Raw genomic sequence first — 115,343 nt, forward strand, 5'->3', positions numbered from 1 at the left:
AACCGTCGCGCTGTCGTTCTCCGCAACCGGCGCCTGGTTCGGGGGCGGTGGCGGGGGCGGAGGAGCAGCCGTAACAGTGACATCCACATCCCCGGTCGCTTCGGCACCCGACGGGTCCTCGACGGTGTAGGAAAAGCCCGCCGCCCCGGAAAATCCGGCGGTCGGAGTAAACACGACCTCGCCATTTACGATCTGCGCCGTGCCGTTCGTCAAGGCGAACACCTCGACGATATCGAGTAGGTCGCCGTCGGCATCGGTGTCGTTCGCGAGCACGTCGATCATGACCGAGCCATCCTCCGCCACCGTCGCGCTGTCGTCGACCGCGACGGGACCGTCGTTAACGGCAGTGACCTCGATGACGACATTCCCGCTCGCCGTCGCCCCGTCAGGATCGCTTGCAGTGTAGGTGAACCCAGCGGCGCCGTAGAAATCTGCGTAAGGCGTGAAGATCACCTCGCCGCCAACCACAGCCGCGCTGCCACCCGTAACGTTCGACAGCGACCCGATCGACAGGTCGTCACCGTCCGCATCGGTGTCATTCGCCAGGACATCGATGGTGACCGAGCCATCCTCTGCCACCGTCGCGCTGTCATCCACCGCGACGGGAGCGTCGTTCACGGCGGTGACATCGATGACGACATTCCCGGTCGCCGTCGCGCCGTCAGGATCGCTTGCAGTGTAGGTGAACCCAGCGGCGCCGTAGAAATTTGCCGAAGGCGTGAAGATCACCTCGCCGCCGACCACAGCCGCGCTGCCACCCGTAACGTTCGACAACGACCCGATCGACAGGTCGTCACCGTCCGCATCGGTGTCATTCGCCAGGACATCGATGGTCACCGTGCCGTCCTCAGCGACGGTCGCGCTGTCATCAACCGCAACGGGGCTGGCATTTACCGGCGTAATTTCAACGGTCAGCTGGGCCTCTACCGAGCGTCCGTATGAATCAACGAGACGGTAGGTAACGACCTCGTCATCGGTCTGGCCCGTGCCCGGCGTGTAAGTAATCGAGTTGTCCGGGTTTACGGTCGCGCTTCCCTGCGGCGTTCCGGATATCCCCACTATTTCCACCGTGATCGTCTCCCCGCTCCGCTCGGGCGGAAGAATATCGTTGGCGAGCACATTAACCGTCACCGAGCTGTCCGCAGTTGTTTCTGCGCGGTCATTGTTTGCCGAGAAGGCGCCCAAGGTGTCGATATCGTCACGGGCGACCAGGTTGGTCGACAAAATCTCATAGTCGAAGGTCACGCCGTCATCGACGGCAGTTCCCGAGATGACCGTACCAGCGGCTGTCGAGTCGATGTCGAGCGTCAGAACTTCGTCGTAGCCAAGAACGAGCCTATCCGTCCCAGTCGCGAAATCGGTGATCGTATCCCGGGCTGACGCAGTACTGTCCCCGGCTTCACGATAAATGAACCTGTCCGCTCCTTCCCCACCGGTCAGAACATCGGCATTTCCGCCCCCAATGAGCTCGTCATCGCCGCCGCCAGTATCGAAGTTGTCGGCTGCAGCCCCGCCGATGAATCTCTCAAGCCCTGCCGAACCAGTTACCTGACCGCCAACCGTGCCGCCCCCCGAACCATCGTAGATGCCGTACTCGTCTTCGGTCCCGCGAATGCCGACATCTCCAGTCACCTCACCATTGTTGACAAGGCTTGTGGCCGACGAAAATGAGTTTGGCAGACGTGACTCTACCGCGCCCACGACACTCGTCGACGTCAGGTTGGCCGAACCTCCGTCCTTCGCCAGATAAATCAGATCAGCTGTAAAACCATCGAGCGTGGCTCCGCGAGACTCCACCTCGATGGCGCCTGCGTCACCCGAATAGATGCCGCGAGCAAGCTCCAGATACTCGAAATTGACGAGCGTATCGATATCAAACTCGATGGTTTCGCCATCCGCGCTGAAACTATCGAAGCCATCACCTCCGTCGATACTGCCCGATGCCATCGGGGCCACGTTGCCGTTGGAAAGTGAAAAGCTGTCATTTCCTCCGGCAAGATCAATAGAGCCTATCGTGGAGGAAGTGGGAGTGACGGAGGTAGTCGCGACAGCAACCCGATCCCTGTCTTCTGTCCCGAGGATGTTGCTGATATCGACGTTACGAAGCCTAAGCGAGTTGAGAGAACCGACCTCGACGGTGTCTAAGGTTACATCCCACAGCTCAAAATCGGGTGCGCCGTCCTCAAGATCGAAGCGCAGGGTTTGCAAGCCTGTCGAGTTCTGGATCAGCCTGCTTACCGCTTCCAAGTGAAAGGTGATATCCGATGAATTCTCGAGAGGTGGATCGAGAACGAGCGTTTCGACGCCGCGCAGTCCAACGACGCTAAGTTCGCTCGCAGCGAGCGCCGCGCTGATCCGGACCGTGTCTGGCCCCGACCCGCCGTCGATGATCAGGGCCGGCGCAGAATAACCGGGGTCAGGATTGTCAAGCGGCCCCCAGTTCGGAAGTCCGACAAGTTCGAACTGGTCCAGGTCGAAATAAGCGGTGTCATCGCCCTCACCCAGGCTTATCAATGTCTCCTCACCAGGAACTTCACTAGCCGCAGGTACGACCAGTCCGCCGTCGAGGAAGTTGAACTCGTCGGCGCCCACGCCTCCGCTTATGTCGCCGGTGACGACCCCGCCGTTCACGTTGAACTCGACGCCCGCACTTCCCGTCACCGAGAGGATCTCAGGCGCGGCGATATCGCTCTGTACGTTGATCGTCGCATTCTGCCCCGACACCTCGAAGAAGGTGCCCTCGGTCGCCGAACTGCCGTCATCCGCATGTGTGTAGACCACATTGTCGGCGGTGATCGCCACCAGCGTCTGGTCGGCATAGTCCGGAACGAGGGGCGTCGACCGCGTGTAGGATTCGAAATTCGTATTCAGCACCAGCTTCGCGTCGACGGCCATTAGATGTTCTCCATGTTGGGAAAGTCGGGAAGGCGAGGAGTGGCCCCCGCACGGATATTGCAGCCGCGCTTTCGCTGCACCTTGGGCTCGTTGAACGTCATACCGCCGTCCTCTTTTACGCCGCCTGTACCGGCGCCCGCGCCCCGCGCGGACCGGAACCTGCACGACGGTCGAGACCGGCACCCAAGGAGGCCGCACCGGGCAGTCGCGCCCGGCACGCCGCCCAGCTGTGCCTAGAACTCTGGGTATTAATACCTAGGAAAGCATATGGGTCCCGGCTAGCGAAAAGACACGCAAAATGAGTAGGGTATTGATCCCGATAACAAATTCAACGTCGCCAGAGGCGATCGGCGGGAGGGCCCGCCGCGCGTCTGCGTCAGGGAGCCAGCGGCCCCAAAGCGGTTTTCAGCGGGTCCAGCCACGGCTCGAAGGGTTTCCAGGCGGATACCCCCTCCCGGTTCACCGGTCGGCGGACCTGTTCGGAACTGGCCGTTCGCACAGCCCGCTCCGTCCGGTGAAAATCGAGGCACGCCTCCTCGAACGGCACGCCAATATAGTCCAGCATGCGCCGCACCTGGCCCTCCAGGTCGTCGAGCACGTCTTCATGCTCGACGCGCAGCACCTTGCCGGGAAGCACGCGGTCCCAATGATCCATCAGGCGCACATAGTCGCTATAGTAGCGCCCGACCTCTCGCAGTCCGTAAGTGAATTCCTGGCCCTCCGCGAAGAGCTGCTTGAAGCCTGAAAAGCAGCAGTCCATCGGCGCCCGGCGGGCATCGATGATCTTCGCGTTGGGCAGGATCAGGTGGATGAGGCCGATATGGCGAAAATTGTTCGGCATCTTGTCGATGAAGAAGGGCGCACCCTGACGATGGATACGCGTATTCTCGATGAAGTCGCGGCCGAACTGCTCCAGCTGCTCGCTCGTCAGATCCCACAGAATCTGCGGGTAGCGCGGGTCCGCCCCGGCCTTCTTGCGTCCGCGCAGGCGATGCGACAGCGCAAGGATATTGGGTAGTTCGAGCGTCCCGTCGATCTGGCTGTGGGAGGCAAGGATCTGCTCCAGCAACGTCGATCCCGCCCGGGGCAGCCCGAGAATGAAAATGGGGTCCGGCGACGGATACCCCTTGCCAGCCTGCCGCGCGAACAGCTCAGGGGTGCAGACCTCTTCCTGCGCGCGCAGCTCAGCCGTCATCTGGTCCGCGTCGTAGCGGCTCTGGCGCCGCTTCACCTCGTTTCCGCGTTCATAATAGTCGAAGGACGCTTCATAGTCCGCGGCGTCCTCATGGGCCTTCGCCAGCGCGAAGCACAGGTGGATGCGGTCCTTCAGCGCCAGATCGCCGCGCGCTTCCTGCCGCTTCATGACCGCCATCTCGTCGGGAGAAAAACGGTAGGTCTTCAGGTTCGCCAGCGCATACCAGGCGTCGCCGTGGTCGGGCTTTGCGGAGACGGCCTGGCGATAGGATGCAACCGCCTGTTCGCGTGCGCCGGTCGTCTTCAGCGCATGGCCGCGCGAAGTTAGCGTGGCGGGGTCGTCGGGCAACCGCTGGAGGATCGTTTCGAACAGCCGGTGCGCCGTTTCATAATCGCCGGTCTGCATGCTCTCGATGGCCAGATGCGATTGAAAGACCGGGCTGGACGGATCGCGGTCGTACAGCTTCTGCGCCTCGGCGCGCGCCTCCGCGAAATTCTGACGCTTTCGCAGGATCTGGATATAGTCGAGGCGGACCTGGATGTTGTCGGGCTCGAACGTGGCGGCGCTTTCGAGAAGGAATTCGGCTTCTTCCACGATGCCGAGCCGGCCGGCGATGTCGGCAAGCAGCCGCATTCCCTCGACATTCTTCGGATTGGCCTGGAGGAATTTGCGAACTGCGGCTTCGGCCTTCAGCACCTTCCCCTCGTGCAGCAGGTTCATGGCTGCGAGAAGAAGCTTTGGCAGGCGCTTCAGCCGGTCTGCCTGAAAGCTCGCTGCGGCGGCTTCCTCCGACCTGTCGGCCGCGGACAGGAGACGCGCCTGCGCTTCCCAGCTCGCGATCAAGGCGGGGTTGTACTGGACGGCGCGGGCATAGGCGGCAAGCGCCGCATCGCTGCGCCCCGTGTCCCGGGCAAGGTGCGCACGTTCCTGCCAGGCCCGGCCATATTCGGGAACGAGGGCGATCAGGCGGTCGAGATAGTCCCCTGCCCGTTCGACCTGCCGGGCGTAACGGCTGCCGACCGCGGCGATATAGAGTGCTTCCTCATCCTCGGCATCCACCTGCAGCGCGTCAGCCGCCAGCCGAACGGCATCCTCGTAGCGGCCATTCTGCAGGGCCTGCTTGGCATCTTCCAAATCGGTCGAGGGGCGTACGCTCGCGTCGGTCATGCCGGGTGACATGTCGCCTTGCGGCCGGGACGGCAAGCCGCCCCGGCCGAAGACCTCGTCGTCGCTCGGATCAGTAGCTGTAGGAGATCCGGGCACCGACCGTGAGCGGGCGGTTCACCGTGATCCGCGCGCGGTCGTAGTAGAAATCGCCGGACAGTTCGGCGCGCTCGTCGGTCAGGTTCTCACCGAAGACTTCGAACGACCATTCGTCCCGGGCAATGCCAGCCGTCAGGCCGAAAGTCGTGTAGCTGTCCAGCTTCAGCTTGTTGATATCGACGATATCCGTGAACTTCGACGCCGAATGGGCAACCTGCGGCATGACATGGGCCGTCATGTCGCGGTTCAGATCCCATTCGTAGCGAACACGCAGATTGCCCTGGAAGCTGGGAGCGTAGGCAAGGTCGCTACCCACCTGCACATCGTCCGTCGGCGTCAGGACCTCGGTAATCTCGGTGTCGAGGATCGAGATCGCACCCGCCACCGTCAGACCGGGAACCGCATAGGGCGAATAGGTGAAGTCAGCCTCCAGACCCTTGATTTCCGCGTCCGCCGCATTGTCCGAAAAGAACAGGTTGGTGATCGAGGGATCGAAGATCGTCGTCTGAAGACGCGAGATATCGACGTAGAAGATGCTGCCGTTCAGGCGAAGCTCATTGTCGAACAGGTCCGTCTTCCAGCCCAGCTCGTAGTTCTTCACCTCGTCCGTATCGAGGGCGAAGGGCACGGTGAAGCCACCCGGTCCCTGGGCGCCGCCCGGACGGTTCAGAAGGCCGGGGCGGAAGCCCTCGGAGTAGGTCGCGTAGAACAGCAGATCGTTCGTCGGCGTCCAGTTGACCGTCCCCTTGAAGATGAAGCCGTCGGTCGACGCGCTGTCGGGCGCCTGCAGTGCATTGAAGACCTGTGTAGCCTGCGCCTGGGACAGGCCGGCCGCCATGATCTCGTCGATCGACTGGCCCGCAGTAAAGGTCTGGCGAAGCGAGGCATCGCAGCTGCCGATGAACGTATATTCGCCGTTCCCGTCATACAGGTCGGAGATGTTCGTACCGAAGGCGTTGGCATCGTCGGCAGCCCCGGCGTTACAGAAAGAGCTGTTCGCCGTGCCCTCCAGATCGACCTCTACGTCGTAGTAGCGCACCCCGCCGGTCAGCGAGAGCGTGTCGGGAATGACGTCGACGGTAAGTTCGCCGAAGAACCCGAACTGCTCATCGGTCCGCTTCACATCGTTACGGAAAATGACGCCGCGCGGAAACGGACCGGCGTCGCTCTGATAAACCCCGGGAAAGGGAAAATTGGGAGCGAACCCGCCGAAGGGCTGCGCGATTGCGCTGCCCGGATAGGTGAAGTCGTTTCGCTCTTTCAGCTCCAGGTCGGAGTAGAATCCGCCCGCCGTCGCGCGGACCCAGTAATCTTCCGGCGTATTGAAGCGCAGTTCCTGCGTGAACACCGTCGTATCCGTGTCGGAGTTGACGAACAGGTTCGGCGCCTGACACGTGCCGCTGGGGGCGGCATCGCCAGGATAGCTGACCGAGCCGTCGCAGATATAATAGGGCAGATACTGACCGACGAACAGATAGTCGGAATAGTCCACGCGCTGCTGCGCCTCACGCTCCGTGTAGGCACCCGAGTAAACTACGTCGAGCATCGCCAGGCGACCTTCGACCGTCCAACTCGTATTCGAGAAGTCGTCCTCGAGGCGGTCATCCTCGAAACGCTGGATTTCAAGATCGTCGAGATCGAGATCGGGATCGGCGAAGAACACGCCGTCGGATTCGATGCTCTGACGCGAATGAGCCACGGTCAGACGCCAGTCCGGCGAGAACTCATAAAGCGCGCTGATCCGGAAACCGGAATATTGCGTGTCGTTGAAGTCATCTTCGACAAGGTCGGAATTGTCCGCCTCGAGAAAGTTGACGCCGCTGAGATCGGAAGCCGCCTGGAAACCGGCGCGGCGGTCACTGACCGGAACGCCGTTGTCACGTACCGTGCCTGCCGGACGGAAGCGCGCGCTTTCGGACGCATCGCGCGTCCCCGCGAGATTGTCGATATAGCCGCCCTGATCATCGATATAGACGACGCCGCGAACCGCCAGATTGTCGGTCACCGGCACGTTCAGAACCGCCTCGGCGTTCGTCGACATCTCGCCGTCCTTCGTAAAGGACACGCCGGCATTGATATCGGCACCAAAGATCCCGAGTTCCGGCTTATTGGTAATCAGGCGCACCGTACCGGCCTGCGAGCTTGCCCCGAAGAGCGTACCCTGAGGGCCGGCGAGGACCTCGATCCGCTCAAGGTCGGCGGCGTAGACGTCGAGGTTGCGGCCCGGCTGCGACAGCGGCTGCTCGTCGAGCTAAAGCGCGACGTTCGGCGCCAAGCCGGCGACGCCCGCGGTCGTGAGGTTCGGCGTCGTCGAAGCGAGGCCGCGAATGTAGATCGTGCTCTGCCCCGGCCCGCTGCCGCCTGCCGTCACATTGGGAAGCTCGACGAGATAGTCGCGGAAATTGGCAACGCCGAGTTCTTCGAGCGCCTCGCCGCCGAGGGCCTGTACCGACACCGGCACGTCCTGGAGATCGGCCGAGCGCTTGGTGGCGGTCACGACGATCACGGCGTTGCCGCCCTGACGAACCTGCGGTTCGGGTGCAGCCTCCTGAGCGAGAACCGGCGCGGCAAGCGCGATCGCAAGGGCGGAAGCTGAAGAGATGGTGGTAAGTTTTTTCATTGTTTTCCCCATTGTCCAATCACCGGAGCATGCAGCCTGTATGTTCGCCGCGCAGGTCGGCTCCGCCCGCGCGCGAACGGCGCGGGAGCCGCGCCGCTAGAATAGAATGATCCGGATGCGCGCTCCGCTAGCAAATCGGGCCCATCACGACCACAGATGGAGCGGCGCGAGAGGCAACAACGCGGACACCCGTTGCCCTCTTGCAACAGTTGCTTTAGGCAAAAGCCAACCGCCGCGGATCGCTTTACTTTGCGTTATCTGTATTTATTACTACAAGCGCATTTCATACTGGAAGTGTCTAGCCACGTATTGTTCAAGTGACGCGAGATCCTTTACATGTTTTTTACAAGGTGTTGATCTTCTGATATGGCAAATGGCTCAAGTCAGGCAGCAAGTGCCGAGGCAGATTTCAAACCGACCGTTTTTTATGGTGCGATCCTTCTAATCGCGGCCCTGATCGGGACCGCCCTCTGGAATGCCGACGGGGCCGGCGCGGTGTTTTCGGCCATGCAGACCGAGATTACCGGCGATTTCGGATGGCTTCTGGTGCTGACCGTCAACTGCCTGCTGGTCCTGTGCGCCGTACTCGCTTTCTCGACCCTCGGTCGGGTCAAGCTGGGCGGGCGAAAGGCGAAGGCGGAGTTCAGCCTGCCCACCTGGTTCGCCATGCTGTTCAGCGCCGGGATGGGCATCGGACTGCTATTCTACGGCGTCGCCGAGCCGATCATGCACTTTTCGAACCCGCCGGCGACGGCCTTTTCCAATCCCGAGGCGATCCTGCCCCGCGGCCTGGCGACCAACGCCCAACATGCGATGGGCCTCACCTTCCTGCACTGGGGCCTGCATGCCTGGGGGATTTACGCCATTATTGGCCTCGCGCTGGCCTTCACGGCGTTCAACCGGAACCGCCCGCTAAGCATCGGCGGCTTCCTTCAGGAAGCGTTTCCCCGCATTCCCAACCTCCTCATCGACCTGATCGACGTTCTGGCGATCGTGGCGACCGTTTGCGGCGTCGCAACGTCGCTGGGCTTCGGAGCGTCACAGATCAACGCAGGGCTGGATATCCTGCTGGGCGTACCCGAAACGCCGTTCGTGCAGTTCCTCCTCATCGCCTTTATCACGGGCCTTGCCACCATCTCCGTCGGCCTCGGTCTCAATACCGGCATCAAGCGCCTGTCTGAGGCGAACATGCTGCTCGCGCTCGGGCTTGCCGCGTTCGTGTTCATCCTGGGGCCGACGGTCTTCATCCTCGACGGGTTCGTGCAGAACATCGGCTATTACCTGCAGCGATTCCTCTATCTCTCGACCTGGACGGAGACCTACAGTTCGACCGAATGGCAGGGCGACTGGACCATTTTCTACTACGCCTGGTGGATCAGCTGGTCGCCCTTCGTAGGGATTTTCATCGCGCGCATTTCCTATGGCCGCACTGTGCGGGAATTCGTCGCCGGGGTGCTGCTGGTGCCGACCCTCTTCACCTTTGCGTGGATGACGGTGTTCGGGAACAGCGCCATCTTCGTCGAACTGTTCGGCCAGGGCGGTCTTGCCGACGCGGTGAATGCCAGCATGCCGGATGCGCTGTTCACCTTCCTGACGAACTTCCCGCTGGCGGCAGTCTCCTCGACCATCGCCATCATCATCATCGCCACCTTTTTCGTCACCTCGGCGGATTCCGGAGCGCTCGTTACCGCAATGATCGCCTCGGGCGGGCAGCATCATGCCGGTTTCGGATCACGCGTGACCTGGGCCGTCGCCATCGGCGCGCTCGCCGCGGCGCTGCTCTATGCCGGCGGCCTGTCCGCACTGCAGACGGCAGCGATCGTAACCGGACTTCCCTTCGCTCTGGTCCTCCTTGCGATGGGTGCGGGACTGTTCAGAATGCTGCATCAGGAGTCGGCTCGCCTCGCCAAGCTGAGGGCGTGACGGCCTCGGACCGCTTGGCCTAGCTGGCGAGGAAACGTCGTACGGCGGAGAGGAAATCGCCCGACGCGCCTTCGCGCCCGACAAGCAGATGGTTGTTGCTCTCCAACCCGGAAAATTCGGCATTCTGGATCTGCGACGCGATCGACCGGCCCGAACTGGCGGGAATACGCAGATCCCCGCGGCTATGAACAACCAGGGTGGGCGCCTGAACGTCTTTCAGGCGGCTGCGAACGTCGATATTCGCGAAGGCTTCGAGAAAGCGGGCGGCGTTTTCCGGGGAGGTCGTGCGCCGCTGAAACTCGTCGAACCATTGCAGCTCTTCGGCTGTCGCGTCGGGCATGAAGGTCTGCGAAAAGAGGTTCCGGTAGGCGGGGTTCGCCCGCCCCCAGCCCGTTTCGGTCAGGACCATCACAGCCTCCCGCTCGCGCACCTCTTCCGGCGGCGCAGTATGACGCCAACCCGCAGCATATCCGCCGAAGAGGATCAGATGCGAGACCCGGTCCGGGTGGCGCGCAGCATATTCGACCGAAACTGCCGCCCCCTGGCTGATGCCGAGGAGAGGGAAGCGGTCGATCCCGGCGGCGTCGACCACCAGTTCCAAATCCCTGACGAAACTGTCGAAGCTGATCTCTGGAACGTCCCAGTCCGACAGGCCGCACCCCCGCTCGTCATAGCGGATGAAGTGATAGGACTCCGCCAGTTCGCGAAAGAGCGGACTCCAGATCGGCGCTTCCCAGTCGAGCTCCAGGTGGGACAGCCAGTTCGCAGCCTTTACGAGCGGCGGGTTGCCTGGATCGCCGACAGAGGCCCAGGCGAGCGCGATGTCGTCCTCTGCCTGAACGAACCTGATCGACTGGCGAGGCGGCGGCTGGCTTTCTGCCGGCAGGTCATCCGCCGGCAACGGCGCCCGCGGACCGGCGCGCAGGTCGTCGTCCCACAGCGGGGGCTCGAGGCCCGCTTCCTTAAACGAGCGCTCCAGCTGCGCGGCGAGAGAAACTGCCTCCCGCTCCCGCCCCAGGCGACGACGCGACCCGACGGCATGCTGGGCCGCCTGCGGATCGAAAGGCGCATCGAGTAGCCAGCGTTCCGACCATTTTTCCGTATCTTCGGGGGGAAGCGCCGTACAGGTTGCCAGCCGGCGGGCGATCTTGATACGGAGGCGCGTTACCTCGTTCCGCTGATGCTCAAGCCACGCCGCGAAGGTGGGCTGGTTCGGAAGCTCGCAGTCTTCCATCAGCAGGCAGTCGGACATTTCCCATGCGCTGGCGAGATCGTCAGTGGACGTCTCCTCCGCCTCGTCGGCAGCCCGGCGGACCCGGTCGAGGTCGACGTCCACCCCCTCGGGATCTAGCTGCACACGCTCGCGGTCGGCGAGCAGGCGGGTCCGCCCGCCGCTATTCACGACCGGCCGCAGCTTACTCAGCGACCAGCGCAGCGCACCGCGCGGATCATCGGGCACTTCCCAGAAAAGCTCGCAGAGACGATCACGCCGCTGAGGCGCCCCCATCAGCGCCAAATAGCCGAGTAGTGCCCGGGTCTTCCGCGAAGCAGGAAGCGGCAGCCCCTCTCCATCGTGAGTGACCTCTACCGAGCCGAGCGTTCGAATCGAAATCATTGCCTGCATGTTCCCTTCCGGGCAGCTTCTCCGCACACCCCCTCAGCATACCGGATAAATGCCAGTTTCGGCGCTTCAGGCCGCTTTTGCACGCCTGTTTTCGTGTCCTGCCCGTTTTGCATCTCGCGCGTTTGCGCTCGGCGTCAGCAAGTCGACCATTGCCCTGCGCCCTTCGCGCTTCGCATCGTCGAGGGGGGTATTGCCCCATCTGTCGCGCGGCGTTCGAGGGCATCCTGCCGAGATGAGGAGCCTGGCAGCCTCGAGCTGCCCTTCGCTCGCAGCCAGGTGAAGCGCGGTGCGCCCGTCATAGTCGCTGCGTGAAACATCGGTTCCGGCGGCAATGAGGCGGCGAAGTTCGCTGACGTCGCCTTGGGCTGCCGCTGCGCACAGATAACCGGCGGCGTCGCAGGAACGCACAACACGGGATACTGTGGGATCGACCAGAGACTGATCCTCCACCATATTCGCATAGCTGTGAAAGGCGAATTTCCGGACCAGCGTCTGAGCGAACTGCACACCGCGGACGGAATTGCCGCAGCGGTCGAGGCGCGGGCTCCAGACGGCAAATCCGCAAACTCCGGGAACGACGAGCATCAAGGCGCCGGAGACACCCGACTTCGCCGGCATGCCGACCGCAAAGGCGAACTCGCCGGAAAAGTCGTACATCCCGCATGAATACATCAACGACAGGCAGTCCTTGACCGTCTCGGCCTTAAGCACCCGCCTGCTTGTAACGGGACAGATTCCGCCATTCGCCAAGGTCGCAGCGACGACGGACATCTGCTGGACGTTCACGGTTATCGAGCAGCACTGGAAGTAGAAGTCCAGTGTCTCCGCCAGATCGGTATCGTCCGGGAAGGCATTGTTTTCCCGCATGAAATAGGCAAGCGCGAAGTTCCGGTCGGCCGTTGCCTTTTCGGAGAGGTAGACGGCGTTATCGAATGCCGCGGGCTCGCCGCCGCCGAGGTCGCGCCACTTTTGCATCACGAAGTCGAAACGGTCCGCGAGCGGAGCCTCCGGCCTGATCAGCGAGGCGCACATGATGGCCCCGGCGTTGATCATCGGATTGTGCGGCAAGCCTAGCGGGTTCAGGGTCAGTTCGTTGAACGACCGGCCAGATGGCTCGCGTCCGACATGAGCATGGACTTTCTCGCGCCCGAACAGGTCGCGTGCGAGGGCATAGTTGATCGGCTTGCAGGTCGACTGGACACAATAGCTCTGCCGGTCGTCGCCAAGGGACAGGCGCTGTCCGTCGACCGTGCACAGCCCCAGCGCATAATGTTCCGGGTCGACGCGGGCGAGCTGCGGAATATAGGTTGCCACCTCGCCGCCCCGATAGTCGCGAGCATCCTCGAACAACGCGCGAACCTCATCACCGAATCCGACGAAATCCGGGACTGACAAGCGGCCGGCAAGAGCTCGCTGGAAAAGGGAAACCTCCTCCGCGGCGACCAGGTCCCCGAACCGCTTCAGACTGAGCGCCTCGCCCGGGTCCGCAGAGCCGAAGTTCGCAAAAGTCGCGCGCAGCCGCGGGTCGCCCTCTTTCAGGCCGGCTTCCCGAAGCGAGGCGAGCACGTCCCATGGCCGCGGCGGCTCCCCGCCATCCCGAAAGACGGAGCGGTAGAGGCCGGCGAGATCCGCCGTTCCCGCTTGCACCGCCTCGCTGGCAGGGAATTCGGTCATTTCAGTCCGCTCCCTCCGCTGCACGGCGTCCGGCAATCACCAGACAAAGCAGCGCGCCGATGAAGGCAAACAGGAGTAGGTTTGGGGCAAGCGGCAATGTCAAATCGCCCGCCGACTTCACGGTCAGGCCCGAAAAACAAAGTGCCAGCACCCCGAACGTAAGTTTGACTATGCTAATCATGACGACATCTTTCATTTTATGACATGAACGGTTCTTGCCTGACTCGCCGCGGAAAGGCCCGCTGCGTATGAGCCGTATCAGGCGACCATCAGGTCAGGCTGACCGCATTCTTCGCCGACCCGAAAAATCTCTGCGGCAAGCCGCGCCGCGAGGCGATAGGGGTCGGCGTCGGCCCCGGAGCGCCTGTCTTCGAAGTATCCCGCGCCCTGCTGTTCCACGTCCAACGGGATGCGAAAGGACGCCAGCCCTGCGGCGGACATGGGATCGGCAATCCCGCAGGATGAGCCCGCCTGCCCTGCCTTCAGCAGGGCGAGACTTTCCTGAATGGCCTCCAGTCCCCGTTCGCCCCGCATCTGTACGCTCGAAAAGGTGGCGCGGAGACGTGCGGGCTCATCGCCGCCATCCGCCGCGAAGCAGATCGTAACGCCCCGCCGCTCGGCAACTCTGAGAAGCAGATAACGAGCCAACCAGAGCTGGTCGCAGATATGCAGAAGCGAAGGGTCCTCGCGTGCCGCGGCGCGATAGCCGATGCGAAACTCCCACCGGGCCGGCGTGGTGCGCGCGCTGAAGCCGTAAAAGAGGAGGCCGGCGTCTTCGCAAAGCCGCGCATGTTCCTCCGCAATCTCCCGGCCGAACGTCCGGTCCGCACCGACGCCGCAATAATGGGCATCGCCGCTTTCGTTCGGCCGCTCGGCAGAAGCGCCGGACGCGCCGTCGCGGTCGACAACGATGTAATCCTGTCCGAAGCCAATCCACGGCTCGTGCTTCTCCGCGCCGTTCGCCAGCACCAGCCGGAGATCGGCACGCCCGCTGGATGGGTGCCGCGTCCCATCGGGGTTGAAGACCTCGCACAGAACGAGGAAATGATCGCCCTCCCGCAACGGATCGCGCACGAAGCATACCGGTTTCAGGGCACAGTCCTGATCCTCGCCTTCAGCCTGTCCCGTCAACGCGCCGTCGAAGGTCCAATCGGGAAATCTCGTCAGTCTGGGCGATTCGGCGTCCACGGGGACGATCCGCGTCTTCGACCGGATTCCCTGTGCCGGACGGCTGCCGTCCAACCAGACATATTCTGCGAACACCATGCAATCTTCCTCCTGACACCATTCTGCCGACCCGACTGCTTCCTCGTGGGAACGATCATGGCAGCTGGGGTGGGAAGCGAAGGCGAGGATCGTGGAAATTGCGTGTGAATCCTGCTTGAGAATGGTTGGTTCGAAGCACAGCTGAAGACGCTTGCGGGCAGGCAGGGCGAGACCCCTACCCGCTCGCGGATGATCAGCGAACCGTTCGGCCGAACATGCGGCGCGGCCCGTCGATCAGCTTGCAGCAGTCGTCCTTCCGAGAGGAAAGATGCTGGGTATCCTCCTCGCACATGCGGAACGCGCGCCGAGGCGCATTGTGATGAGCCGGGCCATATTGCAGGACCTGGCAGAGCTGCTCGCCGGCGGTAACAGCCGTAACAGACGAAGTAAGTGCGGCCGTGCCGCCCGCGACGTCTTCCAGCATCAGCGCACCGGCCTGCTGCGGCATGGCGAAAAGGGCGGCGGCCGCAAACATTGCGGCATAGTTCGAATTGGTCATTGAGAACTCCATAAGGTCGGTGCGGAAAATCCGCAGAACGTCAGCTGAGAGAGAGGGCCGCGAGACAGGCGGCCACGGTTGCGGTGCAAGCCGCGAAGGTCAGGGCAACCATTCCGGCGCGGTAGAGAGGCGTGTGAAAGTCTTCGGTCATCGTCAGGTCCAATAATCTTGAGATCGGATGACCGGTCTTATTCGCGCCCATCGTGTGAGACCGCGTGAGGAGCTTCGTGGAAATGTTAGTGGAAAGACCGATTGAACCTACATTCGGAACAATTATTGCGTGATCATCGTCACGGTTTCTGTTCGGCTCAACTGGAGACGGGCCACTCTTTTTCGCCGAACATCGGCACGATCCGAACCCGATCTAACGTCGACTCCTCGAACAGACCCCGGCGCTACGCCCTACCCTGACCAGCAGCGGCAGATCCTGCCCGGCAGGCATGACGAGGCGCCCCCCTCTGCCTGCTGGGAATTCAAGGGTGCGGGAATGCGCGGACCACCGGCAGAGACCAGGATGACGTCGAACGCAGGCTTTTCGGCCCAGCCGCGCGAACCGTTCCCTCGGGACCTCTAAAATTGCGGACAGAACAGCCCGATCGCCTCTCTCCCGTGTAGCAAGCTGCGAGGCCATCATCGTCGTGCGTTGCCGAACCTTGCCGTTCGTCTCCACTGCCGATTGGGTTTCGCCATCGGAAGGGGCGGGCCGGAAGGGAAGCGTTCCCCATGCAGCCTATTTACCGGTCCCGGATCGGCGCTAGCATGGACGTGCCATGGGGGCCCCCGAAGACAAGAACAGCATATATGCTGCGCTGGCGTCGATCTTCGACTGCACCGAGGAGACTTGCGCCGAGATTGCGCCATATTTCCGCATCCGCCGCCTGCGCCGACAGGAAACCCTGCTGCATCAGGGAAAGGAGGGCGAGAAATGCTGGATCATTCTGGATGGGGCGCTGGCTGTCAGCGTCTTCGGCGAAGACGGTCAGGAGGCGCAGCTCGTCAGCTACGGGCCGGGTGAGATCTCGGGTGCCTTTCCCACGCCCGGCGAGCAGCGCGGCAATCTCGTGGCGCTCGCCGCGTGCGAGCTGATCGAAGTAAAGACCGTTCATCTGCTGGCGATAAGCGAGCGGGAAGCACCGGTAGGCCGTAGCCTTGCGATGCTCATAGGCCGGCAGCATGACGCGCTGCTGGACCGGCTGGCGAACCGCATGATTCTCTCTGCGGGCGGGCGGGTCTACGCCGAACTTCTAAGGCTGGCGGACGGCGAAGGGCGCATTTCGCCGCCGCCGGTTATCTCGGCGCTTGCCCTGCGGGTTCACACGGCGCGCGAGACCGCGTCCCGGGCGGTCGCCGCCGCCGAACGCCGCGGGCTTGTGGAACGCGGAGACACGGCGTGGCGAATTGTGGCACCGGGTCGGCTGAAAGCACTCGCCGTCTAGACGGCCGCCTGCCCGAACCAGAGCCTGTAGAGATCTACCTCGCCGGCTACCGTACGAACTGCACCGGCCAGCTCCGACGAGAGGTCGGGTGCATGCAAGCGGGCCACTGCCATCGCCGCCTCGGTGGCAAAGATGCCATTTGGCGGTGCGCTGCGCAAAGCTGATTCGGCGACATCCGCTGGCTCATTCCCCTCGCGAACGGCGGCAAAATCCAATACACAGCGATCGAGCTTTCGCGCCTCCGAGAGAGCCGCCGGAACATCCGCAAATCCGCGTAACCCCTCTTCGCCGGATGCCAAAGAAACGCAGACCGTCTGAACGGCGCGTTCGCGTCGCAAGTCCCGGCGTTCCGCGGTGCGCTCGCAGAAAACCTCCACCACTTCATGCCCTTTCTCGCGCCAAAGGCTCCAGGCCTGCATCGACGACGCTTCGGCCGCAGGTTCCCTGACCCAGAGCGCAACGGCCCGTGTCTGGAGTTGGTCGGCCCGGGATAGAGCCAGGCCCATGGCCAGCGAGGCGGCCATTTCTATAGAACAGGAGTCCACGGCATCCGCCTCGGGTACGACGCGTACGGAGGCAGCGCGCTCATATTCTCGCGCAAATCTGTCGCTCCAATCCTGTCCGGCCGGTTCCACCGACCGGCGAAAGAATTCCTCCCTGTCCGCGGGAAGAACAAGATTGACGTCGGCCTGACGGCGGGACAGCCCCTCGGCGCACAGAATGTCGGTCCCTGCGGCGAGGGCGCCATACCCACAGCCGGGCGCGATCCGGGCCAGCGCCTCGGCAATTTCCGCTTCGGCACCGGAGTCGCCGGGCGCGAGGCCCATGATCCCCCCGAAATAAAGAACGGGCGGCGGGCGTAGGGTGTCCAACCAGTCAGAGTCCTCGCCGGTTTCGGAGAGGAGAAGCGCGAACTGCCGCAGCGTAATCGCATGGTCTTCCCAGGCGCGGGGTTGGTCGGAAACCGCCTCCTCGAGAAGGCCCCGCGCCCGGTCGACGTCGCCGAGAATTAGCTCGGCCTCCGCTCGCGTCGCCGCCAGCCAGTAGGGAGAGTCCGGCTCATGAGCTCCGGAGTCCAACTGTTCGAGAACCCGGCTGGCATGACGCCGCGCCGACGGGTCATCCTCGGCCAGACGAGAAAGTGCAGCCGCATTAATGAGAGCATAGGTCGAGCCGCGACCCGCCGCAGCAGCATAGTGAGCCGCCGCTTCGGCAAACTGGCGTTTCCTCGCAGGTCCGCTGGCGCGGGATCCGGCGTATTTCAGCGCCTTTCCCTGCCGGATCAGGCGGTCGAATTCGAAGCTGATGGCCCGGTTCCTGTCCGCTTGAGCTAGTTCAGGCCGACAGGGGCCGCCAGCCCCGCCGCTGGCTCACTTGTCGTCGTCGTCATCGTGGCCGCCACCATTTCCCGTGTCGGGAACCATGTCCACAGACATCGCCAAGGTGTCCGTCTTCTCGTGCATACTCGTTCCCCTCTTTATGGCCCCAGACGGTAGAACCCTACTGAGCCGAAGCCGACTTCTTCCAGGACAGCGCCCTCTCGCGCCGCTGCTTCCACAATTCGTTGGTCGGGTCCTCTTCGATCAGCCGATCGAGCGTCCGAACGGCGGTGTCGAAGCGCTCCGAACTGGCGGCGAGGTCACCCGACTTGGCCTCTGCACGCGCCCGGCCCAGTTCGGCCCACAGGCGGCGCTCCTGAAATTCCCGGTTCTGCGGCTCTTCGCGAAGCAGGTCCGCCATGATCGCGGCTTCCTCGGAACGGCTGGCGATCGCGTCGTCGTAGCGCCCGGCTGCGTAATAGACATGGCCCATCCAGCCGTGACGATTGGCCAGCGTCTTGCGCATCGTCCGGTCGTCCGGGGCGGAGTTCAGAGCATCTTCCAGATAGCGAAGGGAGTCGCGGCAATGCTGCTCAGCCGCAGCAAGGTCGTGATTATCCTTCGACTCCAGATCGCACAGATTTCCATGCGCGTAGCCCAGCTCGAGAAGAGTGCGCGTTTGTTCGGGCTCAAGCTTTTGCAGACGCTTCGCCAGATCGAGATACGCCGTCCAGTGCCGTTCGGTCTCGGCGCGGTCCCAGTCCGCCCAGGCGATGCGCCCCAGCCAAAATTCGCTTTGGGCGTGCGCAAAAATGGCGTCGGAATTCTCCCCTTCGCGGGACAGGACCTCTTCGGTTGTTTCATAGGCCTCTTGGAAGTAGCGCCGCGCGGTGTCCGTCTCCTCGCGCGCAAGATAGTCTTCGCCAAGGGCCTGCAGGATGGCCGCCCGGCGCCGCAGCGCGTCGTCGTCCATCTGGGTCACGTCCTGCTGCTCGTAATAGGCCAGTGCCCGCTCGTTCACGGCGAGCATGATATCGAGACGCCCCACGCCGCGAAGCTGCTCGCGCAGGTTGGTCAGCATGAAATCTACCAGGTCTTCCGCATCGGTACGGGCCATCTGCGCTGCTGCCTCCTGCCTACGTGCCTCATCCCTCGCCTCGGAGGCGAGAATCGTCATTGCCGAAAGGATTAGCATGGCCATCAGCGCAAGCAATGTGACCGCCGTCACGCGCCTAAGCCGCCGCTGGGAGTCGCGCTGGATGAGCGTGTCGAGGGGAACGTCGAGCAGTCCTGCGACGACCTTCAGGAAGGCCAGCCTGCGCCCGTCTCCCCTCGGTCGAAAGTCGGCCGCCAGCGGCTCGGTACCTCCCGCGACTAGCAGTGCGGGAAATGCGTCTTCGGGTTCCCCTTCGAACAAGGCGGCGAGAATGGGCCGCCCCGGATTCACCCGCTGAAACAGCTCGATCTCTCTCCGGACCCACCGCGAATGCGCCGCCGCGGGCGTGCAGACCACGACAAGCGCTCCCGAAGCCGCGATCGCGGCCTTTACCGCTTCGCTAAGGTCCGCCGCCGCCGACAGATCTTCCCGGTCCCGGAAGACGCGGCCGACGCGACCAGAACTCTCGATGCCCCCGCTTCGCTCGCGAAGCCGGCGGGGAAGGCGGTAAGTCTCCAGGCGCTTCTGCAACCGCGCCGCATGTTTCGCATCGCTATGCGCGTAGCTGATGAAGGCGCGAAATTCTGCCGAAGACGGCGGAGCGACGACATCGCCCCGAGAGCGCGCCTGCATGTCGGACGACATCGCGACTTCCCCAAATCCCCAGGCTACCTGCCCGCCGCATCGTAAAGTGCGGGGCGCTCATCCTGCAATGCGCAATAGCGCGAGATTTCCGCGTGCCCTCCAATAGCCGGTCTTTCGAACGCCCTGGCCCGGGCGCGGCTGGTAAATGCTCTTCGCTCAGCAGTCCTTGTGCGCCGCCCCGTCCAGCTCCGATCCGTAGACCTGCAGTCTTCGCGCCAGGATGGGCGCGCCGCTGTCCGTCGCCATTCCCGCAAGACAAAGAGCATATCCCAGACCGACGCTCGTGCTGAGCGTTTCGGTCTGCTGATTACCCATGACCCAGGAGAGGAGGGCACCGCGGACGAGATGCTCGAGGACTTCCTCGAGGCGGGCGAGGGAAAAAGGCGGTGACAGGTACCCGTCCCGCACGGCGTCGCCGAGCAGAGATATCCAGATTTCCCGGGTCTGCGCCAGACGCTCGGGTGAGGCCAGGCCGGTTTCGTCCTGACCACCTCGCTCGAGCAGCGCGCGCCAGAGCGTCCGGTAGAAATCGGGATCCTTGAGATAATAGCTGAAGGCAAGATCGTGCGCGGCGAAGACGCGTTCCAGGCTATTGTCGACCTTGAGTTGGAAGAAGCGGTCGACGAAGTCCCGTTCATCCTCCAGCACGGCGAGAACGACCGCCCGCTTCGAGCCGAACAGATTGTACGGCGTTCCGAGACTGACCTCCGCCCTCTCCGCAAGCGCACGCATCGACAGGTCGGTATCGCCGGTTTCGCGGATCAGGTCGCGGGCGGCGCGCACGATACGAAGCCGCCGCTCGCTCTTGGCGCGTTCCCGCTTGCCCGGTGGCTTGGCGGCAGGCGCCGGGGCATCGCGTCCCCCTGTCCGCGCAGCCCTACCCGTATTCGGGTCGCTCACCCGGCAGCCTGTCTTTCACCCGCCGAGCGCGATCCCTGGGAAATCATGTCCGCACGATGGTCGATTGAGAGCCTCTCCAGCATGTCCGCCCGATCGGGGCCGAGTTTGGGCGGGTAAGCAGCAGCGTTACGCCGCTTCCCGCGCGTCCAGTAATACATCACCTTGCCGAAGTTCGCCGGTTTTCCCAGCCATTTGTTGGGGTGCTCCAGCATGTGGAATCCCCGCATGGCCTGGCGCAACAGATCGGTATCCGACCGCAGCGCGATCCTGACGCCGTCGTCGAAGAAGCTTTCCAGCATCCGCGCGCGCAGCCCCTTTCGGTAGCCGGGAGTCAGCGCGTTCCGTGCACGCCGGATGGCGGAACGATCCTGCGAGAGCTGGTTGTCGTAATAGGGGCGAAGTTCGCTTCGCAGCCGCCGGTAATAGATTTTCTGCCGCACTTCCGGATCGGGGCTCGTATCCAGCGCCTCGCGTAGCGCCTCGCCGCTGACCGCGGCGAACGAACATCCCCGGCCGTAAAGCGGATTGGTCCTGACGAGCGTATCGCCAAGCGCGAAATAGCCGCGCATGACCGCCTCCCCGCCCGGCAGCAGTTCGCGCCAGCGGCTGTGGAGGTCGCCCATGCCATACACCTTACCGCGACCGGTCGACCGCCGTTCGTCGGTCCAGGGCTTCAGTCCGGGCAGCAAGTGCGTGATGGCATGGAAACACTCCGGATCGGTTACCGCGCGGCGCAGCTCATGCTCGACCTCGGGAACCGCGAGGGTAATCGAAAAACACCCATTGTCGCCGGGAAACACGCCGAATTTCAGAAAGCCCAGGTCGCCGCTCGCGGGCGGGTTTTCGGTTCGCGAGGGTTCGTCCTGACCCGGGTTCAGCCGGTAGTGCCGGGTAAAGTAGAGGATGCCGGCCGTTTCGCTTTCTTCCTTCACACGCGCGCCGTCTTTCATCAGCTGCGGAAGCAGCGGACCGTTCTTGCCGCTGGCGTCGACGATCACGTCGGCGGACAGGCTGACCTCCTCGCCGTCCTCGGTGCCGCGAACGCCGCTGACGACCATCACCCCGTCGGGCTGGCGAGCATGAATCAGTTCTGTGACGCGGAACCCCGAACGGATGGTCACATTCTCCATTCGCTCGACATAGCGCCGCATAACGAGCTCGAGCGTCGTTCTACGGCTGGTGATGATGGTCAGGTCCTCGTCGCCTGCCTGCGGCCGATAGGTCTCCTGCTGCTGTTCGGTCAGCATGGAATCGAGCGACAGTTCGCGCACGCCCATATCGCGTAGTTCGGCTAGAAGGTCGGGATGGTTCGCCTTGATGATCCCCCGCAGCCTGGCGAGAAATGCGTGGCTCTGGCGAACATGGCTGGCCCCCATGCGGCGCCAGTCCTCGAAGATTTCGTCGGCGTCACCGCCGGGCGGTGCCGGATCGCGCTCCAGAAGAGTGATTGCCCTTCCGGTCGGAGACAGCGACAGGGCGGCGCAGAGCCCGCCGATTCCCGCGCCGACGACCAGCACCTCCTCCTTCATCCGTCGATCTCCTTCAGAAAGTCGAGAATGATCCGGTTCACCTCTTCAGGCGCTTCCTGCTGCGTCCAATGGCCGATCTCGGGGATCAGCTCGTTGCGACGAAGATCGGTCACATATTCCGGCATGGCCTTCAGCGCCTCTGCCGCCATCATGATGACACCGTCGTTCATGCCCCCCGCGAAGAAGGCGGGCTGAGCGATCTGCGTCGGCGCACCTTCGGTCAGTTCCCAGGTAAGGTCGTGATTGCGGTAGTAGTTGATGGGACCACGCATGCCGGAGCGGCGGAACTCTTCGGCGTAGAAGTCCAGATCCTCCTCACTCAACCAATCCGGCAACGTGTCCGGGTTGGGCAGGCCGCTCAGCAGGTCGTCGTCGGGGCCCTTGGCCGGCAAGCTCGCAAGGTCGGTTTCGCCGCCGGCCATCACCAGGAATTTCTTCAGCGACGTACGGATATCAGCCTCGAATTCCGCTTCGGCCACGCCGGGCTCGAAGAAATAGAGCTGGTAGAAGAACTGGTCCTTGAACATCTCCCGCATCATCGGCATCGGCTGAACCGGCGAGCGCGGTGTGAAGGGCACCGACAGGGCCCCGACTGCGCGAACCTTGTCCGGATGATTGAGAGCGCAGGACCATGCCGTCGGTGCCCCCCAATCATGTCCGATCACAACGGCCTCGTCATAGCCCAGGGCGGCAATCAGGCCGATGATGTCTTTGACCACCTCAACCTGGTTGTAGGCCTCGATGGCCTCCGGCTTGTCGCTTTTGCCGTAGCCTCGCATGTCCGACGCGGCCACATGGTAGCCGGCCTCCGCGATGGGTACGATCTGGTGACGCCACGAGTACCAGGATTCCGGAAAGCCGTGCAGAAGGAGGACGAGAGGTCCCTCGCCCGCCTCTGCGATGTTCAGCTCGATCCCGTTCGTCGCGACCCGCCGCTGCGAGACGCCCGGCCAGCTCATTCGGCAGCCATGAGTTCGGGGGCCTCGGCGCGGGCTCCGGGCAGGACGTCGCCGCGCTGGTCCTGATAGCCCTTGTCGGCAGACCAGGCGACACCGCCGCCGACGATCACCGTGTCGACACCCAGAGAGTCCCGAACATAGCGGCTGCCGTCGCCGGGGACGTCCTGAACGAACTTCTCCGCGCCCCGGTCGATGGCCTTGGGATCGAAAACGGTGATGTCCGCCACCATACCTGCCTGGATCAGGCCGCGGTCGGGAATTCCCCAGATCGAGGCGGTATCCGAGGTGATCTTCTTCACGGCCTCCTCGATCCGCATGGCCTGCAGGTCGCGAACGAAGTGACCGAACAGATAGCCGGTGTCGCCGTAGGTAGAGAAGGAGAGGATGTGGGCGCCGCCGTCGCTGGCACCAATATGGACGCGCGGATGCTTGAGCAATCCGCCGACCTTCTCGTCGTTGTCGTGCCCCATGCTCGACGACAGGAAATGCGCCTGCAGGTCCTCTTCCAGCGACAGGTCGATCATCGCGGCAACAGGACTGGTGCCGCGCATTTCCGCGATTTCACCCAGCGTCTTGCCGACATATTTCTGGTTTGCGTCGGTCTTTACCTGGCGAAGGATCAGGGTCGGCCAGAGCGGGGCCAGTTCGCCGGCCTCGGCTTCCAGTTTGGCGCGGGTTTCCTTGTCCTTCAGCGCGCCGACGATCTCGTCATGGCTGCCGAACCGCATGATCTGATACCAGCTGCGCAGCCGGATGAAGAGCAGGCTGGGCACCGCAAAGCAGAAGGAAATGTCGATGGGCCGAGTCTGCACCTGCGGCCAGATGCGCGCGCCGCGCGCGAACTGCTCGTCCACACGGTCCATCACGCGGTCGACCGCGTCGATATTGTCCGCGTTCACGAAGAGCGGCGAGAACGTCGTCGGAATGCCGTATTTCAACGACAGTTCCGCCAACTGGTCCAACCGCGCGATCGTCAGGTCCGGATCGTAAAATTCCGGAACGATCTGCAACATGCGGCCATATTCGCCGAGCACGCTGGCCAGCGCATCGACTTCGCGCGCGTCGGCGTAGCGGCTGGGAACCGGCTGCAGCTTCTCGTCCATGTCGACATAGCTGGTCGACAGCCCGACGGCGCCCGCATCGAGGCACTCGCGCAGAACCGCCTTCATCTCCTCGATTTCGTCATCGGTAGCCGTCCGTTCGGTGGCGGCGTCGTTCATGACCCACAGCCGGATGACGCTGTGCCCCACCAGCGGTGCGACGTTGATGGCCAGCCCCTTGCGAATGCGGGCGATATATTCGGAGAAGGTTTCCCAGTCCCACACCACACCTTCGCGGAACGCTTTCAGCGGCATTTCCTCGATCTGGTTGAACATGCCCACCAAGCGCATGCGGTGATCGGGCTTCAGCGGTGCGAGCGACAGCGAGCAGTTGCCCTGCACGATCGTGGTCACACCGTGAGAGAGCGCAGGCTTTGCATAGCCGTCCCACAGCATCTGGGCGTCGAAATGCGTGTGCGGATCGATGAAGCCAGGGGCGACGACCTTGCCCTCCGCATCGATTTCCCGCGCCCCGCGTTCCGCGACTTTGCCGATACGGGCAATGCTGTCGCCGGAAACGGCGACGTCCGCAGTGTAGGCGGGCAGTCCTGAGCCGTCCACGACAAGCCCGTTCCTGATAACCAGATCGTACATTCCATCCTCCCAAAAAGTGCGTAACGGCCGCTTCCGGGCGGCCCTCGATTAGGTAACGGCGCCTATTCGGCCGCCGCCGCGTAGCGCCCCGACGACGCGGCAAGCGCATCGCGGACATAGGTCCAGCTTGTGCCCGGCAGCTCGGCCGGATCGTCGGTGCCATGCAGTTCGAGCAGCTTGCCCGCGGCAACCTCGTCCAGCGTCACGAGCGAGCGCCCGCCATTGTCGAATTCCAGCGTGACGATCAGTTCGGCCACGCCATCATGCGCCGCCGCGATCTCGATCTCTCTGATGACGGCGCCGCTCATGCCGCCGGCGCGGCAGGCGGTTCGACGAAGATCACATCGCTGGGAAGGATCGGGTTGCCGGCCTGCGGGCTGTCTGCCGCGGCGGGCGCGCGCATGAAGACGTGCAGGTTCCAGCTTTGCAGGTTCGCAACCGCCTCTTCGGTGGAAGACCCGGACAGCTCCCGGCTGGCAATCGATGCCCAGTCGTCTCCGGGCTCGGGCAGCACGGACTTTCTTACGGTACTCAAGCTCCCAGCAACGGCCATTTTCAATTCCCCAATCTCTTTATTGCGGAAATTGAAACATGTTCCAATTTTTTGCGCAAGCCCAATCTTCGGGGCGAGGGCTATCGAAAGTGACGGCGACCGAATGGCTCACCCGCCTCGGTCCGAACGCGACTGCCAAGGCCGGCAGGACACGGCTAGCTGCCCGAAGAGCGCGAACCCAGCGTTCGCAGGTTCTCCTCATGTCCCTCGCGCGTGATCTGGTAAAAGGAGATGCACGCCATGACGGCCAGGAACAGCGACAGGACCACGGGGACGTACACCGCGCCGAGCAGGAATATGGTGTCGTCGGAAACCTCGCCCTGCTGCGCGCCCGCCCCCAGGCCGATCGCGGCGAGGACGAAACCTGCAAGAACGATCCCGAAGCCCTCGCCCCATTTGCGCATGAAGGTAGCCGCCGAGAAAAACAGGCCTTCGGAGCGACGGTGCGTCCTGACCTCGGCATCCTCGACCAGGTCGGCAATCATCGATCCGGCAAGAACCTGGTAGCAGATGATCAGCGCGACATCGATCGTGATGGCGGCAAAGATGATCGGAAACAGCAGCGGGTCGCCATTTTCGGGCATAAGACCGGCAAGACGCAGTACGATGGGAAGCGGCGAGCCTATAAACGCCAGTAGTCCGATGAATATGGCGCCCCGTTTCTTTCCCCATTTGCGGCTGATGACCGGTGCTAGCGGCGAGCCGATCGCCGCCGAGATGAAGACGCCCGACGTCAGGATGCCGATTTCAGTCGGGGTGAAGCCCCAGAAATATGTGCTGATGTAGAAGGTCAGGCTTGCCCCGAAGCCGCTGGCAATGAAGCCGAGCAGGGAGGCGATGAACAGCGCCGCGAAGGAGCGTGTCTTCAGCGTTTCGAAGATCTCCCCAAAGATGGCGCCGAGGGTCAGCTGCCGGCGCGGCGGCGCCTCGGGGAAATGCGAAATCTCTCCGTGCGTTCCCAGGGCGGAAAACATGATCGCGAAGAACATCACCGCGCAGGCCATCATGGCGTAGATCCGGTAGCTTTCCGGATTGAACTGGCCATTCGGGATGGTGGCCGTCGCCATCGCCGGAAAGATCACCGTGAAGCTTATGATGGTCAGCACATTGCCGCCCGACCAGCCGAAAAAGGCCCGCCAGCCCATCAACGTCGCGCGCTCGTCATAGTCGCTGGTAATTTCCGCGGCGAGCGCAGCCGCAGGCGTTTCGTAAAATGTGATCAGGGTCCGAATGACGACCGTCATCGCCAGCAGGTAGACGAACAGCGCCTCCTGTCCCCACCCGTGCGGCGGCACCCAGAGGAAGTAGTAGGCAACGGTGACCGGAACCGCGACAGCGTACATGAAGGGATGCCGGCGGCCCCATTTCGAGCGCAGATTGTCGGACCAGTAGCCCACGATCGGGTCGGAAAATGCGTCCGCAATCAACGCGATCAGAAGCGCGGTCGATACGAACCTGGGATCGAGGCCGACGACCTGCGCATAGAAGATCAGCAGGAAGTATTTCAGCCCGTGATCCTTCACGGCATAGGCGACCATGCCAAGGCCGTAGGCCAGCTTGGTCAGCAGCGACGGCTTGTGAACCGCGCGCGCCGCATCCGGCGAAGTGGCAGCAACATCCGCCGCCAAAGCTTCTGCGCTCGTCCTCTGATCCATTGCAGCTTCCCGACTATTCGTTGAAAACGCGGACGGTTCGTCAGTAGCCGGCTGCTCGTCCGATGGCCTTGCCGTCGACGATCTGGTCGAGATACTCGCTCATGCCGAAGCCGGTCATTCCCTCGCAGCGATACTCGGTCATGGCCTCGGTGATGCGCGTCATCAGCTCTTCACCGTCCGGCGTCGTGCGCCGGTTGCGGAGCGGGATCAGCGACAGCACTTTTCCCGAAACCTCGTAGCTTTTGCCGGCGGCAGTGCGGACCGTCGCGCGAAGCGCGGTCTGATAGTCGTCGGCATCCCAGTCGCTATCCAGTTCGCAGGCGGTGACGTCGTCATAGACGCCCTCTCGGAACACCATGCCGCTTGCGCGGGCACCGCCTTCGCCGTCACCCATGACCGTGAACATCATCCCGAAATCGGGGGAGAAGTTCATCGGACACCAGCGATACCAGCTGATGGCCTGCCAGTGGCGGGGACCCCAGCTCTTGTCGCGCAGCCCGTAGCCGTCGAACTCGTGCGTCTCCCCATCGACCTCGACCGTACCGGCAACCGTGCAGTGCTGCTCGTAGTGCGCCTTTGCGAAGGACTTTTCCGGATCGATCTCGATTTCGCTGCCGTCTTCGCGCACGGCCTCGCCCCCATACATGGGCGACACGCCCGAATAGGTCAGGGAAACACGGCACGGCACCCGGGGGTTGTCCCGAAACGCTTCCTTCGGCCGCGCCATTTCCTCTGGCCGGTCGAGAATCAGGATTTCCCCCTCAAAGCTAACCTTCAGCCGTTTGAAGGGCTCTTCGACGGCGATGGAGAGCCCGCCCGCATCCAGCGCATCGTTGGAGGAGATCGAGGGCCGGGCGAACATGAATCCGACGCGCCCTTCGGGCAGGTACAGGCACACCGTCATCTCGGCGTAGCCCTGGTTGGGCCGGTTGCCGATGCGGAACCAGGCACCCAGGCGCGTTTCGGGGTCGAACGCGTTCAGGTACATGCTTTCGTTGTAGTTTTCAGCCGCGCCTGGATCGTGCGGATATTCGTCTTCGGGCGCTAGCTTGTATGTCAGTCCGACCGGCAGTGCCGCCATGGTGTGACCTCCCCAGAGATATGGACCAGAAATTTATAACATGTTTCGATTTTGATGAAGACGGCGATTCTGTCAGGGACAGAGGAGCTGACTGAACCTGCCGCAACTCGCCGCGGCGCGTAAAAAAAGGAGGGACACGGCGGATCCTCCGCGCCCCTCCGCGGGAGGAACCCTAGAAGCGGAAGCCGACCGCCGCGCCGTAAAGCCGGGGATCGGTCAGGAATGTGTTGGTGAACAGTCCGGAGGACTGGTCGGTCACATAGCGTCCGGTTTCCGCCAGCTCGTCAAACGCGTTCTGGACGAATGCACGCACGTAGAAGCGTTCGTCCGGTGCGGCGACGGTCAGCTGCGCATTGACGATCGTATATCCGCCAAGCTTGTCCACCGGCTGATTGAAGTTCGTGGCCCAGAAGTCGCCCGTCATGTTGACGTCCACTCTCGGTGTCACTGTCCAGCCCGAACGGCCAAGCTCGAACTCATACTGCGCGCCGACGGAAAATTTCCAGTTGGGCGAGTTGAGAAGCTCGTTCCCGCTGAGGTCATATTCGACCCCGCCAGGAAGGATGGGCACGCCCGCGGCCGTGCTATTCAGCTCCACCAGATTGCCCCCCAGAATATCGAGTGCGCCGGAGGAAAGGGTGGCGGCGAGTGCGTCGCAGATCGAGAAGGCACCCAGCGCACGCGTTCCGGGAACAGCAACCGGAGCCTGAAGACCTACCCCAGCATTGAAGGCGCCGACGATGGCCCCAAGCTGTGACTGCGACAGGGTGTCGGACGTGACGACGCAGGTCGACGCGCTGGTCACATCCTTGATCATGACCGCATCTTCACGCCCACCCGAGGGATCGCGCGTGTCAGCCAGCTGCAGATCGGTGATCTTCGTATGCTGGTAGGACATGGTCGCGTTCAGCGTCAGGCCCTCGGTCGGCTGCATGATCGATTCCAGCTCGAGACCGTAGATCGTCGCGTCGGTATTGTCGTTGAACGACGTGCGATTGATGATCCGGCTGACCTGGAAGTCCTTGTAGTCGTAGTAGAACGCGGTGGCGTTCAGAACGAACGTGCCGCCGCCGAAGACGTTCTTCGTGCCGATCTCGAAGGCATTGACGAACTCTGGAGCGAAGGTTGCCGGCGCCTGGAACAGCGCGGGGTCAAAGGGCGGATTGATACCGCCGGGTTTGTAACCGCGCGAATAGCTCGCGTAGAGCAGCGTAGAATCAGAGAAGCTGGTAACCGGATTCCAGTCCAGCACGATCCGGCCCGTAAATTCCTCGAAAGAGGCGGACTGCTCGCGGTTCACCTGGTTGCCCGGCGTCCCGACATCGGCGTCGTATCCGACGGCTTCCAGATATTCCTCGGTGATCGTCTCCGTTCCGAAGGGTATCGGGAAGTTGGCGAGGAACTGACGGTCGCTGACGAATTTATCGTCCTTTGAATAGCGCAGGCCGCCGGTCAGCTTCAGCTCGTCGGTAATGTCCAGATAGGCCTCACCGAAGATACCCAGCGTCTCCAGCGTATAATTGTTCGTTTCCGAATTGAAGAAGGTCGGACCGTTGACCGCGGTAAACCCGGTCGCGGGACCGACAAGCAGCAGGTTGGCATAGTCCAGAAGCGACGACACCACGAAATAGTCTGAGACCTTGGTGTGGTTCTCCAGATAAATGCCGCCGAGCAGGAAGTTCAGCGGACCATCGAAGTTGGAGGCTACACGACCTTCGACCGACCAACTGCTTCCGTCGGCTTCGGACACGTCAAACTCGGTCGTGTTGTCGGCGCAGCGGTTCACCTGGCCGCCGATAAAGCCGACATAGTCCCGGTTTGGCTCGGACGCGCAGATTTGGTTGCCGTTGAATAGCGGCGTGGACAGCAGGCCGGCCGCAATCGGGTCGCCAGCCGCCGCACGGCCCTGAAGCCCCTGAACGAACGGCACCAGCGAGTTCGTCACGGCCAGGTTATAGTCGCTGCGAACGCTGTAACTTCCCTCGGTATACCCCCCGTTCAGGGTTGCGGTTACCGCGCCGAAGTCATGCTCGATCTCGCCCTGGATGGTCAGCCCCTCCGAAAACCAGGTCGGCTCGAAGTCGGCTTGGACCTGACGGAAGTCGTCGGGATTCGTATCGGAGAACAGGCTGTCTCCATAGACGCTGCCCGTGCCATAGGGGGCAAGGCTGAAGTCCGGGATACCGTCCCCGTTGGTGTCCATGGCTGTCGCGATGCCCAGGAATTCCTGGCTTGTCAGGATAGAGCCGAGGGTCGCATTTCCGTTTGGCGTGTCGAACCCGAGCCGGTCGGGACGGCACCCGAGAATGCCGGTCTCGTCACGGGCGCAAAGCTGCTTCGAAATCCGCGAGCGGTTCGAATCCTCACGTGTATATTGCCCAACGACGTAGGCGCGTGTGTTCGAGGTTGGCTCGAAGCTGATCGTTCCGCGCAGCGAGTAATTGTCCCGGCCATCGACATCGCCGCCGCTGAACAGATTATCCACATAGCCGTCGCGGTTCAGGTAGATACCGGCAAGCCTGACCCCGATCATGTCGCTGAGGGGCATGTTGACCATGCCCTTGGCGGTGATCGCATCGTAATTGCCATACTCGAATTCGCCCGCCGCTCCGAAGCCGGAAAGGTCGGGCTTTGCCGTAATCAGGTTGACCACACCGCCCGTAGCGTTTCGCCCGAACAACGTCCCTTGGGGGCCGCGAAGAACTTCGATACGTTCGAGATCGTAAAACTCGCTAGCGAACAGACCTCCATCGCCGATCAGAGGTCGATCGTTGAAGTGAACCGCCACGCCGACATCGCCGGAGGTTGCCACCGCAGGCGAACCGATACCGCGAATGGTGATATTGGCACCGGTGCCGAAGTTCGATTTCGCCAACGTCGTGTTCGGCAGGGAAAATTGCAGCTGCTGACCGTTGTCGATCTGCTGGGCTGACAGCGCCTCATCCGAAAAGGCGCTGACCGCGACCGGAACGTCCTGCAGGCTCTCCGCCTGACGCTGCGCGGTTACGATGATTGTCGGAATGCCGGATGGCAGGCTCCCCAGAGCGGACTCCGGAACGCCCCCGGGACTCGGCGCGGTACTTGCCTCTTCAGGCGATTGCGCCAGTTCTTGCGCCGTTGAGGCGCTGCCGACCAGTAATGCTGTAATGGAAGCAGATACGCAAAGCGCAACTCTGCTGTGTGCGAGCTCAAAAACCACAGGCGCCCTCCCCAGGACTATGTGTGTCAACCTCGACGGGGAGGGTTCTTTTTAGATACTCGCCCCCCAACAAGGCAGAGCTGTTATGCGCCTAGGGTCGACTTGATGTCGAGTCAGGACGAACCTAACAAAAGTACCATAAATGATATAATAAAGTGGGTTACACTACTTTTCGCGTCTTCTTGAGTACCACTCAGCTAAGATATCTCATCTTAGAAAGTGGCGCTTTTCCGCCAGTTTATTCTGCTTGCCTGGCCCGTTGCGCACCTACGAGGAAGCCGCCCTGTCAGTTCGCTCTGACGACGCGGGAGCAGCGGCCATGCTGTGGCTCTGTACGTCCTGAAATGATGGGGCGGGGCTGAGTCCGGCGCGAACCGCAGGCAGACCCAAGGCGAAAATCTATGGAGGTGCAGGCAGTCGCGCGAGCAACTGTCTCCTCTCGCCTTCTCTCGTTTACAGCGAATCTACAGGGAAACATGCCCGAAAAGGCGCGCCACGCTTTCTTCGGCGAGAAAAAAAGCGCGCTGATAACCGAACCTTGCGAGCCATTTCCCTGTTTCCCGGAAACAGGGAATTTTGAGCTGGTAACAGAGGCCTGAATCCCGGCGATCAGGGATCGGCATGCCGGCTCCAGGGAGTTCCTGTGCAGGAAACTGGGTAGGCCGAAACATCGCGTTTATCGAGGTTGCCCAGAGCGTTCATCGCCGAGACGTAGGAGCCGAGGCCTATGAACCGCAGCGCCGCCGCTCTGTTGCGCTCCTTCGTGGCGTAGCTCTCGAGGATCTCGCCTTCGTCGGCTCTAAATTCCTAGTCGGCGCCGAATTTCGGGCACCTGGCTGCGTGCGACTGGCGTGGGCCGGTCGCTCCCCTTGAGGATGAGCTCCGTGTCTTGTCCCCGGGAACGACGTTGGAAACGTTCTACCTTGCGCAAATTGGCTATCGCCGAACGGTGGGTGCGCAAAAAGGTCGGTGTCGACAGGACCGAATGCCACCAGCGCAGCGGACGATCATCAACCAAGGTTTCGCCCTGTTCGAGATGAAGTAGCGTGCCGCTATCATCGGCATGGACAGCGCAAATGCTGTCCATAGTCACACTGCGAGCAGAGCGCCCGCTGCGCACGAAGATCGGCACGGACGCCGTGCGTTCGCTTTGTTCCGCCTCCGTTTCGCGTCCGCGCGGCGCGCCTGCCGCTCGACTGACGGCGATCAGCGCAGCGATCTGCGTGCATGCGTGAACTTCACTCTCGGTCCAGCTGCGCTGTTGACTGGTACAGTCGAGGCCTATGCACGCTGTCAGGCCATCATCGCACATGACCGGCACGGTCAGCGTGCTGACGATGCCTTGTAAGCGGAATTCGCGCTGTATCCCGCGCATCCCGCGCGAGAGCTTATCGACATCGTTGATCGCCAGCGTTCGCCCTTCCTTGAGCGGGAGCAGCATGTCGCCGAGCAACGTCACCGGCACATCCTGAAGATCCTCGACATGAGAGGTCACCCCTTCGGCGCACCATTCATTGGTGTTCCGCATCAGCGTCAGATCGTGATTGAAACGTAGTACCCAGGCCCGGTCCGCCCACGCCGACCGGCCGACGATCCGATCCTCGATCATTGGGCCAAGGCCGCGGGGGCGTCGATCGACGAGTGGCTGGCCGACGATTTCCATCGGCGCTGATCATGGGCCGTGAGCGGAACGTCCGGTTTACAACGAGCGATAGAGGGAAGCTGACGTTCAGCCGTCCCTTGCTCAAGAAAGCGGAGTTCCATGTTCGAAATCAGAAGCCTTCGCATCAGAGTGAAGGGAATGATCATGGAGCACCGTTTTTGCGTGAAGTCTCCGTTCCACGCGGCTTCCGCGGAGAAGGGATACGCTGCGTCGCATCCCGAGCAATTCGAATCACTAGGAGGCCCTAGAACCGGCTGCGAAGTGTAATCCCGTATGTTCGCGGCTCGGCGAGATACGCGGAATAGGTTCCCTGAAAAGCGCTGTCGAAGATGACCTGCGTATAATCTGTGTCGAAAAGGTTCTTCGCCCAGCCTTCGATTGCCCAGCTGCCCTCCGGACCGCGCACACCGAGGCGAGCATTCACGACGGTATAGCCGTCTTGGATTTTTACATCTCCGAGGCTGGAGCCCGTATTATAGTCGCTGGTTGTTCGCGCGTTCACATACACGAGGCCCGAAAGGCCAGTATCTGCGATCGGCGGCGTCCAGCTGAGCGCGTTGGTAACGACGAATTCCGGTGCATTCGAAATGCGCTCGCCGGGAAGGCGGCGAAGCGATGGATTGAGGGGATCGCCGTCTGCGGAGCCGACGAGATTGTCGGCATAGCGCGTGTCGGCGTAGGTCAGTCCGCTCGAGATGCTAAGATCCGAAGTCGGCGCCATGGTGGCCTGTAGCTCAATACCCTTGGAAGTCACGCCTGGCGAGGTTTCACCGCTGGGGCAGGCACCGGTTGCCGGGTCCGTGTCCCTGTCCGCGCCGGCCAGGTCGGCATTGCAGCCGGTAATCGACTCCACGATGTAGAGTGTGCCGTCGAACGTATTCAGCTGGAAGGACGAGAACTCAGAGTAGAAGGCGTTCGCCGAAATCGTGAACCCGGTATAGTCGAACTTCGCACCGATCTCGTAGCTGTCTACCGTTTCTGCGTCGAAGCGCAGGTTTACCACGTCGGCGGGATCAAGCGGCACCACCGGCGCGCCCAGCGCGCCGCGGTCGAGATTGAAGCCGCCTGCCTTGTAGCCAGTCGAAAAGCTGCCGTAGACAAGCACCTCCTCGGTCGGCTTCCACGAAAGCGACGCCGTCCCAGTGATCTCATCGTCGTCGATATCGTCATTGAGCGTGATGCCGTTCAGTTCGGAGCTCGAATTGCCAAGGCAGGCAAGAGTTACGATGCCAGGTGAAACGCCCGGAATGGCCCGCACCTGCGGACAAATCGTGTTCGAATTGTCGAAATCGACGTCGAGAGTCTTGTCCTCCTTCGTCCAGCGCAGGCCGAGAGTAAGGTCAAGGCTGTCCGTCAAAGCGAAGATATTGTGGGTGAAGACCGCGAAGCTTTCGCTGTTCTGCAGGTAGCGCGTTCCCTCGTCGCCAACATTGCGCACCTGCGAGAGCAAGTTGAGCCCCTGCGCCGTTGCGGGAGAGCTCTGGCCGAGAACAAACTGGCCGATTGGTGAGAGGCAACCCGGCGCACCCGGCTGTGCTAGCTGCGCGCTGATCCCGAAGGCGACGAGGCAGGCCGAGAACGGCCCATAATCGTCGCCGAATTTGAGACCGCTGCCGGTGCCGAGCGTCTCGTCCGAATAATAGCCGCCGACGAGCCAATCGAGGCGATCGTCGAACGCCGTCCCCTGGACCCGCACCTCCTGTGAAAAGGTTTCGAACTGACGTCCGTCTCTTCCCTCGGAAGGGACGAAGAGCAGATCGGCCCGGCCGTAATCGGCATCCGCCCCCTGAGCGTTGCTATATTCGCGGTAGGCCGCGATGGAGGTGACGTCCGCCGCTCCGAGGCCCCATTCGATCTGAAGCGACGCTCCGTAATCTTCGGTCGTCCCCTCAAACCCGCGCCCCGGCGACAGCGCGATGTCCCGTTCGAAGGAATCGTCACGCGACGGATAAAACTGATCGAGCGTCGTTCCTGTGACGGCTTGCAGGATTGCTACTGTGCTATTGTTGGCGGGATCGAGAAGTGCCGTATTTCCCGGCGCGATTGCGTCAGTGGCATAGACGGCGGCGCAGCAGGCCTCTTCCCGCCGCGAGTAATCGCCGATCAAGCGGACGGACAGCGCGTCGTTCGGCTCGAAGAGCAATTGTCCGCGCACCAGATACCTGTCACGCGTGTTCACGTCCGTGTCGTTGGTCTCGTCATAGTAGAAACCATCGCGCGTCTCATAGACACCCTCGATCTTGGCTGCGACCGTGTCCGAAAGTGGGCCGGTAAAGCCAGCCTCCCCCCGCCAATAGTCGTAATTGCCATAATGGCCGTAGGCGTAGCCGCGCGAGATAAACTCCGGTTCCCGGGTAATGACGTGAATAAGACCTGCAGAGGCGTTGCGGCCGAACAGCGTCCCCTGCGGACCGCGCAGCACTTCGACGCGGTCGACCTCGCCCAGCTCGTTCATGCCGACGCCTGTCCGAGAGCGGTACACACCGTCGACAAAGATCGCGACCGAACTTTCGAGTCCCGCATTATCGCCGACGGTGCCGATGCCGCGGATGCGCGCGGACGTGTTCGCTTCGGATCCTGTCGAAGACACCAGCAGGGAGGGTGCCAGCTGGTTCAGTTCGCGAATGTCGTTCGTGCCCGAGTTCTGAAGTTCCTCCTCACTGACCGCATTGATCGCGATCGGCACATCCGTCAGCGCCTGCTCGCGCCGGGTCGCCGTAATGATGATGACGTCGGTGGCGGGTCGCGACGTTTCCGCGGTAGGCGCCTGAGGTGTGGTTACCGAAGAATCCGCTGGATCCATGGCCTGCGCGGTAGCCGGCGACATTTCGAGAAGGGCGCTGGCGGCGGCGCCTGCGAACAGAATGGCGCGAAAATTCATGTTGGATCCTCCCATCTGATCGGTCCTGTTCCGGACCTTCTCACCGTCAGATGCACCGCTGCGCAGGAGAAGCCAAGTTAATTTTCACGCGAACCACTAAGGTGTCTGGTTTTTGAAGGTCTGCGTATGAATGCTTTGAGGGGCTTATAACCTTCGCACCACTGAACGCGTCTAATGGCGACGTTCATTTGCGTTGGCAAACGCACATATAGGAGTTCACCTCCGCGCGATGATCGGGCATGAACGACGCGAATGACGCGTCACAGGAAGAGGGAAGATGACCAGGGCGGCCCAAGAAACCACGCGCGAAGAGCTCTACCGGCTGGTCTGGTCTAGCCCGCTTTCGAAAGTGGCCCAGCACTTCGGCATGACTGCGAACGGTATCGCGAAGATTTGCGACCGGCTGAACGTCCCGCGTCCACCGCGCGGCCACTGGACGTCTCCTGCAAAACGGGCTTCACAACCGCCGCTTGGCCCTTCGCCCGAGGGCGGCAACGAAATCGTCGTTCTTGGCGGCAAGCGTTCGGCGGCACGCCGCCCTCGGTCGCGCCTAAGCGCGGAAGAACGAAATGCTCAACTCCTGGACGCCGCAGCGGAAGTCGCGCTGCAGAGCGGACTTCAGGACGTTACTCTAAAGCGCGTCGCGCGCGACGTGGGGATCAGTGAGGCGCAGGCGCACAACTGCTTCCCAGGCCGGCTGGACTTGCTACTCGCGCTCGCGAGGCGCGAGATTTCTGAGGTGGAGACCCAGCGCCGCCAGCTTGTCGCGCGTGGAAACGACCGGATAGCGAGCATCGTCCTATCAACCGTCGCCTACCTTCACGAGGTCGACCGGCGCGGGCCGCTGCTTCAGCTTTTGCTGCGGCTCCGGGACGTTCGGGACGGCCTGCAGGAAGAACGCGCAGTGGCGGCTTCGGAGGCACGGGAACCAATTCTACGGGCGCTGGAAGAGCGTTTCGCTGTCGAGCGGAGCGTCGCAGCGGCTTCGACAAGCGCGCTAACGGCTCTGTGCGTTCGGGCCGGAAGCCTCGTCGCCGCCGGTCGCTGTGACCTGACGACCGCGGAACTACTCTGCCTGCCGATGGTGATTGCCGGCGCGCGCAGCAATGAAACGGCGGCAGGGCGTCTGACCTAGGAAGGTCAGCTGCGAAAAGCGGCGACGGGGCGGATCGATAGCAGTGAAGCTTCGACCAAGCGCCGGCACGTAACGTCCGCGTCGGCCGGCGATAGTTCACCTCGCCCAAGCTGCCTTCCAAGCTCCTCCGGCACTGCCGAAAGCATTTCAACGGCGACGATCGCCTCCCGGATGGCCATGTGATAGCTACGGTGAAGCCGCCGTGCGAACCGCCCGAGCATCAGGTTTCGCCTGACGAGTTGACCGAGTACGAGCGACGTGTGCGGCACTTCGCGAAGGATGATGTGAAGCGTCGGCCCGTGCGTGGCCACGTGACGCATATAGATGAGAGCTGCGTCTCCGGCCGCGGACAGGATGTTACTTTCCTCCGCGCAGGCAAGGAGGCCGGCCGATGCCAGGCGGTCCAGCTCCCGCTTCAGCACGCTGTCGATGAGTGCGTTCTGGTCCTCGAAGTAGGCGTAGATGAGGGCGCGGCTCACACCGAGTGCGCCGCTGATATCGTTCATCGAGAGTTCGACGGTTGCGTGGTCGCGGATCTGCCTCTCGGCCAAATCAACGATTTCGGAAATGCGATCCTCGGAGCGTTTCCGCCGCCCTGTTCTCCGCGTATCTGCCTCGGCACCTTGCATCCATCTTTGCTAGGCGCACGCAAGGCGGGAGGCAAATGGAGGAGCGCGGAAAAAAGACCGCCGCCCGTAACGGACGGCGGTCTAAACTCTAAGGGGAGGGTAAGCTATTCTGCTGCTACAGCTTGCGGCTGCGGTGCCATGTCCAGCAGTTCTTCGTAATTCCGCCGGAAGAATGCGTCCTTGGAGGCATCGTCTACGGCTTCGAGGCTCGCATCGAACTTGCCGAGCGGATCCTTGGTGCCCTCCGGATGCGGGTAATCGCTTGAAAACATGAAGAGTTCTGCGCCCGCGTCGTTGATCATCCGGCCGACATCTTCGGATGGGAAGGGCGTAAACTTGACCGCCCGGCGGATATATTCGGAGGGGAGGAGTTCCATCCCCTGCAGATAGGGATCGGTCCGCTTGAACGAGCGGTAGCCGCCATCGAGCTGGCGAAGGAATTCGGGCACCCAGCCGGCGCCGCATTCGACCACCGCGCCGCGCAGCTTCGGGAAGCGTTCGAAGACGCCGTCATAGACCATCGCCGTCAGGAACATCTGCGGTGCGTAGCCGAGGCAGGGATAATCGCCAAAGCGGATATTCTCGCCGCCACCGTGCAGGTCGGGCGCCCGCTCTCGGCCATTATTGTGATAGGCCACCGGCTGCGACATCGTTCCGGGGCCAATGTGAAGCGTGAACGGAATGTTCGCCTCCTGGAGCCGGCGCCAGAACGCATCATAGACGGTATGGCCGGGGGACCGTTCGCCCGCGGGGGCATTTGCGGGAACGAGGACCGCGCCGGCGCCATCGTCCAGCGCCTTTTCAAGCAGATCCATAGCCCGCTCGGGATTGTCGAGCGGCACGAACGCTACGAAGACGAGGCGCGGATCGGCCTTGCAGAACGCCGCCTGCGCCTGGTTCAGGGCGTGAGACGCCTTGTAGAGCGTATCCTCGTCCTTCGCGCGGCGAACGAGCGCGAGCCCGAAAGTCGGAAAGACGAGCTGCGAGCCAAAGCCGAGCCAGTCGAGCGCGCGCACGCGCTCTTCGGTATCAAACGCGCCGTAGCCGCCCCAACCTTTTTCGCCCGAAATGATGTTCTCACGCGCGGCGGCGTCCTTCTCTGGATCGGACTTACGCTCTTTCGCCGTTTCGATGACTTTCAAAATACGCTGCCCCGTTTCGGCGCCGCCATAGAGCGCGCCCAGCGAATCGAGCAGGTCCGGATCGAGATATGGCGCAAGCCAATCACCTGTCTCCATGGTGTGGCTGTCAGCATCGTGAATTACGCGGCCGTCGGTGTAGGTCATGAATCTTCTCCTCTCCCAAACAAAGCACCCAAGTCTCGGCGCCTAGATACAGTTTATATGGTGCGCATGTCAACAAGAGCCGTTCCGGGATGCAGGAGCATTTAGTGACCGGTCCGCTTGTTGCCGTTTCAAACTTGTGGTTCGCTGGTCAAGCGTGGGCAGAAGGCATCCGCAGAAGCTCGATCGGATGGCCATCGGGATCCGCGGCGATGGCGACGCGCGCTGCGCCCATGTCCATCGGCGCCGCGAGGTTCCTCCCGCCATTGGCGAGCATCGCCTGGTGAACGGCGTCGACGTCATCGAGCAGGAAGCCGAGAGGGCCGTGCATGTTGCCCGGCGTAAGCGCTCGCGCGTCCTTCCACCGGCACAGGATGAGCCGTAGGCTACCAGGATGCGGGGGCGCGAGGATCCATTCATCAAACTCGCCGGCGTCGATCTTCCGCTGCACGGTGAAGCCGAGCGCAGTTTCGTAGAACCGGGCCGACTCTTCGAAGTCGGACACGAAGAGCTTCACGAACGCCTGGGCTGGTTTCCCGGTCACTGAGGCGCTCGGCCCGTATCGCCGGCCGGCATCGAAAAGCCGCCGTAGCCGCGACCGCCGTAAAGCAGGGCGCTACTCGGGCCGCTGAGATGGATCGAGCGGACCGCGCAGAACAGCACATGGTGCGTCCCATAGGGATGGGCTTCATGCAACTCGCACTGAAGCGCTGCGGGAGCTCCGATGAGAAGTGGAGGCTCGTGAGTATCATCCTGCCACGATCCCTCCTGGAAGCGGGCGTCACCCTTGTGGCCGCGTCCGCCGGCAAACCGGTCGGCGAGCGACGCCGAATCTTCGGGCAACATGTTCAGGCAAAGGCGCCGCGTCGCCGTGATCGGCGGCAGCGCCGAACTCTTGCGGTTGAGGCAAAGTACAAGCGACAGCGGGTCTGCGGCGAGCGAGCAGACGGCAGTGACGGTGACTCCAAAACGCGCACCGTTTTCCCGTGCGGTGACGATGTGGACCGTCGTGGCGAGACGCGACATCGCCTCTCGGAAATGGCCAGCAGCGTCGGGCTCGTGCGCATATCGAACTGACATTAACTCCGGATCCGCCCCATTCCCATTACCTGAGTTGCTAACCAATAGAGCTTTACCCGCCCCATCGCAATGAGCTAGTGCATTGGCTGAAAGCTCGTATAGGCCGCGATCAGACGCGATAATAAGAATATGACGCGCAAACTAATATGAGTCCGGGGGAGGCGATTAAAGTGGACATGTCCGTGACCAGGCCGAATGATCAGGCCGCCGAGCAGCCCCCGCCGCTGTCCCGCGGCACCAAGCTCGCCTACGGAGCGGGCGCCATCGCGAACGGCGTCAAGAATGTCGCTTTCGCCGCCTATCTGATGTTTTTCTACAATCAGGTGGTCGGAATCTCGGCGGCGATCGTGTCGGCTGCAATCGCGCTTACGCTGGTCATCGACGCCTTTTTCGATCCGATGCTCGGCCGCTGGACCGACATGACGAAAAGCAGGTGGGGACGCCGCCATCCCTTCATTTATGGCGCGGCCGCGCCGACCGCCCTTTTCTTCGCCATCGTCTGGTTTCCGCCTACCGGCATGACGGACGGGCAGACCGGGCTGTGGATCTTCGTGACTTCAATCCTGACGCGGGTATCGATCAGCAGCTTCGAAATCGCGACCCAGGCGATGATCCCAGAACTAACCGAGCGTTACACCGAGCGCACGAAGCTGTTTTCGCTGCGCTACTGGTTCCTCTACATCGGCCAGTACGGTTTCGCCGCCTTTTGCCTGCTTACCTTTTTCAAGGCGACCGAGGAGTTTCCGAAAGGTCAGTTGAACCCCGACAGCTATCTGGGATTTGCGCTGCTCGGCTCGGCCCTCATCTTCACGGCGATGATCGTTTGCGGTCTGGGCACGCACAACCGCATACCGTGGCTGCGGCAGCGCGACGAACGCGCCGCGCGCCCGACGGTACTCACGCACCTGAAGGAGATGGGCGCTGCCTTTCGCAACCGAGCTTTCCTGGCGATCTTCGCGTTTGGCGTCCTGAAATTCACTGCGATCGGCCTCTACAGCGCGACCGCTCTCTATTTTCAGACGTACCTGTTCGGCTTCGACGCTTCGCAGCTCGCGCTCCTCACGATCGATAGCGTGGTTGCCGCGACCATAGCTGCGCCGCTCGCCCCGCGTATGTCAGCCAAGCTTGGGAAACGTACGAGCGCGATGCTGTTCGCGGTCGTAGGCATCGTCGTCGGACTGCTGCCGCTTATCCTGTCCTATTTCGATTTGTTCTTCGTCGCCGGCGATGCGGAGCTGCTCCCGGTGATGTTCGTGATCGGGGCCGTCTATGGCGCGATGATCGCAATATCGCTGATCAATACCTCCTCAATGCTCGCGGACGTTGTTGAGGACAGTGCGGTTCGAACGCACCGTCACGACGCGGGCATCTTCTTCGCCGCCTCCAGCTTCATGCAGCAATGCTCCACGGCGCTTGGGATCATGGCAAACGGGATCATCCTGACCTGGGCGGCCTTTCCGGCGAAGGTGGGCCCGGACGACGTAACGGAACCGATGATCGATTCCTTGATCGCCCATTATGTGCCCACCTCGCTTGGCCTGTGGGTCGTGGGCTGCGCATTCCTGTTTTTCTATCCGATCACGCAGGCACGGCATGAACGAAACCTCGCCATCCTCGACGCCCGCCGCGCAGAAGCGAAGGCGCGCGAGGCGGACAACAACCCTACCGGGGCGCCCATGCGGTGATGCTTCGGAGCTTCGGTCAGCTGCTCGACATTCACAGCCTGGCGAAGGAGACCCCCGAGGCCGTAGTGCATGATCCCTGAAGAAGAAGTCAGTCCGTCACGAGCATTCAGCCGAAACTTCCGTGACGCGGCGGTCCATATCAAGGTCCAAACCCGCGGCCAGCGGGACCCTCCGGTGGACTTCAACTATCGGGACGAACCACGGAGTAAGCCGCAACTGGCAGGGAAACTCGTAGCGGCTGAGACGGGCCGACAGCGGACCGACTGCTTTTTTCGCACATCACGCTTTAGCGGACACTCTCATATGCTGAGCCGCGCGGCTGTTTCGCCTGCTTTAGATCGTCGGATACTTAATGTGCCGGAACCCAACGACTCAGGCGTACGCGGACAGTTCTGCGTGACCTTGCAGCGTACAAGCCTCTTTCAATGATCTGACTGAAGCGGTGAGCAGAAAAAGTTGCTGGCTGATCGGGGTGACCCGCTTCCCCGATAGATGGCCTTCTGCGGATAGGGACAAAGAGGCCTCTGAAGGCTGATCCCCGCGGGGTCCGCAGAATCGAACTTTGTCGAGATAACGTGGTTTGGCGCTATGCCGCCGGAAGCCCAGTCGATGAGGGCGGAGAAGAGGTCATACTTGGTACTGTCCACGGGCGGCTTTGGCGGGATACCTAGCGATGAATTGAATGAGTCCGGACCCGAACCGCCGCCGCAATGCATCATGCCTGGCGCCAGGAAGAGACGTGCGGTGTCCTGCGCGGTCCCCATCCCGCCAAGCTTCTCAGCCTGGCGCTCGTAGAACGCCACGCTTTGGCCGGGCGCGACGAGCGAGTCCGACAGGCCATGATAGATGATCAATTTCCCGCCGCGCGCCTGAAAGGCCTTCAGGCTGCCCCGCGTGGCATCGTTCACGGCCTCGTTGAGACCCGCGGTAACCTCCGGCATGTCCCGCTTGAAGTCGAAGCCCTGCCAATCCCATTCCGGGCTGAAGACCCACTTGAACAGGCTGCTGAACGGCGGCTCGCCGCTCTCCGAACTCTGCAGGAACGACCAGCCATATTGGCCAGGCGCTTCGCTTCCGGGCAGCCAACCGTAGTAAAGGGGCTCGCCGTCGTCCGTGGTGGGCCCAGAGTAGAAGGCCCGCGCAGTCGCGACCTCGGCCGGCGTCAGGCACTGGTCCGACACCGCGCCGGTGCATTCCAGTACTGCCGGATCGAATTCACAGCTTAACGGATCAGAGATGAAGGGATCGCCAGCCAGCCCGTGTCCCTGCGCCCAGCAGGTTGCGATGGCGGCGCGGTTCAATAGTTTTAGCTTGGCATCGGACAGACGGCTGCCGGGCGTTTCGTGCGCGGCGGCATAGTCCCACAGCACCGCGGCGTGACCCCAAATCCTGTCGATGACCGGCGCGCCGACTAAGATGCCGTCATAGTCCGCCGGATAGTAAAGCGCCTCGATCAGGCCCTGCTGTCCACCCGTCGAGCAGCCGGTATAGTAGGATTGGGTTTCCTCGCGGCCGTAAAATTCCCGCGTGATCGCCTTGCCGGTGACCGTCATGATGTGCGTCGAGAGGCGGCCCCAGTCCCGCCACTTCCGCGGATGGCCGATCAGCGCATCGCCATCGAGCGGCGTTGCCGGCGCGGTCCCCGTATCCGTCGTTGCCGCCGCGAAGCCCCGCCGCAGCCCCTCGGCCATTCCTGCATAGCCGCCGGCGAGCACGCCAGCGAAGCCGCCGTTGCCGTTACCGTGGAATACCCCGGTCCAGCCCTGGGCGGGAAGCCAGATTTCCACGCCGATGTCGGAGTCCGGATCGGACTGTACCCGCGCGACGACGCGGCAGAAGGGCGGCAGTCTGTCCTGCTGTCCGTGGAATGCGTTTCCCGTCGGCTGCTGCGCCACATATGCCGCGCTGACGATAGTCGTGTCGTCCAGCGCGAGCGACTGCAGCGCTTCGCACCGCGCCGCCGCTGCGGCCGGCGCAGCGGAAGGGGCCGGGCCGGCAGACACACCTTGTGCGGCCGCAAGTCCGGCGATCAGCACCAACGTTGAACCGAGCGACGTGAACCCGCTCATGTTTTTTCTCCGGAATCTACTCGCCGCCGTTTTCACTGGCCCAGGCTGCCGCGCTCATCGCGGCGGATCAGCCGCGCCAGGATCAGGAACAGCGCTGCCCCGATCAGGTACATCGGCGTAAGCGCGTAATAGGCCGCCTGCAGAGCGTGTGCGCCGTAGGCGGGACGGAAGAAATCGCTCGCCATCCCTACATATGTCGGCCCCAGCCCCAAGCCGATGAAGTTCATCACCAGCAGTAGCAATGCGCCGGAGATGACTCGACGCTCGGGGGCCACTTCGCCCTGAACGAAGGTCACCGTAGCCGACAGGAAAAACGAGTTCAGGAACATCGGCACGGTCAGGAACGCCAGGGCGACTTCCCAGCCGGGCGCCCAGATAAAGCCGATAAAAAAGGGCAGCGCGGCGATCAGTGAGACCGCTGGCACCGTGGCATAGGCGGCCCGGCTGCGGCGCGCGAAATGATCGACGATGCGGCCCGAGGCGTAGATGCCCGCACTCATGCCGACACCGACGACCAGCGCGTACCAGATGGCGACATCCTCCAGCGTCATGCCCTTCTCGCGCATCAGGAAGAGGACCGTGAAGTTGAGCAGGCCGTAGGTGATGAAGTTGCCGGCGCTGCTCGCCAGCGACGCCATCAGCAGCAGTGGGTTGCGGAAGAACTGTGCGATGGCGGTAAGGAAGCCTTCCGGGCCGGTTTCCGCCGTCGTCGGCGCGGGCAGAACATCCGTACCGCCCCGCTCCGGCTCGCGCACGATCAGATAGACCGCCAGCGCCGTGCCGACGCCAATGGCGCCGATGGCGTAGAAGGGAACGCGCCAGTTGAATGCGGCGGCCAGCGAGGCGCCGAAGGCGACGCCGAGCGCCGAGCCGAGAGCCGGTCCGAGATTGAAAATCGCCATTGCCGTCGTCCGCCGCTCGCGCGGGAAACTGTCGGAGATGATTGCATAGGACGGCGGCACACCGCCCGCTTCGCCGACGCCGACAAGCATGCGCGCGGCGACCAGTTGGCCATAGTTTCCGGCCATTCCGCACGCCGCGGTCGCGCCGCTCCAGATTGCGCACGCGGCCGACAGCACCTTCACGCGGTTCGTGCGGTCGGCCAGCCAACCGATCGGGATGGCGATGAAGCAGTAGAACAGCGCGAAATAGAACCCGGTAAGCAGTCCGAGTTCCCCGTCGCTGATCTGCAGCCCATCCTGAATCGGCTTTGCCAGAATGGAAATCAGCTGCCGGTCCAGAAAGTTAAGTACATAGACGAAGCACAGCATTCCCAGTGTGATGCGGGCGCCTGCAACGGGTGCAGGCGTTGCGCTGGTACCGGGTTCAGCGGCTTGATGTGACATAGCGATCGAGCGCCCCTTCCTCATAGTCGGCGCGCAGGCGGACCTTGTCGATTTTCCCTGTGGCAGCGAGCGGCATGCGGGGAAGGTGAACAACTTCATCGGGCAGCCACCAGTCGGCCACTCGTCCCCGGAGGGCATCGGTCCACACGCCGGGATCCGCACCCTCGCCTTGGCTAAGTTCCACTACCAGCACAGGGCGTTCGCCCCATTTGGGATGAGGTTTGCCGATTACGGCGACCTGACCGACGCGCGGGTCGCGGCCGATAATGGCCTCCATTTCGGCCGGGTTGATCCACTCACCGCCCGACTTGATCAGGTCCTTCGAGCGGCCGCAGATCGTTAAAGCGCCGGTGTCGTCCAGCATGGCAAGGTCGCCGGTGTCGAAATAGCCTTCTGCGTCGAGAGCGCTTTCGTCAGCGTTCAGGTAACGCTCTATGACAGAGTGGCCCTTTACCTTCAGGTGGCCGGTGACTCCGTGCTGTTCGCTCAGGGTTTCGCCGTCCGCATTCGTTAGCTTCAGATCTACGCCGACCGGTGGGCGCCCCGACGCGCGCTCGGCAGTGGCGGGAAGCTGCACCGAGTCCACCGTTCCAAGCGGCGACATTTCGGTCATGCCCCAAGTCGTCTGGACGCGTGCGCCGAGGCGTTTCTCCATGCGCCGGGTCAGCGAATCCGGGCATTTCGATCCGCCGATAACGACGCGTTCCAGGCTCGGGACGTCCTCGCCGGTTTCATCGAGATGGTCGAGCAGTGCGATCCACACCGTCTGCACGCCGCCGGCGATTGTGACCTCTTCGCTTTGGATCAGCGCGGCAAGGCTGGCGCCGTCCAGGTCGCGGCCCGGCAGCACCAGACTGGCGCCGACGGCGGGAGCGGAGAATGGAAAGCCCCAGGCGTTGGCGTGGAACATCGGAATGGCGACGAGGATCGTATCCTTCGCGGACAATGCGTAGGCGTCCGGCTGGATCGACATCATCGTGTGCAGATAGTTGGAGCGGTGGGTGAAGGCGACGCCCTTCGGCCGTCCCGTCGTGCCGGACGTAAAGCAAAGGCCGGCTTCGCTGTTTTCGTCGAAATCCCCCCACGGAACGGTCTGACCTTGGGCCTCGACGACCGCGTCGATGGGTTCGACAGGCACGTCGCACAGGCTTGCGATCGCCCTGTCGAATTCGCCGTCGAGCACCAGTACGCGCTCGATCGTCGGGCAGTCCGGCAACAATTCGGGCAGCATGGGCACCAGGTTCGCCGCGATGGCAAGCACGCGGTTCCCGGCCTGTGCAACCATGGCGCTAAGATGCGCGGACGTCAGCCGTGGATTGAGCGTATGGCACACCAGCCCCGCGTTCATGGTGCCATAGTAGAGTTCCAAGTGGTCCTGGGTATTCCACGCCAGCGTACCGACCCGGTCTCCGACCTTCAGCCCAAGCGCGAGCAGCGCCCCGGAGAGCCGGTTGCTTCGCGCGCGCAGTTCCGCGTAGCCGGTCCGGCGCACGACCGTTCCCTTCGACGCGGTCGCAACGGTGGCGGCTGGATGCCACTTCGCAGCATGATCGACGAACTTTTCCAAGGTGAGCGAGAATGTCTGCATGTTCCCGTAACTTATTAGGCTCTGCTCAATAGGGTCGGATTGGTCGGGGGTCGTGCGGAGGGGGCTGTGCGCCTGTCCCCCGCGAACCCCTTCCTCAGAAGCGCTTGCGTACACTGACCGCGACGTAGCGGCCGATTGCGTTATACGACCCGCCGATGCCCTCGGTCCCCGGGAAGAAAGGCGGGGTCGCGTCAAACAGGTCGTTCACCTGCAGTCCCAGCTCGGTGCCTTCCGCCACGCCGACATCGGGGAGCTGCACCGACAGGCGCAGGTCGACGGTCGTATAGGCATCCGCGTCATATTCGGCGGTCCCGGTGGGCGTGGCGTACTGATTGGTGACGCCGTCGCGGTAATTGACGAAGGCAACCGCATTTACCGGACCGGCCTGGGCGCCGAGCGTTCCGCGCACCGTTGCCTTCGGAATGCCCAGCTTCAGACTGTCGGAGACCGGCGCAGTCGGCGAGAGCTGGGTTTCGAAGTTCAGGATATAGTTGCCCGCTACCCCGGCATAGACTGCGCCGAAGCCGGTCGGCAGCTTATAGCTGACGTCGAAATCCAGGCCATTCGTCTTGCGGACACCGAAATTGCCTTGCCGGAAATCGAGCAGGTTGCCGATGGGCGGCAGCGCGCCCGGCACAAAGTTCACGGGCACGGCGAGCGACAGCAGGTCCGCAATCTGGGCATCCGTCGGATCGCGGTAGACGACGGAAGCGAACGTCGGATCGGTAAAGGCAATCGCCCCACCCGGCGTGCCGATCACATTGGTATAGCGGATGTCGTAGAAGGTGGCGCTCGCGTGAAAGTTCGGCAGGAAGTCCGGGTTCAGGTCGGCGCCGATGGAGAAGGTTTCCGCCTTCTCCGGCTGCAGGTCGCGATTGCCGCCAAGCAGGAATACCGTATCGACCTGCGCGTCGCCGCGCATTGGGTCGCGGTAGCTGCTGCCCGCGATTGCGGCCGCGTTGAAATAATAGGCGCCGACCGTCGCGCCCACATCGCGCAGGCCCGGCGCACGAAAGGAGCGGCCGTACGTACCGCGGAGGGTCACGCCGTGGACCGGGTCCCAGTTCACCCCGATCTTCGGGTTCGTGGTCGATCCGAAATCGCTGTAGTGATCGTAACGCCCCGACAGCGAGACATCGAGCGAACGCAGCAGCGGCTGCTCATTGCCCGCGCCGAAGATCGGAATGAACAGTTCGCCGTAGACGGATTCGATGTTGCGGGAGAGGTCTTCCGGCACCGGCGACCCGCCATAGATACCGCGCTGGCGGAATGTTTCGTGCCGATATTCCGCGCCCACCGCGATCTTCAACTCGCCGCCGGGCAGGTAAAGCAGCGGTCCGTCGACCTTGGCGGCCCCCAGATAGGTCTGCTGGCGAACGCTAAGGTCGCCGGCATAGTCCGTAATGGCCGCCGCAACCTCTGGCGACGTGCCGTTTCCGAAAGGATCCAGCGCCGTATCGGGCGTGGTGCTAAGCGCAGCCGCATCGAGCGCGGCCGGGTCGATGGCGGGCAGATAGCTGTCGTTATGCGCCTCGTCGAAGGTGCCATAGACGCTCAGCTTCAGGTCCCCGGCGATGAACGTGTCTACGCCTGCGGAGGAATTCAGCGCCCGAACGCCGAACCGGTTCACGATATGGTCCGCGCCGTAGAGATTGTCGGTACGGAACTGCACGAATTCCGTCGTCGCCCCAGTGCCCGGGGGCGTCTGGAAGTACGGGTTCGCGAAGCCGGGCAGGTTGTAGAGGATAACGCCCCCGGATGCCCCGGCGCCGGCAGGCGGTGGCTGCCGCACCTCGTCCTGCCGGTCGGAGTAAAGAGCCTCGCCCCACAGGATGACGCCCTCAGCAAGTTCCTGCTGCGCGGTCAAATAGCCGCTGTGGACACGTGATTTCGGCACAAGGTCGGCCACGGCGCCGTTGTCGCAGTAATTTTGCGTGTTCGGCGCGAGTTCAGGGGCGGCGTAGTAAACCGAATAGGCGGTCGTATCGACGAGCACGTTCGGCGATGGGCAGACGGTCGTGCGCGTATCGACGCCGCCATAGGGTCGGAAATCGACGACACGGTAGTCGCGGTCCGCGCCCACGATGTTGCCGTTTTCGGCATATTGGTAGGCCGCGACGACCGAACCGCTGCCCCAGTCATGGCCCGCAAGGACGCTGCCCGACGCGGTGTGATAATCGTCCGCCATTCCATAGCGGGCGGAGGCTTCGACGCCGGAGAAGCGCTTGCGCGTGATGAAGTTCACGACGCCGGCGACCGCGTCCGAGCCGTAGATCGCCGACGCGCCGTCCGCGACGATCTCCACACGCTCGATCGCCAGGTCAGGGATGAACGGAAAGTCCGGATTGGTCTGGTTGGTACCGCCGGCTACGAGGCGGTGACCGTTCATCAGTGGCAAGGTCGCACTTGCCGGCAGGCTGCGAAGCCCCGGCGCAAATGCACCCGCACCGCCATTGGCGGCCCGCGGTGCCGTGTTGAAGCTATTCAGCTGCGGAACGCTCGCCAGCAAGTCAGGCGTCGTGTTCGCGCCAATGGTGCGGATGTCCTCGCGCGATACGCTGATCAGGTTCGAGCCCGTCGGCGGAACGCCGCGGATGCTGGAACCGGTGATGACGATCACATCACCATCGGTACCGGCCTGCACGGGTTCAATCTCGGATTGCGGCACGGGGACTTCGGTTGTTTCGCCCGCTGTTTCGTCCGCGGTCTCGCCCGCGGATTGGGCCCAGGCCGCGCCGCTTCCGAAGAGCGCCACTGCGAACAGCGAAACGCCGGACAGCGCAAGACGCGACTTGCCATTCATGATGTTGGCCACAGCATTCCCTCCCAAGGTCACTTTTTTGTGCTCGGCCCGTGTTCGGGTACGGCATTTCGGGAGGGATGTCGGAGGGCGCGGCGTTTAGCTATGGCGCCGATGACGGACAGATTTAACGCGAATGACCAACTTGGGCGCGGTCGTTACGGGTCGCTGCGCTCGCTCACCAAGGTGGTCGCCGCTGCGATCTTTACCGGGTCGGACTTGTGGCGGCGGCGATATTCTGAGGGCGTCATCGCCGCCCATTCGGTGAAATTCCGGGTGAAGCTGCCGGGTTCGCCAAAGCCGACTTCATAGCCGATATTCGTGATCGGCATGTCGGTCGCCAGCAAGAGCGCGCCGGCCAGCTCACCGCGCAGCCGGGCACGGATGCGCTTGAACGATTCACCTTCGCCGGCAAGGTCGCGGCGCAGGCGGCGCGGCCGCGTCCGCAGGCGCCGGGCGACCGCGTCGATCGTGGGCAGCCACTCACCCCGTCGCTGCATCTCGATCAGCGCCTGCTCCGTCCTGTTGCGCCAGCTCTGCCCGCCACCCAGCGGCACAAACCAGTCGGGCTCGGCGGCATTATGCGCTTCATATTCCGCCAGCGATCCATTGACGACGCGCGCCTTCAGATCGTTGCGGTCGTACCAGAGCGCATCGAATTCGGCGTCATACTCGATTGGACAGCGAAACACCGCGAACCGGTCGAAGCCGTTCGCCTGCACCGGCCGCGATCCCCGGACGAAGATGCGTCGCAAGTTCAGCGGGCGTCCGATCAGCCAGCTGAACAGGTGAAAGATCCACAGGAAGCGCTGCCAGACGAAGATGTCGCGGTCGACGCCTTCGATAGTGTGATAGGCGCAGCGGTGCATGATTCCGCGGCCGTCGGTGTCGACAAGCTGGGGACCGATGTCTTCCGACAATGCCTGCGTAAAGCGGATGCTGACGCGCAGGGCCTCCCCGAACGTGCTGGAATGGAGATGCGCACGCGTACGCTCGGTATCGAGCGCCAGCCGGAATCGCTCAGGTAGGAACCCGATGAAGCTATCGTCGAGCGTCAGCTGGATTTGTTCGATCAGGCGGAACAGCGCCCGCCCGTCGATCGCGGCCTGCTCATTGCCGTGCACCCCAGGATCGATCCGCGCGCGCCTCAGGATTTCAGCAGGGTCATGACCCTTCAGCTCGGCTCCGCGCAGCAGCTTCTCAACAGCGAGCCCGTCGAGGCCCGCGGCGGGGGGCAACGCTGCTTGGCGGTCACTCTCAAAGGGTGCAGTGGATTTGGCACCCATCGAACGTCAGAGCCTTTCTACGAGGTTCGGCAGATAGCGTCTTCACGGTTCCTGCCATTCTGACTCACTTCATTCCCCCTCAATATGCAAGCTGCGGCAAATTCCTGAGCCGGACGCTGGCTCCGCCTCGCAAAGACGGCTCGGCATGTCCGCTCGCGGACGCTACTTCGGCAGCCTATACTGAGGTGCGTGCCGGCTCAAATTGGGCCGTTTGCTGTCCGTCTGCTATCAGTGCTTAGATTGAGTTAACCTGACGGCAAATGCAACTCGAGAAGCAATCGGGGTGCCCGAGGTGCGATGGTCTCGGCTCAGGCTCGCATCACCACAAACGTGTCACAGAGTTCGATTACAGGGACTTCCCAAGGATGCTCTCGTAAGATCAAGTCGATTGTATGAGTTACATCGGCGTGTGCCGCATCCCTTGGTATGTAGACCGTCAGAATAGCGGTCGGCGATACCGTTGGCGTTCCGTATTCTCCGAGGGTCGGTTGCGCATCAGGCTGGGGAGAGAATATTTCCAACCCCGGTGCCAGTTCCACAACGTATTTGTAGGATCTGAAATCTCCTAGAGGATTGTCAGCCCTTACGATATCGAGGATTCTGGAAAGGGAATTTTCCCCACCGACCGAAGAAACTTTCCCGGTAACAACAACGTCATCGCTTCTTCGCCGATTGGGCAATAGATTTTCAGCGCTTTGACCGCTCTGGTCGTATGATGTGTTTGCATGAAGCCCGCTCCGTTTGAATCTGATTTTCAGCGAGAAGCCACCTCATCGTGTTTCTCCGAACTGAGGTAAGTATCGGGACGACCGCAATCGACGGTTCCAGCCAAAGTGTCGATCGTCATCATGCGTCGCCTTCGTTGTCCGAGACGCTGTTCTTAGCATCCATTTCTTCGATCAGCGATCGAGCCTCGTCGCCTTCGGGGATCGGGCGGCCGCTGTCGCGCCATTCGATGGCGGATTTGAAGCCGTGGGTCTGCGCGTGCCGCCGGAACCAAAGTCCTTCCGGATTGTGGCGGGTGATGCCGTCGAACACGGTCGCCATGGTCTGCGACTGCTCGAGACCCATATTGAGCATGACCTGATTGACCACCAGCTTGTGCATGGCCAGATGCCCGAGGGGAACGCCGGCGATCCGGTTCGCAAGGTCAAGAGCGGCCTGTTCGAGTTCCTCAGCTGGAACCGCGACGTTCGCAAGACCCCAGTCCGCCGCTTGCCGTCCGGAAATAAGATCGCCGGTGAACATCATCTGCTTGGCCCGCATCGGACCCAGACGATAGGTCCACATCGCGGTCGTCGGGCAGCCCCATACGCGGGTCGGCATATAGCCTATCCTCGCATCCTCGGCCATGACCAGAAGGTCGCAGCACAGCGCGATATCGCTGCCGCCCGCCGCGGCGGCGCCGTGGACCTTCGCGATGGTCGGTTTGCGTGAGCGCCAGAGCGCCATGAAATTTTCCGTGTTGCGCTTCATATGCGCATAATCTTCCATCGGGTCCCAGGGGTCGCGCTCCTGCTGGCACGGATGGTCCTTGTCGCTCTCCGCATAGCCGACGAGGTCGTAGCCGCCGCAAAACCCTTTTCCCGCGCCTTCGACAATGATGGCATGGACCGTATCATCGCCCTCCGCCCACTCGACCGCCGCGCGTATTTCGCCCGGCATCTCGTCATTGATCGCGTTCAATCGCTCGGGACGGTTCAGCAGCAACCGGGCGATGCGCGGATTGGCGGCATCGTGCTCGATGCGAAGGGCCGAATAGTCTGGCATGGAAAACTCCTCTGTGGTCAGCCCTGACTATCGTCGTTTGCCGTTGACAGTCAACGCTGACCATAAGAAGATCATTGAATGGAAGTGGAACCTGCCGATCTCCGGACCGACGAAAAGCCGCGCGGCTTTTCGAAAAGACGCGAACAGCGCGAGGCGACGCGCGCCCGCATAGTCCATGCTGCGGTCGATGTGCTGATCGAACGCGGCGTTGCCGGGACGACCACCCTGGAGGTGCAGGCGCGGTCCGGAGTGGGGCGCGGCACATTGCTGCATCATTTCCCCACCCATGCCGATCTGCTGTCCGCCACGGTGGGCGGACTGGTTTCGCGCAACGAGGCGATCGTCAAGCATGAGGCCGCTGCCGCTACGCGAGCCGATTCGCTGACGAATGCGATCACCGTGCTGGCGAATGCGGCGTCCAGCCCGTCCTATCTCGCCGAGCTGGAACTTTGGACCGTCGCCCGCGCGGACCGACATCTCCACGCGGCCTTGCTGACGCAGGAACGTGCCGCGCGTTTCGAAAGCGATCGGGTCGTCGCTGCGCTGTTCGCTCCGTTGGCCGATCGTCCGGGATGCAAGGACGTAGCTGCGCTCACTCTCGAACTCGTGCGCGGAATGGCGCTTTCGGGCGTGCTGCGCCGCGATGCTACCCATCGCGACGATCTGTTGCGCGGCTGGATCGACGCGGCACGATTAATATTGGACCGCCCCGAGCAGGAGAATGCACCGTGACATCGGGCCTGACCTCATCCTACTATCCTGCCGATACGTCGCCTCCCCTGTGGGAGATGACCACCGGCGATGCGCTGCGCCGGGGAGCCGATCGCGCCGGTGATATGTGCGCGCTGGTCGAGGTCTCGCCAGACAATGCGTCCTCGCTGCCCGGTGCCGCCACCACGGATCGGCGCTGGACCTATCGCGAGCTCCTGGCCGATGCGGAAGCCTGCGCCCGATGGTTGCTGACCAAGTTCGCGCCCGACGATCACATTTGCTTATGGGCGCCCAATGTGCCGGAGTGGATCATCGTTCAATACGGTGCTGCCCTTGCCGGGCTGGTTCTCGTTACGGCGAACCCTTCGCTGCGGATCGAAGAGCTTGGCCACGTCATTGGGCATTCGAACGCGAAAGCGCTCATCCATGCCGCCGAATTTCGCGGCACCGATATGGATGCGATCGCCCGTGCAGCCGCTCCGGTGCTCGACCGGATCGATATTGAAGAGGTAACGAGCGCGATCGCACATTACCGATCCGGCGTGCCACTGCCCGGGGTTTCACCGCATGCACCGGCACAGATGCAGTTCACATCGGGCACGACCGGGCGCCCCAAGGGGGCGTTGCTGGCCCACCGGGCTCTCGTAACCAACGCCGCGTTTGTCGCAGCCCGGATCGGACAGAGCGGCGACACGGTGGTGACTCCCATGCCGCTCTTCCATACGGCGGGATCGGTGCTGAACGCCCTTGGGGCGGTCACCAGCCTGTCCACCCTGGTTCTGCCCGTGATGTTCGATCCGGTGCTGATGTTGAAAACCATTGAGCGCGAAAAGGCGACGGTGACCAGCGGCGTGCCGACGATGCTATCCGCAATGATCGCGGAGATCGACCGCGGGGATTACGATTTGTCCAGCCTACGTTTGCTTTATTCCGGCGGCGCTCCGGTCGCGCCGGAATTGTTGGCGCGCGTCGAACAGCGTTTCGGTTGCAAGATGATGTCGGTGTACGGACAGACCGAACTCAGTCCGATCGTTTGCGCTACGGGATACGATGATACGGTCGATGATCGCGCGGGCACAGCGGGACGACCGCTCCCGCAAGTGGAGATCCGGATCGTCCGGCCCAGTACCGAAGAGCCGCTTCCCTTGAACGAGCAGGGCGAAATTCAGGCCCGCGGCTATCAGACCATGATCGCTTATCACGATGAGGAAGCAGACACCACGCGCACTTTGCACGCCGATGGCTGGCTTCGCACTGGCGATCTCGGAGAAATGGACGCACGCGGTTATGTGCGGGTCACGGGCAGGCTGAGCGACATGATCATCCGCGGTGGAGAGAATATCTACCCTGCAGAAATTGAGGCCGCGTTGCTGCGCCATCCTTCCATCGCGGAAGCGGCGGTTTTCGGCGTGCAGCATCCCACATGGGGCGAAACGGTCGCCGCTTGTCTCAGGCTTGCCGACGGTGTCGCTCTGCCAACGCCAGACGCGCTGAAGGACCATTGCCGGTTGCTCCTGTCGCCTCAGAAGACTCCGGTGGATTGGTTCGTGGTTAAAGACTTTCCATTAACGGCATCGGGGAAGGTCCAAAAGTTTCGTCTCAGCGAACTAGCGCTTGAAGGCGGCTTAACTTCACTTTGAACTGCGCGCTCTCGATGCGATCCTCTGACGGCGTCCGAAATGTGTCTGCAGCAATCCCCTCAGCACAGAATGTCTGTATTCAAAGATACAAAGGTGGGACTGACCCGCCTAAATTGGAGCGCTGCCCTAATATCTGCGGTCGCCTAATCCATGGCAGCTTTCAGGTTGCGATGAGGATATCTGCTACGGTCGGAATTGGAGGCGCGTAGCGGACATTCAGCTCAGTGTCCCTATGTCCCCGATAATCCGTTCGAGATCGGCGGCCAGCGTCTCCAGCTTCGCAGTTCGCAGAGGCGTCGGTAGATCGGAGTGCTGCAGGTCCGGATGCGCGTCCTCAATCGCGCAGGGGGCAGCCAACAAGAACTTCTCTACCGTTTCGTCGGTGCCAGTGCTTTCGGGCGCCGTTCCCCGGATGACTGCTCTGAACGGACCGTAAGTCCAGCAGCGTCATTCTATCGAAACACCAGAAACCGACTGGACTTCGATCAGAGAAGGAGCGGTTGTGGTCCTGCTCGTTCGGCAAGACGTCCGCGAGCGGCTCGGCTGGAACCGGGCTTTTGGCGGTGAAGCGGGATGGTCTGTTTCGTAACCGGAGAAAGCCTTATGTCAGAGCAGCAAATCGATGATCTCCAGATGCCGCGTAAGGGCACGAAGACGGCGCGGCTGATCGAGCTACTCGAAAGGAAAATTGGCGCCTCGATCGCCGAACTAGCCAAGTCTACGAACTGGCAGTCCCATACCGTCCGCGCTGCTCTTACCGATCTCAGGAAGCGCGGCTATCTTGTTGCCCGCGAAAAGACTGATGGCGAGAGCCGGTACCGGATTGAACGCTGATGTCGGCGAACGTCCATCGTGTCACCGAGCTGGTCCGAAGCTTGGAGACGGCAGGACTCCAGGAGCTTCGGGCGGAATGGAAGCAACGCTACGGCAAACCGCCGAAGCTCCGGTCAGTGGAGCTACTGAGACGACTCCTCGCCTGGCGCATCCAGACGGATGCCTTCGGCGGCTTCGATGCTGATACCAAGCGGAAGCTTGCCAGTACGAAACCGGCGAACATCAGACCGTCTGCGGCACCCGGAATGAGGCTCGCCCGCGAATGGAAAGGTCGACGGTACGAGGTAACGGTTACTGACGACGGTCCGATCTTCGAAGGTGAACGATACTCCAGCCTCTCAGCCGTAGCCCGTGCGATTACCGGTACCCGCTGGAATGGTCAGCGCTTCTTCGGACTTCGCGAGCAGAACGTCAGATGACGCCAAAGAAGATCCGCTGCGCCGTTTACACGCGCAAGTCGACCGAAGAAGGCCTCGAACAGGACTTCAACACGCTCGACGCACAGCGCTCGGCCTGCGAAGCCTACATAAAGAGCCAGGCCGGCGAGGGATGGACGCTTGTGCCGGAGCGCTTCGAAGATGGCGGCTTTTCGGGCGGAGACATGGACCGCCCTGCCCTTGGGGCACTACTCAAGGAAATCGACCGCGGACGGATCGACGTCGTGGTGGTTTACAAAGTCGACAGGCTGACGCGTTCGCTGACGGACTTCGCCAAGATCGTCGATGTTCTCGACGGAGCGAACGCCTCGTTTGTGAGCGTGACGCAGGCGTTCAACACCACGACCAGCATGGGCCGCCTGACGCTGAACGTGCTGCTCTCTTTCGCTCAGTTCGAGCGCGAGGTGACCGGCGAGAGGATCCGGGACAAGATCGCTGCTTCGAAAGCAAGAGGCATGTGGATGGGTGGCAATCCTCCCCTCGGCTATGACGCCAACGAACGGCAACTGGTCGTGAACGACGGGGAAGCGGCGCAGGTGCGAGCGCTCTTCGACGCTTATCTACGGCTCGGCGGCGTACCTTCGGTTGCCCGCTGGGCCGAAGCAGAGGGACTTAGATCCAAGCGGAGAGTATCAGCGAAGGGCGGGGTTCGCGGCGGCAAGGTCATGAAGCCCGGCCAGATCTATCACATCCTCGAAAACCGTATCTATGTCGGTGAGATCGAACACCGCAGCCAAATATACAAAGGCAATCATCGGGCAATCGTCAGCCGCCATATCTTCGAGGATGTGCAGAAGCGCATCGAAGCCGCTCGCCAGGCGCCCCGCACCAAGCTGACACGCGCAGCGAAATGCCCGCTGGCCGGCAAAGTGTTCGATGCTGCAGGAGCGGAAATGGCGGCGAGCTTCAGCTACGGACGAGGCCGCAAGATATACCGATACTATGTTTCCCGGTCGCAGCTGCCTTACGGTTTCACGAACCAGGACGGACAGCAGCGCATCAGCGCGGAACGGCTTGAGCGCTCGATAGCAGCAGAAATTCGCAGAATCTGCGGAAAGGATGCAGGCTTCGAACAGGTCGTCCGCGTTGAGCTCACATCCTCGGAAATCCTCGTCGAACTGGAACGCGCAGATGGCAGTTCAGTCAAGTCACGAGTGGACCCGGGTCCGCTGCGCCGCGGCAGAACGATTGGCTGCGATCTCCCGGTGGACGACATTGAACGGAAGCAGGCCATGGCCGAACTCCTGACCACAGCCCACCGGCGCATGGAGACGATGGGGGCCTCGCCGCTGTCGTCGGACCTTCATGCGAACGCCATCGCACCTACCAATGAGTGGACGCGCAGCCGCATGGCGATACCGTTTCTCGCGCCGGACATTCAGAAAGCGATTCTTCGTGGGGACGTCCCCGCCGCGCTATCGGTTTCCAGCTTGCTGGATCGTACGCTTCCCCTCGCTTGGGAAGATCAGCGGCAGCGGCTGGGTTTCGCATGAACCACACGGCCGCGACGATGCACCGAGGATCGGTCTCGATTTCGCATAACAGGAACCCATTCTCCCTGATACGCCCGAAAAATCCCTGTTATGGACGTGTAAGTCCCCTGTTATCGCCGATAACAGGAAAGTGGGCTTCGGCCTCTACAATAAGTTGAAATCACGAAAATATTATCGGCCAAGCCTACCCCGGACCGACTTGATCTGCCTGATTTTCTTCCCCATTTCTAAAAAATTCCCTGTTCCTGCCAAAAGCGGGCCGCCGCACGCGAAACCGTCGCTGCACTTTCGGCCCCAGAGACTATGGGGAAAATGGCCTAAAATCGGCCCTCTATTGAGGCCCATTGGCGCGGGATCAGTGACAGTTTGCGCGGCTCAACCCCGCGGAACCCCGCCCCCTTGGCGTATGATCCCAAGGCGGAGACTAGTTCCCAGAAAGGTGTGGAGGCCCGAGCCGGAATCGAACCGGCGTACAAGGATTTGCAGTCCTCTGCGTAACCACTCCGCCATCGGGCCTCATGCGCGGTTTTGCGCGGGTTGCGCCCCCTACCCTTCTCTGAGTTCGCAGTCAAATCCTTCGCGGTTCGCACTGTTCACCTCTTGTTCTGGTTGGGAATGCGACTCATCGCGGCCTCGCTGCTGCGTCGCTGAGCCATGTATTTGAGCGCCATCTGATAGGCGCGGTGACCGAGGACGGACGTGCATTCGACGACCGTACAGCCGGCTGCCTCGAGCCGACCGGCAGCGGCATAACGAAGCCCGTGCATCGACCGGTCGGGCATGTCCGGGATAGTCGTCGACACCGCCGCCGCCGCGCGCGAGTTGGTGGGCAAATCGAATTTGGTTTTTCTAGTTCGCGGCGAGGCGGCCCGCGCGCCGGGCCAACTCGGGGACGCGGGCCCGACCCTCGTGCCGCTTGGGCGGCAACAGGCCGTCAAGAAGGGCACGCTACTCGAACGCCCGAGCAGCTTCGCCATGGCGAACGTGCTGACGAAGATGAATCAGCCCCGGGCCCGCGCCGAGGCGCTTGCAAGAGGCTGCGGTCGCAGCCTCACCGCGCTTGCCCGGCAAATACCCGGCGGCACCTCCGAAGTGCCGGAATGGGTCGAGCATGCGCAACTGTTGCTTCCCGCTATCCTTGCCGGCGGCTGGGACAGCACCAACCCGCTCGACCAAGCGGCGGTGACCGCGCTTGCCAGCACCAGTAGCTATACCGAGTATGAAAGCAAAATTCGTAGCTTCGTCGAGGGGGCTGACCCGGCGCTAGATCGCGAGGGCACAGTCTACAAGGTCCGAGCGCCAATGGACGCGTTTGTCCATGCGGGCCGCCACATAGGTCGCGAACATCTTGCACTTCTCCGGCCCGTGCTCGAAAAGGTGTTCAGCGCTCTTGATCCCGACCCCGACGAATTTTTCCGCTTCGGCGCGGAGCGGGCGCCGCAATACAGCGACTGGCTGCGCGATGGACTTGCCAACACGCTGCTCCTGATCGCGATTTGGCAGGACACCGCGCGGCTCGACCTGACTGCTGGCGAGGGGCAGGCGTTCGCCGACAAAATCATTGGCGAGCTTCCGGGTTTGAAAACCAATGCACGGCTCCTCACTAGTCTCAAGAACGAACTGCCAATGCTGGCGGAGGCAGCTCCAGATGTTTTTCTCTCGACCCTCGAGCAGATGCTCGAGGGCGAGGGAGCAGCGATCCGTCCGATCTTCGATGAAAAGGAGGGTCCGGCCTTTCCGACCTCGGGCCATACCGGCGTGCTATGGGCGTTGGAGACGCTTGCTTGGGATCCGCGCCGACTGCGGCGCGTCGCAATGATCCTGACGCGCCTTGCCGAGATCGACCGCGGTGGCAGGCTGGCCAACCGACCCGATGCGAGCCTAGCCGAAATCTTCCTGCCCTGGCATCCAGGGACCCACGCACCGGCAGATTTCCGACTCGCAGTCATCGACGACATAGTAGCGGCGCATCCGAAAGTCGGATGGACACTACTGCGCCGGCTACTGCCCGACGAGATACAAACCGCCAGTGGCACGGCGCGCCCGCGCTTGCGCGAGGCCGACGGCCCAGCACCGCAGCTCACCCATCGTGATCTCGCCGTTACCTATGACGCGCTGATCTCCCGGGCGATAGCGGCGGCAACGGGGAATCCGGCGCGGATGCAGGAATTGCTCCGCCCGATGATGCGCTTCGCGCCGCAACAGCGGGCGGCCGCGCTTGTGACGCTGGATGAGACGCTAAAGAGCGCAGCGGCTGAGCCCCGAGAGCAACTCTGGACCGAACTGCGCAGCACTTTGCGGCATCACGAGCGCTTTCCCGATACCGAATGGTCGCTTCCATCCGAGGAGCTTGCAAAGGTCCGGCGGCTTGTCGATAGCTATGCGCCCGCCGATCCGGTGGTGTCGATCGCGGAGCTGTTCGACTTCACTGCGCTAGAGCGCGACGATCCTGCCGCAGCCGCCGAGCGCGCGCGCGTCGTCGAGAAATTGTATCTTGAACAAGGTGCCGAAGCAGTGCTCGCGCTCGAACGTTCTGCGCGGATCTCGCATCTCGTGATGCGTGCCATCGAGGATAGCGCACTCGATACCGCACAGGTAGAGACTCTGCTTAGGACGAGCTTCGCCGCAGAGCCGGGCGGCTCGCTGACAACCGCTCTCGCTTCGATACACCGCCGCAGCGCGGGCGAGGCCGCAGCGCTGGTGCTGATCCAAGAGCTTCATAGCACGTCCGGGGATGACGACGCCACTGCAGCGTTGCTCTTTGGTTGGCCCTACGAGAAAGCGACCTGCCAGGCACTGCGCGCCCTCGGGAAAGGCGTGGAGAACAGCTATTGGCTCCATGTGAAGCCCTTTCGGATCGAAGGAACGCCGGATCTGCTGGTCGACCGCGTGACGCAACTGCTCAAATACGGACGGGCGGTCGCCGGCCTCGAATCCGCCCTCAACCGGTTAAGCGACGTTCCGACCGATCTTCTGTTCCGTCTGCTTGACGCGATCGTCGCTGAAATCAACAGCGGAAGCCCTCAAAGCATGGCCGCAGGTATGCTCGACTATGATCTCGAACAAGCTTTCAAGGAGCTAGACACCCGCGATGCCGACGCTCTTGAAATCGGCAAGCGGGAATATGCGCTGCTGCCGCTGCTCGAACGTCAGGAACGACCGCTTCGCTTGCACAACCTGATGCTAACCGATCCAGATATGTTCCACAGCATCGTCCGCGATGTCTATCGCGGGGACAATGATCCGCCGCCCGAAGAAGTCCCACCCGAGCCGGCCACACGGGGGCGCTGGCGCCAGGGATATCAGTTGCTCTCAAGTCTTAATCAGGCCCCCGGTTTCCTGTCGGATACTCCCGATCAACTCGCGCTGACGGCGTGGATCGACGGGGTCCGGGCGCTTGGGCGCGAACATGATCGCTCCCAAGTCACCGATGTGGTGATCGGCCAGGTTCTAGCGCATGCTCCTCCGGACGACGTTGACGCAGCATGGCCGCACCGTTTCGTGCGCGACGAGATCGAACGTGCAGGGAGCGATGAACTCGAACGCGGCATCCAAACGGAACGCTTCAATATGCGCGGCGTCACAGTGCGCGGCATGTATGACGGCGGCGATCAGGAGCGCGTGCTGGTCGAAGAGTATCGGAGGTATGCTTCCGCGGCTGATCGCTATCCACGGACCACAAGTATGCTAAATCGTATAGCGGACGATTGGAAAGAACAGGCCGAACGGGAGGACTTGAGCGCGCGGCAACGCCGTCTGCGAGACTAGTGGCTATTACGCTCGTTGAGCAGACACATCATTTGAGCTTGTCCAATCCCCGAGTTCCCGGCACACGAGCAGCAACTCGCGCACTATGCGAGTGGCGCGCCTCAAGCACCAGGTGGGTCGATTAGCCGACCGGGTCTATGAGAGGCTGGCAAAGTGTCCGCAATGGCGCGGATAGCCTCTGCTCGAAGGTGATATAGCTCGGTCAAGCTCGCTTCTATGTTTTCAGCTATCTGCGCGGTCTCCTCCCAAACGAAGCCCGCCTCGATTAGGTCAGCGAGTACCTCCCCAGCTCGTTGCGTGCCAGCCAGGCGCACATAATACTCTGTCAGTTTCTGAGAAGCCGCTGCATCGAGCAGATGTAGGCGATCCGCGGTGGCGTGGAATATCGGGTTGAGGATGCCGGCCGTATTGGAACTCACCTTTCGAATGATCGCGGGGTTCACATGCTGGCCGGCTTTCAGCCTGCGAAGAAGTTCAAATACTTCTGAACCTGGCCCGCTCGCGCGTTCGCCCACACGAAGCTCAACGAGCAGCCCCCGAGCCAGATCGTGCCTTTCCTGTCTTCGGTTCCACCATTGGAAAAAGAATGTGGACGCGATCGTGATCGCAGAACCGAGGATTACGAACAGTGCTTCAGTCATAGGTGATCATCCCCCCCGGTTCAGTGCAACTTGTCCATGCCCGCGAGCGCCGCTTGCCACGCCGGCAAGAACTCCTGAACCAGGTCGGACGGACGCGCCACCACGCAACACCCTCTACGACCGCTTCGTCCGCGGGGCCGAGAAGGGCTACTGGCTCCGCATCTTCGATGCGCTGGCCGATGCCTTTTGCGCTAGCCGGTCACATCCAATCTGCTAGGCTGGCTCGTAGCCGGCCTACGTCTTCTCCGACACTTTGTCGCCGGCTAGGCCGGGAGGGGGGACCATCCTACCCCTCCCGGTCGTTCCACCCAGATCTGTAATCCCAGTGAGGCGCGGCGCGTAGCCGCGCTTGCGGACCCGAGATTGATCGGCAAACGTATCGCCTCAGGGGTCAGTTTCTGGGAGAGGTCAATGGTCGAAAGGGCAAAAGTCCTCGGCGAATTGTTTGACGGACTAGGTGATCAGCAACAACGGCCAGTTGCACCGGTCGACCGGCTATTGAGAGTTATTCGAGAGCATCTCGATATGGACGTCGCATACGTGTCCGAGTTTCAAGGGGACGAGGGCATTTTTCGGCACGTGGATGCGCCCGGGTTTGAGGATGTGATCAAGGTCGGCGACAGGCGTTCGCTGGATGAAGTCTATTGCCGCAAAATCATTGACGGGCGGCTCCCGCAGCTAATCCCGGACACATCTCGCGAGAACGAGGCTTCGAGCATGCCTATAACTGGCCTCGTGCCAATCGGAGCCCATATCAGTGTGCCCCTCCGCATGTCCGACGGACATATCTACGGTATGTTCTGCTGCCTGAACACAAAAGCCGATCCGTCATTGAACGAACGTGATTTGTCTCTTTTCAGATCTTTTGCAGAGTTGACCGCACAGGATCTCAGCGCGGAGCGCGAGCAGCAGCAAGAAAGAGAGCAACGCAAAGCCAAGATCGGGAATATCGTCGACGCGCAGTCCTTTGACCTTGTCTTCCAGCCGATCTTCCATCTGCCCGAGAACCGCATCGTCGGGTATGAGGCGCTCTCTAGATTTCGGGATCCTAGTTTTTCCGGTCCTCTCGCAGCATTCAAAGAAGCTGCGGTAGTGGGATTGTCTGAAGAACTGGAGCTCGCGGCGATCGAGAAAGCGCTTCGCAGTTTAGAGGAGATGCCTAGCGACAGCTATCTTGCTGTGAACGCGTCTGAGCGGACGATGCGAAACCCCAGTTTTGCCGCTCTGTTCCAGGGAAGGGCATGCGATCGTGTCGTCGTGGAGGTTACCGAACACCGCAGAGTGCAAGACTATAACGACCTTCTGCAGGCGATTGAGCCTCTCCGACGGCAGGGCATGCGCATAGCGGCAGATGATGCAGGAACCGGTTACTCCGGCCTGTATCATATTCTCAGCCTTGGGGCGGACATCATCAAGCTAGACATGGAATTGGTCCACGGAATCGACAGGGATCCGGCGCGGCGCGCTCTATCGTCGGCTCTGGTAACTTTTGCCAACCAAATTGGGGCAGGCCTGATCGCGGAAGGAATCGAGACGGAGGCTGAACTGTCGACTGTCCGTGATTTGGGTATCCAGGATGTACAAGGCTACCTGTTCGGGAAACCCGCCCAGGCGACTGAGCTGCTCGCGCGCACATAGCCGGGAGGCCGCTAGCCTTTGTTGACTTCCGGATCTTCGATGGGCTCGCCAACTTCGCTCTGAAGTTCAATCCTCCCAATGCTCACGGTGTCTCGACCGGCTTGCTTCGCCTCGTAAAGTCCGCGGTCTGCGCGCTCGAAAAGTTCCTTCCGCATTTGCGGCTCGCTCACAATCTCCGCTGCGACTCCGATACTGACGGTTATCGTCGCGCCTCCTGGCCCGAGCCTCGCTTTGCTTATGGCACTGCGCGTTTGGCTAGCGCGACGCTCGATTTCTTCTTCGCTCCGATCTGTAAAAAAAGCAGCTAGCTCATCCCCCCCGATGCGCGCCACAAGACCAGCACTTTCAAGTAGGTAGTCCTCGAGAATCCTTCCTACACGAGCGAGACATGCGTCTCCGGCAGCGTGGCCGAAGTGATCATTAATGCTCTTGAACCTGTCAATGTCGACAATGAGTACCCCGAGCACGCTCCCTTTCGTCGCAGCTTCACGTGCAGCGATCTCGAACTCTTTGTCCCATAGCCGCCGGTTCGCCAATCCCGTTAGGGTGTCGCGATGCGACAGGACCCGAAGCTGAGCATTCGCATTCGCAAGTTGGCGGGACCGAAGGCGCTCAAGCAGGTGCAGCAAGTACAATCGCCTTCGCTCTCCCTCCGACCAGATCGAGACGAAGAAGCTGAGAAATGAGATAGCAAGGACGAATATGAGCAGGAACAGGTTCGGTTCGTAGGATAGCATGAGTTCGATTGCCGCAACTGCACCCGAACCTGCTCCCGTCAAAACCAGCGCTTCTTTGGGACGCAAAGGAACGACGAGGTTGATCGCAACGATCATCATCCCCACCGATAACATGTAGAGTTCGCCGCTCTCTGTAGCGACAGTGGCTAGCCACGTCGTAACCGCCAGGCCACTCGTCATAGGAATGATGACGGCCGCAGCCTGTGCGCCAAGCGTTGCCGCGCGCTGAAGGGCAAGTAGCCCCGCAAGATGTAAGGGAAGGGTTACCCCAGTCCTAACGGCCAAGCCTCGATAAAGCTGATCCTGACCTACGGACGCGTCCAGAAAGAGGCACATCGCCATCACGGCAAGCCCCACCCAGAGGCTGAACTTCAGCTTCCCCCGGCGTTCCTGCGGCACGCTAAGTAGATAATCGCGGTTCAATGCGGAGGGAAAAGCTAGGGCGAACTGGTTCTGAGACAGCAGCTTGTTAGCGCGTTCAATCTCTTGGTTGAGGTTCGACATAGCTGGCTGAGCATACCGCGATAAGAACTTTGGTTGCGAAAGTGCGCCGTCTTCCGCCGGCAGCGCAAGAAGTAAGATGGTCGCGGTGACAGAAGAATGCGGCGCGCCCCGCGGCCCCTCCTGGGGACTTGAGGACCAATGAGCCGTCAGAGGCGCGCCGCGAGGGCAGCCTTAGCTGTTGTCGACTGTATCGGCGCCAGGACCGTTGGTCTTTATGGAATCGATGGCATTCTTGGCACCGGATTTCGAAGAGTAACCCTCCGTTGAGAAGATCACTTCGGAGTTATATTTGAACCGAACACGGAATTCTCCCGCCCGGTCCTTATAGATTTCAAATTCGTGGGCCACCTTCGCCCTCCCCCTTTTCGTCCGTCTTGGCATCAAGAACCAGATGATGCCCATGAGTCAAGTCCGGCCGCTAGGCTTCGAAAAGTTGCTCGATGCCATCGAATGCAGCGCAGCCCTTCTGCATCTGCTTGGCACGGTAGAGAGCGCGATCCGCCCTAGCATATAGATCGGCGATTTTGTCGTTCGGCTGGGCCTCGGCAATTCCAAGCGTTGAAGTCATTGAGATTGAGCCCCATTCGGTTTCTGCTTCGAAAGCCAAGGCCGGCACGAGGCTCCGCACCATAGACAAAAGATCATTGGGGCTCGCGTCGATCATCGCCAATGCAAACTCGTCTCCTCCAATGCGACCAGCGATCGTGCCCCCCTCCTCGAGGGTAACTGACTTAAGAATTGCGGACACCCGCCGGATCATTTCGTCACCGGCTCCATGGCCATAACGGTCATTCACATGTTTGAAGTCATCGAGATCGACTAGAACGAGGCTAACGGTACTGCCGATGTGGAGCTGCGCGAGATTCTGCTTGAGCAGCGTATCGAAGTGTCCGCGGTTGAAGACTCCGGACATCTGGTCGATGGTGGCCATATGGCGGAGTTGTCGCTCCATCTCATATTGTTCGGTGATGTCTTGGAAGACACCGATCAGCTCTTCAGGCTCACCGGTTTTTCCCAATATGCGCTCCCCCATCGCGCGGACCCGTCGTAGTTCTCCATGTCCGTTTCGGAAGTTGATTTCGACATCGTAGGGCCGTCCAGTGACAATGCACCGCTGGATGGATTCCTCTATGATACTGCGGGAACTGTCAGGATAAAAAGAGAGGGCCTTCTCCAAAGCTTCCCGGTCATCCGGAGAAATGCCATGGATAGCATATGTTTGCGGCGACCAGCTAACCTCGTTGCTGGACAGATGGAGCCGCCAGGACCCTACGCCGGCGATCCGTTCTGCCTGATGCTGTTGGCGCTGAGCACGAGACAAGTCTTGAAGAATGCCTTCCTGCTCGCGGGCCACCTGGGCGCTCTTCGTAGCGACAAGGCGCGACTCGAGGATTTCTTCGACCAGTCGGGCTAGGTTCCGGAAGGCCTCGAATTCAGGCTTGCGCCGGGCACGCGGTGCGTCATCATATGCGCAAAGCGCACCCACAGGCACCGGGTCGGCGGTCTTGCTCGTCCTGACGCATACCGGCACGCTAAGGAACATACGGAGATCCGGAGCAGCGACAACGGACGGGTGATCCGCGAGCTTTGCATCGAACTGAAGGTCCTCCGAGAAGAACTCTTCACCGGTAGAAATCGCCAAGCGGCAGAGGGCTTCATCGGCCGGACACTCTCGCGGCAAAGACCCTGTCTGGGCTTTAATCCATTGTCGATGTTGGTCTGCAAAAGAGATGTAGCAGTTCGAGACATCCATTAATGATTTGCCCGCTTTGACGGCTGCATCAAAGGCCGGTTCGGATGGCGTATCGAGGATCGCAAGGTCCTCAATCAATTGGCGCCTTTCTTCTCCCGAACTCTCAGTTACGTTCCTATCCAATGCAGATGTCCGCTCGCGTTGTCTTGATGCTTCAATTTAAGTTAACGGTCGGTCGATCGGTTGTTTCCGAATTTCGGAGATTCGTCACGCTGTCTTAGTGTCGCGCTGTGCGTTCGCTGCCAGGATCGAACCAGGGCGCTCAATCAGATGGCTGGCGAGGCTCTCGCACTGGCCCGGCATTGCGAGGGGCTGGAAGATCCGGGACCGAGCGAGCTATGAGGCGGGCCTACCGCTCATCGGTTTCCTCCTTCCTTTCAGTCTGGATTTCCCGCTGACGCTGGCGAAAAGCAGCCTTGAACGCGGCTAGGCTGACACTCAGCGACGCGGAGAAGGGCGTGCCCTCGAGGTCGGCAGCTTCTGCCGCTGCGGTGCCGTATCGACGGGCTCGCCGGCGGATGAGGGCGAGATCGGAGGCGTTCATTGCGGCGCCTCCGCGATCGCAGCGCGTACGCTCGCGTGAATCTCCTGGCGTGAGGAAAGCCGGTTGCAGGCCTCGGCGATGAACCGCGCGGCCCGTTCGTCGACGGCATCGGCATAGTACCGGTCGTCCGCGAGCACTTCCTTGCCGGTCGCCTTGAAGAAGTGGCTCATGCGGCCATCCTTTCTTCGCAATATTCGGGCAGGTTCGCGCGGACGAGCGCGCGCGGGACGACGCGGCAAACCGAATTGCCAATGCCCCTGATCTGGTACGTCTTCGGGAGCGGCCCGGTCTTCTCGCGTCCGCTCTCCGTCGTGTAGGTGCAGACGGGGTCGAGAATGTAGTCGTCCGGAAAACCCTGCGCCCGCGCCAGCTCGCGCGGCGTCAGCATACGGAGGCCGATATCGGCGAGCGCATAGGTCGCGCCGTCTATCGTCGTCGTCACGAGGCCGAAGCGGTCGCGCGTTGTGACAGCGCCCAGCGGATCGGCAAGGCGCTGACCGATGGCCGTGCCGTAATATTTGACCAGGAAGGCGCGCACCTCGCCGAAGTGACCGCCGCCGGACGTGATGGTGCCGAGCGGGTCTTCGACCGACCCCGCCGTCTGGTTGTTCCGCAGCTTCACCAGGTTCGACGTGACGAGCCGCTGCGTGGTGCCCCGCCCCACGATGGTGCTGAGCGGCTTGTCGGCGCGATGGCCGACCATGCCGGTGTTCGCCTGTTCCATGAAGGCCGAGACGAGCGCGAACTTGTTTCCGCCAGCGACGGCGGTGCCGAGCGGTTTGTCGATGTCGAGAACGCGCGGCTTCTGTCCCTCCCGTTCGCCGTAGCCCATCTGGATCAGGCTGGGGGCAACCATGGCAATCTCTCCTCGGTGAGCGCCCGTCACTGTAGGAATGGCGCCCTCTACCGAATGAACCCGGTCCCCGCCGTGGTGGGTAAGATGAGTCAGATATGGCGTCGCCGGTGCCAACTCGCCGCCTTTCGCCGTCGTGATCGTCCGTAGCGGGTCGCTCGCCGGATCGGGCCGCAGCTGACTCTTCGTGTGCGTGATCGGCACGATGAACGGTTGCGGGTCGTTCAGCACGAACCGGGCGATACCGGCAGCGATCCGCTTGCATGTCGCCGGCTTGAGCGGCCGCGCCCTTTCGAAGATCGACGGACACGGAATCGAGAAGTCGAGAATGTCCGCGGCGGGCTGGTAGGTTACTCGAGACCGGCTCGAACCGAACTTCCGCAACGGTCAGCGTCAGGCGCGATGCCCAACGCGGCATGTGGATCGCAGGACGCCAGCGTTGCGGAAGAAAGTCCCAGTCGCGCTCGTCTCCATTTAGAAATGCGGCGCGATCGACCGCCTCCAGATCCGGGGCGCAGCATTCGGCCGATCCCTCCGCTCGATAGTCAATCCAGCCGGTTAGCGTGACGGGATGCCAAGCCTCACAGCAGTCGTTTGAGACACGCCAAGCCTCTCGGACATATAGCTGATCGCCGACGCTGACCTTGCGTAGTGGAGACGTGGCCAACCGCCTTGTCTGCGTCTTCCGACCGGCGAGAAGGGCGCGCACCATCGCGTCGCTGAAGATGACCGGGCGGACCCGTGAAAAGTTCGCAGTCACGCTGTCGTCCCCTCGGAACGACATGCCTTCGAATCAGCGAAAAAACTGCGAACTATCTGCGGAGATGCTGGGCTGGATCTGGCTTTGCAGTCCTCTGCGTAACCACTCCGCCATCGGGCCCCGAGATCACGGGCGAACGTGCCTTTTCAGGAGGCATCGCTCGGCGGGAAGCGGCCCTGTACACCGGCGGCTTGGCGAGCGCAACCGGAAGCCCTAGAGGTCGAAACCGCGCAAACTGAGTGATACGCGGCTGTTGCCATTGGTGTATTAGCTGTATAAGTCACCTGAGATCGATGCAGAGGACAGCAAATGCCCGCGAATGCCGCCCTTCCCGTTCGTAATAAGACCGCCTCGCCCGACTTCGAGCGCATGCGGACGCACATGATCGACAGCCAGCTTCGTCCCAATTCGGTGACGACGAAAGCGGTGGTCGACGCCTTTCGCGAGGTACCCCGCGAAGCCTTCGTTCCGGAGGCCATGCGCCCCTTCGCATATATGGACGAGGATATCGAAGTCGCGCCGGGCCGCTTCCTGATGGAACCGCTGACGCTTGGACGGCTGATCGAATTTTCCGAGATCGGGCGCGGCGAGCGCGCGCTCGTGGTCGGCGGCGCTACGGGCTATGCCGCAGCGATCCTGGCGGTGATGGGCGTGAACACGGTGCTTCTCGACGATGGCATCGAACCTGCCGTGGCCATTTCCCGCGCGCCCAACATCGAAGCTGTGAAGGGGCCACTGGCAGACGGCTGGGCCGAGAAAGGGCCCTACGATCTGATCCTCGTCAACGGGTTCGTCGCCAGCATACCCGATGCCCTTGTAAAACAGGTCGTGGAGGGCGGACGCATTGCCGCCGTTGTTCTGGACGAGGGTACGCCGCGCGCGGGGATCGGCCGCGTCTTCGGCGGTCATGTCGGATGGACGTTCATATCCGATGCCCAGGTCCCCGCCCTGCCCGGATTCGAAACGAAGAAAGCCTTCACCTTCTGATGTCATTCCGCAGACTTGTGGGCCTTGGAGCTACGCTCCTGGCCAGTGCCTCACTCGCCCTTCCGGCTTCGGCGGAAACCCTGCAGGAAGCGATGGCCTCCGCCTATGCTACCAATCCGAACCTCACGGCCGCGCGGGCGGGACAGCGGGTCACGGACGAAACGCTGGTCAGCGAGAAATTCCGCGTGCTTCCGACGGTGGGCGGCCAAGTCCTGCTGGATCAGGAAACATCGGACCCCGGCCGCTTCGACGACTTTTCGCGGTTGTTCAATTCTACCGTACAGTTGCGCCAGCCCATTTATTCGTTCGGGCGAATCCGCAACAGCGTGAAGGCGGCGGACCGCTCGGTGCTGAGCGGCCGGGCAGGCCTGCGGGCCACCGAGAACGATGTGATGCTGGATGTCGTCACCGCCTATCTCGACGTGCTGGCCGACCAGTCCGAAGTCGAGCTGACCCAGAATAATGTCCGGGTTCTCGAGCGTCAGCTTCAGGCCTCAAGCGACCGGTTCGAAGTCGGCGACGTCACGCGTACCGACGTGGCCCAGTCGGAAGCCCGCCTGTCGCTCGCCCGCAGCAACTTCATCGCCGCCCAGGCGAACCTTCAGACCAGCCGCAATTTCTACGCACAGGTCGTGGGCCATGCGCCGCGCGACCTGCAACCGCCGCCGCCGCTGCCGACCCTGCCGGGCTCGCCGGATGCCGCCGTCGACCTCGCGCTTCAGAACAATCCGCTGGTGCAGGCCAGCCGGCTTGCCGAGGAGGCGCAGGAATATCGTGTACGCGCGGTGCGCGGACAGCGCCTTCCTACTCTGGAGGCCACCTATGACGTCGGCTACACCAACTATCGCGGTACCAATAACAGCGTGGGCGGCCTTACCTTCCAGAATATCGACTTCACGCAGAATATCGGCGTGACCGCGACCGTACCCCTGTTCCAGCGCGGACAGGTGGGCAGCCAGATCCGCTCGGCGAAGGCGCGGGCGGTCCAGCTCCGCGAGGATGCACTCAACGCCGAACGGCAGACGATCGCCAATGTTCGCACCGCCTACGAAAATCTCATGGCGGCGCGCGCGACCATCGAAGCGGCCGAGACCGCAATTTCCGCAAACGAGCTGGCGCTGGAGGGCACGCGCGCCGAATTGACCGTTGGAACGCGCAACATCCTCGACGTGCTGAACGCGGAACAGGAGCTTCTGAACGCGCAGGTTCAGCTGGTCCGTGCCGAGCGCAATTCCTACGTCGCGGCCTTTGCGCTTCTTGCGTCGATGGGCCGGGCGGAGGTCGACGATCTGGGCGTCCCGGTTCGCCTGTACGACGCGGAGGGATATCTGGACCGCGCCGACGACCACTGGTTCGACTGGACGGCGGAATTCGATGCGCAGCCCGTCACCACCGAACCGATGGTGTCCGTGCCCGAGCCGATGGCCCAGCCGCCGCTGCCCGATCCCACGCCGACGCCTCCCACCGAGGATGAGGTGCTGGCGACGGAGGCCGACGACCGCTAGTCTGCCCGGATGAGTTCTGGTCCAGACGACAGCGTCCCCGCCCGGGACGATGCGCCCTTCCTGTCCGACACCTCCGAAGGTTCGGCGGCAGCCCCCGCGGCGCGCCAGTCCATGCGGGAGATCCTGTCCTCCATCCGCACCCTGATCGAAGAGGGCGGCGTAGAGGAAGCGCGTGCCGGCGGCCCCGTCCCTGTGGCCGATATCCTCGGCTCGCGCGCCGAGCCGGGCGAGGACGATGCCCGGACGGCCGAGCGCGCCCCGCCGGCCGCGCCGACGGACGCGAATGTCGGCGGACGCACGGTCGAAGAGCTGGCGATGGAGCTGCTTCAACCCATGCTGAAGCGATGGATGGACCAGCATTTGCACGGCATCGTCGAACGTGCCGTTGCGGCAGAGGTGCGGCGCGTCACGAAACGCTAGCCCGCCCGGGTGCCCGGCGAAGGCCTGGACGTGTGTTTTACAGGCAGCGCATTCACTTCGTGACCTCGAAGCTGCTAGAGGCGTTCGCATGAAAAGCCTTTCCCTCGCTGCCGCCGCCCTGCTGGCCTCCCTGTCGACGGTATCCGCCGATGCGCGTCCGTTCACCGCAGAAGATCTTGTCGGCCTGAACCGGTTGGGCGATGCAGCCCTCTCGCCCGACGGGAGCCTTCTCGTCTTCTCGATGCGCGAAACCGATCTCGAGGCCGACCGCGGCCGGACCGACCTGTTCCGCCTAGACCTGACCGCCCCCGGGGCCGCGCCGGAACGCTGGCATGCCGATCCGGATGCCGACGGAAATCCGGTCTTCTGCTCTTGCGGAAAGATGGTCTACTGGCTCTCCGGCCGGTCGGGCGAGACGCAGGTATGGCGCGCGCGCACCGACGGGGGCGCGCCGGAACAGATTACCGAGGTCGAGGGTGGAATCTCCGGCTTCCATCTCGGTCCCGATGCCCAGACGATTGTCTACTGGAAGGATGTGGTCCCTTCCGGCGCGGAAACCGGCAACGGAACCGTCTACGATCAGCTGTTCGTTCGCCAGTGGGACATGTGGACCGAAAATGGCCGTTCGCAGCTGTTCGCGGTTCCGGTCGCGGGAGGAGAGCCCGTCGCCCTGACCGCCTCCCTGTCCGGCAATGTCCCCACCCGGCCCTTCGGCGGCGGCGGCGACGTCGCGATCTCTGCGGACGGCAAGACGGTCTATTTCGTCATGCGCGAAGGCGGGCCGGGCGAGGCCTGGTCCACCGATACCGACATTTACGCCGCGCCCCTCGATGGCAGCGCCCCGGCGCGCAATCTGACTGAAGGGCGCGACGGCTATGATCGCACGCCGGCGCCCTCCCCCGACGGCCGCTACCTGGCATGGCTGGCAATGGAGCGCCCGCAATATGAGAGTGACCAGAGCGTGGTCATGTTGCGCGATCTGGACAGCGGTGAAACGCGCGCCGTTTCGGCGGAATGGGACAAGTCTGCGGACAGTCTCGCCTGGGCGCCCGATGGCGGCCTGATCGTCGGCGCGCATGACGGCTGGAACGGGCGCCTCTACCATATGGACCTCGACGGCAACGCGCGGCTCATTCCTCTCCCCGACGGGTCGGTATCCTATGTCGATGCCGATGAGGATGGTCTGCTGTTCTCGCGCTCGTCGCTTACCGAACCCGGCGATCTCTACTGGTTCGACAGGGAAGACATCGACCAGCTGACCAACATCAACGGCGAAAAGCTCGCCGACGTCGACTTTTCCGACGTCGAGCGGTTCTCGTTCGCCGGCGCGAACGGCGACGAGGTGTTCGGCTATACGGTCCGCCCGGCGGACCTTGCCGAGGGCGCGGTTGCGCCGACGGTTCTCTGGTCTCATGGCGGACCGCAGGGCCAGTGGTCGAACGGCTGGTCGTCGCGCTGGAACCCGATGGTCTGGGCGGGGACCGGATATGCTCTCGTCACCGTCGATTTCCACGGGTCGTCCGGATACAGCCAGGAGTTCACGGACTCGATCAACAGGGACTGGGGCGGCAAACCGCTGGAGGATCTGCAGAAGGGCTTGGCCTATGCCCGCGAAACCTTCGATTTCCTCGATGACGACACCGCCTGCGCGGCCGGCGCTTCCTATGGCGGCTTCATGATGAACTGGATCGAAGGCAACTGGCCCGACGAGTTCGCCTGTCTGGTCAACCATGACGGCGTCTTCGACATGCGGTCGATGTACTACACGACCGAAGAGCTGTTTTTCCCGGAATGGGACTTTGGCGGACCCTATTACGAGAATGCGGAGACCTACGAACGCTGGAATCCGGTCACCCACGTGGCCAACTGGAAAACGCCGATGCTCGTCATTCACGGGCTTAAGGACTACCGCGTTCCCCCGGGCCAGGGCCTCGGCGCCTTCACTGCCCTGCAGCGCCGCGGAATCGAAAGCCGGCTGCTCGTGTTTCCCGATGAAAATCACTGGGTCCTGAAGCCGAACAATTCGCTGCAATGGCATAGCGAGATTTTCCGCTGGCTCGGCGAGCATCTCGAGGACTGATACGGCGATGACGGACTTCGCAACGCACAAGGTCGAGAACCAGCCCAAGCCGCTCGGACCCTATAATGCGTGGACCGACGACCGCGCGCTGCGGGAAGCCGTTGATCGGGAGGGCGCGGACTGGGCCGGCGATCATCTGGAGGGTTATGGAGATGCCGTCGGCGGTCGGCTGATGGAGCTTGGCTACACCGCGAACGCCCACCCCCCGGAATTCAAACCGTTCGACCGCTATGGTCACCGGATCGACGAGGTCGAGTTCCACCCGGCCTATCACGAGATCATGACAGCCTCGATGGAGGCGGGGATGAACGGGTTTGCCTGGCGCAACGCCAATCGCGGCGGCGCCCACGTCGCCCGGGCGGCCATACTTTACATGGGGTCGCAGGCCGATGCCGGGCACACCTGTCCCATGTCGATGACCTATGCCGCCATCCCGGCGCTGCGCCATTCGCCTGAGCTTGCCGAGCAGTGGGTGCCGAAGCTGATCGGTACGGAATATGATCCCCGGTCCGTGCCCGTGCACGAGAAGAACGCCTGCACCATCGGCATGGGCATGACCGAAAAGCAGGGCGGCTCCGACGTCCGTGCGAACACGACCCGGGCCGAGGCCGTCGGGGACGGCAGCTATTCGATTACCGGGCACAAATGGTTCTTCTCCGCGCCGATGTCGGACGCGCATCTCGTGCTCGCCCAGACCGAAGCCGGGCTGTCCTGCTTCCTGGTGCCGCGCCTCCTGTCCGACGGCACACGCAACGCGGTCGAAGTGCAGCGGCTGAAGGACAAATTGGGTGACTGGAGCAACGCCTCGTCCGAAGTCGAATTCCAGGGCGCTCGCGGGTGGCTGGTCGGCGAAGAGGGCCGCGGCGTGCGGACCATCATCAACATGGTCGCGCTGACCCGCCTCGACTGCATGACCAGTTCTTCGGCGCTCATGCGGCAGGCCGCGGTGCAGGCGCTCAACCATACCCGGCAGCGCAAGGTGTTCGGAAAGCTGCTGTCCGAGCAGCCCCTGATGCAGAATGTGCTGGCCGACATCATCCTGGAGAGCGAAGCCGCAGTTGCTCTCTCGATGCGCGTCGCCCGGGCCATCGACGCGGCCCCCCGCGACGAAGAGGAAGCCGCCTTCGCCCGCATCGCCACGGCCATCGGGAAATATTGGATCTGCAAACGAACGCCCCCGCAGGTCAACGAAGCGCAGGAGTGCCTGGGCGGCATCGGCTATGTCGAGGAAGCCAACCTTGCGCGCCTTTACCGCCAGGCGCCGCTCAACTCGATCTGGGAAGGCTCGGGCAATGTGCAGTGTCTCGACGTGCTGCGCGCCCTTTCCCGCGAGCCGGCCGCAAAGGATGCGCTGTTTGCTGAGCTGAAGGCCGCGAGCGGTCTCGATCCGGCGTTCGACCGCTACATCGCGTCCCTACCCGACCTGTTCGCTGAGACCGAAACGCTGGAGATACGCAGCCGCGCCATCGTCGAGCGGCTCGGCATCGCGTTGCAGGCCTCGGTCCTCCTGAGGAGCGGGAACGAGGTGGCGGCGTCTCCCTTCTGCCGATCGCGGCTGGCCGGCGAGCATGGCTACACTTTCGGCACCTTACCGGCGGACACGGACTTCGCCGCTCTGATCGAACGCGCCGCCGTCGCTTAGATTACCCAGCTGGCGTCGCTCTACTGCATTACTGTATTGTTGACATAATACAGTAATGCAGTAGAGCGGCAAGAATGAAACCTGCTCTCCTCGTTCTTCTCGCCCTTTCCGCCTGCGCAACGGCCGGGCAGACGCCGCCCGCGACTGAAGAGTCGGACCTGACGAAAACCGTCCTAGCTTCCGGTCTTCGCTCCGACGCTCACCCTGCCGGCCGCATTTCACTGCCGCCCGAGTTCGAATTTGTCGGTGCCCGGCGGTGGGACCTGTTCGGGGCAGCGGACACGGAAATGTACCTCTTCGCGAATTCCGGCCGCGACGGGGACGTCGAGGAACTGGTCTGGATTCAGTATGAGGCCTATCTGCCCGTTGTGCCGGACGCGACCTACGACCTGGCGTCCGACGGCTATCCTCTGGTCGGTTTCGGGGACATTAAATTCTACGTCCGTCCCCGTTTCGGGAAGACCGAACCGGATACGGTCGAAGCCGGCGGCGATACCGAGATATTCTATAGCCTGATCGCCGACGCGGGCCTTCGCCTTCCCGACGAAACCGTCAGTCTGACGATGAAACATTCCCCCGACGCGGAGAACCGCCGCGAGCTCATGATCATCTATATTGCCGACCTCGCCGAGGCCGGTACGAGCGTGGAGCAGCTGATGGACGAGGGGCTCGAAGGGCCTGCTTGGACCCAGGCCTCGACCTGGGTCCGTGAGGAAGCGAAAAAGACGATCCGCGTCACCGCCGACTAGCGGCTCGGATCGACCAGATATTTCTCGCCGGTGGCCTTCTTCTCATAGGACTTGGCGACCTCCGGATCGATCATGTCGGCAAGGCTGATCGTCTTCGTATAATCCGACTTGAAGATGCCGTTGCGCTCTTCGACCGTATAGCGGCGCATCTCCATCATGCGCTCCATCCCGGCCTTTTCGAGATGCGGCATCAGCAGCCAGCCGCCGACGCCCCAGAACATGCCGTAGCTGGACGTGAGGATGGTCTCCCCCGTATCCAGCCGGCCATAGATATAGACCTGCTTGTGGACCGTGGAGCCGTAAACGCTGAACTCTTCGCCGCGCTTCGCGGCGGCCTGCTCCATGGCGGTGAGGATGTAGTTCGCCATCTTGCCGCCGCCGATGGCGTCGAAACCGAGCGTCGCGCCCGTTTCGACCAGCGCGTCGATCAGGTCGCCCATGAAGCTGTCCTTCGATGAGTCGACGACATGGGTCAGGCCGATATCGGTGAGAATCTTCTTCTGCGCGTCGGAACGGACGATGGCGACCAGCGGCACGTCCTCCTTCAGGCACAGCTTCGCCAGCATCTGACCGAGATTGGACGCAGCGGCGGTATGGACGAGCGCGCTATGCCCCTCCATGCGCATGGTGTTCAAGAAGCCCTGAACCGTCATAGGGTTGACGAACAGGGAGGCACCCTCCGCCGCCTCCGCATCGTCCGGCAGCGGCACCACTTCGGCCGCCTTGATGCGGCGGTGCGTGCGGTACATCATGCCGCCGACGAGGCTGACCTTCTTGCCCATCAGCGCCTGCGCTTCCTTCGAAGAGCCGGCGGCAACCACCGTGCCCGCGCCCTCATTGCCTGCCGGCATCTTCTTGCCGGCGCGTCCGGCAGAGACGCGGCGCATCTTCGGATCGACATCGGCAACGAGGGCCGGGTGGCCGTCCACCGTCTCCGAGCGCACGGTGCTCATATCGGCGGGGGCGAGCAGCAGGCCGAGGTCGCTGGGATTGATCGGCGTCGCTTCGACGCGGACGATAATCTCGTCCTCCTTGGGCTCGCGCACCTCGTCGGGTTCGAGAGACAGAACCAACCGACCGTCCTCCGTTACGGTGGTCAGCAGCTGCTTTGCGTCGGAAAAATCGGTCATGTTCGCTCCCAAGGTTCGGTTTTCGCGCTCGATAAGCACCGGTTGGCACCATTTGTCACGCATAGGATGACAGGAACGGCCGCGCAGCCTAACCTTTCCGTGCCAACGACAAGAGGATCTTTCAGCCCATGGCCCGCGATGATACCCAGCCCAATCCCGGTATGGACGAAGAAAGCTTCCAGACCTTCCTGGAACAGCTCGACCGGTGGGTCCGCGAGCGGCTGATCCCCGCCGAAACCAAGACCATCGAGCTGAACCGGGTGCCCGACGACATCCGGCAGGAGATGATCGACATGGGCCTGTTCGGCATCACCACGCCGGAAGCCTATGGCGGCGCGGGCATGAAGACCTCTCAGTACATCGAGACGATGAAGCGGATCAGCTATGCTGCGCCGGCCTATCGCTCGCTCCTGTCCATCAACGTTGGCATGGTCACCACCGCGCTCGTCAAGGGCGGCACCGAAGAGCAGCGCCGGACCTGGCTGCCCAGGCTGGTCGAGGGCACCATCGCCGCATTCGCCCTCACCGAGCCGGGCTCGGGCTCCGACAGCGCCGGGCTGCAGACGACGGCGGTCCGCGACGGCGACGACTATGTCCTCAACGGCACCAAGCGCTACATCACCAACGCCCCCTTCGCCGACATGGTCATCGTCATGGCCCGCACCTCGAAGGAGAACCTGCCCAAGAACGGTCATGTCTCCGCCTTCCTCGTTCCCACCGATGCCCCCGGCGTCACCATCGGCAAGCCCGACGAGAAGATGGGCCAGAGCGGCGCCCAGATCGCCGACGTGATCCTTGAGGACGCCCGCATTCCCGCCGCGAACCTCCTCGGCGGGGTCGAGGGCCGCGGCTTCATGGTGGCGATGCAGAGCCTCGACAACGGGCGTCTGTCGATCGCCGCCTGTTCCACCGCCTATGCCCAGCGCGCCCTCGATAGCGGCCTGAAATATGCCACCGAGCGAAAGGCCTTCGGCGAGCCGATTTCGGGCTTCCAGTTGATCCAGGCCATGCTCGCCGATTCCAAGGCCGAGATCTATGCCAGCGAGTGCATGATCAAGGATGCGACCGCGAAGGCGGACACCGGAGCCAGGGTCAGCATGGAAGCGGCCTGCGCCAAGATGTTCGCCAGCGAAATGTGCGGCCGCGTCGTCGACCGGGTGGTGCAGATCTATGGCGGTGCCGGTTACCTCAAGGAATATGAGGCCGAGCGCTTCTTCCGCGACGCCCGCCTCTACCGCATCTACGAAGGAACGACGCAAATCCAGCAGCTTGTGATCGCCAAGCAGATGCTGCGCGAGGCCGGGGCGCTGTAGGTCTCCTCCTCCCCGGTCAGCCCAGAGCACGCGGAGCCCTGGACCTTCCCATTTCCCCCATTCAGGAGGAACTCTTCCTGGTAGATCCTGGCCTGCGCTGGGAGCTCTAACTATGTGCCAGAAACGAGAGCCGCGACTGGTCCGCCGCGGCTCCCCGTTAAACTCTGCGGCCTGACTACTCCGCCGCCTGTTTCGCCTCGAAGCCGAGAATGGCCTTCGTCTCGAGGAATTCGCCGAAGGCGTGGTCGCCCCATTCACGGCCATTGCCCGACTGCTTGTAGCCGCCGAACGGCGCCATGAAATCGACGTCCGCGCCGTTGATGTTCACCTGGCCCGCACGCAGCTGGCGGGCAATGTCGCGCGCCTTGTCGAGGTCGGTCGACTGGACATAGGCGGCGAGGCCATAGACCGTGTCGTTGCCCTCCTCGATCGCTTGGTCGAGGCTGTCATAGCCGAGGATCGAGACGACCGGACCGAATATCTCCTCGCGCGCGATGGTCATGTCGTTCGACACGTTGGCGAACACGGTCGGCTTCACATAATAGCCCTTGTCGAGCCCGTCGGGGCGGCCGGTTCCGCCGCAGACCAGCTCGGCGCCCTCGTCGATCCCCTTCTGGATGAGGTCCTGGATCTTGTCGAACTGGGTGTCGGAGACGACCGGACCCATGCGGCTGTTGCCGTTCGGATCGCCGGGCGCCCACCCCTCCGCCGTCTGGGCCGCGACCTGCTTCGCCTCGTCCATGCGGCCCTTCGGCACGAACATGCGCGTCGGCGCATTGCACGACTGGCCGCTGTTCATCATCACCGAGGAAACGCCGCGCGAGACCGCCTCGCCGAACCCGTCGTCGTCGAGGAGGATGTTGGGCGACTTGCCGCCAAGCTCCTGATGCACGCGCTTTACCGTGTCGGCGGCGTCCTTCGCGACTGCCACGCCGGCGCGGGTCGAGCCGGTAAAGCTGACCATGTCGACGTCCGGGTGCGAGCTGATCGCGCTGCCGACCGTGGGCCCGTCACCGTTGACCATGTTGAAGACGCCGGCCGGGACGCCCGCGGCATGAAGGACTTCCGTCAGCAGATAGGCGCTGAAGGGCGCGACTTCGGACGGCTTCAGGACGACCGTGCAGCCGGTGGCGAGGGCCGGCGCCACCTTGCAGGCAATCTGGTTGATCGGCCAGTTCCACGGCGTGATGAAGCCGCAGACGCCGATCGGTTCCTTCGCCAGCAGGGTCGTGCCGCGCTGCTCCTCGAAGCTGTAGCCCTTGAGGATTTCCATCGCGGTGTTGAAGTGAGCGGCGCCCATCGCGGCCTGCGCGGAGGTGGACAGCCAGGACGGCGCGCCCATTTCCTCGGTCACCGCCTTCGCGATATCGTCCTGCCGCTTCACATATTCGCCCAGAATGGCGCCGAGCAGTTCGACGCGCTCCTGCCGGCTGGTACGGCCGAAGCTCTTGAACGCACCCTTCGCAGCGGCGACGGCCTTGTCGACGTCCGCCTTGCCGCCAAGGGCAATCTTGCCCGCCGCATCTTCGGTGGCCGGGTTGATCACGTCGAGCGTCGTCGCGCCTGCCGCCGGGTCCACCCATTCGCCGCCGATGTAGAATTTGGTGTAGTCACGCATGGTCATGCCTCCCTGGATGTTCGTGTTTGCCGCGTCCTTAACGAACCGGAGCGACGAAGTGCACCTGTCCGAAATGGCGAGCCGGGTGCGGTGCCGGAAGAGCAGCTGGAGAGCGGCGGGAGGCTGCGGCGAGACCTGTAGGTCACAGTAGGTCACACCTCAGCGTATGTGCGGGAGCCGGGATGCGCTGCGTCGCGGCGAGCTGGAATGGTGGTGAGAACAGACATCCGCAGAAGGTCCGCGAACGCCTACCACAGGATCGACTTGCAGTGTTTTTCGGCCCCAAGTCGGGTTTCTCCAAAAAATTCATAGCAATAGAACCACATAAATATTCAGGCTTCTAAAATAGGATTTCTTCAAACATCTTTGTGAAAGGCGGATTGATTTCGCCTATTCTGCAATAATACTATTTTGGAGAACCAAAATGACCTTTGCTGTTGTAGATACCAGGGAAGAAATGGCTGCCCTGATGCCCAATGGTGGTGACTTTGTGGTCCTGACCGAAAATGGCAGAGCTGGTGAATTCAAATATTCGACTAGCGACCTCTCCACCGAGGTCTCCGCCGACTCGCGGCAGGGCATTTACGTACCGCTGAATTCTGATACGGGTGCCAGCGGTGCCTGGGTGCGCATACGGACCGAGGGCGAGCTTCACGGCGAATGGTTCGGCCTTGCCGCGGACGGAACGACCGATGACACAGCCGCGCTCAATGCGCTGATCGCAATGGCCAACATCGACCCTGCGGAAGAAGGTGTGGCGGTTACGGTGCCGCCAGGCAACTATTCCGTTCCCAACGGGATCAAGACCGAGATCGCGCGCGACAATGTCAACGTCCGTGCCTACGGGGCCGAATTCAAGATTACGTCTAACCCCCTCCTTACATTCGGCGACCGCTCGGCAGTATTTTCCGGCGGCGGGAGCTTCTACGGCCCCCGAATTGTCGGTAGCAGTGCCGATTCGACCACGCGGGCCGTCAAAATACAGGGCGTGAACGGGGTTCGCCTGCGTGATTTGAATGTGTCGCTGATCGCCGGAATGGTGACCCTCGGCCACGATTCTGACTACCGAGCGCAAGGCACCATGATCGAAAATGTGCGTGGTGAAATCTTGAATACCGATAATGCGATCGCGATCGACTGCAGGTTTGGCGGTGGTTTGATAGCGAGGGCCATCTTCCTGTCTGCGGCAAATTCCAATGGACAGGTTCCGGCCTATCCTGAACCCGATCCTGCGGAGGGCAATCGGAGCCTCTTCACATCTCAGGAAGATACGATCGCCGTCAAGATGGGAGAATCCCCTTGGGATACCATCGTGATCTCGGACAGTGTGTTCGGCCATTTTCAATACGGATTGAAAATGAAGTTCTCAAGCGGCGGGAATATTTCCAACGGAAAATTCTCCAACGTGTTCTTTGATTATTCCGGCACCGCCGGCCTGAGCATGGATACGACTGGAGGTGGCGCTTTCAACGATATCACGTTCACGGCGTGCTGGTTCGTCTCGGTCAACGCCCATGCCGTAGACATTACCGGCACGGGCGGAGCCGTCAGAGCCATTCGCTTCATCGGTTGCGAGGGTCGCCAATCGGGCAAGAATAACTGGCACTTCTCTTGCCAAACGATGGAAAATGTGGAGTTGGTCGCCTGCGTCGGATTTGGCGCCAACCGTCTCAGTTCCAATGACGTGTCTGACCAAGATGATCTGGTCATTCTCTCAGGCGGTGTCGCCGTGAACGGTGGCGCTTTCGGCGGCGATGGGTTTCCCTTTACAGGGATCTGTGGAAATCAGGCGCGTTATGGGATTCAGATCGCGAATAATCTGCCCAACGTGCAGATCGTGAACACAGAATCCGATGGAGTTACGGCACCGACTGCGATCCCGAAATACACGGCCTCGTCTGATAATGTGCGAGTACAAGGTAATAGGGCTGTCGACGCATCCGGGCCCGCATATAAGTTGAGTGGCTCCCTGTCCGTGCCCACGAGCGCGGCCACCGAAACCTGGTACGGCCCTTATGCTCGAGACATCTCGATATTCGGAGGCTCGGTAAGCAAGATCCAGCACAACGGCGTGGATGTATCGAGTGGCAACGGTCCAGTAACCTTGCGGCTCGAAGTGGGAGACACTTGGTCCGTGACATATTCGGCAACGCCGTCCGCGACGTTCCGCAACATCGCATAAGCCGTAACCTTTGCGGGTAGGTTCCCTTTCCTGGGACCTACCCGCAATGCGCCGGAATAGTAGTCGCCTAACTCAGCATCGCCATGCCGCCGTTCACATGCAGCGTCTGGCCGGTGACGTAGCCGGATTCGGCGGAGGCAAGGTAGACGCAGGCCGCAGCGACATCGTCGCCCTGTCCAAGCGCGCCGGCCGGAATCTGGCCGAGCAGCTTTTCCTTTTGCGCGTCGGGCAGTTCGTCGGTCATGGCCGACTGGATGAAGCCCGGCGCGACGCAGTTTACGGTGACCCCGCGCGAGGCGACTTCCTGCGCCAACGCCTTCGTCATCCCGGTCAGACCCGCCTTCGACGCGGCATAGTTGGCCTGACCCGGATTGCCGGTGGCGCCGACCACCGACGTGATCGAAATGATGCGGCCGAAGCGACCCTTCATCATCGGGCGAAGCGCCGCACGGGAGAGGCGGAACGCCGCCTCCAGATTGACACGCATGACGTCGGACCATTCATCGTCCTTCATCCGCATGGCGAGATTGTCGCGCGTGACCCCGGCATTGTTCACCAGGATGTCGAGCCCGCCGAGCGCTTCCACCGCGCGGCCGACAAGGGCGTCGACCGCTTCGGAATCGGACAGGTTACAGGGAAGGATGGCGGGATCGCCGCCGATCTCAGCCGCCACAGCGGAAAGACGTTCCTCGTTCGTACCGGAAAGGGCGAGCGAAGCGCCCTGGGCGGCGAGCGCCTTTGCGATGGCCGAGCCGATGCCGCCCGAGGCGCCGGTGACAAGGGCGCGCTTTCCGCTGAGATCGAACATGTGAAACTCCCCTAGTTCATCTTCGGATCGGGCTTGCGCACGGCAAACTGTACGACCGCGCTTTCGCCCGAATGATATTCGCCCTCATCGACCGTGCGGGTAATCTCCCGGCCCAGAAGCTCGGTGAAGCCCTCGAACTGTGCGCGCAGTTCCTCGAGCGTGGGCAGCATGTCGGCGTCGGACGGACCACCCGTTCCCGGCGCCTCGAGCTGTGCCGGGCGGTAGGCCTCCAGCAGGAAGACTCCGCCGGGCCGAAGCCCTGCGCGTACCTGCTCGTGGACGAAGGCGCGCGCCTCGGACGGCAGATGCGCGAAGATCGACACGACGCCGTCCCAGCAGTTCTTGCCATGGGTGTAGGTCGCAAGGTCGGCCTGGAAGGTCTTCAGCCCGACATCGTGAAGCTCCGCCAGTTTCTTCGCCTTTTCGAGCCCGACGGCGGACTGGTCGACCGCGACCGGCCAGAAGCCCTGCCGTGCGAGGTAGACGGCATTGCGCCCCTCCCCCTCGGCCAGACAGAGGATGCGGCCCTTTTCCGGCAGGCGGCCATGCTCCTCGACAAGAAACTCGTTCGGCTCGGTGCCATAGGCGTAGCCACTGGCAGAATAGCGTTCGTCCCACATGGGTTTGAGATGTTCCCTAAAGCGTTTTTGCGAAGGCTTCGATGTCGTCCATCGAAACCAGGCTGTGCGTGTCGCGGCCCGGCGCGATGCGCTTGACCATGGGCGCGACGACCTTCGCGCCGAGCTCCACATAGGTCTCCGTGCCGTCGTCCGCCATGGCGAGGATGGACTCGCGCCAGCGCACCATGCCGGTCACCTGGTCGACAAGCAGCGCCTTCAGCCGCTGAGGATGGGTTTCGGACGCCGCCGTCACGTTGGTGACGATCGGAACGGTGGGGGTATCGAAGGCGATCTCGCCAAGCGCCGCCTCCATACGCTCCGCCGCGGGCGCCATCAGCGGCGAATGGAACGGCGCCGAGACCGGCAGCAGCATCCCACGCTTCGCACCCAGTTCCTTGGCCGCCTCGATGGCGCGTTCGACCGCCGCCTTGTGACCCGAGATGACGACCTGGCCGGGCGCGTTGTCGTTCGCCGCGACACAGACCTCGTCGCCCTCGCTCCCTGCGCGGGCAGCTGCTTCGGCATCGGCGAAGTCGAGCCCGAGCAGCGCCGCCATGGCACCTACGCCGACGGGCACGGCCGCCTGCATCGCATCGCCGCGCACGCGCAGCAGCCGCGCCGTGTCGCTGAGCCCGGCGACCCCGGCGGCGCAGAGTGCGGAATATTCGCCCAGACTGTGGCCGGCCGTGAAGCCGCCAAGCTGCGAAAAGCCGACGCCGCAGTCGCGCTCGAGGATGCGCAGGACCGCGAGCGAATTCGCCATGATGGCGGGCTGCGCATTGGCGGTCAGGGTAAGCTCGTCCGCCGGCCCCTCGAACATGAGGCGAGAGAGATTCTGCGAAAGGGCCTCGTCGACTTCGCCGAAGACCTCGCGTGCGGCGGGACTCGCCTCGGCAAGCTGTTTGCCCATGCCGGGCGCCTGACTTCCCTGGCCGGGAAAGAGGACTGCGCGGGTACCGCTCATGCTTGGCTACTTTCCGAATAGATGGACCGGTTTATTGCGCCGTCCGCTATGGCACTGCCGAGCGGCTTGCAAGTCATCGCCGGTTTGCTAGGCTTTGCGTCCGCTACATGCGGGTCGCAGGCAAGTCTTGCTTCGTTCCGGCATGTGTAAATACCGTCAAGAAACGTATGACCGACAGCAACGGACGCCCGGTAATTCGCTAGTCCGTACTGTGATGATTTTGGAGGGAAGACCGTTCGATGAAGATGATCCGGACCCTGGCACTGTGCACCGCCCTGTCGATGAGCCTGCCCGTGACGAGCGCCTTGGCCCAGGCCCTGTCGCGTGACGTCGGCGTGCCGCTGCAGGAAGCCCAGAGCCTGGCGCAGCGCGGCAATACCAGCGCCGCCATGGCACGCGTGCGCACCGCCCGCGGCGCTGCCGACAGCGCGCTCGAACGCCGCCGCGTTGCCGAAATGTCCGCCTATGTGAACACGGTTGCCCGCAATTACACCGCCGCCGCCCGCGACCTGGAAAGCATCGGCGCCCCGGCCTCCCGCCTCGCGCCGATCTATTATCAGGCAGGCAATTACGACAAGGCCATCGAGCTCGGCCAGCGCATGGGCGGCGAACAGGGCAACACCATCGTCGCGCAGTCGTACATCAAGCAGGGCAACTACCAGGCCGCCGCCGACCTGTACGAAAGCCTGATCGAGCAGAACGGTCCGCAGCAGAACCTGCTGGAGAACCTGGCCTCCGCGCAGTTCAAGCTGGAGCAGACCGAGGAATATCTGCAGACGATCGAGCGGCTGATCCGCCTCGATCCGACGCCGCAGCGCTGGTCGCGCCTGCTGAACAATCTGAAGAGCGACCTGACGACCCGCGACGCGCAGCTGGCGCTGTACAAGCTGCTCGGCCAGACGGACAATCTGAACCGCCCCGAGGACTATATCGAGTTCGCCAAGTTCGCGACCGTGGCCGAACAGCCGGGCGTGGCACTGCGCATCGTCGAAGAGGGCCTGGAAGCCGAGGCGCTGTCGCGCGAGGATCCGCAGGTGCAGAACCTGCTGACGCGCTCGCAGCAGCGGATCGAACAGGAAAGCGCGAACTTCGCCAGCATGAAGCCCGGGCCGGAAGGTTATTACCGGATGGGCAACATCTTCTTCGGTGCTGAGAATTACCGCGCCGCGGCCGTGGCCTACTGGCGCTCCTACCAGCAGCAGAAGGACATTGCCTCTTCGCCGTACCAGAATCAGGCGCTGATCGGCCTGGGCATCAGCGCTCTGCGTGCCGGCAACGCGGCGCTCGCGCGGAAGGCGTTCAACCTGGTCGACGAAGACAGCTCGTTCAACGAGGTCGCGGCATTGTGGGCGCTTTACGCCGACACGACCGGCGCCTGATGCACTGAACCGGGGCGCGCGCTGATCGCGGCCTCGGGCACCGGATCCAGATCCGGCTTGCCAGATCGGGTGCGCCATGCCATATGGCGCTTCGCTCGCGGCGGGGACCCTTTACGGTCTCCGCCGCGATCATTTTGTGAACGGGGCGGGCACCCTTACGGTCTCCGCCGCGATCATTTTGTGAACGGGGCGGGCACCCACACGGTCTCCGCCGCGATCATTTGACAGGAAAGCCGGAGGGGCCAGCGACTGCCGCTGGTCAGCGATCGGCAACAGGAGAGAGAGACAGATGCCGTTCTACGAGCATACGTTCCTGGCGCGCCAGGACCTGTCGACCGCGCAGGTGGATGCGCTGTCGCAGCAGTTTACCGAGATCATCGAGTCGAATGACGGTAAGGTCGCGAAGACCGAATATTGGGGCCTGAAGAGCCTCGCCTACAAGATCAAGAAGAACCGCAAGGCGCACTTCGTGATGCTGAACATCGATGCACCGCCGCCGGCGCTGCACGAGATGGAGCGGCAGATCGCCCTGTCGGACGACGTCATCCGGCAAATGACGATCCGCGTCGAAGAGCTGGAAGACGATCCCAGCGTCCAGATGCGCAAGGAAGAGCGCCGCGAACGCCGCGGTTCGCGCGACCGTTCAGACGACTAAGGAACCAGAGATATGGCACGCCCCTTTTTCCGCCGGAAGAAGTCCTGCCCGTTCAGCCGGCCGGACGCCCCCAAAATCGATTACAAGGACGTAAAGCTGCTGGGCGGATTCCTGTCCGAGCGCGGCAAGATCGTCCCCAGCCGCATCACCGCGGTTTCCGCCAAGAAGCAGCGTGAGCTGGCCCGCGCGATCAAGCGCGCCCGCCACATCGGCCTGCTTCCCTATATCGTGCGCTAAGGAGACGTTCCGATGGCAAACATGGATATCATCCTCCTCGAGCGCGTCGAAAAGCTGGGCAGCATCGGCGACGTCGTCTCGGTGAAGCCCGGATTCGCCCGCAACTTCCTGCTGCCGCAGGGCAAGGCACTGCGCGCGAACGAGCAGAACAAGGCGAAGTTCGAAGCCGAACGCGAGCGCATCGAACAGGAAAACGCCGCCAAGCGTACCGACGCCGAGAAGGACGCCGAGACGCTGGCCGGCACGCAGGTCGTGCTGATTCGGCAGTCGTCCGATTCCGGCCAGCTCTACGGCTCGGTCAATTCGCGCGACATCGCCGCGGCGCTGAGCGAGAAGAGCGGCCTGAAGATCGACAAGACCCAGGTTACGCTGGAAGCGCCGATCAAGACGCTGGGCGTTCACTCGCTGGTGGTCGCGCTGCACCCCGAGGTGCAGGTCGAGGTCGAAGCGAACGTCGCCCGCTCCGAAGACGAGGCCGAGTTGCAGGCGCAGGGCATCAGTGTCCTGGGCGGCAATGACGACGACGAGGCGCTGACCGAGTCCGAACGGCTGGCCAAGGAAGCCCTGGAGCGCGCCGAGCGCCAGGCCGCGGCCGAAGCCTCCGGCATCCCGCTCGACGAAAATGGCGAGCCGGTCGAAGGCATCGACGCCGAAGCGGCAGGCGATGCCGAGGCCGGTGACGCCGACAGCGGCGAGGCAGCCGAAGGTGAAGCCGAAGCCAGCGAAGAAGAAGAAAGCAACGCCGAAAAGGCGAGTTGATCTTTTACGCGCATCATAGCTGACAAGGGACGGCCGTCGCGGGAAACCGAGGCGGCCGTACCTTTTTCCGGGCAATTGCCGGAACCGGACTGACCCATATCGGTTGATATGATGATTAATCTGGATCAAAAAAACGTTAGCAGTTGTGAGGCATTTACAAGTACCGATCTTCGCGTTCCTACTCGCAGCCGCGCCGGCCGGCTGCGACTCGCCTGACGAGCCCCAAATGCAGACCGGCGATGTCGCGATCACCGACGAATTCGGCAACGAGCCCGAGGCCTGGCGCGCGGACCCTGCTCCGGAAGCCGCATCAGAGCCGTCCGACGCCGTTGCCGGAGGGAATCTGACCCGGCGTAGCTCTCCGCCCGCAACCGGCAATGCGGACGCGCGTACACGCTATGCCGATAACGGCGCTGCCAATGGCGGCGACGATGATGATGCCGACCGAGACGGGGCGGAGACCGGGACACCCTCCCCTTCGTCCGGAAATAGCGTCATCCAGTAAAAGGCGTCCGCGGATCGGGCCCTTGGCGACGCGCAAGTAGACCCTGCCGCGGGCCGCACGCTTGCAGGCAGGCGCGCTTTCGCTAAACGCCGCGCATGTGAGTACCGCCCTACAATCCGCGCAGCTGCTTCCCTATGAAGTCGGTTACCGGCCGCATGTGATCCAGTTCCTGACGCTGTCAGAGCGGGACTATCTGGACCAACCCTTCCTCGACCAGCGGCTGCTGCATGGGGGGCAGCGGCAGAGCTATGTCATCCCGCTGGAAAATCTGCCGGCGGAAAGCTTCGCACTGGCGAAGGATCCGGCGGTCATCTTCCATTTGGGGCATGTGGGTTCAACGCTGGTCTCGCGCCTGCTCGCCGAGGCGGACGCCGTCCTTCCCATCCGGGAGCCGCAGAGCCTGCGAACGCTCGCCACGACAGCGCTCGACCGGGCGGCACCACATAGTCTGATTTCCGAAGACGGCCACCGCCAGACGATCAGAGCGGCAGTGCGCCTGCTCGGACGGCCACTCGGCCAGCGAACACAGCCTATCGTCAAAGCGACGAGCTTCACGAGCCTGATGGCGACAGAGATCGCGCGCGAGACCGCGGCGCCGATCGCCGGCCTCGTCACAAAGGCCGCCACCTATCTGGCGACGATCTTCGGCGGCGACGCCTCGCGCAGCGAGACGGTCAATCTCTCGCCTCTACGCCGACGGGCGTTGGCGTGCCATCTGCCAGACGAACGCTTCGCCCTCTCCGACCTGTCGGATGGAGAACTCGTAGCGATGAGCTGGCTGTCCGGGATGCTCGATCTGGCCGGCCTGAAGGAAGCGGAAGGCAAGCGCGTGCTGCTGCTGGATTTCTCGGCGTTCCTAGAGGCCCCGGCACAGGGACTGTCGCGGCTGTCGGACCATCTCGGCCTCAGCTTCCCGCAGGAGGCGCAGCGCGCTGCCCTCGCAGGGCCGATCATGTCGCGCTATTCGAAGGCGCAGGACCACGAATATTCTCCCGCGCTGCGCAATCAGGTTCTCGAACAGGCCCGCGCGGCGCACGGCGACGAAATCGGCCGCGGCCTGAAATGGCTTGAACAATTGGGCGGGCGCCACGAGGCGGTACGCCGGGCGATCGAACTAGCCGGACTTTAGACCATGCATTTTCTACAAATAGACGACCTGCTGAACGCCGAGGAGATCGCCACGCTGCGACAGGTGGCGGCAAACGGCCAGTTCAGCGACGGCCGCGCCTCTAACCCCCACAACACGGGCAAGAACAACTTGCAGCTGCACGAGCCGAACGCCATGCGGCAGACGAGCCCGCTGATCCTGCAGGCGCTGGTGCGCAACCAGGAATTCATGGACTTTGCCTTTCCGAAGCGGATCGCGCCGCCGCTCGTCAGCAAATATGAGCCCGGCATGGCCTATGACGCGCATTCCGACACCGCGTTCATCAATGCCGGAAAGGAAATCATCCGCACTGACCTGAGCATCACCATCTTTCTGGGCGACCCCGACGAGTACGAAGGCGGTGCGCTGAAGATCGAAATGGGCGCGGGCACGTGCGAATTCCGCCTGCCGCCGGGCTGCGCGGTCCTTTATCCGTCGGACACGCTGCACAGGGTGACGCCGGTGACGCGCGGAGCGCGATTGGCCGCCATTACCTTCATCGAGAGCTTCATTCCCGACACGAAAAAGCGCGAGATGCTTTGGGAGCTGAACGAGCTGGTCGCCGAAGAAGGGCTGAAGATGAGCCCCGAAACGCATGCCCGCTTCCAGCATGTGCAGGACGGACTGCGGCGCATGTTCTCCGACGCCGCGCCCGGCGGCAGCTAGGGCGCGACGGCGGACCCGCCGGGCGACCCAGCCAGCTCATGACGCCACCTAGACCTCCTGTATGCGCCTGGCGGCCTCGTCGAGGATATCTGCGATGCGCTTCGATGTATCGGCGTCGAGCCGCTTTTCCCAGCCGCGAAGTTTCAGAGCAGCGGCAAGGTTGACGAGGCTTCGCGCGATCGGCGCATAGTCGCTGGAGCCCGAACTGGCGCCCGCAGCCCTGACCCGTTGCAGAAGCTCTTCCGTTTCGGTGCTGCGCTCCTCCAGATGCTCCCTGCCCTTTTCCGTCAGCGCATAGAGCTTGCGACCCTCCTCCGGACGCTCTTCCACCAGCCCCATATCGGCCAGCATGGTCAGCGTGGGATAGACGACCCCGGGGCTGGGCTCGTAGCTGCCCCCCGTCATCTGCCCGATCTCCTCGATCAGGGCATATCCGTGTTTCGGTCCGTCCGCGATCAGCGCAAGCAACAGATGCTGAAGCTCGCCCTGGCGCAGCAGGCGTGACCGGCCGCGCCCGCCGCCCCGGCCGCCGCGCCCTCGATGGGCGCCGCCGGAACCCAAGGTCCAGTCGGCAGCGAATTCCATTCCCATGTCGCGGAACATCCGGTTCCAATCCCCGCGCATCCGGCGGGAGCCGCGTTCGCGGCCATTATGTGAACGTCTCAAAGTCAATTCCTTTCGATGTGTCTTAGATATATCTAAACATATCGGTTAGCAATATCGAAAATGCCGTCGCTGGAGAAGGGCGGCCGTGATATGCCCTGCACCCGATGGCCGACCTGTTTGCCGATCCCGAAACCCCTTCCTCGCCTTCGCAACCCGCGGAGGACAGCGCGCCGCTGGCAGAACGCCTTCGGCCGCGGTCGCTCGAGGAGGTGATCGGGCAGGATCACCTGACCGGCCCCGAAGGGGCCATCGGCCGCATGGTCGCGGCCGGAAAGCTGTCATCGATGATCCTCTGGGGTCCGCCGGGGACCGGCAAGACGACGATCGCGCGGCTGCTGGCCGATGCGGTGGGCCTTCGCTTCGTAGCGATCAGCGCCGTTTTCTCGGGCGTCGCCGACCTGAAAAAGGCGTTCGCCGAGGCCCGCAAAATGGCCTCGGCCGGCAAGCACACCCTGCTCTTCGTGGACGAGATCCATCGCTTCAACCGCGCGCAGCAGGATGGATTCCTGCCCTATGTCGAGGATGGGACGGTCACGCTGGTCGGGGCGACGACGGAAAACCCCTCCTTCGAACTGAACGCGGCGCTGCTGTCGCGCTGCCAGGTCCTGCTCCTCAACCGCCTCGACGAGGCCGCGCTAGGCCAGCTGCTGTCGCGAGCGGAAGTCGAAGCGGGCGCGGACCTGCCGCTGACCGATGCGGCGCGGATGGCGCTGGTGGGCAGTGCCGACGGCGACGGGCGCTTCCTGTTGAACCAGGTGGAGACGATCTACAATATCGCCCCGGACAGACAGCTCGAACCCGAAGACCTGCGCAAGCTGCTGCACCGCCGGGTGGCTGTCTACGACAAGGACCGGGAGGGGCATTACAACCTCATCTCCGCCCTGCACAAATCGCTGCGCGGATCGGATCCGCAGGCCGCGCTCTACTATCTGGCGCGAATGCTGGTTGCGGGTGAGGAACCGCTTTACGTGCTCCGCCGCATCGTACGTTTCGCATCGGAGGATATCGGCCTCGCCGACCCGAACGCGTTGGTACAGTGCCTCGCCGCCAAGGATGCCTATGATTTTCTCGGCTCTCCGGAAGGCGAGCTCGCCATCGTACAGGCGTGTCTCTACTGCGCGGCGGCACCCAAATCGAACGCCGCCTACCGGGCGCAGAAGCAGGCCTGGCGCACGGCGAAGGAGACCGGCTCGCTGATGCCGCCGATGAACATCGTCAACGCGCCGACCAAGCTGATGAAGGACATCGGCTACGGCGCGGGATATGAATATGACCATGATGCAGAGGGCGGATTTTCCGGCGCGAACTACTGGCCGGAGGAGATGACGCCGCAGCGTTTTTACGAGCCGACCGACAGGGGCGTGGAGCGCAAGATCGCAGAGCGGCTCGCCGCATGGGACCAGCAAAGACGCCGGCAAGGCAAGACAGACTGACGGGAGAGATCAATGCAGGCCTTCGACACGCAGATCGACGAGGCGGACGGCTGGCGGGCAGGCCCGCTGCGCGCGCCGGCACAGATGCTGGCCGACCAGAAATACGACGGCCACAAGTCGATCCACGACGACAGCATGGCCGGCGACCTCGGCTTCAACGCGGGGCCGATCGAAGGTCCGACGCATTTCAGCCAGTTCGATCCGTTGGCTGTCGAGGCGTTCGGCATGGACTGGTTCAGGACCGGCTGCATCTCCTGCCATTTCCGCGCAATGGTCGTCGAAGGTGAGCGTGTCCGCGCCTTCCTGAAGAAGGAGGCGGAGGACTTCGCCCTCATTCGTATGGAGAAGGAAGACGGCACCGAGGTGCTGAAGGGAACGGCGAGCCTGGCCGGCGCGGACCGCCCCTCAGCCCTTCGCGAGCGTATCCAGACGGTCACGCCTCCCGAGCCGAAGATCATCCTGCGCGACGTCGAGGTCGGCATGACGCTGCCCCGGCAGACGGCGACGATGGGCCCGGATGAGCATATGGGCGACCTTTATCCCTTCACCCTGAACGAGAAGCTGGGGAAGATCACCGAGCCCTCGCCGCTCTACCGCACGAGCGCGGAGTTCGGGGGACCGGTCATTCCGATGGAGATGATCAGCGTCCTGGCGCACCACCTGCCCAAGGGATTTCCGGTGCGCGGCCCGGTTGTCGGCCTGTTCGCCGACCTGGAAATCGCGCTGCACGACGGGCCGCTGATCGCCGGCGAGCCGTTCGAGATCGAGCGCGAGGTGATCGCGCTGTCGGGAAGCCGGAAAACCGAAAGCGCCTGGATCGAAAGCCGCATCTATCGCCCCGGTGCGGCAGACCCAGCGGCTACGGTCCTTCTCAACAGCGCCAGTCTGAAGGGAAGCTTCGACGGTTATGAAGAGGAAGCCGTCGAGGCGGCCTGACGGCGGAAGGGGCAAGGAGCGACTGCAGGCGAGCCAGCCTTGGTGAAACGGAGGGCTAGACCCAGGCCAGCTCGAAATTGCCCCAGCGCCGCCCCTTCACGAACAACGGCACGAAAACGCTCTTCACCGCACGATAGCCGCCTTCATTCCCCGCCACGTCCTGACGGTAGGTGGAGATCATGAAGCTCTTCTCGTTCGCGACCGCGCGCGCGGTGGCGTCGTCCCAGAAGATGCGCCGGTTGCGGCAATTGTCGCTGTCCCAGTCGCGGTCACCGCGCGGCGCCTGGGATTTTTCCGAGATGTGCGTCGGCAGATAGCCGTTCACGTCGGTGCAGGCCGCCGCAGCGATACGGCGATCGCTGGCGGTAATGCGATCGATGATGGGCCGCACGCGCTTGTCTGCAAAGTCGTTGAAGCGGGTTGTGAACTGTTCCGGGTCGGTGCCGGGAACGGGCCTGTAGTCGGTGTCGAACACAGCCTCCAGGTCGAGGTCGCCGGCGTCCACTTCCCGTTCGATCAGCGCCCGCACCTCTTCCATCCCGGCGACCGCCTTCTGGATAAAGGGAGTGTCCTCGGTCTCGACATGGGTGTGCGACAGCTCGTCGTACATCAGGTTCGCGCGCATCTCGAGATCGCTGAGTCGCTGGTGCACGGTGACGAGTTCCGACCCGTTCGCGCGCGCATCCGAGCTGAACTGGCTGAGCGCGGCGTTCATCTGCTGGACCGCCGCGGTGATGGCGTCAGTTGCGCCGGCGATGCCGCTCGTCTCCTCATTCACCTGCCGCACATAGTCGCCGACTTCGGCAATCGCCGAGGAAATGGCCGAAAATTGCTGCCGGGTATGGGCGGCGCGTTCGGCACCGGACCCGAACTCGTCACCCGCGGCGCGGACCTCCCCCGCCAGTGTGCTGAGCGTGTCGTTGATTTCGGTCGTCGCGCTTCTCGTATCGGCGGCGAGCTTCTTCACCTCCTGCGCCACGACGGCAAAGCCGCGCCCGGCCTCGCCCGCGCGCGCCGCCTCGATGGTGGCGTTGAGCGCGAGCATATTGGTGTTGTGGGCGATCTGTTCGATGGTGCGCGAAACGCCGCGTGCGCGGTCCATGGCGGTGACGAAGCCGGCCATGCGTTCGCCCATGGTCTCGGCAAGCTCTATGATGGCGGCGAAGGCAGTCAGCGACTCCTCGATGACCTGCTGGCCCGATTCGAGCCGTGCGCGCGCCGTGTCGGTCAGGTCGCGCGCCTTTCGCGTTGACTCCGCGACCGCGACCTGGTCGCGCCCGAGCGTATTGGTGACCGACTCCAGCATGTCGAGCATGCCGAAATGTGCGTCGATCCGGTCGGCGACCCCGGCGATGTAGCCGGACGCATCGCTGACCTCGACAGCAAGGCCGCCGCAGTCGCCCGCGACCTTGCGCACAAGCTGGTGATCGTTCTGGTCCAAAGCAGCGTCCATCGCCGGCCCCCGTGAAACTTCGAGACCTGCCGTACGCGCAAATGGGTTGAAGAGCGGTTAACCTAGCCTGGAAAGACGCTGCACCGCAGCAGAGTTCGACCTCAGCGCAGCATCAGGCCGCCGTCCATCGACAGGCTCTGACCCGTGACGTAGCTGGCGCCCGGCGAGGCGAGAAAGGCGATACAGGTCGCCACCTCACGCGGTTCGCCCCAGCGGCGCATCGGAATCGCCTTCAGCAGGCGCTTTTCATAGTCGTCGCTCTGGCGTGCATTGGCCGTCATGCGCGTGCGGATGAAGCCCGGCGCGACCAGGTTCACGCGGATACCGTCGGGCGCCCATTTGTCGGCGAGTGCGCGGGTCAGCCCGAGGAGGCCCGCTTTCGACGCGGTATAGGCCGGCGTTTCCTTGAGGGCGAGGAAGCTGGAAAGCGAGCCGGTGTTGACGATGTTGCCGCCCGCCTTTGCCAGCGCATCGTGAAGCGCCGTGCTGAGGCGCATGACACCGTTCAGATTGACGTCGATGACCGCCTCGAAGCCCTCGGGCTCATATTCGTCCTGGCGGCCCATGCCGGCATTGTTCACGAGGACGTCGAGACTGTCGAAACGCGCTGCCAGCGCCTCGATGTCGGCGGGCTCGCCCATGCGGCAGCGCACATAGGTCATTCCCGCCAGGTCCTCGCCCTCATATTCGGAGGCGGCGTCACGCGTGCCGGTGATGGTGACCTTCGCGCCCTCGTCGCGAAACAGTGCCGCGGTCGCCTGGCCGATCCCCTGTGTCCCGCCGGTGACCAAAACGGTCTTTCCCTGCATCCAGCTCATGCGGTCGATCCTCCGTCAACGATGATATCGGTTCCCGTCGTCCAGCGGCTTGCGCTGGAGGCGAGCAGCAATATGGCCCCGGCAATGTCCTCCGGCTGGCCGATACGGCCAAGAGGAATATGCTTTTCTATGCCGCTTTTCCGGTCCTCATCTTCCCAGCTGATCGAGGTCAGCTTCGTCTGTACGAGGCCGGGCGAGACCTGGTTAACGCGTACCCCGCTGCGCGCATAGGCAAGGGCGAGGCTCTTAGTCAGCGTCAGCACGCCGCCCTTCGACGCGCCGTAAGCGGGCTGGGCGATGGTACCGCGATGGCTGGCGACCGAGCCGATATTGACGATATTGCCGTCGTCGGCTTCCGCCAGCCTGGGGCGCAAAGTCTCGCAGAGCTGGAACATACCGGTCAGATTGGCGGCGAGGATTTTCTCGAAGTTGCCGACCTCGAACTCCTTGCGCCCGTACATGACGGTTCCGGCCGCGTTGATGAGGATGTCGAGCCGCTCGAACGCATTGCCGAGCGCCGCGACCCCCTGCCTGTCCGCGGTGTCGAGACGGTGGAAGGAAAGGCCCTCGAGCCCCTCATATTCGTCCGCCGACGCGCGTGTGCCGGTAACGGTTACCGTTCCGCCCGCATCCCGAATGGCCCGGGCCGCCGCGCGGCCGATGCCGCTGGAGCCGCCCACGACGAGGGCAGTCTTGCCGCTGAAGTCGAGTTTCATAGGGAGCCGTCTAGCGCCCCTCCGGCATCCTCGCCCCTCTTAGAAAGCAGGTGACGCGCCGCAGCGTCGGGCTTAGCCTGCGCAGCATGTTCATCGATTTCTTCAACGAACTGCGCGACGCGCGCATCCCGGTCACGCTGAAAGAGCATCTGACGCTGCTGGAAGCGCTGAACGAAGGGGTCATCGACCGGCGCGTGGAGGATTTCTATTATCTCTCCCGCTCGGCCTATGTGAAGGACGAGTCCTATCTGGACCGGTTCGACCAGGTCTTCGGCAAGGTCTTCAAGGGCCTGGAGACGACCTACGAAGACGAGGCGATGACCGCCGAAATCCCAGAGGAATGGCTGCGGCAGCTAGCCGAGGCGGTCTTTTCCGAAGAAGAGATGAAGGCCATCGAGGAAAAGGGCTTCGACCAGATCATGGAGGATCTGAAGAAGCGCCTCGAAGAACAGGAAAAGCGCCACGAGGGCGGGAACAAGTGGATCGGCACGAAAGGGAAATCGCCCTTCGGCAATTCGGGCTATAATCCGGCCGGTGTGCGCATCGGCGGCAAGGGCGGCCAGAAAAAGGCCATCAAGGTCTGGGAAAAGCGCGAATTCAAGAATCTCGACAACGAGGTCGAGCTGGGCACGCGCAACATCAAGATGGCGCTGAAACGCCTGCGCCGCTTCGCCCGCGAAGGCGCAGCCGACGAACTCGATCTGCCCGGAACGATCAAGGGGACGGCGAACAAGGGCTATCTGGACATCCAGATGCGGCCCGAACGGCGCAACGCGGTGAAGGTCCTGCTGTTCTTCGACATTGGCGGGTCGATGGACGGCCATATCCGCACCTGCGAGGAGCTGTTCTCGGCCGCCTCCACCGAATTCAAGAATATGGAATATTACTACTTCCACAACATGGTCTACGAGGCCGTTTGGAAGGACAATAAGCGCCGCTGGAACGAACGCACGGCGACCTTCGACATCCTCCACAAATTCCCGCACGATTATAAGGTGATCTTCGTCGGCGACGCGTCGATGAGCCCCTATGAGATCAATTACCCCGGCGGCTCGGTCGAACATTGGAACGAGGAACCGGGTGAAACCTGGATGCGCCGCATGCTCGACGTCTATCCCAGCGCGGTGTGGCTGAACCCCATTGCGGAAAAACACTGGCAGTACGGCCAGTCCATCCAGATGGTGAAGCAGATCATGGACGGGCGCATGTACCCGCTGACACTTGGCGGGCTGGACGAGGCCATGAAGGAACTGACCCGCCGGGCGCACTGATGCCCGTCCGCCGCGCCAAAGGAACCGAGATCGAACGCTGCCGCGAGATCGAGCGGCAGGCGGCAGCCGTGTTCGACGCGACACAATATGCGCATCTGGATCTTTCGACGCCGCAGGACGAGGCCGTCGTGCGCGCGGCCTATGTCGACCAGCTGCTGTGGGTGGCGGTCGACGAGGAGGACAGGCCGGTCGGCCACCTGACCGCCGCAAAGGGGCAGCGCGGCATGCTGATCGCGCAGATCGACGTGCTGCCGGATCACCAGCGCAAAGGATTGGCGCGCGAACTGATCGCCGAGGCGGAGGCCGAAGCCAGCCACCGCGGCCTGCCCTATATCTGGCTGAGAACCTTTCGCGACATTCCTTGGAACGCTCCCTTCTATGCGCGCCTTGGCTATGAGGTGGTCGAAGACGCCGTCGACGAGAGCGAAGTGGTGGACCAGGAGCGCAGCGCAGGGCTCGATCCCGCGACCCGGGTAACGATGAGAAAGGCCCTGCCCAACGCCAACGCGCGCACCGCCAACAGCTAGGAAATCCGCGCGCGCCGCTTCAGGTCCGCGATCAGGTCGCCGGTCGCATCGGCCATGGCGACATCTTCCCCATGCGCCATCAGATCGCGGATCGCTGCCGGATCGAAATCGGTGGAGCCGGGAAGCGGATAGGTCGCGGCAGGCTCAATGATCGCGATGGGAACGTCGTTGTACCGCTGCGTCCGCGCCTCCAGCGGCTGCATGACGCGATCGATCTCAACGGGATCGAGGTTTTCGTCCTGAAGGCGGAGACGCTGCTCGGCGATCGCACCGAGCAGCCCGTTGATCCGCTCTGCATTGGCGATGTCGTTCTGGAATACCTCGTCGGTGAGAATGCTGACGGCGCGAAGGCCGATATCGAGAATGCCATCGTACGGCGCCTTGCCCGCACCGGCACCGAGGCGGCGGTTCTGAGCGAGGATGACAAGAACGGCCTTCGGCCGGCGCGCGAGTACCGCGCCGAGCGGCGTGATATCGCGTACACCGCCATCGACCCACTGGTCACCCTCCGTATCCACCAGCGGCTGATAGGTCGCCGGAACCGCGGCGGACGCGATGGTCCATTCGGCGAGGTCGGGCGTCGTCTCGTTCACATAGGTAAGCTCGCCGGTCCTTAGGTTGACCGTGCCCACCGATAGCCCCTTGCCCGCCGCCTCCAAAGCAGCCTGGTCGTGGAAGTCACGAATACGCTCGCGGATCGGCGCGGCGTCGTAGAGCGAATTGCGACCGAACAGGAATGCGCCGACCATGCCCAGCGGCCGCTTGCGGTAGACGCTGCTGTCGCCCTTCAGCGCAAGCCAGGTCTCCCGCAGGTCGGTTATGCGGTCCTGCGCCGCGCCAAGCGCCTGGATCGCGCCGGTGGAAATCCCGGCATAAAGCCCAACCTTCAGCCCGCTGCGCTGTACCAGCGCGTCGAGCACGCCCACCTGGAACGCGCCGCGCGAACCGCCGCCCGAAAGCACGATGGCAAGATCGATATCGGTGATCATGCCGGAGAGGTAAGCAAACGGTGCGCTTTCCGTCCGTGACCGGTGTCACGCGCCGGCGGCAGGAGCGCGAAAGGATGTCAGACGGACGCGGTCAGACAGGGGCAGTGAGCAGCCAGACATTGGTGACGGTCACGACGGCAACGGCGATCATCAAGAGGCCCTTCTTGCGCTCGGCGCGGGGCCGCCTGAGGAGGATGTAGGCGCCGCCAACCAGCAACGCGAAAGCGCCGATCACGGCGACCGACAGCGCGATCTTGAGCAAAATCTCCATCAGCGCGGGTCTCTCCACATAGGTGTCAGCAGCGGCGACACGCCGCTTACCACGATGGGTTCGCCGCGAAAATCGAAGCCGTGCGCACGGTAGAAGCCGAAATTCTCCGGGTCGGAACTTTCGAGATAACAGGGCAGGCCGTCACGGTCGCATGCCGCCAGCATGGGCGCCATCAAATCCTTCCCGAGCCCCCTGCCCCGCGCGCGCCCGGCGGTGCCGATCAGGAACAGGTAGAGATGCGGCTCCTCAGGGTGGGCCGCCTCCATGGCCTCGCCCGCCGCCGCCCCGCGCGCGCCGCCGCCGAACTGGCCGTGCCACATCAGGGACAGGCTCCAGCGTAGGAGACCAAGTGCGGAAAAGGGGCGCATGTCGCGGCTGTCGATCCATGCGGCCGCGCCGCCGCCCTCTGCCAGGAAACACTGACCATGCGGCAGGTAGAGATCGCGCAGCAGTTCCCGGAATCCCGCGCGAATGGCGGCGGGCTTTCCCATCAGCCACAGATTGAAGGGATCACCGGCGAAGGCATCGCCCAGAATGTCGGCCATCGCGCCGAGATCACGACGTCCGGCCGGACGTACCGAGGCGGGAAGCGGCTCGGGCCGGATCATGCCGCCGCCCCGGTCAGAACGGAAATAGCGCGCCGCCAGCTTTGGCGCCTCTCACCCCGCCGGTCGGCGGAGATGCGCGGTTCGAACCTGCGGTCGACGCGTCGCATGGCTGCGGCCGCCTCCTCCAAGCTGGCATAAAGACCGGCGCCAACCGCGGCGAGCATCGCGGCCCCCAGCGCGGTGGTTTCGATAATTTCGGGACGCTCGACCTCGACGCCGCAGGCATCGGCCAAATCCTGGCACAGCCAGTCATTCGCGACCATGCCGCCATCGATCTTGAGCACGCCGGGCTCGACGCCGTCCGCCGCCATGGCCTCCAGAACGTCGGCGGTCTGGTTGCCCATCGCCTCAAGGCAGGCGCGCACGATATGCGCCTTTCCTGTCGCGCCGGAGAGTCCGGTAATCGCGCCGCGCACATCCGGCTCCCAGTAAGGTGCGCCGAGCCCGGCAAAGGCGGGCACGAACATGGCCCCCTCGGTCGTTTCGACGGAGCGGGCCAATGCCTCCGTCTCGGCGGCAGCCGCGATCAGACCGAGCTGGTCGCGCAGCCACTGAACAGCGCTGCCCGCAACAAAGATCGACCCTTCGAGCGCATAGACGCTCTCGCCCGGAACGTCCCAGCCGAGTGTGGCGAGGAGGCGGTGCTCGGAGGAAGGCGGCTCCGCCCCGGCATTTGCGATAAGAAAGGCACCGGTTCCGTAGGTGGACTTCACCGCGCCGGGAGAGAAACAGGCCTGTCCGATGGCGGCGGCCTGCTGGTCCCCGGCGGCTCCGGTCATCGGAATGGTGCGGCCGCCGATGACCACGCAGTCGCCGAGATGACCGGCATTCTTGCCGATGAAGGGGATCCAGCCGCGCGAGACATCGAACAGGTCGCAAAGGTCATCGGACCAGTGGAGGCCGGCAAGGTCCATCAGGAGCGTGCGCGCAGCATTGGTTGCGTCGGTCTCGAACGTCTCACCGCGCGAAAGCCGGTAGCGCAGATAGGCGTCGACGGTACCGGCGGCGAGGCGGTCCTTGTCCGCCGCACGCCGGACCTCCGGCCAGTTGTCCGCGCCCCAGGCGATCTTCGTTGCCGAGAAATAGGGATCGAGAAGGAGACCGGTGCGCGCCTGCACGAAGGGCTCGCACCCTGCTCCCTTCAGCGCGGCGCAGCGCTCGGCCGTACGGCGATCCTGCCAGACGATTGCGGGCGACAGCGGCTCGCCGGTCTCCCGGTCCCAGAACACGACCGTTTCGCGCTGATTGGTGAGACCGAGTGCGGCGATGCTGTCCGCGCCGACCGCCCCGGCAACCTCCTGCGCACAGGCCAGGCTGCGCTCCCAGATTTCCGCGGCGTCATGCTCAACCCAGCCCGAACGCGGAAATCCTTGGGTCAGCGGCGCGTTCGCCTCCCCCGCAATGCGCCCCTCCGGTGTGAAGGCCACCGCGCGCGTCGACGTCGTTCCTTCGTCGATAACCAGAATATGCTGGCTCATAGCCTTATCGCCGCCTCCCCATGATGCGCTTCCCTTAAGGCGGCGCCTCTCATAGGCAAAGCGGACCCATGACCTCTCAGCCCTACGACCTGTTCATCATCGGCGGCGGCATCAACGGCGCCGGCATCGCGCGCGACGCGGCGGGCCGGGGTAAGCGCGTGTTCCTGTGCGACAAGGGCGACCTTGGCGGCGGCACCTCCTCGGCCTCGACGAAGCTGATCCATGGCGGGCTGCGCTATCTGGAGTTCTACGAGTTCGCACTGGTGCGGAAAGCGCTGGCCGAACGTGAGCGCATCCTCGCCATCGCGCCCCACCTGTCCTGGCCGATGCCCTTCGTTCTGCCGCTCGGTAAGGACACGCGGCCAAGCTGGATGATCCGCGCCGGCCTTTTCCTGTACGATCACCTGGCGCGACGGCGCAGCTTTCCGGATTCGGAGAAGATCGCCCTCGCGGACGATCCGGGAGGGGCTGTGCTGCAACCGAAATATCGACGCGCCTTTCGCTACTGGGATGGCTGGGTCGACGACAGCCGCCTTGTCATTGCCAATTGCCGGGACGCGGCGCGGCGCGGCGCCGCCATCGTTCCGCGCGACGGCGCCAGCGAGGCGCGCTTCGCGGACGGGCTGTGGCAGGTGACGCTCGATAGCGGGCGAACGGTTGCCGCCAGGTGCCTGGTCAATTGTGCGGGGCCATGGGCCGAAGAGGTCGCGAGCACCGTCCTGGGCCGCAACGACGCCCCGCGCCTGGACCTGGTTCAGGGTGCGCATATCGTCGTGCCGCGAATCGGTACGGGCGCGGACGCCTATATGCTGCAGCAGCCCGACGGGCGCATCATCTTCACCATCCCATATCAGCGCGAGTTCACGCTGATCGGCACGACGGAAACGCGGATCGAGCAGCCGTCCGAGGCGCAGATCACTGCCGAGGAATCACGTTACCTGCTGGACGCGGCGAACCGCTACCTGCGCGCAACGCTGACGCCGGACGATATCCGCGCAAGTTTCGCGGGCGTCCGGCCGCTGGTCCTGGAAGAGGGCAAGAATGCGCGCGAAACGAGCCGCGAATGGAAGCTGGTCGAGCATGACGGCGTGCGGGCGACGACCGTTGTGGGCGGTAAACTGACCACCTATCGCCTGCTCGCCGAAACGGTCATGGAACGGCTCTACCCCGGCACGCGTCCGTGGACGGGCACGGCCCCGCTTCCCGGAGGAGACATTCCGGGGGCGGACCGCGCGCCGCCGCGCGAAGCCTATCGCCGCTGGGTGGCAGAACTTGCCGAAACGAACCCGGACCTCCCTGTAGAACGCGTAGAACAATTATGCGAACGCTACGGCACAGAAGTCGAAAACTTACTCGGCACAGGTCTGGGCAGGGATTTCGGCGCCTTGTTCGAAGCGGAAGTGCAGCACATGGCGAATGAGGAATGGGCGAGGTCGCCCGAAGATGTTCTGTGGCGCCGTTCGAAGGCCGGCCTGACTGCCGCCGAAGAACTCAGAACCTACCTCACGGACTTTTTCTCGGCGAAATACACCGCCAGTTAATGAATATTGTCCCATAAAGCTGGGAAACCAGTTCGGGACGAGAGTATGAGCGAGATGACGCCGGTTGCCATCGAGGGCGCGCTGACCTGCGATTATGCGGGCGAGACGGCCGTCGGGCTGCTCGACGCCCTGATCGACTCCATGACCATGATGCGCCCGGGCCGCGATGCCGCACGCCTGGCTACCGAACTGCACCGGCTGGCCGACGGCGCCGCCTTCGTCGCGCAGGAGCTCGAGACGCTGATGGCCGGAAATGCTGCTGACGCCGCCGCCCGCCTGAGCGAGCAAAGCGATACGCTGCCCTCGCTGGCAGCGAACTAGCCGGAGGCTAAGGTCAGCCCCTTGCGCTGACGATCTGGGCGAAAAGCGCCGGATCGACATTTCCCCCGGAGAGGGTGGCAAGCACGGTCTTGCTCTCGCATGGAACCTGTCCCGTCATCAGCGCCGCGAGCGCAGCCGCGCCGCCCGGTTCGACCACCAGCTTCAGTTCGGCAAAGGCGAAGCGCATCGCGCGCATCACTTCGTCGTCGGTCGCCGCGACGCCGGCCGCTCCCCGGGCCGAAAGAATGCCGAACGTCAACGGCGAGATGCTGAGCGTCTGCAAGGCGTCGCAAAGCGTGCGGCCGGGAGCCTCGACGGGACGAATTTCGCCTGCCTCCATCGAGCGCCCCGCATCGTCATAGCCTGCCGGCTCGGCAAGCCAGATATGCGCGCCGGGCAGCGCGGTCGCGATGCCGCTGGCAAGGCCCCCGCCGCCGCAGCAGACGACCGCCATATCCGCCTCCAGCCCCATCTCCGACAGTTGTTCGCCCGCCTCGAGACCTGCCGTGCCCTGCCCCGCCACGATATAGGGGTCGTCGAAACTGGGTACGAGAACGGCCCCCCGCGTGGTGGCAAGATCAGCCGCGATCTCCTCGCGCGAGCCCGAGAGCCGATCGTAGAAAACGATCTCCGCCCCGTCGCGGCGCGTGCGTTCGACTTTCAGGTCCGGGGCATCGGCGGGCATGACAATGACGGCCGGCATGCCCAGCATTTGCGCCGCACGTGCGACGCCCTGCGCATGATTGCCGGAAGAGAAGGCCACGACCCCGCCCGTGCGCTCTTCATGCGGCATGGCACTGAGGCGGTTGTACGCCCCCCGAAACTTGAAGGAGCCGGTAAGCTGCAGGCATTCCGCCTTCAGGAACACGCGGGCCCCGGTCATTTGGTCGAGAAGGTCGCTGCGCAGGAGCGGCGTCCGGACCGCTTTCCCCTTGATCCGGGCGGCCGCAGCCATCAGGTCGTCCCGCACTATGCCGCTCATCGATGTCCCCCTGAAACGCTGGATGCACAGACCGCCCTGCGCCGGTCTGTAACCACTGCGTAATTGCCGCAACTTCGCGGCCATTTACAGCCCGTTCCGGCACGATTATATGCGCCGTCCGCTGCCCAAAGGGACTTCCTACCGGCGAGGCAGCATTTCGGCGCAACAGACATCCAGGAGGTCCCTTGAGTTGCGAAAGTACCATAACGCAGTCGGTGTAGCGGCCGCTTTGCGGCCGGCTTCCCCCGTTACGCTCGTTCGTCCCCATGCTGCGGACCGCGCTGCCCGATTCTTTCAGGAGCGCTTTCCCGGCCTGTGCATGTATGCGGTGAAGGCGAATCCCTCGCCCGACCTGCTGCGCACCCTGTGGAATGCGGGCATCACCCATTATGACGTCGCCTCCATCACGGAGGTCCGGCTGGTCCGCTCGGTCCTGCCCGATGCGAAGCTGTGCTTCATGCACCCGGTAAAGTCGCCGGAAGCGATCGAAGAGGCCTATTTCGATCACGGCGTGCGCACGTTCTCCCTCGACACGATGGAAGAGCTCGAGAAGATCGTTGCGGCGACGACGCGCGACGGCGCGGCGGCCGAGGATCTGTGGCTGTGCGTGCGCATCCGCGTTCCGTCCGACCATTCGGAACTCAGCCTGGCTGCGAAGTTCGGCGTACGCGCCGAAGAGTCGGCCGAACTGCTGATGGCGGCCCGCCAGGCCTCCGACGCGCTGGGCGTCTGCTTCCACGTCGGCAGCCAGGCGATGAGCCCGGCAGCCTACACCAATGCGATCAGCCTGGTGCGGGCGGCCATCGTCTCCGCCGGCGTGACCGTGGACGTGGTGGATGTGGGCGGCGGTTTCCCCTCGGTCTATCCGGGCATGGATCCCGCGCCGCTCGACGTCTACTTCCAGGCGATTCACGACGCGTTCGAGGATATGCCGATCAGCTATTCCGCCGAACTGTGGTGCGAGCCCGGCCGCGCGCTGTGCGCCGAATATGCCAGCGTCCTGGTGCGGGTGGAACAGCGCAAGGGACAAACGCTCTACATCAACGACGGTGCCTATGGCTCTCTGTTCGACGCGGCCCATGTCGACTGGCGCTTTCCCGTCTCGCTGGTTCGCGAAAGCGCGAGCGAGGAAGACCTCGCCGCGTTCGACCTCTACGGCCCGACCTGCGACGACCTCGACCATATGGAAGGCCCCTTCCTGCTGCCCGCCGACGTCAAGGCGGGCGACTTCATCGAGATCGGCATGCTGGGCGCCTATGGTGCGGCGATGCGCACCAGCTTCAACGGCTTCGGCGCATCCGAAACGGTGGAAGTCGAGGACGAGCCCATGGAAAGCCTCTACACCGGCGAGCGGCCCTCGGCAGAGGTCATTCCGCTGACCGGTCGAAGCTAGGCATTTCACCGGCCCCTTCCCGAACCGGAGGGGGCCGGGAAACGCTTTGCCCCTACACGGGTTCTTCACCCAGATAGGGCTGCCCGACCGCCCGGGTGACCCCGCCCCTCCCCACGCCTATGAGGAGGGAAAATCGACCCAAGTCAGGAGCCACAATCATGCCCGTTCCCGGCCATGCCCTCGTCATCGGCGCCGGCGGCGTCTCGTCCGTCGCCGTCCACAAGATGGCCATGAATCCCGACATTTTCGGCACGGTCACGCTGGCGAGCCGCACGCTGTCCAAATGCGATGCCATCGCCGCATCGGTAAAGGACCGGACCGGCGAAACCGTCGCAACGCACCAGATCGACGCGGACGATGTCGATGCGACGGCCGCGCTGATCGACAAGGTGAAGCCCGACCTGCTGGTCAATCTCGCCCTGCCCTATCAGGACCTGACGCTGATGGAGGCGTGCCTGAAGACGGGTGTGCCCTATCTCGACACGGCGAATTACGAGCCCAAGGACACGGCGAAGTTCGAATATAGCTGGCAGTGGGACTATCAGGACCGCTTCAGGGACGCCGGGCTGATGGCGCTCTTGGGATCGGGCTTCGACCCGGGCGTGACGAGCGTCTTTGCCAGCTGGCTGAAGAAGCACCATTTCGATCGGATTCGCACGCTCGATATCCTCGACTGCAACGGCGGCGACCATGGCCAGGCCTTTGCCACGAACTTCAATCCGGAAATCAACATCCGCGAAGTGACCGCCCCCGCCCGCCACTATGAAAACGGCGACTGGGTCGAAACGCCCGCCCTGTCGCACAAGCAGAGCTTCGACTTCCCCGAAGTGGGCGAGAAGAACATGTACATGATGTATCATGAGGAGCTGGAAAGCCTCGTGACGCACCTGCCCGAAATCGAACGCGCACGCTTCTGGATGACCTTCGGCGATGCCTATCTGACGCATTTGGAGGTGCTGCAGAATGTCGGCATGACCCGCATCGACCCGATCACCTATCAGGGACAGGAGATCGTACCGCTGCAGTTTCTGAAGGCCGTGCTTCCCGAGCCTGCAGGACTTGGCGCGACCACCAAGGGAAAGACCTGCATCGGCGACATCGCGACCGGTACGCCGAAGGGCGGCGGTGACGAAATCACCAAATATCTGTTCAACGTCTGCGACCATGAAGAGGCTTACCGCGAGACCGGCAACCAGGCGGTCAGCTACACGACAGGAGTCCCCGCCATGATCGGCGCCGCGATGATGCTGCAGGGCACCTGGTCGGGCACCGGCGTCTTCAACATGGAGCAGTTCGACCCCGACCCGTTCATGGACATGCTGAACAAGCATGGCTTGCCGTGGGAAGTGCGCGACCTCGACGACCCGCTAAAGTTCTGAGGCCGATTGCCGGTCGCAGGCAGTAAGCCGCTAGGCCAGACGGTTCAGGCACGGCCGGCTCACAGCGAACCGGTCGTGCCTGGATACCGATCCCTAGGGGGCGGCCTGGCGCTCGGCATCGGTCGGCCGGCCGCGCTTCGCCCCGAACAGCGCGTTGATGGTGTGCCGCCCGAGGCGCTGGCCAGGACGCTCGAACGCGGCGTAGGTCAGAGCCGACAGGCCGTAGGTCAGCGGCAGGGCCTCCGCGACCGTCACCGCAAAGCGCGCGGGCGCCGCCAGACTGCCGCCCGCAGCCGCCAGAACGGCGCTGGCGACCGGTGTCATGACAAGAAGGTGAATGAGATAGGCGCTGTAGGACAGCTCGCCCAGCCAGTGCGCTGCGCGCCCGGAAAGGTAGCGGCGCACCGCGGCGGCGGGCCCGGTATCTCGGGCGAAAATAAGCGCTGAAAAGAACAGTACGATCACCACGCGCGTCACCAGACTGCCAGGATCGGTCGGACCGCCATAGGGGATGGCGGCAAAGAGCGCTGCCAACACAACGAACGACCAGCGGCGGGGCCGGGTACGCGCTACGGCAAGCAGCATTCCGGCAAGAAAGAGGTGCAGCTTCAGCGGCAGGAAAGCCGGCATCGGGAAACGCACCCCCAGCTGGTCGAGGCCGAAAACACACGCCGCCGCTGCAACGCCGACGGTGAGAGCGACCGGCCTCCAGCCAAAGCGCTCCGCTACGAGGAGGAAGAACGGAAAGACGGCGTAGAACTGCATCTCGAGCCCGATGCTCCAGTCGGGCAGCGGCGTGCGGAACGAATATTGCGGAATGAGCCCGAAGAGGAAGCTGACATGGGCGGCAATGTTCGCCGCCGACGCGTCGAGGTAGCGGCGCGGCAATTGCGGATGCAGACCGAGCTCGGAATCGATACCGGCACGAAGCTCGAACAGCCACGGTCCCATGAACAGGGCGACTGCAAAGAGGACATAGAAGAGCGGCGCGATCCGAAAAAACCGCCGTAACCAGAAGGAGATGATTGTGGTGGGGCGTGACCAGTCCTCGAACTTGCTGCGCAACTGGAACTGAAACACCATCAGAAACCCGGACAGCAGGATGAACAGGTCGACGCCGTAAGTGGCGTGGCGAAGTATCGGGATGTCGAACCCGGTCAAGAGAAGCGCGTGGCCAAGAAATACCCACAGCGCAGCCAGCCCGCGAAGACCGTCCAGATAGTCAAGGCGTTCCGCCCCCTGCGGCATGGCCCTTCCCCCCTACGTCGATGGTGTCTCCGGCCTAGCCGCCATATCGGGAAATGACCAGCAGGCGAGGCTGGCCGGGCATCTGCGCAGGTCGTTACGGGGCCGCATGCGCCGGGGTACGGCGCCAGGCGACGAACGACAGCGTGACGATGGCAAGGCTTAGCACCAGAGTCAGTAGGCAGGTGCCGGTCCAGCCGACCCAGTCATAGGCGGCTGTGCCGAGCCAGCTACCCAGCCCGCCGCCAATGAACATCAGGATGATGTAAACGGTCATCAGCCGCGTGCGGATGTCCGGCTCCAGCGCGAGGAATGTCATCCGGCCCGACACATCGATAACCGGTCCGACTAGGTTGAAGATGACGATGGGAATGCACAGCACCCAGAAACTCTCGTCCGCCAGAAACAGCAGAAGCACGCCGGCAAGCTGTCCGGCGGACAGGAGCGCACGGGCCCGCAGGGCACCGACCCGGTCCGCCCAAGCGCCCAGAAATGGCGTCGTGGCCAAATTGATGATCGAAAAGCCGGCCAGATACCCAACCATGTCGACGCCGTACCCTATGTCGGGAAGGTGCAGGCCGATGCCGAGCCAGAGCGCCAGGAAGACGCCGAAGTTCAGCCCCTGGATCGTCCCGGACATCAGTACCACCGGGTGACTGCGCGCGATCGGAAAGGTCGATGCGAGCAGCCCCGCATAGCTGAGGCTGCCCTGGGGCGGCGGACCTCCGCTGCGTTTGGGCATCACGACGGGAAGCACCGCGGCAATGGTGAGCATAGCGGCCGCCGCAGCATAGAAAACGGCGCGCCAGCCGAAATATTCGCCGAGGATCCCCCCGCCCAGCCGCGCGAAAAGAATGCCGACGATGATCCCGACGGTCAGGAGCGCCTGCGCTTTCCCGAGCTCTTTGGGGTCCACCCGCTTCGAGACATAGGTCGGGATGAGATAGGGCGCGATGGTGACCAGCCCGAGCAGTGTCGAGGCGGCAACGAACAGGTAGAACTCCCCCGCCACCGCCATGCCGAGGACGCAGACGAGCTGCAGCGCGACGAAGATGCGGGCAAGCCGGGCGTTTCCCATGCGGTCGCCGAGCGGCAGAAACAGGAAAATCCCGACTGCAAGAGCCAGCTGGTTGAGCGCGGGCACAAGGCCGATCATGGCCGCCGTGACACCGAACCCCTCCGCGACGAGAGCGATGACCGGATGAATGTAGTAGGCGTTCGCCACGACGATCCCGGTCGTGATGGCAAGGGCGTAGAGCTGGGGTCGGGAAAGCTGCTGGGGCTGGGTGGTCACGAACCGCGTGCTGCCCGTCCGCGTCGCTGAGTGCAACTCACATTCCCGCCCGGCATCGTCGTAGAGCCTGCCATTCTGGGGCCGCGGGGCTCTAGCCTTCTGGGATCAGCCCGAACCTTTCGAGGGTACGCAGAACGGGCGGAGCGTATTCGCGCACCATGTAGAAATCCGGCTCCGCCTCCTTCGGGCGGCCAAGCTCCGTCAAGGCGAGCCCGCGCAACCAGCGCGCGTTGATCCGGTCAGGCGCCAGGTCGAGCGCCCGTTCGGCGTCCTCCAGCGTCTTTGCCGGCTCTCCCATCCGCAGCCAGACGAGAGCCCTGCTTTCAAAATAGGCGGCCGGATCGCGCGCCAGTTCGATCGCGCGGTTGCAGTCGTCGATCGCCCCGTCCAGGTCGATCCCGTTCAGCCCCTTGATCCAGCAGCGCGCATTGAGGAGCTTGGGCGTCACCGGCCCCTCGTCCAGGAGTTCGTCGAACAGCGCGACACTCTCTTCGCCCCGGCCCGCTTCGCCCAGAAAATCGGCCTTGCTGAACTTCGCTTCTTCTTCCGAACTTCCGCCAAGTTCGATCTGCTCGTCGAGCAGCGCGACGCCCGCATCCACGTCCCCGGAGAGGATCAGTCGTTCGGCAAGAATTTCGCGCGCATCGTAGGAAGATGGATCGAACTCGAACGCAAGGCGCGCATCGCGAAGCGCGGCATCGTCATCGCCGCGGAAGTGGTTCAGCGCGGATCGCCAGGTATACATGTCCACACTGGGCTCAAGCTCCAGCACCTTGTCGACATATTCCAACGCCGCGTCGATCTGCCGGACGCCGTAGTAATAGCGCATCCGTGTGGTCAGCACATGGACGGGGTCATCCGCATATGCCTCTTCAGCTGCATCGAATATCTCGTCGATGCGCTGGATCTGTGGGTGCGGCGCGTCGGCCAGAACCAAATCCCACATGCGCGGCACATCGGATATCGCCACAACCTTGGGTAAGTCGGCGCGCGCGCGGCGCCCGGCTTCGCGCGCCGCCGGCAAGTCGTCCGCATCGACCTCCAGAACGTCGCTGCGAACCCGTTCGGTCATCTTGACGATATTGTCCTGCAGCCGCGTGTCGCGATCGATGTGGCGACCCATTATCGTCCCGGTGAAATCGGCGTCGCCCTCAAGGGCGTAGTCGGCGCCTTCCGGCAGCTCGACCACGAGGGTGTAGAGCGAATGTTGCAGCCCGCTCGTCACCACCGGGATGTCGCGCCAGGCCGCCTTCGTCCGGTTCGCCCGCACCCGCAGATCATCCGCCATCTGAGAGAGCGCCAAGGACCATTCCTGATTTTCGCGCGAGAACAGACGCGTCCGCAATACCGTTCCTGTAAGGGTGACCGAAGGCTCCTCCTCATCGATCGCGAACGCCGTGTCGGTAACAAGTCCCGAACCCGGCAGCGTTTCCAGCAGCGCCTCCCGAATGAGTTCCTTAGTCTGGTCGGGCCCAAGAGTCCGCAGGGCCTCTGCCACCATGATGGCGACGGGTCCGAGCATCTTCACCTCGACGTCCGCAATTAGCGGCATGTCCACGCTCCCCAGCATCGACATGCGCACATTTACGATCTCTTGGGGGCGGGAGGGCATCTGGGTTTCGATTTCGAAAGGCTGCGCACCGCCGGTACGCAGTGGAAGCACGTAGCCGAAGGGCGGCGGGTCGAAGATGTCCGCTTCGCGCGTTCCCGCTCCGGTTCCGTCCAGCCAGGCAGTACGATCGCCGATCCGGGCCGACACAAGCACATGATCGAAGGCAAGGGCGCTGGGAAGGCGCTGCGGGATCATGCGGCCCAATCTCGAATGCGCAAGGACAGGTTCCGCCTCGATCCCGAGCTCCTCGAGCATGGCGAGAAGAAGCAAGGTCACCGCCTTGCAGTCTCCCAGTCGCTGCCGCCAGGTTTCCGCGGGCGCTTGCGGCACATAATTGCCGCCATTCAGCCCATTCATCAGATACTGGATGTCGTCCTGCACGATGCGAAGCGCCGCTGCCGCCCGCGCCGCGTCTCCGTCGTGGCGAGAGCGGATCTCGGCGATCCTCTCTTCGAGATCGGACGGCAGTTGCAAACCTTCGGCAGCATATTGCGGCGCAAAGGTGCTGGACACGTCCGCCCATGATCCGAAGGTCGAATATTCGAGCAGTGGCGGCATCTGGAAGCGAACCGGCGCGTCCCGCGGCATGTCCTCTCCTTCGTCGAGAGGCAGCGGAATGGCGACGCGGTTCATCGCTCCATCCTCCGTCACGGTCGCCTGCGGATTTCCGTTCAGCACCTGCCAGTCCAACTGCTGGCCTTGCGGCCAAAGCAGCACCGACTCCGCTTCGCCGATCTGGACGGCCTCTGTCGCGAGCGCCTGGACCCCCTGCACATTGCCGCCGAGCGCAGGGTCGGAAAGCTCTGTAGTCATCCTGACACGCAGGACATCGCCGACGCGCAGTCCCTCGACCGTCAGGGTCGCGGTGAGAAGACCGGTCAGCAGGCTCTTTTCCAGCATCTCCTCACGCCGCAGGACTGTAAACTGCTGACCAGCTTCGAGGATATCGATGACCTCGTCTCCGCGGATGATGCTGATCTCGTGAACGCGCAGATTGCCCTTCTCGGGCAACCACTGTGCCGTCAGGCGCGAGATATTCTGTACCGCCTGCGGCGTAGAGCCCCGGTAGAGCAGCTCCGCAAAGGTCTGCAACACGTCGCCATCGACACGCGTGACGCTTCTGGCGCGTAGCAGCGGCGACCCGCCGGCTTCCTCCGGAATCGTATCGTCGAGTTCGACCCAATCGGACGCGGGTTCGTAAACGGGTTCGTCCGCCGCAAGGCTGGGTCCCTCCGCGAATATCAGCAGAAGCGCCGCAGCCAGTAACATCAGTCGATACATAGATTTTTCCCCGCCCGGGCTCCCCACGCCCAGCGGGCACCCTATGCGGCCCGTCCGTCGAATGACAAGGCAGGTCGCGGCAATGGTGATGAATAGACGCAGCGCCTGCGTTAAGGCCTGCGCGATGACCGATCTCATGACCACCAAGGCCGGCGACCCCGGCGCCTTTGCCCGCTTCGACCTCGACCGCGTAGAAACGCCCGCATTCGTCGTGGATGCCGCTGCCCTGCGCCGGAACCTCGCCGTCCTGGCAGATGTGAAGCGGCGTTCCGGCGCAAAGGTCCTGCTGGCGTTGAAAGCGTTTTCGATGTGGGAGACCGCCGGGATCACCCAGGCCGTGCTGGACGGAACCTGCGCCAGCGGCCTGTGGGAGGCGCGGCTGGCGCGCAAGCACTATCCGGGCATGGTCGAGACCTTTTGCCCCGGTTTCAAGGCGCAGGACCTGCCGGAAATCGCTGCCCTCTCCGATACCATCGTCTTCAATACGCCGCAGCAGCATGCGCGCTTTCGCGAGCTGCTGGAGCGCAGCGGCGAGACGTTCGACGTGGGGCTGCGCATCAACCCCGAAGTGTCGACCGGCGAGGTGCCGAAATACGACCCCGCCGCGCCAGGATCGCGGCTGGGCTTTCCGATCTCACAGCTTCGCGAGGAGCATCTGAGCGGGCTGTCCGGCCTGCACTTTCACACGCTGTGCGAACAGGATTTCGCGCCGCTCGCGCGGACCTGGGAGGCGATCGAGCCCCGTCTTGCGGACTGGCTGCCGCGGCTCGACTGGCTGAACATGGGCGGGGGGCACCATATCAGCCGCGCGGACTATGACGTGGACGCACTCGTTCGCCTGATCGAGGGCATACGCAACAAGTACGGTGTCAGCGTCTATCTGGAGCCCGGCGAGGCGGTCGCACTCGATGCCGGGCTATTGGTGGGTGAAATCCTGGACATATTCGACAATGACGGCCTGCAGGCGATCGTCGACATCTCCGCCACCTGCCACATGCCCGATGTGATCGAGGCGCCCTATCGCCCGGCGCTGCTCGGCGAGACCGAAACGGGGACCAGCGTACGGCTGGGCGGTCCGTCCTGCCTCGCGGGTGACGTGATCGGCGACTATCGCTTCGCCGGCGGCGTGCCCACGCCCGGACAGCGCTTCGCCTTCCTGGACCAGGCGCATTATTCGATGGTGAAGACGACGACCTTCAACGGGGTGCCGTTGCCAAGCATCTATCTGTGGGATTCGGACAGCGACAAGCTGGAGCGGGTGCGCAGCTTCGACTGGACGGAATTCGAACGGCGTCTGAGTTAGGCCCCGGGCCGCCTTTCCGCCAACGGCGGTACTGCCGAGGTCGCCGCGAGCCAGATCCACAGGATGACGAGGGCGGCGAGGCCGCGTTCCCCCAGACCGTCGATGTCCGTCGGCACGAAGAAGAACACGGGTGCGGTCAGCAGCCAGGCAAAGGCAAGGACGAGGCTCGCGGTGCGCCGCCAGCTTCCCCCCAGCCTCCCAAGGCGGGCGGCAAGCAAGGTGGTGGCCCCGAAAAAGGCGCCGCCAAGCACCCACACCATCTTCCGGTGCGCGGTCAGGGCAAAGCTGCCCTCCGCCATCGCGCTGCCCGGCGCATCATAAGCATCCCAGAACGCGATCACGAGCACGGTGGCAGCCATGAGAAGAAGGAACCCGAGACCGGCGATCCGTTTCCAGTTCTCGCCCCCGCCGTCACCGTGCCGGAAAAGAAGGATGCAGGTGACGAGCAGCGAAAGGGCAAGCGCAACGAGCGCGGGATCCTCGAACCGCTGGCCATCGCCTGCCGCCAGTTCGGAAATGGTCTGCCGCACAGGGTCGTAGCCCTCGACGCTGAGCATAGCGGCCAGATCGCCCGCGATCGTCACGAGCGTCAGCAGCAGGGCAAGGCGGACAAGCCAGATCATCGGCGGAATGCTCCACCCCGCCTTATTCGGGATCGGCCGCGCGGAGTTCTTCGGCCTCTTCGGTCGCAGCCCGGTTCGACAGTGCCGCCTCGCAGCTATTCGCGAAGCGGGTCAGATCGGCGTCGGCGGGCACCTGTTCGATTTCGAGAATCTCGGCGCCGTAGCTGAGACCGACGTCGCCGCCCGACAGGGCCGCGACCAGTTCCGGCTCCAACGGGGTTTCGGCAACGACGCCGCGCTCTTCCATGTCGCCAAGTCCGGCAGCGGGCTCGGCGACCATGGCGACAAGCCGGCCGCCCACCCCGAAGGTCAGGCGCTCCTCGCTGCCGATCGGCATCAGATAGGGCGCCTCGACCTGAAGCCGGGCCGGGTCGGGCAGGCAGCGCAAGGTCAGGACGGTCCCGCTGCCAGCATCGGCAAAGCTGAGCTGCGCCGACTGCTCTCCCGCCTCGTCGAAGCGCCAGCCGTCATCGGAGGAAGGCTCGACGGGCTGCGAGCCAGCTGGAACAGTTGCGTCCGTGTCAGCCGCGGGGTCCCCCGCGGGCTCGTCCGGATCACCGGAACAGGCTACTAGGCCGCAGGACAGGAGGGCGGCAACGAGGGCGGCGCGGCGGGCGAAAAGGTCAGTCATCCGGCGAACCTACCCCACTCGCCGCAGCAAGTCCTCCCCTTAGAAGAAGGCCTGCAGCCCCGTCTGCGCACGCCCGAGGATGAGCGCATGCACGTCGTGCGTGCCCTCATAGGTATTGACCGCTTCCAGATTCATGACGTGGCGGATGACGCCATATTCGTCCGAAATCCCGTTGCCGCCATGCATGTCGCGGGCTTGGCGCGCGATATCGAGCGCCTTTCCGCAATTGTTGCGCTTCAGGATGCTGATCGTCTCCGGAGCAAGCCGCCCCTCGTCCATCAGCCGCCCGGCGCGCCAGGAGCCGAGAAGCCCAAGCGAGATTTCGGTCTGCATATCGGCCAGCTTCTTCTGGAATAGCTGCGTATGGGCGAGCGGACGGCCGAACTGGTGGCGGTCGAGGCCGTATTGCCGGGCGGCGTGCCAGCAGAATTCGGCCGCTCCCATCGCCCCCCAGCTGATGCCGTAACGCGCCTTGTTGAGGCAGCCGAACGGCCCCTTCAGCCCGGAAACATCAGGCAGGAGCCGGTCGGCAGGAATGCGTACCTCGTCCATGACGATCTCGCCGGTCACCCAGGCGCGAAGCGAGAATTTGC

General features: G+C 63.1%; 95 protein-coding genes, 1 tRNA gene and 1 pseudogene (1 of these 97 running past the window's edge). 35 read left to right on the forward strand and 62 right to left on the reverse strand.

Going from position 1 to position 115,343, the window contains the following annotated elements; genetic code table 11:
* The 4 genes from KCN53_RS14390 to KCN53_RS14405 form a co-directional block, all read right to left on the reverse strand.
* Positions 1–2,895: Ig-like domain-containing protein (locus KCN53_RS14390; RefSeq protein ID WP_224199762.1), on the reverse strand; the 2,895-nt coding region annotated here is incomplete at its 3' end.
* Positions 2,896–3,271: 376 nt separating this feature from the next.
* Positions 3,272–5,257, reverse strand: a complete 1,986-nt coding sequence (locus KCN53_RS14395) for a tetratricopeptide repeat-containing sulfotransferase family protein (protein ID WP_088713494.1) — start codon at positions 5,255–5,257, stop codon at positions 3,272–3,274.
* A gap of 70 nt (positions 5,258–5,327) precedes the next feature.
* Positions 5,328–7,478, reverse strand: coding sequence for a TonB-dependent receptor domain-containing protein (locus tag KCN53_RS14400; RefSeq protein ID WP_224199764.1), 2,151 nt, complete (start codon positions 7,476–7,478; stop codon positions 5,328–5,330).
* 126 nt (positions 7,479–7,604) lie between these two features.
* On the reverse strand, positions 7,605–7,973 hold the full coding sequence (locus tag KCN53_RS14405) for a TonB-dependent receptor plug domain-containing protein (protein WP_224199767.1): 369 nt from the start codon (positions 7,971–7,973) through the stop codon (positions 7,605–7,607).
* Between the two features lie 366 nt (positions 7,974–8,339).
* On the opposite strand from KCN53_RS14405, the gene KCN53_RS14410 reads away from it, so the two are divergent.
* Positions 8,340–9,896, forward strand: a complete 1,557-nt coding sequence (locus KCN53_RS14410) for a BCCT family transporter (RefSeq protein ID WP_088713045.1) — start codon at positions 8,340–8,342, stop codon at positions 9,894–9,896.
* Positions 9,897–9,915: 19 nt separating this feature from the next.
* Here the strand turns inward: KCN53_RS14410 and KCN53_RS14415 are convergent, their stop codons facing one another.
* The 6 genes and pseudogenes from KCN53_RS14415 to KCN53_RS16270 form a co-directional block, all read right to left on the reverse strand.
* Complete coding sequence (locus KCN53_RS14415) at positions 9,916–11,511, reverse strand: alpha/beta hydrolase (RefSeq protein WP_207790624.1); 1,596 nt, start codon at positions 11,509–11,511, stop codon at positions 9,916–9,918.
* 75 nt (positions 11,512–11,586) lie between these two features.
* The gene (glsA, locus tag KCN53_RS14420; RefSeq protein ID WP_088713047.1) at positions 11,587–13,194 is read right to left on the reverse strand and encodes a glutaminase A; all 1,608 of its coding nucleotides are present in this window, start codon (positions 13,192–13,194) and stop codon (positions 11,587–11,589) included.
* Position 13,195: 1 nt separating this feature from the next.
* Positions 13,196–13,375 carry a hypothetical protein gene (locus KCN53_RS14425; protein WP_143712248.1) on the reverse strand — a complete coding sequence of 60 codons (180 nt, stop codon included), beginning with the start codon at positions 13,373–13,375 and terminating at the stop codon, positions 13,196–13,198.
* Positions 13,376–13,452: 77 nt separating this feature from the next.
* Positions 13,453–14,460, reverse strand: coding sequence for a glutamine synthetase (locus KCN53_RS14430; protein WP_088713049.1), 1,008 nt, complete (start codon positions 14,458–14,460; stop codon positions 13,453–13,455).
* A gap of 193 nt (positions 14,461–14,653) precedes the next feature.
* Complete coding sequence (locus KCN53_RS14435; protein ID WP_143712249.1) at positions 14,654–14,959, reverse strand: hypothetical protein; 306 nt, start codon at positions 14,957–14,959, stop codon at positions 14,654–14,656.
* 402 nt (positions 14,960–15,361) lie between these two features.
* A pseudogene (locus KCN53_RS16270) lies at positions 15,362–15,508 on the reverse strand (hypothetical protein); the annotation flags it as partial.
* Positions 15,509–15,729: 221 nt separating this feature from the next.
* Here KCN53_RS16270 and KCN53_RS14445 point away from each other — a divergent pair.
* Positions 15,730–16,395 carry a Crp/Fnr family transcriptional regulator gene (locus KCN53_RS14445; RefSeq protein WP_088713051.1) on the forward strand — a complete coding sequence of 222 codons (666 nt, stop codon included), beginning with the start codon at positions 15,730–15,732 and terminating at the stop codon, positions 16,393–16,395.
* On the opposite strand, the gene KCN53_RS14450 is transcribed toward KCN53_RS14445, so the two are convergent.
* The 13 genes from KCN53_RS14450 to KCN53_RS14510 all read right to left on the reverse strand — a co-directional run bounded on the left by KCN53_RS14450 (position 16,392) and on the right by KCN53_RS14510 (position 35,629).
* Entirely contained in the window at positions 16,392–17,474 is a 1,083-nt protein-coding gene (locus KCN53_RS14450; protein ID WP_088713052.1) for a hypothetical protein, read from the reverse strand. The two genes, KCN53_RS14445 and KCN53_RS14450, sit on opposite strands and share 4 nt — an antisense overlap.
* 421 nt (positions 17,475–17,895) lie before the next feature.
* A complete protein-coding gene (locus KCN53_RS14455) occupies positions 17,896–19,515 on the reverse strand; it encodes a toll/interleukin-1 receptor domain-containing protein (protein ID WP_088713053.1) in 1,620 nt (539 codons plus the stop codon).
* A gap of 156 nt (positions 19,516–19,671) precedes the next feature.
* A complete protein-coding gene (locus tag KCN53_RS14460; protein ID WP_088713054.1) occupies positions 19,672–20,415 on the reverse strand; it encodes a TetR/AcrR family transcriptional regulator in 744 nt (247 codons plus the stop codon).
* Positions 20,412–21,944, reverse strand: coding sequence for an NAD(P)/FAD-dependent oxidoreductase (locus tag KCN53_RS14465; protein ID WP_088713055.1), 1,533 nt, complete (start codon positions 21,942–21,944; stop codon positions 20,412–20,414). The genes KCN53_RS14460 and KCN53_RS14465 overlap by 4 nt, the downstream gene beginning before the upstream one ends.
* Positions 21,941–22,903 carry an alpha/beta fold hydrolase gene (locus KCN53_RS14470; RefSeq protein WP_088713056.1) on the reverse strand — a complete coding sequence of 321 codons (963 nt, stop codon included), beginning with the start codon at positions 22,901–22,903 and terminating at the stop codon, positions 21,941–21,943. Before KCN53_RS14470 ends, KCN53_RS14465 begins: the two co-directional genes overlap by 4 nt.
* The gene (locus KCN53_RS14475; RefSeq protein WP_088713057.1) at positions 22,900–24,597 is read right to left on the reverse strand and encodes an N-acyl-D-amino-acid deacylase family protein; all 1,698 of its coding nucleotides are present in this window, start codon (positions 24,595–24,597) and stop codon (positions 22,900–22,902) included. Before KCN53_RS14475 ends, KCN53_RS14470 begins: the two co-directional genes overlap by 4 nt.
* 62 nt (positions 24,598–24,659) lie before the next feature.
* The gene (locus tag KCN53_RS14480; protein ID WP_088713058.1) at positions 24,660–24,905 is read right to left on the reverse strand and encodes a hypothetical protein; all 246 of its coding nucleotides are present in this window, start codon (positions 24,903–24,905) and stop codon (positions 24,660–24,662) included.
* On the reverse strand, positions 24,902–25,132 hold the full coding sequence (locus KCN53_RS14485) for a hypothetical protein (RefSeq protein ID WP_224199769.1): 231 nt from the start codon (positions 25,130–25,132) through the stop codon (positions 24,902–24,904). Before KCN53_RS14485 ends, KCN53_RS14480 begins: the two co-directional genes overlap by 4 nt.
* A gap of 173 nt (positions 25,133–25,305) precedes the next feature.
* Positions 25,306–26,805: an MFS transporter gene (locus KCN53_RS14490; RefSeq protein ID WP_088713060.1), complete on the reverse strand. Its 1,500-nt coding sequence runs from the start codon at positions 26,803–26,805 to the stop codon at positions 25,306–25,308.
* 40 nt (positions 26,806–26,845) lie between these two features.
* A complete protein-coding gene (locus KCN53_RS14495) occupies positions 26,846–27,886 on the reverse strand; it encodes a DUF7064 domain-containing protein (protein ID WP_088713061.1) in 1,041 nt (346 codons plus the stop codon).
* 172 nt (positions 27,887–28,058) lie between these two features.
* Positions 28,059–31,085 carry a TonB-dependent receptor gene (locus tag KCN53_RS14500; protein ID WP_172406274.1) on the reverse strand — a complete coding sequence of 1,009 codons (3,027 nt, stop codon included), beginning with the start codon at positions 31,083–31,085 and terminating at the stop codon, positions 28,059–28,061.
* Between the two features lie 799 nt (positions 31,086–31,884).
* A complete protein-coding gene (locus KCN53_RS14505; protein WP_172406275.1) occupies positions 31,885–32,694 on the reverse strand; it encodes a LytTR family transcriptional regulator DNA-binding domain-containing protein in 810 nt (269 codons plus the stop codon).
* Positions 32,695–32,992: 298 nt separating this feature from the next.
* A complete protein-coding gene (locus tag KCN53_RS14510; protein WP_088713064.1) occupies positions 32,993–35,629 on the reverse strand; it encodes a TonB-dependent receptor in 2,637 nt (878 codons plus the stop codon).
* 277 nt (positions 35,630–35,906) lie between these two features.
* On the opposite strand from KCN53_RS14510, the gene KCN53_RS14515 reads away from it, so the two are divergent.
* Positions 35,907–36,764, forward strand: coding sequence for a TetR/AcrR family transcriptional regulator (locus KCN53_RS14515; protein WP_088713065.1), 858 nt, complete (start codon positions 35,907–35,909; stop codon positions 36,762–36,764).
* A gap of 5 nt (positions 36,765–36,769) precedes the next feature.
* On the opposite strand, the gene KCN53_RS14520 is transcribed toward KCN53_RS14515, so the two are convergent.
* The 4 genes from KCN53_RS14520 to KCN53_RS14535 form a co-directional block, all read right to left on the reverse strand.
* The gene (locus tag KCN53_RS14520; RefSeq protein WP_172406276.1) at positions 36,770–37,315 is read right to left on the reverse strand and encodes a TetR/AcrR family transcriptional regulator; all 546 of its coding nucleotides are present in this window, start codon (positions 37,313–37,315) and stop codon (positions 36,770–36,772) included.
* A 182-nt stretch (positions 37,316–37,497) separates the two neighbouring features.
* The gene (locus tag KCN53_RS14525) at positions 37,498–38,679 is read right to left on the reverse strand and encodes an amidohydrolase family protein (RefSeq protein WP_088713067.1); all 1,182 of its coding nucleotides are present in this window, start codon (positions 38,677–38,679) and stop codon (positions 37,498–37,500) included.
* Between the two features lie 148 nt (positions 38,680–38,827).
* On the reverse strand, positions 38,828–39,220 hold the full coding sequence (locus tag KCN53_RS14530; RefSeq protein ID WP_088713068.1) for a VOC family protein: 393 nt from the start codon (positions 39,218–39,220) through the stop codon (positions 38,828–38,830).
* Positions 39,217–39,756, reverse strand: a complete 540-nt coding sequence (locus KCN53_RS14535) for a flavin reductase family protein (protein WP_088713069.1) — start codon at positions 39,754–39,756, stop codon at positions 39,217–39,219. The genes KCN53_RS14530 and KCN53_RS14535 overlap by 4 nt, the downstream gene beginning before the upstream one ends.
* Before the next feature lie 182 nt (positions 39,757–39,938).
* On the opposite strand from KCN53_RS14535, the gene KCN53_RS14540 reads away from it, so the two are divergent.
* Entirely contained in the window at positions 39,939–41,441 is a 1,503-nt protein-coding gene (locus tag KCN53_RS14540; RefSeq protein ID WP_224199772.1) for an MFS transporter, read from the forward strand.
* A gap of 422 nt (positions 41,442–41,863) precedes the next feature.
* Here KCN53_RS14540 and KCN53_RS14545 read toward each other — a convergent pair whose 3' ends face one another.
* The 6 genes from KCN53_RS14545 to KCN53_RS14570 all read right to left on the reverse strand — a co-directional run bounded on the left by KCN53_RS14545 (position 41,864) and on the right by KCN53_RS14570 (position 52,300).
* Positions 41,864–43,510 (reverse strand): tannase/feruloyl esterase family alpha/beta hydrolase, encoded by a 1,647-nt coding sequence (locus tag KCN53_RS14545; RefSeq protein ID WP_088713071.1) that lies wholly within the window; start codon positions 43,508–43,510, stop codon positions 41,864–41,866.
* 32 nt (positions 43,511–43,542) lie between these two features.
* Positions 43,543–44,856: a spinster family MFS transporter gene (locus KCN53_RS14550; protein ID WP_088713072.1), complete on the reverse strand. Its 1,314-nt coding sequence runs from the start codon at positions 44,854–44,856 to the stop codon at positions 43,543–43,545.
* The gene (locus tag KCN53_RS14555; protein ID WP_088713073.1) at positions 44,837–46,444 is read right to left on the reverse strand and encodes an AMP-binding protein; all 1,608 of its coding nucleotides are present in this window, start codon (positions 46,442–46,444) and stop codon (positions 44,837–44,839) included. The genes KCN53_RS14550 and KCN53_RS14555 overlap by 20 nt, the downstream gene beginning before the upstream one ends.
* A gap of 94 nt (positions 46,445–46,538) precedes the next feature.
* Positions 46,539–49,259 (reverse strand): TonB-dependent receptor domain-containing protein, encoded by a 2,721-nt coding sequence (locus KCN53_RS14560; protein ID WP_088713074.1) that lies wholly within the window; start codon positions 49,257–49,259, stop codon positions 46,539–46,541.
* Positions 49,260–49,402: 143 nt separating this feature from the next.
* Positions 49,403–50,530 carry an AraC family transcriptional regulator gene (locus KCN53_RS14565; RefSeq protein ID WP_088713075.1) on the reverse strand — a complete coding sequence of 376 codons (1,128 nt, stop codon included), beginning with the start codon at positions 50,528–50,530 and terminating at the stop codon, positions 49,403–49,405.
* 846 nt (positions 50,531–51,376) lie between these two features.
* Positions 51,377–52,300: a crotonase/enoyl-CoA hydratase family protein gene (locus tag KCN53_RS14570; RefSeq protein WP_088713076.1), complete on the reverse strand. Its 924-nt coding sequence runs from the start codon at positions 52,298–52,300 to the stop codon at positions 51,377–51,379.
* Between the two features lie 78 nt (positions 52,301–52,378).
* Between KCN53_RS14570 and KCN53_RS14575 the strand changes: the two genes are divergently transcribed.
* From KCN53_RS14575 to KCN53_RS14595, 5 genes are all read left to right on the forward strand, one after another.
* Positions 52,379–53,032 carry a TetR/AcrR family transcriptional regulator gene (locus KCN53_RS14575; protein ID WP_088713077.1) on the forward strand — a complete coding sequence of 218 codons (654 nt, stop codon included), beginning with the start codon at positions 52,379–52,381 and terminating at the stop codon, positions 53,030–53,032.
* Positions 53,033–53,088: 56 nt separating this feature from the next.
* Entirely contained in the window at positions 53,089–54,651 is a 1,563-nt protein-coding gene (locus KCN53_RS14580; protein WP_088713496.1) for an AMP-binding protein, read from the forward strand.
* A gap of 603 nt (positions 54,652–55,254) precedes the next feature.
* Complete coding sequence (locus KCN53_RS14585; RefSeq protein WP_172406277.1) at positions 55,255–55,485, forward strand: DUF3489 domain-containing protein; 231 nt, start codon at positions 55,255–55,257, stop codon at positions 55,483–55,485.
* Positions 55,485–55,904: a DUF2924 domain-containing protein gene (locus KCN53_RS14590; RefSeq protein WP_088713079.1), complete on the forward strand. Its 420-nt coding sequence runs from the start codon at positions 55,485–55,487 to the stop codon at positions 55,902–55,904. Before KCN53_RS14585 ends, KCN53_RS14590 begins: the two co-directional genes overlap by 1 nt.
* A complete protein-coding gene (locus KCN53_RS14595) occupies positions 55,901–57,415 on the forward strand; it encodes a recombinase family protein (protein WP_088713080.1) in 1,515 nt (504 codons plus the stop codon). Before KCN53_RS14590 ends, KCN53_RS14595 begins: the two co-directional genes overlap by 4 nt.
* A 442-nt stretch (positions 57,416–57,857) precedes the next feature.
* Here the strand turns inward: KCN53_RS14595 and KCN53_RS14600 are convergent.
* Positions 57,858–57,931, reverse strand: a tRNA-Cys gene (locus KCN53_RS14600).
* Positions 57,932–58,008: 77 nt separating this feature from the next.
* Positions 58,009–58,218 carry a hypothetical protein gene (locus tag KCN53_RS14605; RefSeq protein ID WP_143712250.1) on the reverse strand — a complete coding sequence of 70 codons (210 nt, stop codon included), beginning with the start codon at positions 58,216–58,218 and terminating at the stop codon, positions 58,009–58,011.
* Here KCN53_RS14605 and KCN53_RS14610 point away from each other — a divergent pair.
* The gene (locus KCN53_RS14610) at positions 58,196–61,183 is read left to right on the forward strand and encodes a hypothetical protein (RefSeq protein ID WP_088713082.1); all 2,988 of its coding nucleotides are present in this window, start codon (positions 58,196–58,198) and stop codon (positions 61,181–61,183) included. The two genes, KCN53_RS14605 and KCN53_RS14610, sit on opposite strands and share 23 nt — an antisense overlap.
* Positions 61,184–61,284: 101 nt before the next feature.
* Here the strand turns inward: KCN53_RS14610 and KCN53_RS14615 are convergent, their stop codons facing one another.
* Complete coding sequence (locus tag KCN53_RS14615) at positions 61,285–61,824, reverse strand: hypothetical protein (RefSeq protein WP_088713083.1); 540 nt, start codon at positions 61,822–61,824, stop codon at positions 61,285–61,287.
* A 411-nt stretch (positions 61,825–62,235) separates the two neighbouring features.
* Between KCN53_RS14615 and KCN53_RS14625 the strand changes: the two genes are divergently transcribed.
* Positions 62,236–63,462, forward strand: coding sequence for a sensor domain-containing phosphodiesterase (locus tag KCN53_RS14625; RefSeq protein ID WP_088713084.1), 1,227 nt, complete (start codon positions 62,236–62,238; stop codon positions 63,460–63,462).
* Positions 63,463–63,473: 11 nt separating this feature from the next.
* Here the strand turns inward: KCN53_RS14625 and KCN53_RS14630 are convergent, their stop codons facing one another.
* The 6 genes from KCN53_RS14630 to KCN53_RS14655 all read right to left on the reverse strand — a co-directional run bounded on the left by KCN53_RS14630 (position 63,474) and on the right by KCN53_RS14655 (position 68,237).
* Complete coding sequence (locus tag KCN53_RS14630; RefSeq protein WP_088713085.1) at positions 63,474–64,703, reverse strand: GGDEF domain-containing protein; 1,230 nt, start codon at positions 64,701–64,703, stop codon at positions 63,474–63,476.
* Between the two features lie 171 nt (positions 64,704–64,874).
* On the reverse strand, positions 64,875–65,051 hold the full coding sequence (locus tag KCN53_RS14635) for a YegP family protein (protein ID WP_088713086.1): 177 nt from the start codon (positions 65,049–65,051) through the stop codon (positions 64,875–64,877).
* Positions 65,052–65,121: 70 nt separating this feature from the next.
* Complete coding sequence (locus KCN53_RS14640; RefSeq protein WP_088713087.1) at positions 65,122–66,534, reverse strand: diguanylate cyclase; 1,413 nt, start codon at positions 66,532–66,534, stop codon at positions 65,122–65,124.
* Between the two features lie 271 nt (positions 66,535–66,805).
* Entirely contained in the window at positions 66,806–67,000 is a 195-nt protein-coding gene (locus KCN53_RS14645) for a hypothetical protein (protein WP_088713088.1), read from the reverse strand.
* On the reverse strand, positions 66,997–67,170 hold the full coding sequence (locus KCN53_RS14650; protein WP_172406278.1) for a hypothetical protein: 174 nt from the start codon (positions 67,168–67,170) through the stop codon (positions 66,997–66,999). The genes KCN53_RS14645 and KCN53_RS14650 overlap by 4 nt, the downstream gene beginning before the upstream one ends.
* Positions 67,167–68,237 carry a DNA cytosine methyltransferase gene (locus KCN53_RS14655; RefSeq protein ID WP_088713089.1) on the reverse strand — a complete coding sequence of 357 codons (1,071 nt, stop codon included), beginning with the start codon at positions 68,235–68,237 and terminating at the stop codon, positions 67,167–67,169. The genes KCN53_RS14650 and KCN53_RS14655 overlap by 4 nt, the downstream gene beginning before the upstream one ends.
* Positions 68,238–68,922: 685 nt before the next feature.
* Here KCN53_RS14655 and KCN53_RS14660 point away from each other — a divergent pair.
* The 6 genes from KCN53_RS14660 to KCN53_RS14685 all read left to right on the forward strand — a co-directional run bounded on the left by KCN53_RS14660 (position 68,923) and on the right by KCN53_RS14685 (position 75,996).
* Positions 68,923–69,600 (forward strand): protein-L-isoaspartate O-methyltransferase family protein, encoded by a 678-nt coding sequence (locus KCN53_RS14660; protein ID WP_088713090.1) that lies wholly within the window; start codon positions 68,923–68,925, stop codon positions 69,598–69,600.
* Positions 69,600–71,105 carry a TolC family outer membrane protein gene (locus KCN53_RS14665; RefSeq protein ID WP_172406279.1) on the forward strand — a complete coding sequence of 502 codons (1,506 nt, stop codon included), beginning with the start codon at positions 69,600–69,602 and terminating at the stop codon, positions 71,103–71,105. Before KCN53_RS14660 ends, KCN53_RS14665 begins: the two co-directional genes overlap by 1 nt.
* A gap of 9 nt (positions 71,106–71,114) precedes the next feature.
* Entirely contained in the window at positions 71,115–71,525 is a 411-nt protein-coding gene (locus KCN53_RS14670) for a DUF2497 domain-containing protein (protein ID WP_088713092.1), read from the forward strand.
* A gap of 88 nt (positions 71,526–71,613) precedes the next feature.
* Positions 71,614–73,605 carry an alpha/beta hydrolase family protein gene (locus tag KCN53_RS14675; protein WP_088713093.1) on the forward strand — a complete coding sequence of 664 codons (1,992 nt, stop codon included), beginning with the start codon at positions 71,614–71,616 and terminating at the stop codon, positions 73,603–73,605.
* Positions 73,606–73,612: 7 nt separating this feature from the next.
* Positions 73,613–75,247, forward strand: a complete 1,635-nt coding sequence (locus KCN53_RS14680) for an isovaleryl-CoA dehydrogenase (RefSeq protein ID WP_088713094.1) — start codon at positions 73,613–73,615, stop codon at positions 75,245–75,247.
* A gap of 74 nt (positions 75,248–75,321) precedes the next feature.
* Positions 75,322–75,996, forward strand: coding sequence for a hypothetical protein (locus tag KCN53_RS14685; RefSeq protein ID WP_088713095.1), 675 nt, complete (start codon positions 75,322–75,324; stop codon positions 75,994–75,996).
* Here the strand turns inward: KCN53_RS14685 and KCN53_RS14690 are convergent.
* Positions 75,993–77,126 (reverse strand): MDR/zinc-dependent alcohol dehydrogenase-like family protein, encoded by a 1,134-nt coding sequence (locus KCN53_RS14690; RefSeq protein ID WP_088713497.1) that lies wholly within the window; start codon positions 77,124–77,126, stop codon positions 75,993–75,995. The genes KCN53_RS14685 and KCN53_RS14690 overlap by 4 nt on opposite strands.
* A 128-nt stretch (positions 77,127–77,254) precedes the next feature.
* Here KCN53_RS14690 and KCN53_RS14695 point away from each other — a divergent pair, with 128 nt between their 5' ends.
* Positions 77,255–78,439 (forward strand): acyl-CoA dehydrogenase family protein, encoded by a 1,185-nt coding sequence (locus KCN53_RS14695; protein WP_088713096.1) that lies wholly within the window; start codon positions 77,255–77,257, stop codon positions 78,437–78,439.
* Between the two features lie 175 nt (positions 78,440–78,614).
* Here KCN53_RS14695 and KCN53_RS14700 read toward each other — a convergent pair whose 3' ends face one another.
* Entirely contained in the window at positions 78,615–80,057 is a 1,443-nt protein-coding gene (locus KCN53_RS14700) for an aldehyde dehydrogenase family protein (protein WP_088713498.1), read from the reverse strand.
* Between the two features lie 424 nt (positions 80,058–80,481).
* On the opposite strand from KCN53_RS14700, the gene KCN53_RS14705 reads away from it, so the two are divergent.
* Entirely contained in the window at positions 80,482–82,239 is a 1,758-nt protein-coding gene (locus KCN53_RS14705) for a pectate lyase family protein (protein ID WP_143712251.1), read from the forward strand.
* Between the two features lie 67 nt (positions 82,240–82,306).
* Here the strand turns inward: KCN53_RS14705 and fabG are convergent, their stop codons facing one another.
* Genes fabG through fabD form a run of 3 tightly spaced genes read right to left on the reverse strand, consistent with a single transcriptional unit; the run spans position 82,307 to position 84,631 of the window.
* Positions 82,307–83,047, reverse strand: a complete 741-nt coding sequence (gene fabG, locus KCN53_RS14710; RefSeq protein WP_088713098.1) for a 3-oxoacyl-[acyl-carrier-protein] reductase — start codon at positions 83,045–83,047, stop codon at positions 82,307–82,309.
* 11 nt (positions 83,048–83,058) lie between these two features.
* Positions 83,059–83,667 carry a class I SAM-dependent methyltransferase gene (locus KCN53_RS14715; protein WP_088713099.1) on the reverse strand — a complete coding sequence of 203 codons (609 nt, stop codon included), beginning with the start codon at positions 83,665–83,667 and terminating at the stop codon, positions 83,059–83,061.
* Positions 83,668–83,683: 16 nt separating this feature from the next.
* Positions 83,684–84,631 carry an ACP S-malonyltransferase gene (gene fabD, locus KCN53_RS14720; protein ID WP_088713100.1) on the reverse strand — a complete coding sequence of 316 codons (948 nt, stop codon included), beginning with the start codon at positions 84,629–84,631 and terminating at the stop codon, positions 83,684–83,686.
* 239 nt (positions 84,632–84,870) lie between these two features.
* Here fabD and KCN53_RS14725 point away from each other — a divergent pair, with 239 nt between their 5' ends.
* From KCN53_RS14725 to KCN53_RS14755, 7 genes are all read left to right on the forward strand, one after another.
* On the forward strand, positions 84,871–86,010 hold the full coding sequence (locus KCN53_RS14725; RefSeq protein ID WP_088713101.1) for a tetratricopeptide repeat protein: 1,140 nt from the start codon (positions 84,871–84,873) through the stop codon (positions 86,008–86,010).
* Between the two features lie 289 nt (positions 86,011–86,299).
* Positions 86,300–86,665 carry a 30S ribosomal protein S6 gene (gene rpsF, locus KCN53_RS14730; RefSeq protein WP_088713102.1) on the forward strand — a complete coding sequence of 122 codons (366 nt, stop codon included), beginning with the start codon at positions 86,300–86,302 and terminating at the stop codon, positions 86,663–86,665.
* A 12-nt stretch (positions 86,666–86,677) separates the two neighbouring features.
* On the forward strand, positions 86,678–86,902 hold the full coding sequence (gene rpsR, locus KCN53_RS14735; RefSeq protein WP_088713103.1) for a 30S ribosomal protein S18: 225 nt from the start codon (positions 86,678–86,680) through the stop codon (positions 86,900–86,902).
* Between the two features lie 21 nt (positions 86,903–86,923).
* Positions 86,924–87,661: a 50S ribosomal protein L9 gene (rplI, locus tag KCN53_RS14740; RefSeq protein WP_088713499.1), complete on the forward strand. Its 738-nt coding sequence runs from the start codon at positions 86,924–86,926 to the stop codon at positions 87,659–87,661.
* 226 nt (positions 87,662–87,887) lie between these two features.
* On the forward strand, positions 87,888–88,166 hold the full coding sequence (locus KCN53_RS14745) for a hypothetical protein (RefSeq protein WP_088713104.1): 279 nt from the start codon (positions 87,888–87,890) through the stop codon (positions 88,164–88,166).
* Between the two features lie 97 nt (positions 88,167–88,263).
* Positions 88,264–89,295, forward strand: a complete 1,032-nt coding sequence (locus KCN53_RS14750) for a hypothetical protein (protein WP_143712252.1) — start codon at positions 88,264–88,266, stop codon at positions 89,293–89,295.
* Between the two features lie 3 nt (positions 89,296–89,298).
* Positions 89,299–89,979 carry a Fe2+-dependent dioxygenase gene (locus KCN53_RS14755; protein WP_088713106.1) on the forward strand — a complete coding sequence of 227 codons (681 nt, stop codon included), beginning with the start codon at positions 89,299–89,301 and terminating at the stop codon, positions 89,977–89,979.
* Positions 89,980–90,027: 48 nt separating this feature from the next.
* Here KCN53_RS14755 and KCN53_RS14760 read toward each other — a convergent pair whose 3' ends face one another.
* Entirely contained in the window at positions 90,028–90,645 is a 618-nt protein-coding gene (locus KCN53_RS14760) for a PadR family transcriptional regulator (protein WP_143712253.1), read from the reverse strand.
* 104 nt (positions 90,646–90,749) lie between these two features.
* Here KCN53_RS14760 and KCN53_RS14765 point away from each other — a divergent pair, with 104 nt between their 5' ends.
* Complete coding sequence (locus tag KCN53_RS14765) at positions 90,750–92,078, forward strand: replication-associated recombination protein A (protein ID WP_088713108.1); 1,329 nt, start codon at positions 90,750–90,752, stop codon at positions 92,076–92,078.
* Between the two features lie 12 nt (positions 92,079–92,090).
* Positions 92,091–93,014, forward strand: a complete 924-nt coding sequence (locus tag KCN53_RS14770; protein WP_088713109.1) for a hypothetical protein — start codon at positions 92,091–92,093, stop codon at positions 93,012–93,014.
* 55 nt (positions 93,015–93,069) lie between these two features.
* Here KCN53_RS14770 and KCN53_RS14775 read toward each other — a convergent pair whose 3' ends face one another.
* From KCN53_RS14775 to KCN53_RS14785, 3 genes are all read right to left on the reverse strand, one after another.
* Positions 93,070–94,467 carry a methyl-accepting chemotaxis protein gene (locus KCN53_RS14775; RefSeq protein ID WP_088713110.1) on the reverse strand — a complete coding sequence of 466 codons (1,398 nt, stop codon included), beginning with the start codon at positions 94,465–94,467 and terminating at the stop codon, positions 93,070–93,072.
* Positions 94,468–94,568: 101 nt separating this feature from the next.
* Complete coding sequence (locus KCN53_RS14780; protein WP_088713111.1) at positions 94,569–95,285, reverse strand: SDR family NAD(P)-dependent oxidoreductase; 717 nt, start codon at positions 95,283–95,285, stop codon at positions 94,569–94,571.
* Complete coding sequence (locus tag KCN53_RS14785; RefSeq protein ID WP_088713112.1) at positions 95,282–96,001, reverse strand: SDR family NAD(P)-dependent oxidoreductase; 720 nt, start codon at positions 95,999–96,001, stop codon at positions 95,282–95,284. Before KCN53_RS14785 ends, KCN53_RS14780 begins: the two co-directional genes overlap by 4 nt.
* Positions 96,002–96,087: 86 nt before the next feature.
* Here KCN53_RS14785 and KCN53_RS14790 point away from each other — a divergent pair, with 86 nt between their 5' ends.
* Positions 96,088–97,272: a vWA domain-containing protein gene (locus KCN53_RS14790; protein ID WP_088713500.1), complete on the forward strand. Its 1,185-nt coding sequence runs from the start codon at positions 96,088–96,090 to the stop codon at positions 97,270–97,272.
* A complete protein-coding gene (locus tag KCN53_RS14795; protein ID WP_088713113.1) occupies positions 97,272–97,799 on the forward strand; it encodes a GNAT family N-acetyltransferase in 528 nt (175 codons plus the stop codon). Before KCN53_RS14790 ends, KCN53_RS14795 begins: the two co-directional genes overlap by 1 nt.
* On the opposite strand, the gene KCN53_RS14800 is transcribed toward KCN53_RS14795, so the two are convergent.
* The 4 genes from KCN53_RS14800 to KCN53_RS14815 all read right to left on the reverse strand — a co-directional run bounded on the left by KCN53_RS14800 (position 97,796) and on the right by KCN53_RS14815 (position 101,145).
* On the reverse strand, positions 97,796–98,788 hold the full coding sequence (locus KCN53_RS14800) for a patatin-like phospholipase family protein (RefSeq protein WP_088713114.1): 993 nt from the start codon (positions 98,786–98,788) through the stop codon (positions 97,796–97,798). The genes KCN53_RS14795 and KCN53_RS14800 overlap by 4 nt on opposite strands.
* Positions 98,789–98,879: 91 nt before the next feature.
* The gene (locus tag KCN53_RS14805) at positions 98,880–99,059 is read right to left on the reverse strand and encodes a hypothetical protein (protein ID WP_088713115.1); all 180 of its coding nucleotides are present in this window, start codon (positions 99,057–99,059) and stop codon (positions 98,880–98,882) included.
* A complete protein-coding gene (locus KCN53_RS14810; RefSeq protein WP_088713116.1) occupies positions 99,059–99,667 on the reverse strand; it encodes a GNAT family N-acetyltransferase in 609 nt (202 codons plus the stop codon). The genes KCN53_RS14805 and KCN53_RS14810 overlap by 1 nt, the downstream gene beginning before the upstream one ends.
* Positions 99,664–101,145 carry an FGGY family carbohydrate kinase gene (locus KCN53_RS14815; RefSeq protein WP_088713117.1) on the reverse strand — a complete coding sequence of 494 codons (1,482 nt, stop codon included), beginning with the start codon at positions 101,143–101,145 and terminating at the stop codon, positions 99,664–99,666. The genes KCN53_RS14810 and KCN53_RS14815 overlap by 4 nt, the downstream gene beginning before the upstream one ends.
* Before the next feature lie 68 nt (positions 101,146–101,213).
* Here KCN53_RS14815 and glpD point away from each other — a divergent pair, with 68 nt between their 5' ends.
* Together glpD and KCN53_RS14825 are read left to right on the forward strand one after the other, a co-directional pair.
* Positions 101,214–102,686, forward strand: coding sequence for a glycerol-3-phosphate dehydrogenase (gene glpD / locus KCN53_RS14820; RefSeq protein WP_088713118.1), 1,473 nt, complete (start codon positions 101,214–101,216; stop codon positions 102,684–102,686).
* A gap of 45 nt (positions 102,687–102,731) precedes the next feature.
* Positions 102,732–103,007: a hypothetical protein gene (locus KCN53_RS14825; RefSeq protein ID WP_088713119.1), complete on the forward strand. Its 276-nt coding sequence runs from the start codon at positions 102,732–102,734 to the stop codon at positions 103,005–103,007.
* Positions 103,008–103,020: 13 nt separating this feature from the next.
* Here KCN53_RS14825 and KCN53_RS14830 read toward each other — a convergent pair whose 3' ends face one another.
* Positions 103,021–103,989, reverse strand: a complete 969-nt coding sequence (locus KCN53_RS14830) for a threonine ammonia-lyase (protein WP_088713120.1) — start codon at positions 103,987–103,989, stop codon at positions 103,021–103,023.
* Positions 103,990–104,179: 190 nt separating this feature from the next.
* Between KCN53_RS14830 and KCN53_RS14835 the strand changes: the two genes are divergently transcribed.
* The gene (locus KCN53_RS14835) at positions 104,180–105,382 is read left to right on the forward strand and encodes a type III PLP-dependent enzyme domain-containing protein (RefSeq protein ID WP_088713121.1); all 1,203 of its coding nucleotides are present in this window, start codon (positions 104,180–104,182) and stop codon (positions 105,380–105,382) included.
* A 158-nt stretch (positions 105,383–105,540) separates the two neighbouring features.
* Complete coding sequence (locus tag KCN53_RS14840; RefSeq protein WP_088713122.1) at positions 105,541–106,761, forward strand: saccharopine dehydrogenase family protein; 1,221 nt, start codon at positions 105,541–105,543, stop codon at positions 106,759–106,761.
* A gap of 93 nt (positions 106,762–106,854) precedes the next feature.
* Here KCN53_RS14840 and KCN53_RS14845 read toward each other — a convergent pair whose 3' ends face one another.
* The 3 genes from KCN53_RS14845 to KCN53_RS14855 form a co-directional block, all read right to left on the reverse strand.
* The gene (locus KCN53_RS14845) at positions 106,855–108,009 is read right to left on the reverse strand and encodes an acyltransferase family protein (protein ID WP_088713123.1); all 1,155 of its coding nucleotides are present in this window, start codon (positions 108,007–108,009) and stop codon (positions 106,855–106,857) included.
* 94 nt (positions 108,010–108,103) lie between these two features.
* Positions 108,104–109,300: an MFS transporter gene (locus tag KCN53_RS14850; protein ID WP_224199774.1), complete on the reverse strand. Its 1,197-nt coding sequence runs from the start codon at positions 109,298–109,300 to the stop codon at positions 108,104–108,106.
* Between the two features lie 91 nt (positions 109,301–109,391).
* A complete protein-coding gene (locus KCN53_RS14855) occupies positions 109,392–112,193 on the reverse strand; it encodes a DUF3857 domain-containing protein (protein ID WP_172406280.1) in 2,802 nt (933 codons plus the stop codon).
* 136 nt (positions 112,194–112,329) lie between these two features.
* Here KCN53_RS14855 and KCN53_RS14860 point away from each other — a divergent pair, with 136 nt between their 5' ends.
* Positions 112,330–113,496 (forward strand): carboxynorspermidine decarboxylase, encoded by a 1,167-nt coding sequence (locus KCN53_RS14860; RefSeq protein WP_088713502.1) that lies wholly within the window; start codon positions 112,330–112,332, stop codon positions 113,494–113,496.
* Here KCN53_RS14860 and KCN53_RS14865 read toward each other — a convergent pair.
* The 3 genes in view from KCN53_RS14865 to KCN53_RS14875 are tightly spaced (at most 39 nt apart) and all read right to left on the reverse strand, a layout consistent with a single transcriptional unit that may run on beyond the window.
* Positions 113,493–114,119, reverse strand: a complete 627-nt coding sequence (locus tag KCN53_RS14865; RefSeq protein WP_088713125.1) for a DUF998 domain-containing protein — start codon at positions 114,117–114,119, stop codon at positions 113,493–113,495. The genes KCN53_RS14860 and KCN53_RS14865 overlap by 4 nt on opposite strands.
* Before the next feature lie 22 nt (positions 114,120–114,141).
* Entirely contained in the window at positions 114,142–114,750 is a 609-nt protein-coding gene (locus KCN53_RS14870; protein ID WP_088713126.1) for a hypothetical protein, read from the reverse strand.
* Between the two features lie 39 nt (positions 114,751–114,789).
* Positions 114,790–115,343: the final stretch of an acyl-CoA dehydrogenase gene (locus KCN53_RS14875; protein ID WP_088713127.1), read on the reverse strand. Its footprint extends 661 nt past the window's final position; 554 of the gene's 1,215 nt are visible here — the last part of the coding sequence; its start codon lies beyond the right edge, outside the window — the gene reads right to left on this strand; it ends in the stop codon at positions 114,790–114,792.

The sequence above is a fragment of the Pacificimonas aurantium genome (assembly GCF_020092905.1).
GTDB classification, from domain to species: Bacteria; Pseudomonadota; Alphaproteobacteria; order Sphingomonadales; family Sphingomonadaceae; genus Pacificimonas; species Pacificimonas aurantium.

Bases quoted from the DNA above. Each gene is read 5' to 3' on its own strand.
- KCN53_RS14395 (WP_088713494.1), bottom strand. From the start codon at position 5,257: ATGACCGACGCGAGCGTACGCCCCTCGACCGATTTGGAAGATGCCAAG.
- KCN53_RS14405 (WP_224199767.1), bottom strand. From the start codon at position 7,973: ATGAAAAAACTTACCACCATCTCTTCAGCTTCCGCCCTTGCGATCGCG.
- KCN53_RS14410 (WP_088713045.1), top strand. From the start codon at position 8,340: ATGGCAAATGGCTCAAGTCAGGCAGCAAGTGCCGAGGCAGATTTCAAA.
- KCN53_RS14415 (WP_207790624.1), bottom strand. From the start codon at position 11,511: ATGATTTCGATTCGAACGCTCGGCTCGGTAGAGGTCACTCACGATGGA.
- glsA (WP_088713047.1), bottom strand. From the start codon at position 13,194: ATGACCGAATTCCCTGCCAGCGAGGCGGTGCAAGCGGGAACGGCGGAT.
- KCN53_RS14425 (WP_143712248.1), bottom strand. From the start codon at position 13,375: ATGATTAGCATAGTCAAACTTACGTTCGGGGTGCTGGCACTTTGTTTT.
- KCN53_RS14430 (WP_088713049.1), bottom strand. From the start codon at position 14,460: ATGGTGTTCGCAGAATATGTCTGGTTGGACGGCAGCCGTCCGGCACAG.
- KCN53_RS14435 (WP_143712249.1), bottom strand. From the start codon at position 14,959: ATGACCAATTCGAACTATGCCGCAATGTTTGCGGCCGCCGCCCTTTTC.
- KCN53_RS14445 (WP_088713051.1), top strand. From the start codon at position 15,730: ATGGGGGCCCCCGAAGACAAGAACAGCATATATGCTGCGCTGGCGTCG.
- KCN53_RS14455 (WP_088713053.1), bottom strand. From the start codon at position 19,515: ATGTCGTCCGACATGCAGGCGCGCTCTCGGGGCGATGTCGTCGCTCCG.
- KCN53_RS14465 (WP_088713055.1), bottom strand. From the start codon at position 21,944: ATGAAGGAGGAGGTGCTGGTCGTCGGCGCGGGAATCGGCGGGCTCTGC.
- KCN53_RS14470 (WP_088713056.1), bottom strand. From the start codon at position 22,903: ATGAGCTGGCCGGGCGTCTCGCAGCGGCGGGTCGCGACGAACGGGATC.
- KCN53_RS14475 (WP_088713057.1), bottom strand. From the start codon at position 24,597: ATGTACGATCTGGTTATCAGGAACGGGCTTGTCGTGGACGGCTCAGGA.
- KCN53_RS14480 (WP_088713058.1), bottom strand. From the start codon at position 24,905: ATGAGCGGCGCCGTCATCAGAGAGATCGAGATCGCGGCGGCGCATGAT.
- KCN53_RS14490 (WP_088713060.1), bottom strand. From the start codon at position 26,805: ATGGATCAGAGGACGAGCGCAGAAGCTTTGGCGGCGGATGTTGCTGCC.
- KCN53_RS14495 (WP_088713061.1), bottom strand. From the start codon at position 27,886: ATGGCGGCACTGCCGGTCGGACTGACATACAAGCTAGCGCCCGAAGAC.
- KCN53_RS14505 (WP_172406275.1), bottom strand. From the start codon at position 32,694: ATGATCGAGGATCGGATCGTCGGCCGGTCGGCGTGGGCGGACCGGGCC.
- KCN53_RS14510 (WP_088713064.1), bottom strand. From the start codon at position 35,629: ATGAATTTTCGCGCCATTCTGTTCGCAGGCGCCGCCGCCAGCGCCCTT.
- KCN53_RS14515 (WP_088713065.1), top strand. From the start codon at position 35,907: ATGACCAGGGCGGCCCAAGAAACCACGCGCGAAGAGCTCTACCGGCTG.
- KCN53_RS14525 (WP_088713067.1), bottom strand. From the start codon at position 38,679: ATGACCTACACCGACGGCCGCGTAATTCACGATGCTGACAGCCACACC.
- KCN53_RS14535 (WP_088713069.1), bottom strand. From the start codon at position 39,756: ATGTCAGTTCGATATGCGCACGAGCCCGACGCTGCTGGCCATTTCCGA.
- KCN53_RS14545 (WP_088713071.1), bottom strand. From the start codon at position 43,510: ATGAGCGGGTTCACGTCGCTCGGTTCAACGTTGGTGCTGATCGCCGGA.
- KCN53_RS14550 (WP_088713072.1), bottom strand. From the start codon at position 44,856: ATGTCACATCAAGCCGCTGAACCCGGTACCAGCGCAACGCCTGCACCC.
- KCN53_RS14555 (WP_088713073.1), bottom strand. From the start codon at position 46,444: ATGCAGACATTCTCGCTCACCTTGGAAAAGTTCGTCGATCATGCTGCG.
- KCN53_RS14565 (WP_088713075.1), bottom strand. From the start codon at position 50,530: ATGGGTGCCAAATCCACTGCACCCTTTGAGAGTGACCGCCAAGCAGCG.
- KCN53_RS14570 (WP_088713076.1), bottom strand. From the start codon at position 52,300: ATGCCAGACTATTCGGCCCTTCGCATCGAGCACGATGCCGCCAATCCG.
- KCN53_RS14575 (WP_088713077.1), top strand. From the start codon at position 52,379: ATGGAAGTGGAACCTGCCGATCTCCGGACCGACGAAAAGCCGCGCGGC.
- KCN53_RS14580 (WP_088713496.1), top strand. From the start codon at position 53,089: ATGACCACCGGCGATGCGCTGCGCCGGGGAGCCGATCGCGCCGGTGAT.
- KCN53_RS14585 (WP_172406277.1), top strand. From the start codon at position 55,255: ATGTCAGAGCAGCAAATCGATGATCTCCAGATGCCGCGTAAGGGCACG.
- KCN53_RS14590 (WP_088713079.1), top strand. From the start codon at position 55,485: ATGTCGGCGAACGTCCATCGTGTCACCGAGCTGGTCCGAAGCTTGGAG.
- KCN53_RS14595 (WP_088713080.1), top strand. From the start codon at position 55,901: ATGACGCCAAAGAAGATCCGCTGCGCCGTTTACACGCGCAAGTCGACC.
- KCN53_RS14610 (WP_088713082.1), top strand. From the start codon at position 58,196: ATGTCCGGGATAGTCGTCGACACCGCCGCCGCCGCGCGCGAGTTGGTG.
- KCN53_RS14615 (WP_088713083.1), bottom strand. From the start codon at position 61,824: ATGACTGAAGCACTGTTCGTAATCCTCGGTTCTGCGATCACGATCGCG.
- KCN53_RS14625 (WP_088713084.1), top strand. From the start codon at position 62,236: ATGGTCGAAAGGGCAAAAGTCCTCGGCGAATTGTTTGACGGACTAGGT.
- KCN53_RS14630 (WP_088713085.1), bottom strand. From the start codon at position 64,703: ATGTCGAACCTCAACCAAGAGATTGAACGCGCTAACAAGCTGCTGTCT.
- KCN53_RS14645 (WP_088713088.1), bottom strand. From the start codon at position 67,000: ATGAACGCCTCCGATCTCGCCCTCATCCGCCGGCGAGCCCGTCGATAC.
- KCN53_RS14650 (WP_172406278.1), bottom strand. From the start codon at position 67,170: ATGAGCCACTTCTTCAAGGCGACCGGCAAGGAAGTGCTCGCGGACGAC.
- KCN53_RS14660 (WP_088713090.1), top strand. From the start codon at position 68,923: ATGCCCGCGAATGCCGCCCTTCCCGTTCGTAATAAGACCGCCTCGCCC.
- KCN53_RS14665 (WP_172406279.1), top strand. From the start codon at position 69,600: ATGTCATTCCGCAGACTTGTGGGCCTTGGAGCTACGCTCCTGGCCAGT.
- KCN53_RS14670 (WP_088713092.1), top strand. From the start codon at position 71,115: ATGAGTTCTGGTCCAGACGACAGCGTCCCCGCCCGGGACGATGCGCCC.
- KCN53_RS14675 (WP_088713093.1), top strand. From the start codon at position 71,614: ATGAAAAGCCTTTCCCTCGCTGCCGCCGCCCTGCTGGCCTCCCTGTCG.
- KCN53_RS14680 (WP_088713094.1), top strand. From the start codon at position 73,613: ATGACGGACTTCGCAACGCACAAGGTCGAGAACCAGCCCAAGCCGCTC.
- KCN53_RS14685 (WP_088713095.1), top strand. From the start codon at position 75,322: ATGAAACCTGCTCTCCTCGTTCTTCTCGCCCTTTCCGCCTGCGCAACG.
- KCN53_RS14690 (WP_088713497.1), bottom strand. From the start codon at position 77,126: ATGACCGATTTTTCCGACGCAAAGCAGCTGCTGACCACCGTAACGGAG.
- KCN53_RS14695 (WP_088713096.1), top strand. From the start codon at position 77,255: ATGGCCCGCGATGATACCCAGCCCAATCCCGGTATGGACGAAGAAAGC.
- KCN53_RS14700 (WP_088713498.1), bottom strand. From the start codon at position 80,057: ATGCGTGACTACACCAAATTCTACATCGGCGGCGAATGGGTGGACCCG.
- KCN53_RS14705 (WP_143712251.1), top strand. From the start codon at position 80,482: ATGACCTTTGCTGTTGTAGATACCAGGGAAGAAATGGCTGCCCTGATG.
- fabG (WP_088713098.1), bottom strand. From the start codon at position 83,047: ATGTTCGATCTCAGCGGAAAGCGCGCCCTTGTCACCGGCGCCTCGGGC.
- KCN53_RS14715 (WP_088713099.1), bottom strand. From the start codon at position 83,667: ATGTGGGACGAACGCTATTCTGCCAGTGGCTACGCCTATGGCACCGAG.
- fabD (WP_088713100.1), bottom strand. From the start codon at position 84,631: ATGAGCGGTACCCGCGCAGTCCTCTTTCCCGGCCAGGGAAGTCAGGCG.
- KCN53_RS14725 (WP_088713101.1), top strand. From the start codon at position 84,871: ATGAAGATGATCCGGACCCTGGCACTGTGCACCGCCCTGTCGATGAGC.
- rpsF (WP_088713102.1), top strand. From the start codon at position 86,300: ATGCCGTTCTACGAGCATACGTTCCTGGCGCGCCAGGACCTGTCGACC.
- rpsR (WP_088713103.1), top strand. From the start codon at position 86,678: ATGGCACGCCCCTTTTTCCGCCGGAAGAAGTCCTGCCCGTTCAGCCGG.
- rplI (WP_088713499.1), top strand. From the start codon at position 86,924: ATGGATATCATCCTCCTCGAGCGCGTCGAAAAGCTGGGCAGCATCGGC.
- KCN53_RS14745 (WP_088713104.1), top strand. From the start codon at position 87,888: ATGCAGACCGGCGATGTCGCGATCACCGACGAATTCGGCAACGAGCCC.
- KCN53_RS14755 (WP_088713106.1), top strand. From the start codon at position 89,299: ATGCATTTTCTACAAATAGACGACCTGCTGAACGCCGAGGAGATCGCC.
- KCN53_RS14765 (WP_088713108.1), top strand. From the start codon at position 90,750: ATGGCCGACCTGTTTGCCGATCCCGAAACCCCTTCCTCGCCTTCGCAA.
- KCN53_RS14770 (WP_088713109.1), top strand. From the start codon at position 92,091: ATGCAGGCCTTCGACACGCAGATCGACGAGGCGGACGGCTGGCGGGCA.
- KCN53_RS14775 (WP_088713110.1), bottom strand. From the start codon at position 94,467: ATGGACGCTGCTTTGGACCAGAACGATCACCAGCTTGTGCGCAAGGTC.
- KCN53_RS14780 (WP_088713111.1), bottom strand. From the start codon at position 95,285: ATGAGCTGGATGCAGGGAAAGACCGTTTTGGTCACCGGCGGGACACAG.
- KCN53_RS14785 (WP_088713112.1), bottom strand. From the start codon at position 96,001: ATGAAACTCGACTTCAGCGGCAAGACTGCCCTCGTCGTGGGCGGCTCC.
- KCN53_RS14790 (WP_088713500.1), top strand. From the start codon at position 96,088: ATGTTCATCGATTTCTTCAACGAACTGCGCGACGCGCGCATCCCGGTC.
- KCN53_RS14795 (WP_088713113.1), top strand. From the start codon at position 97,272: ATGCCCGTCCGCCGCGCCAAAGGAACCGAGATCGAACGCTGCCGCGAG.
- KCN53_RS14800 (WP_088713114.1), bottom strand. From the start codon at position 98,788: ATGATCACCGATATCGATCTTGCCATCGTGCTTTCGGGCGGCGGTTCG.
- KCN53_RS14805 (WP_088713115.1), bottom strand. From the start codon at position 99,059: ATGGAGATTTTGCTCAAGATCGCGCTGTCGGTCGCCGTGATCGGCGCT.
- KCN53_RS14810 (WP_088713116.1), bottom strand. From the start codon at position 99,667: ATGATCCGGCCCGAGCCGCTTCCCGCCTCGGTACGTCCGGCCGGACGT.
- KCN53_RS14815 (WP_088713117.1), bottom strand. From the start codon at position 101,145: ATGAGCCAGCATATTCTGGTTATCGACGAAGGAACGACGTCGACGCGC.
- glpD (WP_088713118.1), top strand. From the start codon at position 101,214: ATGACCTCTCAGCCCTACGACCTGTTCATCATCGGCGGCGGCATCAAC.
- KCN53_RS14825 (WP_088713119.1), top strand. From the start codon at position 102,732: ATGAGCGAGATGACGCCGGTTGCCATCGAGGGCGCGCTGACCTGCGAT.
- KCN53_RS14830 (WP_088713120.1), bottom strand. From the start codon at position 103,989: ATGAGCGGCATAGTGCGGGACGACCTGATGGCTGCGGCCGCCCGGATC.
- KCN53_RS14840 (WP_088713122.1), top strand. From the start codon at position 105,541: ATGCCCGTTCCCGGCCATGCCCTCGTCATCGGCGCCGGCGGCGTCTCG.
- KCN53_RS14845 (WP_088713123.1), bottom strand. From the start codon at position 108,009: ATGCCGCAGGGGGCGGAACGCCTTGACTATCTGGACGGTCTTCGCGGG.
- KCN53_RS14855 (WP_172406280.1), bottom strand. From the start codon at position 112,193: ATGTATCGACTGATGTTACTGGCTGCGGCGCTTCTGCTGATATTCGCG.
- KCN53_RS14860 (WP_088713502.1), top strand. From the start codon at position 112,330: ATGACCACCAAGGCCGGCGACCCCGGCGCCTTTGCCCGCTTCGACCTC.
- KCN53_RS14865 (WP_088713125.1), bottom strand. From the start codon at position 114,119: ATGATCTGGCTTGTCCGCCTTGCCCTGCTGCTGACGCTCGTGACGATC.
- KCN53_RS14870 (WP_088713126.1), bottom strand. From the start codon at position 114,750: ATGACTGACCTTTTCGCCCGCCGCGCCGCCCTCGTTGCCGCCCTCCTG.